The sequence below is a fragment of the Klebsiella sp. DY2415 genome (assembly GCF_026314315.1).
In the GTDB taxonomy this organism is placed as follows: domain Bacteria; phylum Pseudomonadota; class Gammaproteobacteria; order Enterobacterales; family Enterobacteriaceae; genus Klebsiella; species Klebsiella ornithinolytica.
In genome coordinates this window covers 971,279-1,086,621 of the sequence record NZ_CP111115.1, presented here as the reverse complement: position 1 = coordinate 1,086,621, position 115,343 = coordinate 971,279, and the positions used below count along the sequence as shown (strand labels likewise).

The following is a 115,343-nucleotide window of genomic DNA, read 5'->3' as shown; positions in this document are numbered from 1 at the left end:
ATCAACGTCACCCGGCAGCTGCCCGGCAAAGGTGAGGTACTCTTCGCGAATGCGATTAAACGTCTCTTCGCTAAAATCCACCAGATCCATTTTATTCACCGCCACCACCAGGTTTTTAATTCCCAGCAGCGTCGAGATAAAGCTATGACGGCGAGTCTGATCGAGCACGCCTTTGCGCGCATCCATCAGCAGAATCGCCAGATCGCAGGTGGAAGCGCCGGTGGCCATATTGCGGGTGTACTGCTCGTGCCCCGGGGTGTCGGCGATAATAAATTTGCGTTTCTCGGTAGAGAAATAGCGATAGGCGACATCGATGGTGATGCCCTGCTCGCGTTCAGCCTGCAGGCCATCCACCAGCAGCGCCAGATCCAGTTTTTCACCCTGCGTGCCGTGACGCTTACTGTCATTATGCAGCGATGAGAGCTGATCTTCGTAAATCTGTCGGGTATCGTGCAGCAGGCGGCCAATCAGGGTACTTTTCCCGTCATCGACGCTGCCGCAGGTCAGGAAGCGCAGCAGGCTTTTGTGCTGTTGCGCGTGCAGATAAGCTTCTACGCCGCCTTCATTAGCAATTTGTTGGGCAATTGTCGTGTTCATGGCGGCTCCTTAGAAATACCCCTGACGTTTCTTCAGCTCCATGGAGCCGGCCTGGTCGCGGTCAATCATACGACCCTGACGCTCGCTGGTTGTGGAGACCAGCATCTCTTCAATAATCTCCGGCAGCGTTTGCGCGTTGGATTCCACCGCGCCGGTCAGCGGCCAGCAGCCTAAAGTACGGAAGCGCACCATCTGCTTTTTGATCATCTCGCCCGGTTGCAGATCGATACGATCGTCATCAATCATCATCAGCATACCGTCGCGTTCAAGCACCGGACGCTCGGCCGCCAGATACAGCGGAACGATTTCGATATTTTCCAGATAGATGTACTGCCAGATATCCAGCTCGGTCCAGTTGGAGAGCGGGAAGACACGGATGCTTTCGCCCTTGTTAATCTGGCCGTTGTAGTTGTGCCACAGCTCCGGACGCTGGTTTTTCGGATCCCAGCGGTGGAAACGGTCGCGGAAAGAGTAGATGCGCTCTTTGGCGCGCGATTTTTCTTCGTCGCGACGGGCGCCGCCGAAGGCGGCATCAAAGCCGTATTTGTCCAGCGCCTGCTTCAGACCTTCGGTCTTCATGATGTCGGTGTGCTTGGCGCTGCCGTGAACAAACGGGTTAATCCCCATCGCCACCCCTTCCGGGTTTTTGTGCACCAGCAGCTCGCAGCCGTAGGCTTTGGCAGTACGGTCGCGGAATTCATACATTTCGCGGAATTTCCAGCCGGTATCAACGTGCAGCAGCGGAAAAGGCAGGGTTCCCGGATAAAACGCTTTACGCGCCAGATGCAGCATGACGCTGGAATCTTTACCGATGGAGTACATCATCACCGGGTTAGAGAATTCGGCGGCCACCTCGCGAATAATGTGGATGCTTTCAGCCTCCAGTTGCCGCAGGTGAGTGAGTCGTTTTTGGTCCATAACCGTTCCTTAAGCCAGATTCACCACAGACGCGTTAAACGCATCTGCTTGAGTTGTTTGTTGAAACCAGGCGAGCTGGTGGTGTAATTGCACCACTTCGCCCACGACCAGCAGAGCGGGCATCGGGGCATCTTTCGCCAGCGCTTCGAGCTGCTGTAAGGTGCCCGTTATCGTTTGCTGATCGGCGCGAGTACCGCGAGAAATCACCGCCACCGGCGTATTGCTATCCCGACCGTGGGCGATCAGCTGCGCGCTGATTTCCGCCGCTTTCATGGTGCCCATGTAGATAGCCAGCGTCTGTCGGCTTTGCGCCAGCAGCGACCAGTCGTGCGCGGCGCTGTCGGCCTTGTAATGACCGGTGACGAAGGTGACGCTCTGGGCGTAATCGCGATGGGTCAGCGGAATGCCGGCATAGGCCGTCGCCCCGGCAGCAGCCGTTACGCCCGGGACCACCTGAAACGGAATCCCTGCGGCGGCGGCCGCCTGTAGTTCTTCGCCGCCGCGTCCGAAAATAAACGGATCGCCGCCTTTCAGGCGCACCACCGTTTTGCCTTCTCGCGCTGCGTCGACCAGCATCTGATTCGTTTCATGCTGCGGCACCGAGTGTTCGCCCGCGCGCTTACCCACGCAGATCATCTCGGCATCGCGGCGCACCAGTTCGCGGATCTCCGGCGTCACCAGATGGTCATAAAACACCACGTCCGCCTTCTGTACCGCCTGCAGGCCGCGCAGCGTCAGCAGCCCGGCATCGCCCGGCCCGGCGCCGACGAGAATAATTTCACCCAGCCGTTTTTCCGGCTGATGCAGTTCTTCTTCCAACGCCTTATCGGCGGCGGCTTTATTTCCGGCAATCATCAGACTGGCAAAACGGCCATTGAAGACCCGCTCCCAGAAGTGCCGCCGTGCTGCCGTCGTCGTCAGATGCGTTTTGATATGATGCCGCCAGTAGCTGGCCGCCTCGGCGACGCGTCCCAGGTTAGTGGGCAGCAGCGCTTCGATTTTTTCGCGAATCAGCCGGGACAATACCGGTGCTGAACCGCCGGAGAATATCGCTATCAGCAGCGGAGAACGGTCCACGATGGAGGGAAACACCACCGAGCAGAGCGGCTGATTATCGACAACGTTCACCAACCGGTAACGGGCGTTGGCGGCAGCGGAAACCCGCTGATTGAGCGCATCATCGTCGGTCGCGGCGATCGCTAAAAAGACATCGTCCAGCTGTTGCTCTTCAAACTCATGGGCCCGCCACTGAATCTCCTGGCGTTCAACCAGCGCGGCGACCTCTTCAGATAATGCTGCCGCCACAACCTGCACGTTGGCTCCTGCCCGGCGCAAGAACATAATTTTGCGCGCCGCAATGTCTCCGCCGCCAATAACCAGCACCGGTTTTTCTTTCAATTCGGCAAACAGGGGCAAATAGTCCACGTTGCAACAACTCGCTTACAATCAGTCATAGAGCGACTATAGGGTGCTGTTTAGAGCAAATGAAATTACTAAATGGAATGAGTAGTTACCCAAAAGAATAACGACCTGAAAAAGCAAATATCAAAAAGTGCTTAACGCGCGGTTTTTCCGCTATTTAAGAGCAAATGAAATTGTTTAACCGCAGTCACAGTTTCATACTATGAGCGTTAAATTTTTCCCTCGAGAAAGGACCCCCGCTATGTTTTCCGCGTTGTGCCGCCGCCTCCTTCCCCTGGCGCTTGGCGCAGGTTTTGTCTTCTCCGCCCCGGCTTTCAGCGCCATGGGCGAAACCGCAAATACCCAGGCTCGTCATATCGCGACTGTTTTTCCCGGAAGAATGACCGGTTCGCCCGCTGAAATGCTGTCGGCGGACTATGTGCGTCAGCAGTTTGCCCAAATGGGCTATCAAAGCGACATCCGCAGCTTCCACGCGCGTTATATCTACAGCAATACGGATAAACGGAAAAACTGGCAAAACGTCACCGGCAGCACCGTCATTGCCGCCCATGAAGGCGCGGCTCGCCAGCAGATCATTGTGATGGCGCACCTCGACACCTATGCGCCCATGAGCGATGCTGACGTCGAACGCAACCTTGGCGGCCTGACCCTGCAGGGCATCGACGATAATGCCGTCGGCGTGGGCGTATTGCTGGAGCTGGCCGAGCGGTTGAAAAATGTGTCCACTCACTACGGCATTCGCTTTATTGCTTCCAGCGGTGAAGAGGAAGGTAATCTCGGCGCGCAAAATATCCTGAAGCGAATGAGCGATGCGGAGAAGAAAAATACGCTGCTGGTGATTAATCTCGATAATCTGGTGGTTGGCGATAAGCTCTATTTTAATAGCGGGCGCAGCACTCCCGCCTCGATTCGCAAACTCACCCGAGACCGCGCGCTGGCTATTGCGCGCAGCAAAGGGATTACCGCCTATACCAACCCTGGCCTCAATCATGATTATCCGCAGGGTACCGGCTGCTGTAATGACGCCAGCATTTTTGATAGCGCGGGGATCCCGGTCCTGTCCGTGGAGGCCACGAACTGGTCTCTGGGTAAGAAAGATGGCTATCAACAGCGCAACAAATCCGCCTCCTTCCCGCGAGGAACCAGCTGGCATGACGTACAGCTGGATAACCAGCAGCATATTGATAAGGCTCTGCCGGGTCGTATCGAACACCGCAGCCGCGATGTCGTCAAGGTGATGCTGCCGCTGATAAAAGAGCTGGCAAAGGCGGAAAAGCAGAGCTAATTCGCTGTCCGGCGACATGAAAAAAGCCCTCGTCGTTCAGACTGAGGGCTTTGTCTCAGGAAACGGTCGTCGCTGACTTAGCCTTCGTGCAGTCCGCACTCGCGCTTCAGGCCGAAGAAGCGCGTCTCTTCTTCCGCCATCCCCGGTTCCCATTTGCGGGTGGTGTGGGTATCCCCTACCGAAAGGTATCCCTGTTCCCACAGCGGATGATAGGTGAGGCCGTGCTTCTGCAGATATTGATAGACGGTGCGGTTATCCCAGTCGATGATTGGCAGCACCTTAAAGACCCCGCGCTGAATGGCCAGCACCGGGAGCGTGGCGCGGCTACCGGACTGTTCCCGACGGAGTCCCGCAAACCAGGTTTGCGCGTTCAGCGCTTCCAGGGCCCGGTTCATCGGTTCGACTTTGTTGATCTCATTGTATTTCTCAATGCCTTCAACGCCCTGCTCCCACAGCTTACCGTAGCGTGCTTCCTGCCAGGCGGCGCTCTCCTTCGCCCGATAGACCTTCAGGTTCAACTTGAGCTTATCCGTTAACTCGTCGATAAACCGATAGGTTTCCGGGAACAGATAGCCGGTATCGGTCAGAATGACCGGAATATCCGGCCGTACCTGATTAACCAGATGCAGGCTCACCGCCGCCTGAATACCAAAGCTTGAAGAGAGCACGTATTCGCCCGGAAGGTTTTCCAGCGCCCACGCAACGCGCGCTTCCGCGCTCAGCTTTTCCAGCTGGCTGTTGGTTTCCGCCAGTTGCAAAATGCGATCGACCTTCGGTAATTCGTTAAGGACGTGTAGATCGAGTACGGACATAAAGACCTCATTTGCCTGTTCTGCCGGGCGTACTGCATTTGCCCGGCCTACAAAACCAGTACCCGATAAGCTTAGCGCTTCCGGGCGATGCCGGGCTTATTCCCAGAAATCACGGGCTGGGTCGAGCACCGGGCGAATGATGCCCGCACGCACCGTAAAGTCGCCGAAGCCTTCACCCGCTTCGCGCTCTTTCGCCCAGCGCCCTACCAGTTCGTCGATCGAGTCGAGAATCTCCGACTCGGTAATGTTCTCGCGATACATCCGTGGAATACGCGTCCCGCTGCGGTTACCGCCGAGATGCAGGTTGTAGCGACCCGGCGCTTTACCCACCAGCCCGACTTCCGCCAGCATCGCACGACCGCAGCCGTTCGGACAGCCGGTCACACGCGTCACGATATGCTCATCGCTCACGCCGTGCTTGCCCATGATCCCGTCAACCTTATCAATAAACGACGGCAGGAAGCGTTCTGCTTCGGCCATCGCCAGCGGACAGGTCGGGAAGGAGACGCAGGCCATCGAGTTTTCACGCTGCGGGGTGACCGCATTCATCAGCCCGTGGTCGCGCGCCAGCTTTTCAATCCGCGCCTTTTCCGTCTCCGGTACGCCGGCAATAATCAGGTTCTGGTTCGCCGTAATACGGAACTCGCCCTGATGGATCTTTGCGATCTCCAGCAGACCGGTTTTCAGCGGACGGCCCGGATAATCAAGAATACGTCCGTTTTCAATAAACAGCGTCAGGTGCCATTTTTTGTCGATCCCTTTGACCCAGCCGATGCGATCGCCGCGACCGGTGAACTCATACGGGCGGATCGGTTCAAACTTGATCCCCGCCCGGCGCTCCACTTCGGCTTTGAAGGTTTCGACGCCGACGCGCTCAAGAGTATATTTGGTTTTCGCATTTTTACGGTCAGTACGGTTACCCCAGTCGCGCTGGGTAGTGACGACCGCTTCCGCGACCGCCAGAGTGTGCTCCAGCGGCAGATAGCCAAACTCGCTCGCCGTACGGGCGTAGGTTTTTTTGTTGCCGTGCTCAATAGACAACCCGCCGCCCACCAGCAGGTTAAAGCCTACCAGCTTGCCATTTTCGGCAATCGCCACGAAGTTCATGTCGTTGGCGTGCAGATCGATATCGTTCTGCGGCGGGATCACCACGGTGGTTTTGAACTTACGCGGCAGGTAGGTCTGGCCGAGGATCGGTTCTTCGTCGGTGGTGGCGACCTTTTTCTGATCGAGCCAGATCTCCGCATAGGCGCGGGTACGCGGCAGCAGGTGCTCGGAGATCTTTTTCGCCCACTCGTAGGCTTCAGCATGCAGCTGAGACTCGTGCGGGTTAGAGGTGCACAGCACGTTACGGTTCATGTCGTTGGCGGTGGCCAGCGCGTCCAGGCCAACCGAGTGCAGCATCTGATGCACCGGCTTCACATTCTTCTTCAGAATACCGTGGAACTGGAAGGTCTGGCGGTTGGTCAGACGAATACTGCCGTAAATGGTGTTATCGGCGGCAAATTTATCAATCGCCTGCCACTGCGTAGTGGTGATCACGCCCCCAGGCAGACGACAGCGCAGCAGCATCGCATGACGCGGCTCCAGCTTCTGTGCCGCACGCTCGGCGCGAATGTCGCGGTCATCCTGCTGATACATGCCGTGAAAGCGAATCAGCAGAAAGTTGTCGCCTTTAAAGCCGCCGGTAAGGGGGTCGTTTAAGTCTTCTGCGATCGTGCCGCGCAGGTAGTTGCTCTCTACCTTCATGCGCTCGGCGTCGGTCAGTTTACCTTCGACCACCAGAGGTCCTGGATGTTTTTCGCTCATTAGTAGACATCTCGCTGATAACGGCGCTCAACGCGCAGCTCACTCAAAAATTCGTCCGCCGCTTCGGCGTCCATCGCGCCAAATTCGGCAATCACTTCCAGCAACGTCTGCTCAACGTCTTTCGCCATACGATTGGCATCGCCGCAGACATAAATATGGGCGCCGTCATTAATCCAGCGCCACAGTTCGGCCCCCTGCTCGCGCAGCTTGTCCTGAACATAGACTTTTTGTTGTTGATCGCGGGACCAGGCCAGGTCGATACGGCTCAGCACGCCTTCTTTGACGTAGCGTTGCCACTCCACCTGATAAAGGAAATCTTCCGTAAAGTGCGGGTTGCCGAAGAACAGCCAGTTCTTGCCTTCCGCACCGTCCGCCGCACGCTGCTGCATGAAGGCGCGGAACGGCGCGATACCGGTACCGGGGCCAATCATAATTACCGGCGTCTGCGGGTTAGCAGGCAGGCGGAAGTTGTCGTTGTGTTCAATAAAAACGCGAACTTCGCCATCTTCTTCGACACGGTCGGCAAGGAAGCTGGACGCACCGCCAGCGCGAGCGCGGCCTTCGATATCGTAGCGAACGGCGCCCACGGTGATATGGACTTCGCTTTCTACTTCCGCCTGCGATGAGGCAATGGAGTAAAGACGCGGCGTCAGCGGACGCAGCAGGCCAATTAACGCGTCGGCATCCAGCTGCGCCGGAGAGAAACGCACCATATCGACAATCGGCGTGGTCGCGGCATAGTGCTGGAGCTGCGCTTTATCGCCCACCAGCGGCAGCAGGGTTTCGCTGCGGGTTAAGGTCGCGTAATTCTCAACGATGTTAGCGGTATTGACCGTTAACTCGAAATGCCATTCCAGCGCTTCCGCCAGCGGCAGGGTTTTGCCGTCAACCGTGACCGGCTCATCACCTTTCAGCCACAGCAGCTCAACCAGCTCTTTCACCAGAGCCGGATCGTTCTGATACCAGACGCCCAGCGCATCGCCCGGCTGGTAACGCAGACCGGAGTCAGCGAGATCGATTTCAATATGACGTACATCTTTTTCAGAATCGCGGCCGGTGATTTTCTGATTCACCGCCAGCGTCGCCGTCAGCGGCGCTTCTTTGGTATACGGGCTGGAGTGAATGTCATTCACCGCCCCGCTCGTCGCGCCCTGGGCCGGAGCCGCGACGGGCGCACGAGATTTCAAGACTTCAACAACCCGCGCGCGCCATTCTGCCGCCGCAGGCTGGTACTCGACGTCTGCGTCAACGCGATCCAGCAGACGTTCAGCGCCCAGCTCAGCCAGACGGCTGTCAAAATCTTTTCCGGACTGGCAGAAGAATTCGTAAGAGGTATCACCTAAGCCAAATACCGCAAAGGCGGTACCCTCAAGCTTCGGCGCTTTTTTGGAAAACAGGAATTTATGCAGCGCAACGGCCTCTTCCGGCGACTCGCCCTCACCTTGCGTCGACGTCACGATAACCAGCAGCTTTTCGGAGGCAATTTGTTTGAATTTATAGTCGCCTGCGTTCACCAGTTTCACGTTCAGCTGCGCGGCGATCAGATCGTCACGCAGCGCTTCCGCCACGCGGCGTGCGTTGCCGGTTTGCGATGCTGAAATCAGAGTAATGCCCGGCATTTCTGCAGCCTGAGCAGGAACCGCTGTGGCTGCGCCGGAGTGCTGATTCAGCACGCCCCAAAAGTAGCCCGAAACCCAGGCAAGCTGAGTCGGGGTGAAGTCTGTCGTGGCCGCCTGAAGGCGTGCCAGTTGCTCCGGGTTCAGCGGGAGCAAATTGGAAGGTGGGGCCTGTGTCGTCATGCGTCGTTATGTTCCAGTAAGCAAAGCTGTTATTCGCACCCTGTCAGCGCGGCAAAAACAGAAGAGGATGTATTTACTCTAAATAATTCGAGTTGCAGGCAGGCGGCGACGCAGTTCACCCCCGGGAGCTTATCTAAGTAAGTGACCGGGGTGGTCGAGGACAAATTCGTCAGGAACGAATTTGAACGCTGTTCACTGCGCCCGTTAGGGCGAGGCCCAAGGATGGGCCGAGTTATTGCCAACGCACATGCGGCTCGAAGTATGACGAGTTATAAGGTTAACGGCGCCGATAGTAACAATTAAAGAAGGGATGGAAATAACAAATAACCAAATGGACTAACCTGTTTTAGTTATAGTTATTAACAACAAAAACGATTAGCCAACGCTATGAAATTAAAAAGAATATTAAGGTACTCGTGGGTAAATACGTCGATATTTCGCTCAGGACCGTTTTAGTTAATGATAAAAAAACCGCTTTCCGGTACCCTACGGCGGTTTTTTTGTCTTATTGAGAGTAAGAGATGTCCACCACCCTGTTTAAAGATTTCACCTTCGAAGCCGCCCATCACCTGCCTCACGTACCGGAAGGTCATAAGTGCGGTCGCCTGCACGGCCACTCTTTTATGGTGCGTCTGGAGATTACCGGTGAAGTCGATCCCCACACGGGCTGGATCATGGATTTTGCCGAGCTCAAGGCGGCGTTTAAACCGACCTACGATCGCCTGGATCACTACTACCTGAACGACATTCCCGGTCTGGAAAACCCAACCAGCGAAGTGCTGGCGAAGTGGATTTGGCAGCAGATGAAACCGCTGGTGCCGCTGCTGAGCGCCGTGATGATCAAAGAAACCTGTACCGCAGGCTGCATCTATCGCGGCGAGTGATTAAAGCCTTTGTGTCGATGGTCAATATTCCTTAAATAACGTCATGTTAGCCTATGCGTTCTGGGTCACTGGGGCGCAACATGGCTGACGATTTTGATATTATTATCATCGGCGCAGGAATAGCCGGCACCGCCTGCGCTCTACGCTGCGCACGGGCGGGGCTTTCGGTCCTGCTGCTCGAACGCGGCGAAATTCCCGGCAGTAAAAATCTCTCCGGCGGGCGCCTGTACTGCCGCGCGCTCGCCGAACTGCTCCCTCATTTTCAACAATCCGCGCCGCTTGAACGCCGTATCACCCAGGAAAACCTGACCCTGCTGACCGACGATGGCGCCACAACCTATTCCAGCCTGCAGCCCGGCGGCGACTCCTGGAGTTTACTGCGCGCCCGCTTCGATCCGTGGCTGGTTAGCCAGGCCGAAGGCGAAGGCGTCCAGTGCATTACCGGCGCGACGGTGGCGGCGCTGTATCGCGAAAACGGCCGGGTTTGCGGGGTCATTTGCGATAACGAAACGCTGCGCGCCCGCTACGTGGTGCTGGCGGAAGGGGCCAATAGCGAGCTGGCGGAGCGTCACGGTTTACTCTCTCGCCCGTCCCCAACCGCCATGGCGCTGGGGATCAAAGCGGTGCTGGCGATGGAGCGCAAGACGCTGGAGGATCGTTTCCGCCTCGAGGGCAACGAGGGCTCCGCCATGATATTCACCGGCGGAGTCTGCGGCGATTTACCCGGCGGCGCGTTCCTTTATACCAATCAGGATACGCTCTCATTCGGTATCGTATGTCCACTCTCCTCGCTGGGAAAAGGTGCGGTTCCTGCCTCCGGGCTGCTGGATCGTCTCAAATCGCATCCGGCCCTGCGTCCTCTGCTGCACGGTAGCGAAACGCTGGAATATGGCGCGCATCTGGTACCTGAAGGCGGCCTGCACGGCATGCCGGCGCAGTATGCCGGAGAAGGCTGGCTGCTGGTGGGCGACGCGCTGCGCACCTGCGTCAATACCGGCTTCACCGTGCGCGGGATGGACATGGCCTTAATCGGCGCCCAGGCGGCGGCGCAAACGTTAATCCAGGCCTGTCGGCACGGCGCGCCGCAAAATCTGTTCGCGCAATACCATCAGGAGATCGAGCGCAGCCTGCTGTGGGACGTGCTCCAGCGCTACCGGCACGTTCCCGCGCTGCTGCAGCGCCCCGGCTGGTATCGCCGCTGGCCCGCGCTGATGGACGATATCTCCCGCGAACTCTGGCAGCAGGGCGAAGGCCCGGTCCCGCCGCTGCGTCAGATAGTCTGGCGTCATCTTCGCCGTCACGGCCTGCGTCATCTGGCAGGCGATCTTATCCGGAGCTTACGATGTCTGTAGCACGTAACGTCTGGCGCCCCGCCGCCGACCCGCATATTGTCCCGACGGCTACGCCCGACCGGGAAGTCGTCGAACTGCTTATTGCCTCCTGTCCCGCCGGGCTTTTTTCGCGAACGGCGGAAGGCGGCGTGCAGGTCGACTATCGGGGATGCCTGGAGTGCGGCACCTGCCGGCTATTATGCGATGAGGCAACGCTCAAAGAATGGCGCTATCCTGACTCTGGATTCGGTATTACGTTCCGTTTCGGCTAATAAAACGACTCGTTATAATTCAGGCTGCAGGAACGCTCGCGCCCCCGCAGCCTGAATGATGACGAGTAAAATACGAAGGACACACCATGCCCCTGTTACACCTGCTACGACAAAACCCGGTCATTGCGGCCGTCAAAGATAACGCCAGCCTGCAGTTAGCCATCGATTCCGAGTGCCAGTTTATTTCCGTGCTGTACGGTAATATCTGCACCATCAGCAATATCGTGAAGAAAATCAAAAACGCCGGTAAATACGCGTTTATTCATGTCGACCTGCTGGAGGGGGCGTCGAATAAAGAGGTGGTGATTCAGTTTTTGAAGCTGGTTACCGAAGCGGACGGGATCATCAGCACCAAAGCGCCGATGCTAAAAGCGGCCAGAGCGGAAGGCTTTTTCTGCATTCATCGCCTGTTTATCGTCGACTCGATTTCCTTTCACAATATCGACAAGCAGGTGGCGCAGTCCAACCCGGACTGTATTGAAATCCTGCCGGGCTGCATGCCAAAAGTGCTGGGGTGGGTAACGGAGAAAATTCGCCAGCCGCTGATTGCCGGCGGCCTGGTCTGCGACGAAGAGGATGCGCGTAATGCGATGAAAGCCGGCGTGGCGGCCCTGTCGACCACCAACACCGGCGTCTGGAAATTAGCGAAGCAGCTTAATTAATCCTGCGTACAGGCTACCAGTGCTTTCAGTACCGGTAGCCAGTCATCCACGATGCCGACATCCGCCTGAGAAAATACCGGCGCGCTGGCGTCATGATTAATCGCCACGATAAATCGGCTCCCACGCACTCCCGCCATCAGCGCCGCCGCCCCTGATGCGCCAGCCACAATGCAGATATCCGGAGCCAACAGATGGCCGGAAATACCCACCAGGCGATCGGCATCATAGCCGCCATTCATCACTCGCGCTCGGCTGTAGCCCGCTTCCGCGCCCAGGCTTTGCGCAAACGACGCAATGCCTCCCGCATCGGCCTCTTCCCCGCCCTGCCCGACAACCAGCACCCGCTCCGCCGCCAGCAAAGGGTGCGCGCCCGCGCGCTCAACGCGCTCAATCTCCGTCAGCCACTCGGGCTGCTCCGCCGGTATGATTCGGCGCTCCGGCAAACCGTCAGGAAAATCCCCAGGCGCATTCCCTCCGGGCTGGCGCGCCAGGGAGAGGCACAGCGGCCGGGCGCTCACCTCCAGCGTGGCCGTAAGCGCATTACCCCAATGAGACTTCGTTACCCGACCCTCCGGCGCATTCAACGATAGCACCTGGCATACGCTGCCTCCTCGCAGGCGCCAGGCCAGCCGCGTGGCCAGCTCATCAGCCAGCGCTCCCGCCGGGAATAGCACCACGTCGACCGGCGTCTGTCGCCACTGATCGACCAGCGCATCCAGAAGCTGCCCGGCAACCTCCACCTCATCATCTGGCGTCCAGCGCTGCAGATCCTCCGCACCGAGATCGTTTGCCGCCAGCCAGCCTCCCATCGCGGCGCTATCGTCGGCCGCCATAACCATCGCTATCTTCATGGCCGCATCCTCCGGCATAAATAGTTCTCCCATAGCGCCCCGGCTTTCTCCTGCACCGTCGCGCCCTCAACGATAACGGCCGCTCGCCGCTGCGCTGGCCGCGTCAAGCGCCGGCACTGAACGTCAGGCGTCGCCTCAACGGTTGCCGCCTGACGCACGATGTCCGCCTTTGCCGCCGCCAGGCGCTGGCGCATGCCGGGTACCGGGAGCGCCACTTCACCGCACTGCCTGACCGCAATCACCGCCGGTAGCCGCACCCGGCAGCGGCGGATGCCGGAATCCGTGCGCTGCTCGACAACGGCAAAAAGCGGTTCGAGCGTAAAGCGTTCAACCTGGCTGAAGCAGGGCCAGCCGAGCATTTCCGCCAGCAGAAACGGCGTCTGGCCATTTTGCCCCTCGCTGCTCTGACAGCCGGTCACGATCAGCTCCCCGCCGTGGCTACGCTGCCAGTCGGCGATCTGTCCGGCGATAAACGATGGCGCAAAACGCAGATCCGCTGCCGTCTCCAACAGCACCCGCTGGTCAAACCCCAGCGCGGCAAAGTAGCGCAGCCAGTGCAGCGCGCGCTCGTCGCCAATGCTTAATGCGCTCAAGGTCATCTCGCAGCCCGCATTGCGCTGGGCCAGCAGCAGCGCGGCGGCAGCCTGCTCATCGGCGCCGATAGCGCTGCGCAATAGTGCGACATCCGGCCCGCAGGTATCCAGCGCGGCGGCCTGCCAGTCCTTTTCCGCCAGCATGCCGGCGTCAGGCTCCGGCTTAAACGCCAACAGAATGTTCATTCGCTCCTCCTTGTCTTTTGTCGCCGCTCCCGGCAGAGGCCAGCGGCAGCGCTTTGGTTTCCGGGGCCCACAGCCAGGTCACCACAAAGCCGATCAGCAGTACGCCGGCCAGTAGCAAAAGGGTGACCGTCATCCCCCACTGCGCCAGGGTCCAGGGCAGCAGGCCGGTGCCGATCGCGGCCCCAAGCCGGCTCATGGCGGTTGCGAAGCCAACGCCCAGCGAGCGGATATCCGTAGGAAAGCTTTCCGCCGGTAGGATCCCCACCAGATTGCTGACCGCCGAAATCGTGGTACTAAACAGGATAAAAAGCAGCAGCGTCCAGGGGCTGCCTGCCGGCAGGAAGGCCATGGCGATTAACGTCGTCGCCAGCAGCAGAAAGCTGCCGAGCAGGAAGTGACGATGGGCCAGCAAATGGGTTAATACCAGGCCCAGCAGCGCGCCAACGATCAGCAGCGCATTCAGCAACAGGCTGGCGGTCAGCGCATCTTCAAGACCGATGGTTTCCGCGATGGTGGGCAGCCAGGTATAGATAACGAACCACGGGATTACCAGGCAGACGAAGAAGATGCTGTTAAATGCCGTTCGCCGCCAGTAGCGCGGTGAAAACAGCGTTCCGATCCGTTTATTGGTTGCCGTCACCACCTCGTCGCCGAGCAGCACGTGCGGACCAAAGCAGCGCCGCACCACCGCATGAGCCTCGGCGAAGCGGCCCTGGCGTAATAGCCAGCGCGGAGACTCCGGCGTCCCCCAGCGCAGCAGCGTGATTAGCAGGGCCGGCAGCGTGGACGAGGCCAGCAGCCAGCGCCAGGCCTCCGGGTTTTCGCTAATAAAATGGTGCCCGACGAGGCTTGCCAGTACGTACCCGATAGTCCACACCACGCTAAACGCCCCGAGCAGGATGCCTCTATGCCGGCGCGGCGCGAATTCGGCGAGCAGGGTATGACCCACGGAGTAATCCCCGCCCAGCCCAATGCCTATCAGGATCCGCAGGCCAATAAGCTGTTCAGGAGTGGTGGCAAAAAACTGCAGAAAAGAGGCGATGGTAATCAGGACAAAGCTGAGGGTGAAAATCTTCTGCCGGCCAATGTGATCCGAGACCCACCCCAGGATCAGGCTACCAATGAACAGCCCAAGCAGCGCCGCCCCGCCGATCATCCCGGCCATAAAAGGCGTCAGGAGCATGGCGGGGGTCAGTTGGATAATGGCGTAACCGATAACGCCGAGGACGTAGCCGTCAACCAGATGCGCGCCGAAGGTTAGCGCGGCAATACGGCAGTGAAAGCCGTTAAGCGGCAGGTCGTCCATTCTCACCGGTGAAGCGTTCATTTCTCCCCCTTCATGGTCCGGCAAAAACGGCTTCCCGGTTGAGAAGCCGTACATACCCGTCATACTTCAAGCTGCCTGTTCGTTAGCCTTGTAACCAGGCTCATCCATGAACCTTGCTCTTGATGGCCGCCGCAACACGGCGTTCAAATCTGTTCCGGACAGATTTGTCGCTCATCCAACATAGCTATCTATGCTCCAGATAATTGACTCTCTTGCCGCCTGCAAGCAACTCGAATTATTTTGGATATAACTATTATTTTTCAATCGGGTAAATCGTTCCGGTATTCATAATTCCGTTTGGATCAAACTGCTTCTTCAGCCCTTCCAGCAACGGCCACGCGCTGCCGTGCTCCAGCTTGCTCCAGTGAACGCGATGTTTACCAATTCCGTGGTGATGTACCATTGAGCCGCCGAGGCGAATCGTCTCTTCGCAGATAATCTTGTTGAGCGGGTTATGGTATTTATCAATTTCCTCTTCCGGCTTACAGTCCACTACGTTGTAGTCGTAGACGAAGTACATATTGGTGCCGTTCATATAGCTATGAGAAGAGTGGCCGCCCAGCATAGTGATATCGTCCGCGTGCGGGAACTCAGTGCGGATGCGGTTGATTACGCTTTCATAGATCTCATTGATGCAGCTCCAGCAGCCCGACACCTCTGTGGTAAAGCCCATATTGCCGGTTTTGAGGATCTGTACGCGTTCGGCGGCCACTTTTTCCGGGCCCCAGTTGAGGTGGTTGAACCAGGTTTCGATCAGCTTGCTGTCTACGCGCCGGCACTGCGGATAGCGCGCGACAACTTGCGCAATCCCTTCCCCGGTTGCTTTCGCCATCAGCGGGTTGCCTTCGGCCATAAAGATCAGCACGCATTTGCCATCGGCAAAATGGGTAAAGTGCTGGGTGCCGTCCTCGGCATCGTACAGACGGGCGATCGACGGACGGTAGCCTTCCACCATGACCTCACGCAGAATGCTGAAGCCCACCTTCATGTCATCCAGAACGTATCCGTAGAACAGGTTATTTTCCGGCGTGAACCTGAAGATTTTCACCGTCACTTCGGTGATATAGCACAGCGCACCTTCGTTGCCGATGATGATATGGCGAATATCGGGCCCGGCGGCGCGGCGCGGAACGTTCTTGATGCGAGTGACGGTGCCGTCGGGCAGCACGGCTTCCAGCCCGACAACCATATCTTCAATCGCCCCGTAGAGCGTGGAAAACTGGCCGATGCTGCGGGTTGCCACCAGGCCGCCCATCTGCGCCAGCGGCTTAGACTGCGGCGAGTGCCCGGTGGTGTAGCCTTTTGCCCGCAGCGCATTTTCGAGAATTTCCAGCGGCACGCCGCACTGCGCGGTTGCCTGCATATTTTCAATATCAATATTCAGGATTTGGTTCATCCCGGCACCGTCCAGCACCACAGAATTTTCCACGACGGTTTCGAGGCCACCTTCGGTCGCCGAGGCGCCGGTACGCGGTACGCCGTTGATCTTATGCTGGTTCATAAAGGACAGTACGTCAGAAACCTGTTTTGTCGAGCCTAGCTTAACGACCGCAGCGGGCAGCGGAAGCGTAAAGACACCGTGGATGTCAGCATATTTACGAAAGCGGTCAATACTGTTGCGCTTTAAAACGGTTTCATCGGTGATCACGCGATCGGAACCGACGAGTTCTTTTAACTGGTCAACAATCGCTTCACGGGATAAAGACATAGTAATACCTTCCTGATAATTAATTCGGAACAGACACTTCACCCTTCAAGCTGCCTCATTATTAACGGCTTTCATAAACCTCAATAACATTGGACCCTACATTACCAGAGGTTTATTCCCTTACGTCCCCGACGCATCTTGAATGATATTTGTGACATAATTAATAAAAATACAGAAACCATCGATTAAGAGTTAACGCACCAGATAACCACCGTCGACCACCAACAGATGGCCGTTAACATAATTGGATGCCTGACTGGCTAAAAATATAGCCGCACCCATTAAGTCCTGAGTATCACCCCAGCGGTTTGCAGGAATATGGTCCAGCACACGCTGATTGGTTTCGGGATTGCTCCGGGTAGCCAGCGTGATATCTGTTGTATAATATCCTGGGGCAATGCCGTTGACCTGAATATTATACTGACCTAACTCATCGCAATATGCTTTAGTGAAACCAGCCAGCGCATGTTTTGTCGCCGAATAAGCCGGTGACCACTGACCTCCGAGATAAGAAAACAACGAGCAGATATTAATAATTTTACCGCTGTTTTGCGGAATCATAATTTTTGCCGCTTCATGGCTGAGTTCGAAAGGCGCCGTCAGGTTAACATCGATCATCGGATCCCAATCCGCACGCCCGAAGTCCAGCACTTTATTCAGCTTACAAATTCCGGCATTATTGATGAGGATATCGACCGTGCCAAAGCGTTCACAGCAGGCGGCGATGATCTGCTGCGGTGCGCCTTTAGCGGTAATATCCACCTGTATAAACTCAACTTCAACACCCTGTTTTTCAATAATTTCTTTTGTCTCTCCGTTATCCTTTACTACGCTTGGGATAAACAGATTCGCTCCCGCTTTCGCCAGAGCCATAGCAAAGGCCTGACCCAGCCCGCTATTGCCGCCGGTGACAATTGCCGTTTTACCTTTCAAAGAGAAGAAATCCATTGAGAACGCGTTAAGAGATTCAATTGACATAGTTGGCTCCAAATTCCTTTAGGCAAAAAAAAAGAAAGGTAACTTCCCCCACGAGAGGGAAGTTACCTTTCTCATTATCTCTGGTAACTGAGCTAATTTTTTAGCACAGCGCCCGAACACCTAATGTGATCGTAATCACAGATAAATATTTCATTCATAAATTACGCATAAAACTACGAATCGTGATTATTCTCACACTAAAACCCATGTCGGCATGTTATTCCTAACTGCAATTACTAGAGACCAGAGAAAAGTAATCCACCTGCAAAGGCGGTTTACTTTTCTCTTTTTTTCGTCTATTCAAAATGAGATCACGATATGCAACAGAATTCATATCGCCGTTGGATAACACTTGCCATTATTAGCTTTAGCGGCGGAGTCAGCTTTGACCTTGCCTATTTACGCTATATTTATCAAATCCCAATGGCAAAATTCATGGGATTTAGCAATACCGAAATCGGCTTAATTATGAGCACCTTTGGTATTACCGCCATTATTCTCTATGCGCCCAGCGGGGTTATTGCCGACAAATTCTCGCATCGCAAAATGATTACTTCGGCGATGATCGTGACCGGCCTGCTCGGTTTAATAATGGCGACCTATCCACCGCTGTGGGCCATGCTTTGCATTCAGGTCGCCTTTGCCATCACCACCATTCTGATGCTGTGGTCCGTTTCAATTAAGGCCGCCTCACTGCTCGGCAATCATAGCGAGCAGGGAAAAATCATGGGCTGGATGGAGGGGCTACGCGGCGTTGGCGTTATGTCGCTGGCAGTATTTACCATGTGGGCGTTTTCCCGCTTCGCGCCCGACGATAGCAATAGCCTGAAGGTCGTTATCCTGATTTACAGCGTGGTTTACATCCTGCTGGGGATATTGTGCTGGTTCTTTGTCAGCGATGCGCCCCAGCGCGGTGGCGCGGCGCAAGAAGAGAAAAAAGCGTTTCAGCTAAGCGATATTCTCGCCGTCCTGCGCATCAGCACAACCTGGTACTGCAGCATGGTCATTTTTGGCGTCTTTACCATCTACGCCATCCTCAGCTACTCCACCAACTACCTGACGGAAATGTACGGTATGTCGCTGGTGGCTGCGAGCTATATGGGGATTGTCATCAACAAAATCTTCCGCGCGATTTGCGGCCCGCTGGGCGGCATTATTACCACCTACAGCAGAGTAAAATCCCCAACCCGCATCATTCAGCTGCTGTCGATCGTGGGGGTTCTGGCGCTTGTTGCGCTACTGGCTACCAATTCAAACCCGCACTCCGTGGCGATGGGGATCGGCCTGATTCTGCTGCTGGGCTTCACCTGCTACGCTTCGCGCGGGCTCTATTGGGCCTGCCCCGGCGAAGCGCGGACTCCGGGCTACATCATGGGAACAACCGTCGGTATCTGCTCAGTCATTGGCTTCCTGCCCGACGTTTTTGTCTATCCGATCGTTGGCCACTGGCAGGACACCCTCCCCACCGCGGACGCCTACCGCAACATGTGGCTGATGGGCCTCGCCGCGCTGTGCATGGTGATCCTCTTTACCTTTTTGCTGTTTCGAAAAATACGCCGCACCGACGCCGCGACAGAACGCGAGGCATCGCTTGCCGCAGAGACTGCCGGCGAGTGAGGATGAAAATTTAAAGGAGAATAATAATGTCGAAGAAATACATCATTGGAATCGATGGCGGGAGCCAGAGCACCAAGATCGTGATGTACGACCTGCAGGGAAATGTGGTCTGCGAGGGAAAAGGCCTGCTGCAGCCAATGCACACGCCGGACGCCGATACGGCGGAGCACCCTGATGATGATTTGTGGACTTCGCTATGCTGCGCCGGGAAGGATCTGATGAGTCGGTTTACCGGCCAGAAAGAGGATATTGTCGGCATCGGTCTCGGCTCTATCCGCTGCTGCCGCGCGCTCCTTAAAGCCGACGGTACGCCCGCCGAACCGCTCATTAGCTGGCAGGACGCCCGCGTCACCCGGCCTTATGAGCATACCAATCCCGACGTGGCCTGGGTCACCTCATTTTCCGGCTATCTGTCGCACCGCTTAACCGGCGAGTTTAAGGACAATATCGCCAACTACTTTGGCCAGTGGCCGGTGGATTATAAAACCTGGGGGTGGAGCGACAACGACGAGGTCGTTAAGCAGTTTAATATTCCGCGCCGGATGCTATTCGACGTGCAGATGCCCGGCTCGATTCTGGGTCATCTCACCGATCAGGCCGCCCGCGCAACCGGCTTCCCGTCAGGATTACCCGTGATCTGCACCACCAGCGATAAGCCGGTTGAGGCGCTCGGCGCAGGGTTGCTGGATGACGAAACGGCGGTTATCTCATTAGGCACCTATATCGCCCTGATGATGAACGGCAAAGCGCTGCCGAAAGATCCCGTCGCCTACTGGCCGATTATGTCCTCCATCCCCGAAACGCTGCTGTACGAGGGGTACGGTATTCGTAAGGGGATGTGGACGGTTAGCTGGCTGCGGGACATGTTGGGCGAATCCTTAATTCAGGACGCCAGGGCTCAGGGCCTGTCGCCGGAAGATCTATTAAATAAAAAGGCCGCAACGGTGCCGCCGGGCTGTAACGGGCTAATGACCGTACTGGACTGGTTAACGAACCCCTGGGAGCCCTATAAACGCGGGATCATGATCGGTTTTGATTCCAGCATGGATTACGCGTGGATTTATCGCTCCATTCTGGAGAGCGTTGCGCTGACGCTGAAAAATAACTACGACAATATGTGCAATGAAATGAATCACTTCGCTAAACATATCATCATCACCGGCGGCGGTTCGAACAGCGATCTCTTTATGCAGATCTTCGCCGATGTATTTAACCTGCCGGCCAGGCGCAACGCGATTAACGGCTGTGCCAGCCTCGGCGCGGCAATCAACGCCGCGGTGGGATTGGGTTTGTACCCCTCCTACGCGACAGCGGTGGCAAATATGGTGCGGGTAAAAGATACCTTTATGCCAATAGAGAAGAATGCCAGCCGGTATGAGGCGTTAAATAAGGGAATTTTCAGGGAGTTAACTACCTATACGGATACGATTTTGAAAAAGTCGTATGCGGTCACCCATGGTAGTCTGGAAAACGTTGACGCGATTAAAAGCTGGTCGAACGCGTAGCGGACGCGCCGGGTAGTGCGCATCTACCCGGCGGTTTATCAGGCAATATTCAGATATTTATGCGTCTGCATTGAGAGCCGCCAGTTGCGGGCGATGCAGGTCTCAATACACAGACGCGTCGCATCCTCTTTCTGGCTGATGGGCTGCAGAGCAATAATCCGCGGCTTGTCGTCGCTCAGCGTTTCCAGCAGTTCGTCCAGCGCTTCGATATCGCGCACGCGGCCAACCGGATGCTTAATTTCATCCGCGCGCAGCAGCGCCTGCGACAGCACATCGTAGCCACCGCGCATATTGACCTTCGGTGAAACCGTCACCCAGGTGCGCGGGCTGCAGCGCACTTCATGGGTACCGCTGGTTTCAATCTGGCAACTGAATCCGTTCTGCTCCAGCAGCATGGTCAGCGGGGTTAAGTCGTGGATGCAGGGCTCGCCGCCGGTGATCACCACGTGACGTGCGGTCCAGTCCTGACGGCCGATAATCGCCAGCAGGTCTTCACCGCTGGCCGGGCCCCATTTATCACTCTCTTTGGTTTTCGCCAGAATACTAAACAGCGACACTTCCCGATCCGCAAGCTTATCCCAGGTATGTTTGGTATCGCACCAGGCGCAACCAACCGGGCATCCCTGCAGACGAATAAAAATGGCAGGCACGCCGGTGAAGTAACCCTCGCCTTGCAAGGTCTGGAACATCTCGTTAATCGGGTACTGCATAATCATCTCTGTTTAGGTTCGAAACGAGCATTATCGCAGATTTAGCGGCCGAGGTCTTGTCCTCAGCTGCGATTGCCGGCGCTTAGCTGTGGCTGAAGTCAGACTAAGATTATAGCCTGCTGAGCAATTCTAAACGGTCCCTTCAGCTTTATTTCTCGCAGCCTTTAAAGACCTTCAACGACGGAAGAAATAAATCGCCTCGACTTATTTCTGCATGTATTACGTTTTTTATACAGCGACTTTTGATGTAACTAAATATGTTTTAAATTACATTTAAACACCTATAACAACACCATTGAGAATATAACAATAATCATAAAAATCATATATGTACAAATTGAAACATGAAAAACAGAATCTTCTTCACTTCGCGGATGTCCAATGCTATCCACGCCCGTTCGTAACCTTAATTCGGTCTTAAGAAAGCCTTCCGACTCGCCATTTTCCATTGACTCACCGTTTAGTTTCAGCCGCCTAGAATCCAGCCGACCAACCATGATGAGACGGCGTTCATGAATACACTATTAATTACAGGCGTTACCGGTTTTCTGGGGGGAGCGGTTTTAGAGAATATCCTGAAGCAAAATAACGGGATTAATCTGCTGCTTTTAGTTCGAGCCGATAATGATGACGCGGCGCTTGCCCGGGTCAAAGAAAACATGCGCAAGTTCAATGTCTCTGAGGAGAAACTGGCGACGCTGGGTATGCAACATATTCTCGCGGGCGATTTAGCTAACCCCGCAGAATTTCTCTGCGACCCACGTCTGGAACAAGTGACTCACGTGCTCAACTGTGCGGCTGTCGCCTCCTTTGGCAATAACCCGCTCATCTGGAAGGTGAACGTGGAAGGCACCCTGCAGTTTGCCCAACGTATGTCCCGGGTTGCCGGGCTACAGCGCTTCCTGCATGTGGGTACGGCTATGTCATGTTCTCCCGAGCCCGATTCTCTGGTCGCGGAAAGCGCCGAGTTTCGCGAACGTGCCGAACACCTTGTCGAATACACCCACTCTAAATCCACGATCGAGCAGCTGATGCAGCAGACCTGCCCGACGCTTCCGTTGACGATTGCCCGCCCCTCGATTGTCGTGGGCCATACTCATCACGGCTGCCAGCCCTCCAGCAGTATCTTCTGGGTATTCAGCATGGGCTTAATGCTGCAAAAATTCCTCTGCTCAATGGAAGACCGGATCGATGTGATTCCCGTCGACTATTGCGCCGATGCGCTGATGATGCTGCTTGATAACCAGCTTGCGCAGGGGGAAGTCGTGCATATTTCGGCAGGTGAAGAAAATAGCGTCAAATTTGCTGAGATCGATCGCGCCATGGCCTCGGCGCTGGAGCAGGTTCCCGTCGGCGATAGGTATGCGCAGGTCAGCTATGAGACGCTGGTCAAGATGCGTCGCGAACTGAAGGATATCTTCGGTCCCTGCAATGAACGTCTGATGCTCAAAGCAATGCGCCTTTATGGCGCCTTCGCAACCCTCAACGTACGCTTCAGCAACGATAAACTGCTCAGCATGGGAATGCCGAAGCCGCCGCGCTTTACCGATTATATCGATCGCTGCGTGCAGACCACCCGCGGGCTTTCGATTCCGCAGCAGATGGCCGTTGATTTCAAATAAGCCTGTAAAACCCGCCGAGGCGGGTTTTTTATTCAGTATAAAAACCTCAGGCTTTGATGGCCGCGGCAAAGCGTGCCGTAATTTGCTGAGGACGAGTAATCGCGCCGCCAACCACCACGGTATGCGCGCCCAGTTCAAGGCACCGGGCCGCCAGCGTCGGGGTTTCAACGTTCCCTTCCGCCACCACCGGAATATTTACAGCAGCCAGTACATCGCGTAAAAAACCGCAGTCGTTTTCCGGCAGTGCGTGCCCCTCCGTTTCTGCCGTATAGCCGTAAAGCGTGGTGCCCACGCAATCAAACCCGAGAGACTGCGCCGTGAGCGCTTCTTCCGCCGTCGAGATATCCGCCATCAGCAGCACCGACGGGTACTTCGCACGAATTTCCGCGACCAGCGCATCCAGCTGCTGCCCACCGGGGCGCGGGCGAGCCGTGGCATCAAGCGCGATGAGTTCCGGCCCGACGCTCATCAGTTCATCCACCTCTTTCATGGTCGCCGTAATAAACACTTCGCTGTCCGGATAATCACGCTTAATGATGCCAATCACCGGCAGTGAAACCAGCTGTTTAATGGCAGCAATGTCCGCCACGCTGTTGGCGCGAATCCCCTCCGCGCCGCCCTCTTCTGCCGCTACCGCCATCCGCGACATGATAAACGGGCTGTGCAACGGCTCATTATCCAGCGCCTGGCAGGAGACGATGAGTTTCCCTTTCAGGTTATCCAGTACAGTTTTCATAACGCTAAGCTCTCTTCCACTTCATTTTTAATAATCGTGACGTGTGGGCCATAGATGACCTGCACGCCGTTGCCTCGCAGGATCACGCCGCGCGCGCCCGTGGCCTTCAATGCTTCCTGATCGACTTTCCCGCCGTCTTTTACCGTGACGCGCAATCGCGTGGCGCAGCAATCCACCTCTTCCAGATTATCTCGCCCGCCCAGCCCGGCAATCACTGCCGCCGCACGTTCGCTTTGTGGGATGGTATTTTCGACTGCCGCTTCTTTCTCCCGGCCAGGCGTCATAAAACCAAAACGGTTAATCAGGAAGCGGAACGTGAAGTAGTAGAGGCAGAACCACGGCACGCCGACCAGCGGCACATACATCCAGTGAGTTTTGGCTTCGCCCTGCAATACGCCAAAGAGGATGAAGTCGATAAAGCCGCCGGAGAAAGTCTGGCCGATGGTGATGTGCAGAATGTGGGCGATCATAAACGCCAGCCCGTCGAAGAAAGCGTGGATGACGTAGAGAACGGGCGCCACGAACAGGAAGGAGAACTCAATTGGCTCGGTGATCCCCGTCAGGAAAGAGGTCAACGCCGCTGAAAGCAGCAGCCCCGCCACGCGCTTCTTATTCTCCGGCTTCGCCGTGTGGTACATCGCCAGACATGCGCCAATCAGGCCAAACATCATGGTGATGAAACGCCCGGACATGAAACGGGACGTGCCGATAAAGAACTGCTGCGTATTCGGATCGGACAACTGAGCGAAGAAGATGCGCTGGGTGCCTTCCACCAGCTGTCCGTTAACGATTTCGCTGCCGCCGAGTGCCGTCGTCCAGAACGGTAAATAGAAGATGTGATGCAGGCCAAATGGGCCCAGCATGCGCAGGATAAAGCCATACAGCAGCGTGCCCAGATAACCCGTCGCATCGACCAGTCCGCCCAGGCCGAAAATCAGCTTCTGGAAATGGGGCCACACTACGGTCATAAGGGCCCCGACCAGAATCGCGGCCAGCGAGCTGATAATCGGGACAAAGCGCGAGCCGCCAAAGAATCCCAGGAACTGAGGCAGCGCAATTTTATTAAAGCGATGATGCAGGGCGCAGGTCACCAGGCCAATCACCACGCCGCCAAAAACGCCCGTTTCCAGCGTCTGAATGCCCAGCGTCATCCCCTGTCCCACCGCGCCCGGGTTCTCATGCGCCAGCGTGCCGTTGAGGATAAGCAATGCGTTAATTGTGGCGTTCATCACCAGAAACGCCAGCAGCGCCGCGAGCCCGGCGGTCCCTTTGTCGGTTTTCGCCAAACCAACGGCAACCCCGACGGCAAACAGCACCGAGAGATTGGCAAACACAATAGAGCCTGCGCTGCTCATGATCGTGAAGATTGCCTGTAGCCAGGCAACATCCAGGAACGGATACGCCGTTAAGGTGTTCGGGTTAGAGAGCGCGCCGCCAATTCCCAACAGTAAGCCTGCGGCAGGCAGCACAGCGATCGGCAGCATGAACGATTTCCCGAAGCGCTGTGCCTTTTCAAACCATGCTCCGGAGGAGGCACCGCTGAACATTTGATTCATTTTTTCATTCCCCTGTTGTAGTGATGAAAATTTTTACCATAATTTAATTTATATGTGAAAATTATCATCACAAACCAGGAGGACGATCATACTTTTTTAAAATGACTGGCATCGATCCCCTGCTTTCCGCCACACTAGCCACAGAGAAACGCATTAAGGATCCTGCATGTCTGAAAATGAAAATCTGCTGTTAAGGCTGCGTCAGGGCGTGTCCGGCTACAGCCCGACACAGCAAAAGCTGGGGGAGTTTGTGCTGGGCGATCCGGCAAAGGTGCTTTACCTGACGATCACCGAACTGGCGCGAGAGAGTGAGACCAGCGAAGCCAGCGTGACCCGCCTGTGCCGCACGCTGGGCTGCAAGGGCTACAACGAATTTAAGATGGCGCTGGCGCTGGATATTCAGCAGGGTCAACCTACTCAGCGCAGCGGCGATGAAATTGATAACGTGGTCAATGAATCCGTTCAGGCCTTACAGGACACCGCAAAGCTGCTCGACAGGGCATTGCTCGAACAGGCGGCTCAGGCGCTGCATCAGGCAGATGCGGTGCAAATATACGGCGTGGCGGCCAGCGCCATTCTTGGCGAGTATCTGCATTACAAGCTGCTGCGCCTCGGCAAGCCCGCGCAGCTTTTCAGCGACATGCATCGCGCGGCTATGAATGCCACCACGCTTTCAAAAAACACGCTGGTGGTGGCGATTTCCAGCTCCGGCTCCACACGGGATCTGCTGCACGTGGTGAAGCTTGCCCGCAAGCGCGGCGTGCAGGTGCTGTCGCTCAGTAACACCCCGCGTAGCCCGCTGGCTTCGCTGAGCGATATTCAGCTGGTGGCGGCAAAGCCCGAAGGGCCGCTGAGCGCAGGCGCACTCAATGCTAAAGTCGGCGTAATGCTGCTGGTGGAACTGCTGACGACCTCGCTGATTGCACTTGATGAGCACTACAGCGACGTCAACCAGCAAACGGCCAGCGCAACGCTGCCGCTGCTGCTGTAAATCGGTTAGCTTCAGATATAAAAAAACCCGCCAGGGCGGGTTTTTTAGATTAAGAGCGAAAGTCAGTCTTACTGACCTTTGATCTCTTTACGACCGTTGTACGGTGCTTTTTCGCCCAGCGCTTCTTCGATACGAATCAGCTGGTTGTATTTAGCAACGCGGTCAGAACGGCTCATAGAACCAGTTTTGATCTGGCCTGCAGCGGTACCCACAGCCAGGTCAGCAATGGTAGCGTCTTCAGTTTCGCCAGAACGGTGAGAGATAACGGCAGTGTAGCCAGCGTCTTTCGCCATTTTGATCGCAGCCAGAGTTTCGGTCAGAGAACCGATCTGGTTGAATTTGATCAGGATGGAGTTAACGATGCCTTTCTCGATACCTTCTTTCAGGATCTTGGTGTTGGTTACGAACAGATCGTCACCAACCAGCTGGATTTTGTCGCCCAGGACTTTAGTCTGGTATGCGAAGCCATCCCAGTCAGATTCGTCCAGACCGTCTTCGATAGAGACGATCGGGTACTGTTTGGTCAGCTCTTCCAGGAAGTGAGTGAACTCTTCAGAGGTGAACGCTTTGTTGCCTTCGCCGGCCAGAACGTATTTACCGTCTTTGTAGAATTCAGACGCTGCGCAGTCCATCGCCAGAGTGATGTCTTTGCCCAGCTCGTAACCTGCAGCTTTAACCGCTTCAGCGATAACAGCCAGCGCTTCTGCGTTGGAGCCCAGGTTCGGCGCGTAGCCACCTTCGTCACCAACTGCAGTGTTCATACCTTTAGCTTTCAGAACTTTAGCCAGGTTGTGGAACACTTCAGAACCCATACGTACGGCTTCTTTCAGGGATTTAGCGCCAACCGGCTGAATCATGAATTCCTGGATGTCGACGTTGTTATCAGCGTGCTCACCACCGTTGATGATGTTCATCATCGGAACCGGCATGGAGTATTTGCCCGGAGTGCCGTTCAGCTCAGCGATGTGTTCGTACAGCGGCTGGCCTTTAGAGGCAGCGGCTGCTTTGGCGTTAGCCAGAGACACAGCCAGAATTGCGTTCGCACCGAAGTTAGATTTGTTTTCAGTACCGTCCAGGTCGATCATGATTTTATCGATGCCAGCCTGATCTTTGGCGTCTTTGCCAAGGAGAGCCTGAGCGATCGGGCCGTTGACAGCGCCAACAGCTTTCAGTACGCCTTTACCCATGAAACGGGATTTGTCGCCATCGCGCAGTTCCAGCGCTTCGCGGGAACCAGTAGAAGCACCTGACGGAGCTGCTGCCATACCAACGAAACCACCTTCCAGGTGTACTTCGGCTTCAACAGTCGGGTTACCACGGGAGTCGATGATTTCACGACCGATGACTTTAACGATTTTGGACATTAGGTTTTCCTCAGTACAAGTTAAACTAAAACTCCAGACAAACAATGCACCCGAATGGGTGCATTGCCGTTCTAACTCTTTTACTTCGCCTGACGCTTTTGATACTCGCTTGCCGCTTTCACAAAACCTGCAAACAGCGGATGGCCATCACGCGGCGTCGAAGTAAACTCCGGATGGAACTGACAAGCAACGAACCACGGGTGATTCGGCACTTCGATGATCTCGACCAACTGATCATCCCCGGAACGGCCCGCAACACGCAGGCCCGCATTTTCAATCGGTTTCAACAACATGTTGTTGACTTCATAGCGGTGACGATGTCGTTCAGTGATGGTCGGCTCGCCGTACAGCTGGCGAACCAGGCTCGCGTCGTCCAGCTGGCACTGCTGCGCGCCCAGGCGCATGGTGCCGCCGAGGTCGCTCTTCTCAGAGCGCACTTCAACGTTGCCTTCTTCATCACGCCATTCAGTAATGAGTGCCACTACCGGGTACTTACAGTCTGGCACAAATTCTGTGGAGTTGGCGTTTTCCATCCCCGCTACGTTGCGCGCGAACTCAATCAGCGCAACCTGCATACCCAGACAAATACCCAGATATGGAATGTTATTTTCACGCGCATAGCGCGCAGTGGCGATCTTCCCTTCAACACCGCGGTAGCCGAAGCCGCCAGGGATCAGGATAGCGTCCAGATTCTTCAGAATTTCGACGCCGCGCGTTTCCACATCCTGCGAATCAATCAGCTTGATGTTCACGGTCACGCGGTTTTTCAGACCACCGTGTTTCAGCGCTTCAATCACGGACTTGTACGCGTCCGGCAGTTCAATGTACTTGCCGACCATACCGATCGTGACTTCACCTGCCGGGTTAGCTTCTTCGTAAATCACCTGCTCCCATTCGGCCAGGTTCGCTTCCGGACAGTTTAAGCTGAATCGTTTACAAATATAATCGTCCAGCCCCTGAGATTTCAACAGGCCTGGAATTTTATAAATGGAATCGACATCTTTCAGAGAAATAACAGCCTTTTCCGGAACGTTGCAGAACAATGCAATTTTTGCACGTTCGTTGGCCGGTACCGCGCGATCGGAGCGGCAGATCAGGATATCTGGCTGAATACCGATGGAAAGCAGCTCTTTTACGGAGTGCTGGGTCGGTTTGGTTTTGACTTCGCCGGCTGCCGCCATATACGGCACCAGGGTCAAATGCATAAACAGAGCATGCTCGCGACCGATTTCTACCGCCATCTGACGGATAGCTTCGAGGAACGGCAGGGATTCGATATCACCGACGGTACCGCCGATTTCAACCAGCACCACATCGTGACCTTCACCACCGGCAAGCACGCGCTCTTTAATCGCGTTAGTGATGTGCGGGATAACCTGTACGGTTGCGCCCAGATAGTCACCGCGGCGCTCTTTACGCAGAACGTCGGAGTAAATACGACCCGTGGTGAAGTTGTTGCGGCGGCTCATTTTGGTACGGATGAAGCGCTCGTAGTGACCCAGGTCCAGATCGGTTTCAGCGCCGTCTTCAGTAACGAACACTTCCCCGTGTTGGATTGGGCTCATGGTGCCCGGATCGACGTTGATGTACGGATCCAGTTTCATCATGGTTACGTTAAGCCCACGGGCTTCGAGAATAGCGGCCAGGGAGGCTGCGGCAATGCCTTTACCCAGAGAGGATACGACCCCGCCGGTCACAAAAATATAGTTCGTTGTCATGCTGAACCTGAGAAGTTAGGGTGAAACGATGGAATAACCAGGACGGGAAAGTAGTATACCCGAACACGACGAGCGCCACAAACTTTCATTCTCCGTCTCCTTTCCAGGTCATGACAAACATAAGGAGTGAGAAAATAGCCCCTTTTGGGTAAATGTTTTTGACGCAAATCAAGCGCTTGTCATTTAAAAAATCACACAAATAGCGCTTGATCGCAAAATTTCGTTAGAGATCAGTTTCCTGGCGTTTTACCTCTTGCCACACTTCTTCCATGATATCGAGGTCTACGCCGGTCATTTCCAACCCGCGAGCGGCGACAATTCGTTCAACTTCGCGGAAACGACGTTCGAATTTCAGGTTCGCTTTCTGCAAGGCGACTTCAGCTTTTACCCCTAAATGGCGGGATAAATTGACCGTTGCGAACAGCAGATCGCCCATTTCCTCCTCCAGTTTAGCTTCATCTACGACCGCCTGCTGCGCCTCGTGCATGACCTCATCGATCTCTTCATGCACTTTATCCAGCACCGGGCCGAGCGACGTCCAGTCAAAGCCTACCGCCGAACAGCGACGCTGAATTTTATGCGCGCGCATCAGCGCCGGCAGGCTGTGCGGAATATCGTCCAGCGCGGAATGCTGCGCCTTTTGCGCACGCTCAGCGCTTTTGATTTGCTCCCAGCGTGCCAGCACTTCGGCGCTGTTGCCGGCAGTCGCATCGCCGAAGATATGCGGATGACGGCGCTCCAGTTTGTCGCTGATGGCGGCACAGATGTCGTCAAATGCAAAGCGGCCCTCCTCCTGTGCCATCTGGGCGTAGAACACCACCTGAAACAGCAGGTCCCCCAGCTCGCCACGCAGATCGTCGAAATCTTCACGGGCGATGGCATCCAGCACTTCGTACGTCTCTTCAAGGGTATACGGGGCGATGGTGGCGAAGGTCTGCTCTTTGTCCCACGGACAGCCGTTTTCCGGATCACGCAGGCGTTTCATAATGCCAAGCAGGCGATCGATTTGGGTCATAGTGTTTCCTTGCAACATATTGGTTTTATTTACCTTCCCCGGATAAAACACGGGGAAAAATCAGCGAGGTTCGCGGATAAAAGACGCGCAAAACCCGCTCTCCGTCGGAGAGCGGGTCAGCATGGGAGGAAAAGCGGTTAGCCACCGTGCAGGCGGCGGGCATCAATCACATCCGGAACCTGATTCAGTTTCCCGAGCACGCGGCCGAGGACCTGCAGGTTGTAGATTTCAATATTCATATCGATGGTAGCCAGCTGCTGTTTGGTGTCACTGCGACTGGCCACGCCAAGCACGTTCACTTTTTCGTTGGCAAGGATGGTGGTGATATCGCGCAGCAGGCCGCTACGATCGTTTGCCACCACGCGGACGACCAGCGAGTAGCCTGCGGAGTAGCTTTCTCCCCAGACCGCGTCAACGATACGCTCCGGGGCGTGCGATTGCAGCTCAGCCAGCTGATCGCAGTCCGCCCGGTGAACGGAAATCCCCCGCCCCTGGGTGATGAAACCGACAATCTCGTCGCCTGGAATCGGCTGACAGCAGCGGGCGATGTGGTGCATCAGGTTGCCCACGCCCTCCACCACGACGCGACCGTTGTCTTTGCTGCGATTCTGCGGCGCCCAGGTTTTCTGCTGCAGTTGTTTCAGCGCCGCCGCATCCTGCTCTTCGGCGCTCGGCTTATTAAACTGCGCCTGCAGGAAGTTGACCATCTGGTTAAGGCGGATATCTCCGCCGCCAATGGCCGCCAGCAGCTCATCCAGCTCATTGAAGTTGTAGCGCGGCAGCAGATGCTTCTCTGCCTCCTTGAGGCTAATCCCCAGGTGCTCAAGCTCATCATCAAGAATCTGCCGCCCGGCGAGAATATTCTTGTCGCGATCCTGCTTGCGGAACCAGGCGTGGATTTTGGAACGTCCGCGGCTGGTCGTGACATAGCCGAGGTTTGGGTTCAGCCAGTCGCGGCTTGGGTTTGGCTGTTTCTGGGTAATGATTTCAATCTGATCGCCCATTTGCAGCTGATAGGTAAAGGGGACAATGCGCCCGCTGATTTTGGCACCGATGCAGCGGTGGCCGACGTCGCTATGGATATGGTAGGCAAAGTCGAGCGGCGTGGAGCCGGCAGGTAAATCGACCACGTCGCCTTTTGGCGTAAAGACGTACACCCGATCGTCAAAGACCTGGCTGCGCACCTCATCGAGCATTTCGCCGGAGTCGGCCATCTCTTCCTGCCAGGCGATCAGCTTACGCAGCCAGGCAATACGATCTTCATAGCCACGTCCGCCGCCTGCCGCCGCGCCGGCACCTTCTTTGTACTTCCAGTGCGCGGCGACGCCCAGCTCCGCATCTTCATGCATCTGCCGGGTACGAATCTGGATCTCCACCGTTTTACCGCCCGGCCCCAGCACCACGGTATGAATCGACTGATAGCCATTTGGTTTGGGATTGGCAACGTAATCATCGAACTCATCCGGCAGATGGCGATAGTGAGTGTGTACTATCCCCAGTGCGGCATAGCAGTCCTGCAGGCGCTCCGCGACAATACGTACCGCGCGCACATCAAACAGCTCATCAAAGGTGAGGTGTTTTTTCTGCATTTTGCGCCAGATACTATAGATATGCTTCGGCCGGCCGTAGACTTCAGCCTTCACGCCTTCGGTTTTCATTTCTGAACGCAGATGACCGACGAACTCTTCAATGTAGTGTTCACGATCGATGCGACGCTCGTGCAGCAGTTTAGCAATCCGCTTATATTCGTCGGGATGCAGGTAGCGGAAGCAATAATCTTCCAGCTCCCATTTCAGTTGACCAATGCCTAAACGGTTGGCCAGCGGGGCGTAGATATTGGTGCACTCTTTTGCCGCCAGCACGCGTTCGTCTTCGGGCTCATCTTTGACTTCCCGCAGGTGGGCGATACGTTCGGCCAGCTTGATGACCACGCAGCGGAAGTCGTCGACCATCGCGAGCAGCATGCGGCGAATATTATCGACCTGCTCGGATGAGACCGAATCGGTATGGGTGGCTTTAAGCTGGCGAATCGCCGCCATATCGCGCACGCCGTGAATCAATGTCACGACGGACTTACCGACGCTCTCCTGCATCACCTCTTCGGTGACGACATTGCCATCCGCCAGCGGAAACAGCATCGCGGCCCGCAGCGTATCGATATCCATGCTCAGTGTAGAAAGGATTTCCACCATCTCGACACCGCGCCATAACAGCAGATCCGCTCGAGGATGTCCCTGCGTTTTCTCGCGACAATAGTCCCAGGTTTCGGCTAAGCGTTCACACGACTGCTGGCTGGAAATTCCCAGACTCGCGATCCATTTCTTCGGGTCAAATTCACCAGCTTTATTTAAATGTGCACTTCTTACCGCAACCATTGTCCTCTCCTTAAGGGACCTGGCCTGCCGAAGTCGGCAAGCCTCAACGTTGACACTTCATCCTTCAGTACGCCGGGGGGTTGGCTGCCTCGGCCTGATCCGAACGATTCTATGTATCTCTGTGCTCAAACAACACCATTGATTCCAGATGTCCGGTATGCGGGAACATGTCCAGCATTGCCAGGCGTTGAATCTGATACCCCGCCTGCAGCAGCAGGTCGCTATCGCGCGCCAGGGTCGCCGGATTACAGGAGACATAGACGACGCGACGCGGGGCAAGTTTTATAATGTGTGACATCACGCCCGGCGCTCCGGCTCGCGCCGGGTCGAGTAATATTTTATCAAAACCATGCTGCGCCCAGGCCTGGCGGGTCACATCTTCTTCCAGATTTTCATGAAAGAATGTCACGTTGTGCAGCTGATTGAGCGCGGCGTTTTCCCGCCCTTTCTCAACCAGCGCCGGGACGCCTTCAACGCCCACGACATTGGCCGCACGCGTAGCCAGCGGCAGGGTAAAATTCCCCATCCCGCAGAACAGATCGAGCACCCGATCCTGAGGCTGAATATCCAGCCACGCCAGCGCCGTTTGCACCATCAGCTGATTGACGCCATCGTTCACCTGGATGAAGTCGCGCGGACTAAACATTAAGCGTAGCCCGTCTGAGGTATACCATGGGGCTTCCCCACTAATATGTTCCAGTATCTCGCTTTGCGGCGCCAGGTACAGAGCGAGACCGTGAGATTGCGAAAATCGTTCCAGTTTTTCTTTATCGCCGGCCGGTAATGCTGCCGTGTGGCGCAGGACCATCAGCGGGCCATTGTCCGCCAGCACCAGCTCGACATGCCCGAGCTGACGCGTTGATTTCAGGCCGGACAAACACTCGCGCACCGCTGGCAGCAATGCCTCAAGATCGGGCGCCAAAATGGGGCACTGCACCACATTGATAATGTCGCTGGAGCCAGCCTGGCGAAAGCCCATCTGTAATTGTTGGGTCTTTGGCTGATAATTCAAGCTCAGACGTGCGCGCCGGCGATATCCCCACGGCGAAGCGGCTATAATGTCGTCGACATCCCGCTTCATCAGCCGGGCAAGCGCTGCGCGTTTACTTTGCTGCTGGAGCTCAACGCTGGCATGCTGTTGCTGGCAGCCGCCGCAGGTACCGAAATGCGGGCAGCGCGGCGTCTGGCGCTGCGGGCTGTCATTAAGACGGCGTTTTACCTGCGCCCGGGAGTACTGTTTTTTGTCTTCAACCACGACAACTTCAGCCTGTTCCTGGGGCAATAAGCCATTAACAAATAGCGCTTTACCATGGTGACGAGCAACGCCCTGACCAAAGGGGTCGAGGTCATTGACTGTTACGGTTATGATCTGGCGCGTCGTCACACGCCGTTTTGCAGAGTAGAATTGCGCCATCGTAGAGATTTGTCTCAATCAAATAAACTGACTCTATACACGAGTCCATTCAAGGTGCGTCAGGGCAGCCGGTAAGCGTTCCCGGCGGCGAAGATCGGCCCGTCGCCGAAACCGCCAACGCAAAGGCACTTGATGGATGAAGAGTATATTCTCCCATAACGGAACCGCATGACCAACTACAGCCTACGTGCTCGCATGATGATTCTTATCCTGGCGCCAACCGTACTGATCGGTTTGTTGCTCAGTATTTTCTTCGTCGCGCATCGCTATCACGACCTGCAGCGTCAGCTGGAGGACGCCGGGGCCAGTATTATTGAACCCCTGGCAGTCTCCAGTGAATATGGCATGAATCTGCAAAACCGCGAGTCTATCGGCCAGCTGATTAGCGTGCTGCATCGTCGTCATTCCGATATCGTACGCGCTATTTCCATTTACGATTCGCAAAACAAGCTGTTCGTCACTTCCAATTTTCAGCTCAATCCCAGCGAGCTACGTCTGGAAAATGGGGAAAAATTTCCTCGCCAGCTGAGCGCGGTGCGCAAGGGCGACGTCATGATTTTGCGTACGCCTATCGTCTCGGAAAGCTATTCACCCGATGAATCGCCGATGACCGATGCCAAAATGCCCGGCAACATGCTGGGCTATGTCGCCCTCGAACTGGATCTCAAATCGGTGCGACTGCAGCAGTACAAAGAGATTTTCATCTCCAGCGTTATGATGCTGTTCTGTATCGGCATCGCGCTGATCTTCGGCTGGCGCCTGATGCGCGACGTCACCGGGCCGATCCGCAATATGGTGAATACCGTCGATCGTATTCGTCGCGGCCAGCTCGACAGTCGCGTCGAAGGGTTTATGCTCGGCGAACTGGATATGCTGAAAAACGGCATCAACTCCATGGCCATGTCGCTGGCGGCCTACCACGAAGAGATGCAGCACAATATCGATCAGGCGACCTCCGATCTGCGCGAAACCCTCGAGCAGATGGAGATTCAGAACGTTGAGCTGGATCTGGCGAAGAAGCGCGCCCAGGAAGCGGCCCGCATCAAATCAGAATTCCTCGCCAATATGTCTCACGAGCTACGAACGCCGCTCAATGGCGTCATTGGCTTTACCCGTCTGACCCTGAAGACCGATTTAAATACCACTCAGCGCGACCACCTCACCACTATCGAGCGCTCGGCGAACAACCTGCTCGCTATCATTAACGACGTGCTGGACTTCTCGAAGCTGGAAGCGGGTAAACTGATTCTCGAGAGCATCCCGTTCCTGCTGCGTAATGCGCTGGATGAGGTCGTGACTCTGCTGGCGCACTCCGCCCACGATAAGGGGCTGGAGCTGACGCTGAACATCAAAAATGATGTTCCGGACAATATTATCGGCGATCCTCTGCGCCTGCAGCAGATCATCACCAATCTGGTGGGCAATGCCATCAAGTTTACCGAACATGGCAATATTGATGTGCTGGTCGAGCAGCGCGCGCTGAGCAACACCAGCGTACAAATCGAAATTCAAATCCACGATACCGGGATCGGGATCCCGGAGCGCGATCAGTCCCGTCTGTTCCAGGCGTTCCGCCAGGCCGATGCCAGTATTTCCCGCCGCCACGGTGGCACCGGGCTCGGGCTGGTGATAACCCAGCGGCTGGTCAAAGAGATGGGCGGCGATATCTCATTCCACAGTCAGCCGAATCGCGGCTCCACGTTCTGGTTCCATATCAACCTCGACCTCAATCCCAACGCGGTTCAGGAGAGCCCGTTAACCCACTGTCTGGCGGGCAAAACGCTGGCCTACATCGAGGCCAATGCGGCGGCGGCGCAGTGCACCATGGAGCTGCTGACGACCCTGCCGCTGGAGGTGGTGTACAGCCCGACATTCTCCGCGCTGCCGGAAGCCCACTACGATATCCTGCTGGCCGGTCTTCCGGTATCGATGCGTGACCTGAGCCAGCAAAAGGATAACCTGGCGAAAGCCTGCGCCATGGCCGACCACTTACTGCTGGCGCTCCCCTGCCATGCGCAGATCAATGCCGAAACCCTGAAGCAAGACGGCGTTGCCGCCTGCCTGCTCAAACCGCTGACCGCCACGCGGTTAATCCCGGCGCTCACCGCCTCCTGCCGGGCCAGGACACCGATCGTCCTGCCCCATTCTGACAGTAGCAAGCTGCCGATGACGGTGATGGCGGTGGACGATAATCCGGCGAACCTGAAGCTTATCGGCGTGCTGCTGGACGATCTGGTCCAGCACGTCACGCTGTGTGATAGCGGCCAGCGCGCCGTAGAGCAGGCCAAGGAGATGCAGCTGGATCTGATTCTGATGGATATACAGATGCCGGATATGGACGGCATTCGCGCCTGCGAGCTGATTCGCCACCTTCCTCATCAGCAACAAACGCCGGTGATCGCCGTCACCGCCCACGCGTTTGACGGGCAAAAAGAGAAGCTGATGAAGGCCGGGATGAACGACTATCTGGCAAAGCCCATCGAAGAGGATAAGCTGCACAACCTGCTGCTGCGCTATCAGCCGGGAAGGCATACCGCGCCGCTGCGGGCAGCGGAGCCTGTCGAACCGCCCATCGACTACAACGTGACGCTCAACTGGCAGCTGGCGCTACGCCAGGCCGCCATGAAACCGGACCTGGCGCGGGAGATGCTGCAAATGCTGATCGCCTTTATGCCAGAAGTGCGTAATAAAGTGGAAGAGCAGCTGGTTGGCGAAGAGCCGGAGGGGCTGCTGGATTTGATTCATAAGCTTCACGGAAGCTGCAGCTATAGCGGGGTGCCGCGGCTGAAAAAGCTGTGTCAGACCCTTGAAAGCCAGCTGCGCGCCGGAACCGCCGCCGAAGATCTGGAGCCGGAGCTGCTGGAATTGCTGGATGAAATGGATAATGTCACGCGGGAAGCGTGCAAAATGCTGGGCATATAAATCCCCTTCTCCGGATAGCGCGGTGCCTGTCCGGGCGGCCATGTAAACGGCATCGCCCCGGCAGGCATCACGCGACCGGGAAAACCGTCTTACCGCTTGCGTCCCATGTTCAGCACCGCGGCAACATTCCTCGCCGTCATGCGCACGTTATCTGCCGCGTTCTCCAGCGCCTCCTCCAGCGTACAGACCGAATAAATCACGCTGAATACCGCATCCAGCCCGTGCCGGTGAACAATCCCCACGTCCGCGGTCAGGCTGCCGGCAATAGCAATAACCGGTACGTTATAGCGCTGCGCAACCTTTGCTACCCCCACCGGCACCTTGCCATGGATCGTCTGGCTGTCAATGCGCCCTTCACCGGTAATCACCAGGTCTGCGTCCGCCACCAGCTCCGCCAGGTGCAGCGCATCGGTCACAATCTCAATCCCCGGACGTAGCCGCGCGCCACAGAAAGCATACAGGGCGGCGCCCATACCGCCTGCCGCGCCACCGCCCTCAAGATGAAGTACGTCGACGGCTAAATCGCGTTGAATGATGCGCGCATAGTGCGCCAGCGCGCGGTCGAGACGGACAATCATCTCTGCCGTCGCCCCTTTTTGCGGCCCAAATACCGCCGTAGCGCCTTCCGGACCCGTTAGCGGATTGGTCACATCGCAGGCCACATCGATGCGGCAATCGGCCAGACGGCTATCCAGTTCGCTCAGATCAATTCGCGCCAGCTGTTCCAGCGCTCCGCCGCCGGAGGCAATCTGCTGATTATCCGCCGTCAGTAACTTTCCGCCCAGCGCCTGCACCATTCCGGCGCCGCCGTCATTCGTCGCGCTACCGCCGATACCGATAATAATCTGCTGTACGCCGGCATCCAGCGCGTGGCGAATCAGCTCCCCGGTTCCCCAGGTGGTCGTTAACAATGGGTTACGGCACGCCGGCGGGACGCTTTCCAGTCCGCTGGCCGCCGCCATTTCAATAAAAGCACAGCGCTCATCGCCGGAAAGGCCGTAAAAAGCGTCTACCGGTTTATTCAACGGACCGGTAACCGTAACCTGCACCAGACGCCCCTGAGTGGCGGCAACCATCGCTTCGACGGTCCCTTCGCCGCCATCGGCAACAGGCAACTTGACATACTCCGCATCAGGATAAATCTCCTGAAAGCCCGCTTCTATCGCCGTCGCAACATCCAGGGCACTCAGGCTCTCCTTGTATGAATCCGGTGCAATCACTATTTTCATCCGCTGTCCTTAATATGAACAAACACCCGGTAGCAAAACCATTCCGGTTCCCGCAGGAACCGGATTTTCCTTAGCGCACCATACACGGACGCTTATTATCAAACGTCCAGTTCGGGATCAGATACTGCATTGCCATCGCATCGTCACGCGCGCCCAGCCCGTGCTTTTTATATAGCTCATTCGCCTGCATCACGCGGTCCATATCCAGCTCAACGCCGAGGCCCGGAGCGGTGGGCACCTGCACCATACCACCTTTGATCTCAAAAGGTTGTCGGGTCAATCGTTGATTCCCTTCCTGCCAGATCCAGTGGGTATCGATGGCGGTAATGTTGCCTGGCGCCGCCGCCGCAACGTGGGTGAACATCGCCAGCGAGATATCGAAATGGTTGTTGGAGTGCGAGCCCCAGGTCAAACCAAATTCATGGCACATCTGCGCCACGCGAACCGATCCCTGCATGGTCCAGAAGTGCGGATCCGCCAGCGGAATGTCCACCGATTGCAGAGACAACGTATGTCCCATCTGACGCCAGTCGGTGGCAATCATATTGGTGGCCGTCGGCAGGCCGGTGGCACGGCGGAACTCCGCCATCACTTCGCGGCCCGAGAAGCCCTGTTCAGCGCCGCAGGGATCTTCCGCATAGGCCAGCACGCCTTTCAGCTGTTTGCCAATTTTGATGGCTTCATCCAGGCGCCAGGCGCCGTTGGGATCGAGCGTCACGCGCGCCTGCGGGAAACGTTTAGCCAGCGCCACAATCGACTCCGCCTCTTCTTCACCCGCCAGCACGCCGCCTTTGAGTTTGAAATCGTTGAAGCCATATTTTTCGTAGGCCGCCTCCGCCAGACGCACGACGGCGTCCGGCGTCATAGCCTCTTCATGACGAAGCCGATACCAGTCGCACTTCTCATCGCTCTGACTTTGATAGGCCAGCGGCGTGGCATGACGGTTACCGACGAAGAACAGGTAGCCCAGCATTTCGACTTCGCTACGCTGTTGGCCATCGCCCAGCAGAGAGGCGACGTTGACGCCCAGATGCTGCCCCAGCAGATCCAGCAGCGCGGCCTCAATCCCGGTGACAACGTGAATGGTGGTACGCAGATCAAAAGTTTGCAACCCGCGGCCGCCGGCGTCGCGGTCGGCAAAGCGGCCGCGTACCGCCCCGAGGACGTTTTTATACTCGCCGAGCGCTTTCCCGACGACCAGCTCAGCGGCCTCTTCCAGCGTCTGGCGGATTTTCTCTCCGCCGGGGATTTCCCCTACGCCGGTATGGCCTGAGTTATCTTTGATAATCACAATATTGCGGGTGAAATACGGGGCATGGGCTCCGCTAAGATTCATCAGCATACTGTCGTGGCCGGCAACCGGAATAACCTGCATCGCGGTGACGACGGGGGTAGAAAACTGCGTGGTCATGATGAAATCCTTTTGTTATTGATTGGCGACAGCGGTGCGGCCGAACACGGGACGCTTGCGGTCAAATTTCCAGCCGGGGATCAGATACTGCATCGGCACCGCGTCATTACGCGCGCCTCCCGGCAGCGCCTGATAGGCTTGATGGGCTTTTTGCACCTGCGCCCAGTCCAGCTCGATACCAAGGCCTGGCGCATCCGGTACGGCAATCTTGCCGTTCTCAATCTGCAGCGGATTTTTGGTCAGGCGACAGTCGCCTTCCTGCCAGATCCAGTGAGTATCAATTGCCGTCGGGTTGCCCGGCGCGGCGGCGCCTACGTGAGTAAACATCGCCAGTGAAATGTCAAAGTGGTTGTTCGAGTGACAACCCCATGTCAGCCCCCAGTCATCACACAGCTGGGCGACTCGCACCGCGCCGGAGAGCGTCCAGAAGTGCGGATCGGCTAAGGGAATGTCTACCGCGTTGAGCATCACCGCGTGCCCCATTTCCCGCCAGTTGGTGGCAATCATATTGGTGGCGACCGGTAGCCCGGTGGCACGACGAAATTCCGCCATCACCTCCCGCCCGGAGAAGCCCTGCTCGGCGCCGCACGGATCTTCCGCATAGGTCAACACATCCTGCAGGCCCTTGCACAGTTCAATCGCCTCATCCAGCAGCCAGGCGCCGTTCGGGTCGACCGTAATACGCGCATCCGGGAAGCGTTTTTTCAGCGCGCGTGCGCTCTCTATTTCCTGCTCGCCGGGCAAAACACCGCCCTTAAGTTTGAAATCTTTAAAGCCGTAGCGATCTTGCGCGGCCTCGGCAAGTCGCACCAGCGCAGCGCTGTTCATCGCTTCCTGATGGCGCAGGTGGTACCACTCATGATGCCCAGGGGTAGCGTCCAGATAAGGGAGATCCGTTTTATTTCGATCGCCGATATAAAAGAGATAGCCCAGCACGGTGACCGCATCACGCTGTTTACCTGGTCCCAGCAGTTCGCAAACCGGGACATTAAGCGCTTTACCTAGCAGATCCAGCAGCGCGGCCTCCAGCGCCGCGACCGCGTTGACCCGCAGCTCAAAGGTCCAGGCCCCCTTGCCAAAGGTGTCAAAATCCGCCGCCTGGTTGCCTTTATGTACCTGCTGAACCACGTTATTCAGACGGGCGACCTCTTTTCCCAGCACCAGCGGAATAGCGTCCACCAGCGTCTGATAAATAACGTCACCGCCGGGCGCCTCGCCGACGCCGGTATTCCCCGCATTGTCGGTCAGTACCACGATATTACGGGTAAACCAGGCACTATGCGCCCCGCCGATGTTCAGCAGCATGCTGTCGTGACCGGCCACCGGAATGACTTTCATATCGACAATCGTCGGACTGGATTGAGTGTTCATCATTAGCGCTCCGCGACCGGTTTAAGCTCAATGCGTTTGATATCGCCCACCAGCACCAGATAGCTCAGTACCGCCACCAGCGCATGCACCCCGACGTAAATCAGCGCGCCGTTGAATGAGCCCGTCGTTCCGACGATGTAACCAATCGCAATTGGCGTCACGATGCCGGAGATATTGCCGAACATATTGAACAAGCCGCCCGACAGACCGCTGATCTCTTTCGGCGCGGTATCGGCCATCACCGCCCAGCCGAGGGCGCCAATCCCTTTGCCGAAGAAGGCCAGCGCCATAAAGCCGATAATCATCCACTCCACGTTAACGTAGTTACAGAACACCATAACCATCGACATCAGCATGCCTGCCACAATCGGGGTTTTACGGGCAATATTGAGCGAGCCGGTGCGACGCATTAACCAGTCGGAGATAATTCCGCCCAGCACACCGCCAGCAAAACCGCAGATTGCCGGCACCGAGGCGACAAATCCGGCCTTCAGAATCGACATGCCGCGCGCCTGCACCAGGTAGACCGGGAACCAGGTGATAAAGAAGTAGGTCAACGCGTTGATGCAGTACTGACCGATATAGATCCCGACCATCATCCGGGAGCCAATCAGCTGTTTGATCTGCCCCCATTTTTCGCTAAGCGGGACTTTTCGGCTATTTTTCTTCTGATCCATGTTGATCAGCGCGCCGCCTTCGGCAATGTACTCCAGCTCTTTTTTGTTTACGCCGGGATGCTGGTTCGGTTCATGGATGACTTTCAGCCATACAAAACTGATGACAATCCCCAGCCCTCCCATAAAGAAGAAGACATGCGACCAGCCCACTTCATGGGTTAACCAGCCCATGATGGGCGCGAAGATCACGGTGGCAAAGTATTGCGCGGAGTTGAATATCGCCACCGCGGTTCCTCTTTCCTGCGCCGGGAACCAGGCCGCGACGATTCGGCTGTTGCCTGGGAACGAGGGCGCTTCCGCCAGCCCGACCAGAAATCGCAGGGTAAACAGCGCGATAATAATACCGAAGCCGCTAAAGATATCGACGAAGCCCTGCAACAGGGTAAACATCGACCAGATGAAGATAGACCAAAAATAGACCCGTTTTGAACCGAAGCGGTCCAGCAACCATCCGCCGGGGATCTGACCGATAACGTAGGCCCATGAGAACGCGGAAAAAACGTAGCCCATACCCACCGCGTCCAGGCCAATATCCTTGGCCATTTCCGAACCGGCTATCGACAGCGTTGCGCGGTCACCGTAGTTGAAAGAGGTGACGATAAACAACATCACCACTATCCAGTAGCGGGCATTGGTGCGTTTTTCCGCGCCGCTAGCCGCCTGACTTAATGTACTCATTGTTGCACTCCTGAATCATAGCCGTTAGCTACGTTCATTCTGAATGGCACAACCTGTAGGGTAGTCAGAATGACGCGTTTGAGTTTTTCATTGTTTTCGTTATATCTGGCGTGCTGCCTTTTTAACTGGCAGGGAAAGTATAAAAAGAGGACCTGACCGGCTCACCGTGCATACACACAGCTTTAGCGGAGATTTAGAAATAGATTTATGGCTTATGCCTGACTGGATGGGGGATAGTTCACGGAAATGAAAAGCGGGCGCAAGGAACAGCGGAAATCGCAGGACAAACGACAGGAGTGTGAAATGCTTCACTTGACCCGGTGGAAACTCCCGGAAAAAACCGCCCGCGTGAACCGCTTGTCGTGCAAATGCCCGATGCCCGGGACAGGTAAAAGAGTTAACATTTTATTGACCGTTTATCTGGCACTGGCATCAGGAAGTGACGCCCTCTATGTAGGGAGAGGGCGCAACTTTTATCCGTTAATGGATGGGTTTATTCGAGCAGACTCGCCCACTGTTCAACCCATGGGTTAGACACGCTCTCGGGTTCAGGGTCTTCGCTGGCATCGATCATAAGCATGTCGCCGATACGTCTGGCGCCCTGCTCCTGCAGCAATGCATCGAACGTCTTACCGCCGCCGCAAAAATTAGCGTAGGTGCTATCGCCAAGCGCGATAATCCCGTAACGCAGGTGCGGTTGATACATGTCTTTCATCCCTTCATACAGCGGAACGATGCTGTCCGGCAGATCGCCCTGACCGGTGGTGGACGTGACTACCAGCACATATTTGCCGCTATACGGTTCCCAGTCCTGAATTTCCGGGTCTTCGAACACCTTTGCTTTATGCCCCAGACCGCTCAGAATGGCTTCAGCCTCTTCGGCCACCAGCAGCGCGTTTCCATACATCGTGCCTACAAAAATACCGATATCTGCCATGATTATCTCCCTGAATTGACCTCAATCTCTTCATCCTGACCGCTGTCGTCAGCAAACTCAACCCTTTCATTTAGCGGCAGAAGACCGCGCCAGCCAAACTGCGACAGCGCCCGCATCCAGACGTCGTCAAGGCCCGCACGGATCGTCAACGGCTCGCCGGTAAAGGGATGCGTTAACGATAGCTGGCTGGCGTGAAGCATCAAGCGGTCAACGGAAAAATGCTCTGCGGCGCTGCGGTTTTGTCGGAGATCGCCATGTTTACTGTCGCCGATAATCGGGTGACGTAAATGAGAAAGGTGGCGACGCAGCTGGTGTTTACGCCCGGTTTTGGGCTCCAGCTCAACCAGGCTATAGCGCGTTGTCGGATAACGTCCGGTCGCCACCGGCATTTCGACGGTCGCCATTCCGCGATAGTGCGTGACCGCCGGCTGGGGCTCTTTATCGTCACGAGCAAATTTATCGGCGATCTTATCCAGCTCTTCTACCAACGGGTAATCCAGTACCGCTTCGTCGGTCAACCAGCCGCGCACCACCGCGTGGTAGCGCTTTTGCATCTGATGCTGCTCAAACTGCTGAGACAGGCGCCTTCCCGCTTCACTCGACAGCCCCATCAGCAGGACACCCGATGTCGGGCGGTCAAGGCGATGGGCGGTAAACACGTGCTGACCAATCTGGTCGCGTACGGTTTGCATCACCACCACTTTTTCATCGCGGTCCAGCCAGCTGCGATGAACCAGCCAGCCGGAGGGTTTGTTCACCGCCACCAGCCATTCATCCTGATAGATAATCTCCAGCATCAGGCGTCATCACCGGCAAACAGCGTATCCAGCAGCAGCAGCTCCGCCAGCACCCGCTCGCGCAGCGGATGGGCGGCATCGAGAGCCATCTCATAATAGGGGGCGACGGCGAAATTCTGCGGCAAGGGCTGCTCGCTATCGAGTAAGTGGTGCATACGAGGAATCAGGACCCACTGCAGCCACTCCAGCGGTTCAAGCGTGTCCATACAGAAAGGCTGATCGCTGGCAAAAGCGCGGCTTTCCGGCGCATTGTCTTGCCAGTGGTCCGTTTCGCGCAGCAGCGCTTCAAGGGCGTGCAAACGCTCGCGCACGCTAAGGTGAAGAGTCATGGGAAACCTCGATGAGTTGTAAACCGGACGCAGGATAGCAAATACAGCAGCGAAAACTACTCAAAATCATGGCGCCGTCGCCCGTCCAGTCAGGACAATGCGTGCACGGCCATGCGTCAGAGCGGCATGGGCCAGACAGGTTGCGCCAGCCTGACCTGAAGCATCGCCCAGACAATTCGCCTTTCGCCAACGGCCACCGCCAAAGGTGATGCGCTAAAAACAGGCATAAAAAAAGGGAGCACTGTATAAACAGTGCTCCCGGTTCGTTTCGCAGCAATCCAGCTACATTGGTGCTCCCTGCTCGTCCATGAAAACTTTTCCTGAGGTCTCCTGACCATGTTCATCCATAAACTTGTGCATCCTGCTTCCACACCACCCCGATGCGAAATCACTTATCCTTAAGTCTGTCCCGATCTTCCTGATCCACCGTTCATCATGAGCGGCTCACGTTCTCCATCCTGGAGGTGTCCTTTACGCGTTCCTGCGTTATCCTGCGCTTCATCCTGAAGCCTGTCCTTGCAACGCCTTCCCGGCGGGTCCTGCATGAAGAGTCATCATCCTGATGTTCACTTCATTTTGCGACTCCCTGTCGACACACATAGGATCACTGATTCCGCTTCGTCTTACAAGCCTTCTTAAGAGAATCTCTTAAGGTTAATCCCTGGCTAAAAAGGCGAAACAAAGAATAACTCACTGAATTATATTGATTTACCAGAAATAAAGCCGCGAAAAATTGGCTTAAATGATGACGATCTCTTACAGGTCTTGTAAGAGATCTCTCACAAACGGGTGGGGAAAATGGATTACAGCACCGGCTCAAGCTGGTCAAGGAAGCTCGCCAGAGAAGGCGAAAGAATTATCCGTTTGCGCGTGCCGAGCGTCTCTTTGAGCACTTCGCCGCTCAGGTTGCACACCGAAATGACCTCCAGCTCGCTCTCGAGCGTGGCGATAAAAAGCGTTGGCGACAGCTTCAGCCGTTTTTGTACCACCAGGTGGCCGATTAAATTCTCCTGCACGCGCCGGAAGTCATCCGGACTCCAGGTTTGCAGCAGCAGCATCGTCTCACCGGCAAAGCGCGCGGCCATATCACCGGCGAACTGAGTGGTATAATAACTATGAATCGGCTGTTGTATCACAATATCCAGCGCCCGTTCAACCGCGCTGATATTTTGTTCTGCGGTAAAGGGCTGCGGCTGCCAGTAAACGGCGTCGTCATCCGTCGCGCTGATGCAGGGTGACGGTACGCCATAAAGCTCTTCGCTACGCGGCAGGCTGGCGCGCTGTTGCTGCCAGGCAGCGCAATAACGTTGGGTGAAGGCTTGCAGCGCTTCTGCGGTTTGATAGTCCACCGGTTTCTCTCTTCACGTCAGACAGGATACACTTGGCGTATAGTGTACCCGCTTTACTATGGTGAAACATGTCTTCTTACGATAATCATCAGGCGCTTGTCGGCCTGACGCTCGGTAAATCAACCGATTACCGCGATACTTACGATGCCTCGCTGCTTCAGGGCGTGCCGCGCAGTCTGAACCGCGATCCGCTGGACCTGCACGCGGACAATCTGCCTTTTCACGGCGCTGATATCTGGACGCTGTACGAACTCTCCTGGCTTAACGCTAAAGGGCTACCGCAGGTCGCCGTGGGCCATGTTGAACTCAATGACACCACCGTGAACCTGGTAGAGTCGAAGAGCTTTAAGCTCTATCTCAATAGCTTTAATCAGACCCGCTTCGCCGACTGGCAGGAGGTCGAGGCGACGCTGACGCGCGATCTCAGCGCCTGCGCGGAGGGGGAAGTGCAAGTGTCATTGTATCGTCTCGATGAACTCGAAGGCCAGCCGGTCGCACATCTGCACGGCGCCTGCATCGACGATCAGGATATTGAAATCGATAACTACCAGTTCAGCGCCGACTATCTGCAGGATGCCGCAAGCGGCAAAGTCGTCGAGGAGACGCTGGTCAGCCATCTGCTGAAGTCCAACTGCCTGATCACCCATCAGCCGGACTGGGGTTCGGTGCAAATTCAGTATCGCGGCGCCAAAATCGATCGCGAAAAGCTGCTGCGCTACCTGGTGTCCTTCCGTCACCACAACGAATTTCACGAGCAGTGCGTAGAGCGCATCTTCAACGATATTCTGCGTTTCTGTCAGCCGGAAGCCCTTTCCGTTTATGCGCGCTACACGCGACGCGGCGGTCTGGACATCAACCCGTGGCGCAGCAACACCGATTTTGTTCCGGCCATCGGTCGCCTCGCTCGTCAATAGTCAACATTTTCACAATTTGCGTGCGTTAACCCGCGCGCAAGGTTGTGAAAACGCCACCAGCAAGGCTATTGTAATCACAGGAAGACGATAATCGTCCTGTAAGGAGTTCACTTGATTACACATGTTAGCCCGCTTGGTTCAATGGATATGCTGTCACAGCTGGAAGTGGATATGCTTAAACGCACCGCCAGCAGTGACCTCTATCAACTCTTTCGTAACTGCTCGCTTGCTGTACTCAACTCGGGGAGCCTGACCGATAACAGCAAGGAGCTGCTGTCTCGTTTTGAAAACTTCGATATCAACGTGCTGCGCCGTGAACGCGGCGTGAAGCTGGAACTGATCAATCCCCCGGAAGAGGCCTTCGTTGACGGGCGTATTATCCGTTCCCTGCAGGCCAACCTGTTTGCCGTACTGCGCGATATCCTGTTCGTTTACGGACAGATTCACAACACCGTTCGCTTCCCGAATCTCGATCTTGAAAGCTCGGTGCATATCACCAACCTGGTGTTCTCTATTCTGCGTAACGCCCGTGCGCTGCACGTCGGCGAAGCACCGAATATGATTGTCTGCTGGGGCGGCCACTCGATTAACGAAAACGAATATCTGTACGCCCGTCGCGTCGGGACCCAGCTGGGTCTGCGCGAACTGAATATCTGCACCGGCTGCGGTCCGGGCGCGATGGAAGCGCCGATGAAAGGCGCCGCGGTCGGTCACGCCCAGCAGCGTTACAAAGACAGCCGCTTTATCGGCATGACCGAGCCATCAATTATTGCCGCCGAACCGCCTAACCCGCTGGTTAACGAGCTACTGATCATGCCGGATATCGAAAAACGTCTTGAGGCGTTTGTCCGTATCGCCCACGGCATTATTATCTTCCCGGGCGGCGTCGGCACCGCGGAAGAGCTGCTTTATCTGCTGGGGATTTTAATGCACCCGGCCAACACATCGCAGGTCCTGCCGCTGATCCTCACCGGTCCGAAAGAGAGCGCCGACTATTTCCGCGTGCTGGATGAGTTCATCGTACACACGCTGGGCGAATCGGCACGTCGCCACTATCGCATCATTATCGACGACGCCAGCGAAGTGGCGCGCCAGATGAAGAAAGCGATGCCGCTGGTGAAAGAGAGTCGCCGCGAAACCGACGATGCCTACAGTTTTAACTGGTCGATTCGTATCACCCCGGATCTGCAAATGCCCTTCGACCCGACGCACGAAAACATGGCCAACCTCAAGCTTTATCCGGATCAGCCGGTTGAGATGCTGGCGGCAGACCTGCGGCGCGCGTTCTCCGGTATCGTGGCCGGCAACGTCAAAGAGGTGGGTATCCAGGCGATTGAAAAATTCGGCCCTTACAAGCTACACGGCGATCCGCAGATGATGCGTCGGATGGATGACCTGCTGCAAGGCTTCGTCGCCCAGCACCGCATGAAGCTTCCGGGCGGCACTGCGTATATTCCTTGCTACGAAATCTGTTCCTGATAGCTAATCTGTCATCTCGGGTTACGGCGCATGCTGCCGTAATCCGGTTCTCCCTCCTCCCGTATTAAACTCCCTTTACTCCCTTGCCCCCTTTACCTCCTCTGACCACGTTTAACCTCCTTTAACGGCTGAGGCCCGCTTTCCCAATGATTCATTTATTTTAAGAATGCTTTGTAACTTTTTCACAAAGCCAATCGTTTGCGTTTCCATAAGAAGCAATAAATATCACTGATAAAAAGGCATTTAAGCGCGAAAACATCGTCAGTATCTCATTTTTACAGTAAAAACATCGTTATTAAGCCTCCCTTCTTTTATCTCATATCCTGTAAATGGTAGCCTTCGCGCCACAAATACCTGGCTGATCACCAGAAACAGACTGTTGAACTAAAAATACCCACATCGAAAGTGGATTATTGCAATTGGGATCGCGATCACTGATGCATTTACCAGATAAATGTATCTTTCCGCCCCACTTGTTACGGAGAAAATCATTAAAAAACCGTAATCAAACGCATTTCATATTACTTAATTGATTTTAATCATTATATTTGGTCGCTTCCTCCAGGAGATACAGATGGAAACCACTCAAACCAGCACTATCGTAACGGGTGAAACCCGTAGCGGATGGCGCAAAACAGATACCATGTGGATGCTGGGACTGTACGGTACGGCAATCGGCGCGGGCGTATTGTTCCTGCCGATTAATGCCGGCGTCGGCGGTATGATCCCCCTGATCATCATGGCAATTCTTGCTTTCCCGATGACCTTTTTCGCCCACCGCGGAATGACCCGTTTTGTCCTTTCCGGTAAAAATCCGGGTGAAGACATCACGGAAGTGGTAGAAGAGCACTTCGGTGTCGGCGCAGGTAAGCTGATTACCCTGCTCTACTTCTTCGCCATCTACCCGATTCTGCTGGTTTATAGCGTGGCTATCACCAATACCGTCGAAAGCTTTATGACCCACCAGCTGCAGATGACCGCGCCGCCGCGGGCGATCCTGTCGCTGATTCTGATTGTGGGCATGATGACCATCGTGCGTTTCGGCGAGCAGATGATTGTTAAAGCGATGAGTATTCTGGTGTTCCCGTTCGTTATCGCTCTGATGATCCTCGCACTGTACCTGATTCCTCAGTGGAACGGCGCGGCGCTGGAAACCCTCTCCCTGAACAGCTCGACCTTTACCGGTAATGGTCTGTGGATGACTCTCTGGCTGGCGATTCCGGTGATGGTGTTCTCCTTTAACCACTCGCCGATCATCTCCTCCTTCGCCGTGGCGAAGCGTGAAGAGTACGGTCAGGGCGCAGAGAAGAAGTGCTCCAGCATCCTGGCTCGCGCTCATATCATGATGGTATTGACCGTGATGTTCTTCGTCTTCAGCTGCGTACTGAGCCTGTCTCCGGCCGATCTGGCAGAAGCAAAAGCGCAGAACATCTCGATTCTGTCTTACCTGGCGAACCACTTTAACGCACCGGTTATTGCCTGGATGGCGCCGATCATCGCGATGATTGCCATCACCAAATCCTTCCTCGGCCACTACCTGGGCGCACGTGAAGGCTTTAACGGCATGGTGATTAAATCCCTGCGCGGTAAAGGCAAATCCATCGAAATCAATAAACTGAACAAAATCACGGCGCTGTTCATGCTGGTGACCACCTGGATTGTGGCCACGCTGAACCCAAGCATTCTCGGCATGATCGAAACCCTCGGCGGCCCGATTATCGCGATGATTCTGTTCCTGATGCCGATGTATGCCATCCAGAAAGTCCCGGCCATGCGCAAATACAGCGGCCACATCAGCAACGTCTTCGTTGTGATTATGGGCCTGATTGCTATCTCCGCGATTTTCTACTCTCTGTTCAGCTAATCTCTCCCCCGCGCCGCCAGCAGGCGGCGCGCTCCCCGACAGTACTGGATGCAACATGATCAGCGTATTCGATATTTTTAAAATCGGCATTGGCCCTTCCAGCTCCCATACCGTTGGACCAATGAAAGCGGGCAAGCAATTCACGGACGATCTTATCGCGCGCGGGCTGCTTGCCAACGTCACCAAAGTCGTTGTCGACGTTTACGGCTCCCTTTCCCTCACCGGTAAAGGCCACCATACCGACATCGCCATTATTATGGGTCTTGCGGGCAACCTGCCTGACAGCGTTGATATCGACGCCATCCCGGCGTTCATTCAGGACGTCAACACCCACGGCCGCCTGATGCTGGCAAACGGCCAGCAGGAAGTTGAATTCCCGGTCGACCAGTGCATGAATTTCCATGCCGACAACCTGTCGCTGCATGAGAACGGTATGCGCATTACCGCCCTGGGTGGCGACAAGGTGCTCTACACCCAGACTTACTACTCCATCGGCGGCGGGTTTATTGTCGATGAAGAACATTTCGGCCTGAGCAATGAAGCGCCGCCCGTGGTTCCTTATCCGTACAAAAATGCGGCCGACCTGCAAAGACACTGCCGCGAAAGCGGGCTCTCGCTTTCCGGCCTGATGATGCAAAACGAGCTGGCGCTGCACACCAAAGAAGAGCTTGAGCAGCACTTTGCCGCCGTCTGGGAAGTGATGAGCGGCGGTATCGAGCGCGGCATTACCACCGAAGGCGTACTGCCGGGCAAGCTGCGGGTTCCGCGTCGTGCCGCCGCCCTGCGCCGGATGCTGGTTAGCCAGGACAATACCAACAGCGACCCGATGGCGGTGGTTGACTGGATCAACATGTTTGCCCTGGCGGTCAACGAAGAGAATGCCGCCGGTGGACGCGTAGTGACCGCGCCGACCAACGGCGCCTGCGGCATCGTGCCGGCGGTACTGGCCTATTACGACAAGTTTATCCGCAAGGTGAATGCCAATTCGCTGGCGCGTTATCTGCTGGTAACCAGCGCTATCGGCTCGCTGTATAAGATGAACGCCTCAATTTCCGGTGCCGAAGTCGGTTGCCAGGGCGAGGTCGGCGTGGCCTGCTCAATGGCGGCAGCCGGTCTGACGGAGCTGCTGGGCGGTAGCCCGGGCCAGGTGTGCATCGCGGCGGAGATCGGCATGGAACATAACCTGGGTCTGACCTGCGATCCGGTTGCCGGCCAGGTACAGGTTCCCTGCATCGAACGTAACGCTATCGCCGCCGTCAAAGCGGTCAACGCCGCGCGCATGGCGCTACGCCGCACCAGCGAACCGCGCGTTTGTCTCGATAAAGTGATCGAAACCATGTATGAAACGGGCAAAGATATGAACGCCAAGTACCGCGAAACCTCTCGCGGCGGCCTGGCAATGAAAATCGTCGCCTGCGATTAACGATACATGCCCGGCAGCCGATTCTGCCGGGCAGCTTCCCCGCAACATCGTCTCCCCCACCAGGCATTTCAGTTATATAAATTACAATTTAGTTATTTATTGGTTATAAAGACAATTTGTTACCTTACGGCAAACCGCCAAAGGAGAACATATCATGTCCAAAAGGTTGCATCTGGCCGCGCTGCCGCTGCTGCTCGGGCTGTCTGCGTCCGCGCTGGCTCAGGCGCCGGAAACCGTGAACATTGGCTATCAGAAGGCCAATATCTTCGCCCTGCTTAAGTATCGTGGCACCCTCGATGAGACGTTTAAAAAACAGGGCATCGCCGTACGCTGGGTGGAATTCCCGGCTGGCCCGCAGATGCTGGAAGGGCTGAATGTCGGCAGTATTGACCTCGCGGCCACCGGCGATGCGCCGCCGGCCTTTGCCCAGGCCGCTCAGGCGGATCTGGTCTACCTCGCGCACTCGCCGGCAAACCCCAAAACCGAAGCTATCGTGGTACCGGAAAACTCGCCGATTCACAACGTGGCCGACCTGAAAGGTAAGCGCGTGGGGCTGAATAAAGGTTCTGACGTCAACTACCTGCTGGTGGCCGCGCTGGAAAAAGCCGGGCTGAGCTATAAAGATATCACCCCGGTTTACCTGCCTCCGGCCGATGCCCGCGCCGCCTTCCAGCGTGGGGCGATTGATGCCTGGGTTATCTGGGACCCGTACCTTGCCGAAGTTGAAACCAACGCTAAGGCGCGGCAGATCCGCAACGCTGAAGGGCTGGTACCGCACTACACCTTCTATCTCGCCAGCCGCAAATTTGCCGAAAACCACCCGGATACCGCCAAACAGGTGGTGGATGAGTTACGCCAGCTCAGCGACTGGGCGAACGCCCATCAGGACGACGCCGCCGGAATTCTGTCAACCTCCACCGGGCTGGATAAAGCTATCTGGCTGAAAGCGCTCGCCCGCCTGCCCTACGGCGCCGAACGCATGACGCCCGCGGTCTATAACGAGCAGCAGGCGCTGGCGGATACCTTCACGCGTATCGGCCTGCTGCCGGTGAAAGTGGACGTGCGCAGCGCCACCTGGTCGCAGGATAAATAACCCTTGCCGGCGACGGGCCTCCCCGTCGCCTTCCCTCTTGCTAACCCTGCGCCTTTTCGCCGTCGCCAATCTGCCAGATAAAGGTCGGCGCCTCGCCGTTGACCAGCCAGTTGCCGATATTGCGCGCTTTGTAGATAACCGGGTTATGCGAGGCCACGGTACGCGCGTTGCGCCAGTGGCGATCGAGCGCTTTACCCACCCGGGTGTCCGACGCGCCGAGAGCGTTAAACAGCTCGGTCGCCGCACGCGGCACCCATTCGCTGGCAACCACCTGCGCCTGCGCCGCTTCGACCTCCGCCAGCCGATTACGCTGTTCAATCAGCGCCTCGTCGCCGCTGGCATGAACAATATAGGCCTGCTGTAAAGACTCCGCCGCCTGCAGCACCGCCGCGCGGGTCGCCCACACCCAGCTGCTGATTTGCCCGACCACCTGCAGCACCTGAGGATCGTCGCGCGGCACGGCGGCATTGCCGTGGCTGTACATACGGGAGCGTTTTTTCACCCCTTCGGCGGCATCGCGTTCTACCGCCAGGCCGATACCCGCCAGCGTCGCCAGTAAGATATGCTGATAGAAGGCGGTCTGGTAGCGAAAGCGCTCGGCAAAATCATAGACATGTTCCTGCTCAACCAGGGCCTGCTTAAAGCGGGTGGTGCCGCTGCCGGTCAGACGCTGACCAAAGCCATCCCAGTCGTCATCGCGTTCCACCGCGCTCTGCCGGGTGCTGACCAGTGCGATGACATCGCCGTGGTTGTCGCTGCGGCGGGCAAAGACGTCAATCCAGTCGGCGTACAGCGTCCCGGTGCTGTAAAACTTCTCGCCGCTTAAGCGCCATCCGCGGTCATCCGGCGTCACCTGAGTATTCACCTCCCCAAGCTTCACCGCCCCCGTTTCGGTCCAGCCGCTGCCCACCAGCTCCCCGTCGAGAAAACGTTGAAACCAGCGATCGCGCTGCGCGGAGTCCGGTTGATTCAGGCGATCTTCAACAAAGGCAAAATGGGCGCGCAGCGCCTGCGGCAGGTTCGAGTCAGCCTCGGCGAGCTCAATCAACAGGGCAATCAGCTGCGGCAGCGACGCGCCCCAGCCGCCCTTTTCCCGCGGAATACGCACCGTGCCAAAGCCCGCCTCCTTCAGCCAGCGAATCTGCTCGTCGGGTAAAATACGGTGCTGTTCGCGGTTCGCCGCCCCCTGCGCAATGCGGGAAAAAATCGGCCGGAAGGCCGCGGCCAGCTGTTCATAATCGGTACCGGTAGAGAGTAATGTCATCATCTGTTCCTTAATGGTGGCTATCGTCAATATCGTGACGCGTCGGCTCGTGGCGGACCGCAAGCAGGAAGAAGATCGGAATAATGGCGGCCAGCGACACCACCCAGAACATCTGCGTGCCGAGGGAGGCCTGCAGCAACGGCAGCACGAACAGCGCCAGCGCGCTGCCGATCCCGGAGAGCGCCCGGCTGAAGCCGACGCCGGTGGCGCGAATCGCGGTGGGATAGGAGAGCGCCGGATAGATCATCAGCTGCGCGCCGGGGCCGAAACCCTCGGCAAACAGCCACAGCCCAAGCATCGCAATTGCCAGCACCACCCCGACGGTGGCCTGCGGCTGGCCGACCAGAGCAAGCACAATCAGGGCGATAAACTGCAGCGCGAAGCCGGCAATCGCCACGTGGCGCGACGGATATTTCCACGCCAGATGCATCCCCAGCAGCCCGCCGGTAAAGGCAAACAGCGCGTTCAGCCCCAATGACGCGGAGATGGTTTCAAACACCCCGGCACCGAGAAACTGGGCGAGGATCGACGGCAGGAAAAAGGCGATGGCGGTGTACTCAAAGGAGATACAGATATTCATCACCCCGGCGACGATGGTGCGCTCGCGGTACGGCTTTTCAAACAGTACGCGGAAGCTCACTTTCGGCGGCGGCGCGGGGCGTTCAGCCGGCGCTTCATGGGCGGCAATGCCGTAAGAGTCGCGCAGAATGCGCACCGCCGAAGCCAGGTCTCCCTGGTTTGCCGCCCACAGCGGTGACTCATTCATAAATTTACTGCGCACGGCGATAATCAGCAGCGCCGGGACGGCGCCAAACAGCAGCGAGGCGCGCCACAGCCAGTCGAGGTGCTCCTGCGGCAGCAGGAAATAGAGGCCGAAGATAATCAGAAAGCAGACCGTTGAAGCGGCGTACCACATCGGGCACCAGGCGGCGAGGCGCGCGGCCTTGTTGCCTTTGCCGGTAAAACGGGAGAATTCAGCGAGGTAGGACATGGCGACCGGCAGATCGATGCCCACGCCGATGCCCATCAGGAAACGCGCGCCGATCAGCACCCAGACGTTGGGCGCCAGACCTGCGGCGATGGCCGAGACGACGAAAAACAGCATGTCGGCCATAAACACCGAATAGCGGCCATATTTATCCGTCAACCAGCCGCCGATTAAGTTGCCGATAATGGTACCAACCATAATGGATGAGGTGACCAGGCCGGTCAGCAGCGGCGAGAGCTGGAATTCACGTACCACGTCGTCGATGCCGTAGGAGAGCGTGGTTAAATCATAGGCGTCGAGAAAGACCCCGCCGAGAGCGAGGAAGACAATCATCCGCGCATATTTAGCCTGATCCTTGCCCGAATTGATCAGCCGCGCCACATCCCCGACGCTACTCACCGGTGCGGAGGCCACGCCGGGATTATCAACAGACAGCGTACTCATGTTTTCACCTTGTTATGTTGTGCAGGTGATCGCAGTTATAGGCCGTCAGCCGATAAAACCCAACCAATAAAAATGCATATAAAAATCAATATATTCAATAAGTTAATTAAATAAAACAACAAAAACAGGACGTGCTTCCGCCCGTCCTGCAAGGTCATCGATTGGCAAACTTATTCTGCGGAAACGGGCACCAGCACATCCTTAACCAGCGGGTCATCGGTGGTTTTCAGCCAGCTCTGAATGCGCGGGTCGGAAAACGCCTGCTGCAATTTGACAATATTCTCCTGCGACAGATAAGGCGTCCCGATAACCAGCTGCGACGCAAAAGTCCGCGGCGCAGGCGGGAATAAGATGCCCTTATCGCGCGATACTTTCCCGGCATCAAACTGCGAGACATAGCCGATTGCCGCGTCCACCGAATTGAGCGCCCGCGGCATGGTTAACAGGTCCAGCTCTTTGAAATTAAACTGATGCGGGTTGCCGACGATATTTTTCAGCTTCGCCGTGCGCGGCTCTACCGCCGGGTCGAGCGTAATCAGGCCGATGCGCTGCAGCAGCCACAGCGCCTGTCCCTGGTTGGCGCCATCATCCGGCACCACGATCGTCGCCCCGTTCGGCAGATCCTTAACCGATTTATAGCGATCGGAGTAAATCCCAAAGGCCCACTGGAACACCGGTACCGTGGTGGAAAGCGCGAAGCCGTTGGCATCCACCACCTGCTTCAGCCACCACTGATGCTGATAGATGGTTCCCGCATATTCCCCTTGCGCCACCGCGCGATCCGCCTGCACCGGATCCTGCACCCCCACCGCCTCCAGCTTGAGGCCGTAATCCGGCGCAATATGCTGGCCGATGTACTCAATAATTCGCTGTTCACCGGCCATCGCCGGCTCATAGTGAATTTTCAGGGTGGTGCCGAACACCACCTGCTGCGACTGGGCCTGCCCTCGCCACCACCAGAAGGCGACGGCCAGCGCCACAATCACTACCAGCGCCGCCAGCCACGGCCAGCGTCGGGCCTTACGTAACTCAAACTGTTCTGTTGTCATGAAGCGATCCCCTGCGTGTGGCGAAGTTTGTTGACCAGACGGTCACCGAAAAATTGAATCAGCTGGATAGTGGCGATCAGCGCGATAATGGTGGCGATCATGATGTGATTGTCGAAGCGCTGGTAGCCGTACACCACCGCCAGATAGCCGATGCCTCCCGCGCCGATGGTGCCGGCAATGGCGGAGTATTCGATCATCGACACCAGGTTGAGCGTCACCGCCGCCACCAGCGCCGGCAGGGCTTCACTCAGCTGGGCGCTGCGGATAATCTGCCAGCGCGAGCCGCCGCAGACGATCCCCACGGCGGTGACCTCCGCCGGCAGTTCGCGCAGCGCGTTTTCCACCAGCCGGCCGAAAAATGGCACCCCGGCGGCAATCATCGGCACCACGGCGGCCGGAATGCCAATCGTCGTCCCGGTGAGCCAGAAGGTGAAAGGAATAATCGCCGCCATCAGCACCAGAAACGGCAGAGAGCGCCCCATATTCACTACCCAGTTCAACACCCGGTACAGCGCGGCATGCGGGAATAATCCGCGCGGCGAGGCATTGAATAGCACCACCCCGACCACGCCGCCGAGGGTCACCACAAACAGCATCACAATGGCCACCATCAGCCAGGTTTCGCCGTAGGCGGGCAGCAGCAGCGTATGGATCTCGCTCCAGGGGGTATCCTGGCTGATTACCGAAGGTTTCATACCGCCTCCTGTAGTTCGGGTGCGCCGTCAAGCACCTCCGCCGCGATACCGAGCTGTGCCAGCAGCGCCAGCACCCGCGCCGCCGGCAGACGTTCTCCCTGAAAGCGCACCCCCACCTGTAACCTTCCCGCCAGCCGGCCGTTGATCGTCTCAACGTGGCCGCCGAGCAGGTCGATCTGCAGCGCAAACTGCTGGCTCAGGCGGCTGATCCAGTCGGTGGCCACCGGCACATCCCAGCGATAGCTCAACCGCAACAGCAGATCGCTATGGGCCGCCACCGGAGAGAGCGGCAGCAGCTGCTGACCCAGTAGCGAATCCGGGCGCGCCAGCAGCTCTTTCACCTGACCAAACTGCACAATTGCGCCATCACGAATTTCCGCCACCGCATCCGCCGCCGCCCGTACCGCGTCCATCTCGTGGGTAATCAGCACGATCGCCAGGCGATACTCATCGCGCAGGCGTTTAAGCAAATTGAGCACCGCGGCGGTGGCCTGCGGGTCCAGCCCGGAGGTGGCCTCGTCCGCCAGCAGCACCGACGGGCGCAGCGCCAGCGCACGCGCAATACCAATCCGCTGACGCTGGCCGCCGGAAAGCTGCGCCGGCCAGGCGTCCGCCTTATGACTCAGCCCAACGCTTTCCAGCAGTTCGCCGACCCGGGCTTTAATATCGCGCTCGACCACCCCGAGGTATTCCAGCGGCAGGGCGATATTTTGCCAGGCCGTTTTACGACTGAGCAGCGCGGAGGACTGAAAAACGGTACCGATCGTGCGCCGCTCGCGACGCAGCGCCTCGCCGCTGAGCAACGACAGGTCGTTGCCGTTAACCCGGATGCTGCCGCTGTCGGGACGCTCCAGCAGGCTGATAAGGCGCGCGAGGGTCGATTTTCCCGCGCCGCTCGGCCCCACCACCGCGGTGATGGAGCGGGTCGGTACCCGCAGCGACAGCCCTTTCAGCACCTCGCTGAACCGCCCGTCTGCCGTACGATAGCGCTTATGCAGGTTGTCTATTTCGATCATGTCACCTTCTCCTCTGCCCCGACATCGATGCGGGTACCACGCCGGTATCCGGCGCCCGGATGCGGCGCCACCAGTCGCGGCCCGGCGCCAAACAATTTTTCGCGCAGGGTGCCTTCGCGATACTCCTGCTTAAAGACGCCGCGTTTTTGCAGTTCGGGAATGAGCAGCTCCACCACATCGCGGAAGGTTTCATGGGTGACGGCATACGCCAGGTTGAAACCGTCAACATCGGTCTCCTCAACCCACGATTGCAGCTCGTCGGCGACGGTTTGCGCACTGCCGACGATCAGCGGGCCGAAGCCGCCGATCCCCACCCAGTCGGCCAGCGCCTGTACCGTCCACTGACGATCGGGATCGGCGGTGGAAAAGGCTTCAACCGCCGACTGAATGGCGTTGGTATGCAGGTATTTCAGTACCTGATCCGGATGATACTGGCCGAAGTCGATCCCGGTCCAGCCGGAGATCAGCGCCAGCGCCCCTTCATAGCTGACATAAGATTTATACTCCTGCCATTTGGCCTGCGCCTCGCGGTCGGTTTCACCGACGATCGCCGTTTGCAGGTTGAAAATCAGAATGCTGCGCGGGTCGCGCCCGGCTTCGGCGGCGCGACGGCGAATATCCGCTACCGTCTTTTTGAGCAGCACTTTCGACGGCGCGGCGACAAACACGCACTCGGCGTGCCCGGCGGCAAACTGCTTCCCGCGGCTCGACGCCCCGGCCTGATAGAGCACCGGCGTGCGCTGCGGCGACGGTTCGCAGAGGTGGATCCCCGGCACGGTGAAGAAGTTGCCCTGGTGGTTGATCGGATGAATTTTTTGCGGATCGCTGAAGATCCCGCGCTCGCGATCGCGCAGTACCGCGCCATCTTCCCAGCTCCCTTCCAGCAGCTTATAAACCACGTCGAGATACTCATCGGCGTAGTCATAGCGCGCATCGTGATCGGTCTGCGCCTGATGGCCAATATTGCGCGCCCCGCTTTCCAGATACGAGGTGACGATGTTCCAGCCCACCCGGCCCTTGGTCAGGTGGTCAAGGGTCGAGAGACGGCGGGCAAACGGGTACGGGTGCTCAAACGACAGCGAGGCGGTCAGGCCAAAGCCGAGATGCTCCGTCACCAGCGCCATCGGGGTAATCAGCGCCAGCGGATCGTTCACCGGCACCTGCGTCGCCTGGCGAATGGCGGCATCGCCGTTGCCGTTCAGCACATCGTAGATGCCCAGCACGTCGGCAATAAACAGGCCGTCGAACTTACCGCGTTCCAGCAGACGCGCCAGGTCAACCCAGTAATCAAGGTCCTTATACTGCCACGAGCGGTCGCGCGGATGGGTCCACAGCCCCGGCGACTGATGACCGACGCAGTTCATATCAAAAGCATTCAGGCGAATTTCACGTTGTGATGACATAGCGCTCTCCACGGTGCATTCCGTCAACGGAACGCACGCTTAACACATCAAGGAATAAGGGGAATGGGGGGTTAAATCGTGGGACATCGGGCGGATTGCCCAATCCCCAGCGCCTGTAAAGCCTCAGCGGCGACGGCGGCAGCATGATCGGCAACCTGCGGCAGCCCCATCAGTTCGCCAAAATAGCCGCGAGCCGCCGGGCCAGAGATCAGCAGATTGGGTATCGCGCGCCCCTCCCGGCCAATCGCCCGGGAGTGAGCATCAACGTCCAGCCCAAGACCCAGCTTATCGGCGCGAATCAGACCGCGCCGGGCCAGTTCGCGCAGCAGCGGCTGGCTGTCGATCAGCCCGCCGTGGGCCGGGCCGGTAGTCAGAATCAGGCGATCGACCGTCAGGGCAATGCGCTCGCCCTCTCGCAAGGTCAGGGTAAGCGTCAGGGAACGGGCCTCGCTCTCCAGCGCCGTCAGCCGTGCGGCCAGCACCTTCAGGCTCCCCTCGCGCTGACGTTGCTCAATCACCTCGGCGACCTGCGGCGCAATGCGATAACGATGCACATCCCAGTAACGCCGCAGATGACGCAGGAAGCGCTGACGGTCGGCAAACGTCAGGGTCTGCCAGATGCGCTGTCCCTGCTGACGTACCGCGTCCAGCACCACCTGCCAGGGAAGCCCCTGCTCTGCCGCGCGGAGCACATCGGCGCGCACCAGCCGCAGCCGCTGACGGAGCGAGCCCTGATCGTACTCACCCGGCCAGGGCGCCGCAGCGCTGCCGGTGTTGCCCCGGGATAACAGACCGCGGCGCGAAAAGGCGGTAATCGGCCCGCGGTGGCCGAGCCGGGATAGCGTGGCGATGCAATCCGCCATCGTCAGCCCGGTTCCCATCACCGCCACCCGCGCATCCGCGGCGATCGGGGTGAGAGTGTCCGCACGCCACGGGTTGGCAATCAGCGCCGGGTGGTCGTGAAAAGGCACCGCCAGCCGCGGCAGCGCCGGCGGCGGATGACTCACCGCCAGAATCAGCAGATCGCTTTGCAGCCGACGACCGGTATCGGTGGTGATAGCGCTCTCGTCAAAATCCAGCGCCTGTTCACGCAGGTGAACCAGTCGCCCGCCGCTCGTCCGTACCGCCTCGGCAAAACGCTGGCTGACGTAGCGCCCGAACTGGCCGCGCTGGGGGTACAGCGAGCCGTCTTCACGCCGCGCCTGCGGATCGTCAGCAAAAGCAGGCTGACTACGGTACCAGCGGTCAAAAGCGCCCTCTTCCTCACCGGCCAACTGCATCCGCGAGGCGGGCACGTTGATTCGGTGGCTGGGTTCAGCGGTGGAATAGGCGACGCCCGCCCCGGGAACGGTACGCGGCTCCAGCAGCGTTACCCGTAGCCCTTCCGGCATCAGACCAAGCAGATGAATCGCCACCGCCGCGCCGCTAAAGCCGCCGCCGACGATCGTGATATGAGGTTCAGCTGGCATAGGTCACCGCCTTATAAAAGAAGAAGCGAAACATAGCGACCTCCGCTCAGCTGGCGCTGACCTGTTTTACCGGGCGCTTATCGCCGCCGATGGTTTCACCGAACGGCCCGGTATTAACGCCGCGCGCTTTTGGCTGGGCGTTGCTGGCCAGCGGCAGCAGCGGCATCACCAAATCGGCAAAGCGGTGCGCCTCTTCCAGATGCGGATAGCCGGAGAAGATAAAGTTAGTGATCCCCAGCGCCTGATATTCACGGATGCGCTCCGCCACCTGCTGCGGATTACCCACCAGTGCCGTCCCCGCCCCGCCGCGCACCAGCCCGACGCCCGCCCACAGATTTGGCGCAATACGCAGATTGTCGCGGGAGCCGTTGTGCAGGGCGCTCATCCGCGCCTGACCTGCGGAATCCATACGCGCGAAGATCTTCTGCGCCTGGGCAATGGTGTCATCATCCAGGTGGGCAATCAGCCGGTCGGCGGCGGCCCAGGCCTCCTCTTCCGTTTCACGGACAATCACATGCAGGCGAATACCGTATTGCAGGGTACGTCCGCGGGCGGCGGCGCGTTCACGGACGATAGCCAGCTTTTCCGCCACCAGCGCCGGCGGCTCCCCCCAGGTCAGATAGCTATCGATTTGCTCAGCGGCGACGTCAATGGCCTCCTCCGACGAGCCGCCAAAGTACAGCGGCGGGCCATCTTCCTGCACCGGCGGAAACAGCACTTCCGCCCCTTCGACATGAATATGCTCCCCGCGATAGTCCACCTTTTCGCCTTTTAGCAAACGGGAGTACACGTCGAGAAATTCGCGGGTCACCTGGTAGCGTTCACTGTGGTTGAGGAAGATCCCATCGCCTTTGTTCTCCACCGGATCGCCGCCGGTCACCACGTTGATCAGCAGCCGTCCCTCCGACAGACGATCGAGGGTGGCCGCCATCCGCGCCGCCAGCGTTGGCGGCTGTAGCCCGGGGCGCACCGCCACCAGATAGCGCAGGCGACGGGTCAACGGCGCCAGCGCCGACGCCACCAGCCAGGAGTCCTCGCAGCTTTTCCCGGTCGGAATCAGCACGCCGTAGTAGCCGAGGCTATCGGCGGCCAGCGCCACCTGCTGGAGATAAGGCAAATCCACCGGGCGGCCGCCTTCGGTAGTACCCAGATAACGGCCATCGCCGTGGGTGGGCAAAAACCAGAACACATTGATCTTCTCGCTCGCTTTCTGCGTCATTATCCATTTCCTATATAACCATATTCGATATTTATCGAAGAGATGTTTTAATTTGGTTATATGAGTGTTAGCGATTATCGTGCCAACGACGAGATAAAAATAAATCAAATAAAATCAATTAATTAAAAAACACAGCCGACATCCATGCTGTTGCAAATGCGTCAGCGCCTGCGTGGGCACTGACGCATTTGCAACAAACCGGCGGCGTCCCCCTCTGGTGTCTGTCGCCGGCAGAGGATAAGTTCAAGGCGTCATTTAACGGAGGTCCACCATGCTCAATCCTGAATCCCTGTCCGATACGCCCGTGCTCATCGACCCGGCGTCGAAAGCGTTTCAGAGCCTGCTGGACAAGCTGGCGCCAACGGAAGCCACCGTCCTGATCGTCGGCGAAACCGGCACCGGTAAAGAGGTGGTTGCCCGCTATCTTCATCATCACAGCACGCGTCGCCACCAGCCGTTTCTCGCCGTTAACTGCGGCGCGCTGACCGAAAGCCTGGCGGAAGCTGAACTCTTCGGCCATGAAAAAGGCGCCTTTACCGGCGCGGTGCAGAGCCACCCCGGCTGGTTTGAAGCCGCCGAGGGCGGGACCCTGCTGCTCGATGAGATCGGCGAACTGAGCCTGCCGCTGCAGGTCAAGCTGCTGCGCGTGCTGCAGGAGCGGGAAATTACCCGCGTCGGTTCGCGCAAGGCCATCAAAGTGAATGTGCGGGTCATCGCCGCCACCCATGTCGACTTAGCCCAGGCAATCCGCGAACGCCGCTTCCGCGAAGACCTCTATTACCGTTTGAATATCGCCATCGTGCCGCTGCCGCCGCTGCGCCAGCGCCGCCAGGATATTCCTCAGCTGGCCAATCACTTTTTAACGCTGTATGCCCGCCGGCTGGGTCGTCCGACCCGCCGCCTGGCGCCGGAAACGCTGGCGAGACTGATGGACTATCCGTGGCCCGGCAATATTCGCGAACTGGAAAATACGTTACATAACGCGGTTCTGCTCAGCAAAGAGGAGGAGATTACGCCCGCGCAGCTGCGGCTGAGCACGTTGCACGATACGCCGGCGACAGCTACGGATAATGAACTGGATAGCTTTATCTATCAGCAAATTAACCAACCAGGCGAGGCGCTGTGGGAGCGCATCACCGGGGCGCTGATCCGCGGAGCGATGGCCCACTGCGATGACAATCAAAGCCAGGCGGCGGCGCTGCTGGGCATCAGTCGCCATACTTTACGCACACAGCTGGCCAACATTGGACTGATTAAAAGCCGTCGGCGGGTAGAAACCACGCCGCGCCCGCTGTCCGGCACCGTTTCCGCCGACCGCGAGCTACGTATTGGCTATCAGCGTTTTGGCAACCTGGGCATTTTAAAGGCCCGACAGAGCCTGGAAAGCGCCTTCGCCCATCTCGGCGTCAGCGTGCTGTGGAGCGAATTCCCGGCCGGGCCACAGCTGCTGCACGCCCTCGCCTGCCACGAAATCGATTTTGGCACCACCGGCGAAGCGCCGCCGGTCTTTGCCCAGTCCGCGAACAGCGAACTGGTGTACGTGGCGTGGGAACCGCCCGCGCCGCAGAGCGTAGCGATGGTTGTCCCGCAACATAGCGCGATCCGCACGATTGCCGACTTGCGCGGAAAACGTATTGCGTTGAACAAAGGGTCAAACGTGCACTGGCTGCTGCTGCAGATTCTCGAGGAGGCGGGGCTGGGCTTAAATGACGTCAGGATTGTCTACACCCCGCCCAAATACCCGCTGACCGCCAGCGACTATCTGGCGGTGGATGCCTGGATGATGTGGGATCCGCTGTTAAGCGACGCCGAACACACCGGGGAGTTACGGGTGGTGGCCAACGGCGAAGGTCGGGTGCAAAACCATCAGTTCTACCTGTCGCGCCGCGACTACGTAACGCGTCACGGCGATATCATGCAACGCCTGCTGCACGAGCTGACGCAAACCGGACAGTTTATCGATCGACGGCGGGATGAAGCCGCCGGACTGCTGGCGGCGGAGCTGGGGATTAACGTCGCATCGCTCTCGCTGGCGTTGGCCCGCCGCAGCCATCGCCCGCGGATGATGGATCTCAAAGTGATCCGCGCGCAGCAAACCATTGCCGACCGTTTTTATGCGCTGGGCCTGATCGGCAAGCCGGTTTCGGTCCGCGAAGCGGTCTGGTACGGCGAGGCCACCAACAGCGAACCGGGCCTGCTGCTGCACGCTGATTAAGCCTCTTTGCGGCGCATCTTCCTGAATGCCCCCGTGCCGATAGCCTCTCCGCCACGGCAATGATACCCTTAAGGTTCTGTGAATAAGGGCCGGTTTCGACAGGCTCGCCTGGAGGTATCTGTGGCCGTTCATCTGTTAATTGTCGACGCACTCAATCTGATCCGCCGTATTCATGCGGTGCAGGGATCCCCCTGCGTTGACACCTGCCTGCACGCGCTGGAGCAGCTCATCGTTCATAGCCAGCCAACCCATGCCGTGGCGGTTTTTGATGACGAAGATCGCGCACACGGCTGGCGACACCAGCGCCTGCCGGAATACAAAGCCGGACGCGCGCCCATGCCGGAAACCCTCGAAGCCGAAATGCCCGCCCTGCGCGCGGCCTTTGAGCAGCGCGGGATCCGCTGCTGGGCTTTAGCAGGCAACGAAGCGGATGACCTCGCCGCCACGCTGGCAATCAAAGTCGCCCATGCCGGACATCAGGCGACGATCGTCTCTACCGATAAAGGCTATTGCCAGCTGCTGTCGCCGACGATTCTGATCCGCGACTACTTTCAGAAACGCTGGCTGGATGCCCCTTTCATCGCCAAAGAGTTTGGCGTCACGCCGGAGCAGCTGCCTGATTACTGGGGGCTGGCGGGGATCGGCAGTTCTAAAGTCCCGGGCGTGGCGGGGATTGGCCCAAAGAGCGCGGCACAGCTGTTAACGGAGTATCAGGATCTGGAGGGCATCTATGCTCAGTTGGCGAAGGTGCCTGAAAAATGGCGCAAAAAACTGGAAGAGCATAAAGAGATGGCCTTTACCTGCCGCGAGATAGCCCGCCTGCAGACCGATTTACAGCTCGACGGCAATTTACAGCAGCTGCGGCTGGCCCCCCAGGCATAAACAAACTGACAGGGCGATGCCGGCATCGCCCTGTGCAGTGACCGCCTGAGGCACTACCACGCGGTGTGATAGAGGGTAATAATCTCCTCCAGGCTGGCCTCCCGTGGATTCCCCCCGGTACAGACATCAGCAAAAGCCGCTTGCGCCAGCGCCGGAATATCCTCTTTACGGACCCCGACGTCACGCAGATGCGGGGGAATACCGACATCGCGGTTAAGACGGAAGACGGCATCAACGGCGGACTGGCGCGCCTGCTCCAGACTCACGCCATCCACCTTCTCCCCCATCGCGCGAGCGATATCGCGGAACTTCTCGCCGCTGAAGTCGGCGTTGTAGCGCATCACGTGGGGTAACAAAATGGCATTCGCCACGCCGTGCGGCGTGTTGTAAAACGCCCCTAAAGGATGCGCCATACCGTGCACCAGCCCCAGCCCGACGTTGGAAAATCCCATGCCGGCAATGTACTGCCCCAGCGCCATCGCTTCCCCTGCCTGACTATCGCCGGCTACCGAATCTCGCAGCGCGCCGGCAATCACCTCAATGGCTTTAATATGTAGCGCATCGGTCAGCGCCCATGCCGCCCGCGTGATATAGCCTTCAATCGCATGGGTCAACGCATCCACGCCGGTCGCGGCTTTTAACGCCGGCGGCATACCGTCCATCATATCGGCATCGATAAAGGCCACCTGAGGGATATCATGCGGATCGACGCAGACGAATTTACGCCGCTGCGCTTCATCGGTTATCACATAGTTAATGGTCACTTCCGCCGCGGTTCCTGCGGTGGTCGGAATGGCCATGATCGGTACCCCCGGATTGCGGGTCGGCGATAGCCCTTCCAGGCTACGCACGTCGGCAAACTCCGGGTTAGCGTGGATAATGCCGATCGCCTTGCAGGTATCCTGCGGCGAACCACCGCCAATCGCAATCAGGTAGTCGGCGCCGCTGCGTTGAAACACCCCGAGCCCCTCCTGCACCACGGCAATCGTCGGATTAGGGATCGCGCCGGAAAACATCTCCCAGGCCAGGCCCGCGTCATCCATCCTGCGCGTCACCTTGCCGACCACGCCGCACTGCGCCAGATTCTTATCCGTGACTATCAGCGCTTTGTGATACCCCCGACGGATCGCTTCATCGGCTAACGCCGCCACCGCTCCCCGGCCGAACCATGCCGTCTCGTTTAAAATCATTCTGTTCGCCATCGTCGCCTCCCGCTCGCTTTGCGAATCACTCTTCGATACGTAACCCGTAGGTTTTGAATTTTTCCAGTACGATGGCAATGGCCTCGTCGTCCAGCACCGGAACAGGATCGACGATCGCCAGGGTACTGAGATAGAGCTGCGCCAGAACCTCGACCTCATGCGCCAGCCACAGCGCTTTTTCCAGATTCTCTTCGCAGGCAATCAGGCCATGGTGCTGCAGCAGCGTCGCTTTGCGGTTTTTTAACGCCACGGCGACAAACTCTGACAGCTCGCGGGTCCCAAAGGTGGCGTATGGCGCACAGGGAATGGAGTTCCCCCCGGCAGCAGCAATCATGTAGTGGATCGCCGGGATCGGGCGATTGAGGATCGATACCGCCGTGCAGTGCACCGCGTGATTATGCACCACGGCCTGTGCATCGGGCCGGGTCTGGTAGGCGGCCATATGAAAACGCCACTCGCTCGACGGCAGTTTCCCCTGCTCGTGCTGACCGTTGGCATCGATCCACACGATGTGAGATTCAGTGAGTTTTTCATAAGGAATACCCGTCGGCGTAATCAGCATTCCCCCGTCATAACGCACGCTTACGTTCCCGGCGGTGCCCTGATTCAGCCCCAGCCGGGTCATTTCCAGGCAGGTATCAATAATCTGCCGCGCCAGTCTGTTCCGTTCCATTTATTTACCTCTCTCAGCAATTCAACCCCGGGCCAACAGAACCGCTTTCGCGTTGCTTTCCGGCCGTGTTGAGTCAGTTTTATATTTACTGGCTATCATCATATTGAATAATCAGAAGGGAATTTACATTCGCGTATTCTGTGACCGCCATCAATTAATTACCCTGTTTTAATCAGGTCGCAATCTTTTTCCGTCGTGAAAAATGCCCGTAATTATTTTTCTTGCTCTAAACGGGCAATTTAGCTTGTCATTTAACAACTGACCGTTTTCACCACAATAAATTAAATCGGGCAACGTCGCTGTGGCTTTTAAATTAATTTCACTCAAACGGTCATTGTTTTACAGAAATTAAAGTGATAGCAATCACATAAAACCACCGTTATTGGGCGAAGTGTGACCGTTATCATATTAAAAGACCTTTTTTATTTGAAAATGACCTCATGAGTTCATTCACACACCCCTAATTATTCAAGAGACGCTGTTGCGGCGGGCTGAGAATAACGAGGACGTCGGCACAGGAACTCACCCGGTTGACGGTCTGGTGAGTCATGCCAACCGCACGCCTGAAATGCTGAACACGCTTCTGAACTGATGAGGATGCTATGGGAAATACAACAATACAAACGCAGAGTTTTCGCGCGGTGGATGTCGGTCAACGTCAGCGCTACATTATTCCATTCGCCTTGCTGTGCTCATTATTTTTTCTTTGGGCTGTCGCCAACAATCTCAATGATATTTTGCTACCCCAGTTTCAACAGGCCTTTACATTAACTAACTTCCAGGCGGGTCTGATTCAGTCGGCATTTTATTTTGGTTACTTTGTCATTCCGATCCCCGCCGGAATATTGATGAAAAAACTCAGTTATAAAGCCGGAATAATTACCGGGTTGTTTTTGTATGCGTTCGGCGCCGCGTTATTCTGGCCCGCCGCAGAAATTATGAATTATACTTTATTTCTCATCGGACTTTTTATTATTGCCGCCGGTCTCGGGTGTCTTGAAACGGCAGCAAACCCTTTCGTCACGGTATTAGGCCCGGAAAGCGGTGGCCACTTCCGTCTCAATCTGGCGCAAACCTTTAACTCTTTCGGCGCCATTATTGCCGTTGTATTTGGGCAAAGTCTTATTTTGTCTCATGTGCCACATCAATCGCCGGAGGTGCTCGATAAAATGGCGCCCGAGCAGCTCAGCGCCTATAAACACAGCCTGGTCTTGTCGGTCCAGACCCCGTACATGATTATCGTCGCCGTGGTGCTGCTGGTCGCTCTGCTGATTATGCTGACAAAATTTCCGGCGCTGCAAAGCGACGACCACAATGAAAGCGAACCCAGCTCCTTCGTGGCCTCATTCAGCCGCCTCGCCCGCATTCGCCACTGGCGCTGGGCGGTCCTGGCGCAGTTCTGCTACGTCGGCGCGCAAACCGCCTGCTGGAGCTATCTGATCCGCTATGCCATTGAAGAGATTCCCGGCATGACCCCAGGTTTCGCCGCCAACTACCTGACCGGCACGATGGTGTGCTTCTTTATTGGCCGCTTTAGCGGGACCTGGCTTATCAGCCGCTTTGCCCCGCATAAAGTCCTTGCCGCCTACGCCCTGCTGTCGATGGTGCTGTGCCTGATCTCCGCCCTGAGCGGCGGGCATATCGGCCTGCTGGCTCTGACGCTGTGCAGCGCGTTCATGTCCATTCAGTACCCGACCATTTTCTCGTTGGGGATCAAGAATCTGGGACAGGACACCAAATACGGATCGTCGTTTATCGTCATGACCATTATTGGCGGCGGGATCGTCACGCCGGTGATGGGCTTTGTCAGCGATGCCGCCGGCAACATCCCCACCGCTGAACTGGTTCCGGCCCTGTGCTTTGCCATCATCTTTATTTTTGCCCGTTTCCGTTCACAAGCGGCAACGAACTGAACATTTTCCGAATAACGTGAGGAGTCTGTAATGAAAAGAATCAGCTTACCAAAAATTGGTATTCGCCCGGTGATTGACGGACGTCGGATGGGGGTACGCGAGTCGCTGGAAGCGCAGACCATGAATATGGCAAAAGCCACCGCCGCGCTGATTAGCGAGAAGCTCCGTCATGCCTGCGGCGCGCAGATCGAGTGCGTGATTGCCGACACCTGCATCGCCGGTATGGCGGAATCCGCCGCCTGTGAGGAGAAGTTCAGCCGCCAGAACGTCGGCGTGACGATCACCGTCACCCCTTGCTGGTGCTACGGCAGCGAAACCATCGACATGGATCCGCTGCGCCCGAAGGCCATCTGGGGATTTAACGGCACGGAGCGCCCCGGCGCCGTCTATCTGGCCGCCGCGCTGGCCGCCCACAGTCAGAAAGGGATCCCGGCGTTCTCGATCTACGGCCATGATGTCCAGGATGCCGACGACACCACCATCCCTGCCGACGTTGAGGAAAAGCTGCTGCGTTTTGCCCGCGCCGGGCTTGCCGTTGCCAGTATGAAAGGGAAAAGCTATCTCTCCGTGGGGGGCGTTTCGATGGGCATCGCTGGCTCCATCGTCGACCATAACTTCTTTGAATCCTGGCTGGGGATGAAGGTCCAGGCGGTTGATATGACCGAACTGCGCCGCCGCATCGACCAGAAAATCTATGATGAAGTTGAGCTGGAAATGGCGCTGGCCTGGGCGGACAAAAACTTCCGCTACGGCGAGGACCAGAACGCGCAGCACTATAAGCGCGATGAAGAACAGAGCCGCGCGGTGCTGAAAGAGAGCCTGCTGATGGCGATGTGTATTCGCGACATGATGCAGGGCAACGAGAAACTGGCAGAAAAAGGGCTGGTCGAGGAGTCGCTGGGCTACAACGCCATCGCCGCCGGCTTCCAGGGCCAGCGCCACTGGACCGATCAATACCCGAACGGTGACACCGCCGAGGCGCTGCTCAACAGCTCCTTCGACTGGAACGGCGTGCGTGAGCCTTTTGTCGTCGCCACCGAGAACGACAGCCTCAACGGAGTAGCGATGCTGATGGGCCACCAGTTGACCGGTACCGCGCAGGTGTTTGCCGACGTGCGCACCTACTGGTCGCCGGATGCGGTTGAGCGGGTGACCGGTCAGCCGCTCACCGGGCTGGCGGAACATGGCATTATTCACCTGATTAACTCGGGCTCCGCCGCGCTGGACGGCTCCTGCCAACAGCGGGATGAAGAAGGCAAACCAACGATGAAACCGCACTGGGAGATTTCGCAGAAAGAGGCGGATGCCTGCCTGGCGGCAACCGAATGGTGTCCGGCGATTCATGAATACTTCCGCGGCGGCGGCTACTCTTCACGCTTCCTGACCGAAGGCGGCGTGCCGTTTACCATGACCCGCGTCAACCTCATCAAAGGTCTGGGGCCGGTGCTGCAAATTGCCGAAGGCTGGAGCGTCGAGCTGCCAAAAGCGATGCACGACCAGCTGGATGCCCGCACCAACTCCACGTGGCCCACCACCTGGTTTGCCCCGCGCCTCACCGGCAAAGGCCCGTTTGCCGACGTCTATTCGGTGATGGCCAACTGGGGGGCTAACCATGGCGTGCTGACTATCGGCCACGTCGGCGCTGACTTTATTACCCTCGCGGCCATGCTGCGGATCCCGGTCTGCATGCATAACGTGGAAGAGGGCAAAATCTACCGGCCATCCAGCTGGGCCGCCCACGGCATGGATACGGAAGGCCAGGATTATCGCGCCTGTCAGAACTACGGCCCGCTGTATAAACGTTAATGCGGCTTTGCCCGGTGGCGCAAGCTTACCGGGCCTACGGGCACATCAGCCGTAGGCCGGATAAGCGCAGCGCCATCCGGCGACGTTTATGGAGTTATTATGAAAAATGAAGTCATCCTCGTCCTCGACTGCGGCGCCACTAACGTGCGGGTTATTGCCGTCGACCGTCAGGGGAAAATTGTCGCCCGGGCCTCAACCGCCAACGCCAGCGAGCGCGCCGCGGAGAACCCCGCGTGGCACCAGTGGTCGCTGGAGGCTATTCTGCAACGCTTCGCCGACTGCTGTCAGCGCCTCTCGGCCGAACTGGCCGCGTGCCGGATTCGCGGCATCACGGTGACCACCTTCGGCGTTGACGGCGCGCTGGTCGATGAGCACGGCGCACTGCTCTACCCGACGATCAGCTGGAAATGCCCGCGCACGCTCGCGGTGATGGAGAACATCGGACGGCTGATTGCCCCGCAGCGCCTGCAGGAGATCGCCGGCGTCGGGGCATTCAGCTTCAATACCCTGTATAAACTGGTGTGGCTGAAGGAACATCACCCGCAGCTACTGGCAAAGGCGCACGCCTGGCTGTTTATCTCCTCGTTGATCAATCACCGTTTAACCGGGGCCTTCACTACCGATATCACTATGGCAGGCACCAGCCAGATGCTGGATATTCATCAGCGGGATTTCAGCCCCGAGATTCTGGAGGCTACCGGGATACCGCGTCGTCTGTTCCCTACGCTGGTCGAAGCGGGAGACAGGATAGGTTCGCTCCGCTACGATGCCGCCGCGCGGCTGGGACTCCCCGCCGGCCTCCCGGTGTTCTCCGCCGGTCACGACACGCAGTTTGCGCTGTTTGGCGCCGGTGCCCAGCAGGATGAACCGGTGCTCTCCTCCGGAACCTGGGAAATCCTGATGGTACGTACTGGCGAGGTCAACACCGCCTTGCTTAGTCAGTATCCCGGCTCAACCTGCGAGCTGGACAGCCGGGCCGGGCTGACAAATCCCGGGATGCAGTGGCTGGCCTCCGGGGTGCTGGAGTGGGTTCGTCAGCTGCTGTGGACGCCCCAGACGCCCTGGCAAACGCTGATTGATGAGGCGCGGCTGATTCCCGCCGGCGCAGAAGGCGTGAAGATGCAGTGCGATCTGCTGGCCTGCCAGAATGCGGGCTGGCAAGGCGTCACGCTCAATACGACCCGCGGCCATTTTTATCGCGCGGCGCTGGAGGGGTTAACCCGCCAGCTGAAAAATAACCTGCGCACCCTGGAAAATATCGGCCACTTTAAGGCCAGAGAACTGCTGCTGGTCGGCGGCGGCAGTCGCAACGTGCTGTGGAATCAAATCAAAGCCGACATGCTCGAGATACCGATTAAGGTGCTGGATGACGCCGAAACCACCGTGTCAGGGGCTGCGATGTACGCCTGGTCAGGCGCCGGCGAGTTTGCCAGCGCCGGGCAGGCCCGCTCACAGGTCCACTATCAGTACCGCTACTTCTACCCGCAAACCGAACCCGAACTGTCAGAGGGAGTATGAAATGTTAAAAACGATCTCTCCGCTCATTTCCCCTCAACTCCTCAAGGTCCTGGCCGAGATGGGCCACGGGGATGAGATTATTTTTTCTGATGCGCACTTCCCGGCCCACAGCATCGGGCCTCAGGTGCTGCGCGCCGATGGCCTGCAGGTTAGCGATCTCTTACGCGCGGTCATTCCGCTGTTTGAGCTCGACAGCTATGCACCGCCGCTGGTCATGATGGCGGCAGTCGAAGGCGATACGCTCGACCCGCAGGTGGAAATGCGCTATCGCGACGCGCTCTCACCACAGGGTCCCTGTCCGGATATCGTCCGTATCGATCGCTTTGCCTTCTATGAGCGGGCGCAAAAAGCCTTTGCGATCGTTATCACAGGCGAACGCGCTAAGTACGGGAATATTCTTTTAAAAAAAGGGGTAACGCCGTAATCTCATGCCGGAGCGTCCGCCTGATGCGGACGCTCATCGAATGACAGGGTGAGAACATGAAAGCGGCACGCCAGCAAGCGATAATAGACCTGCTGATCAACCATAGCAGCCTGACGACGGAAGCCTTATCGCTACAGCTCAACGTCAGTAAAGAGACGATTCGTCGCGATCTGAGCGAGCTACAATCGCGGGGAAAAGTGCTGCGTAACCACGGTCGGGTCAAAATCATTCATCGGGAAAGCCAGGACAGCGGCGATCCTTTCCATATTCGCCTCAAAAGCCACTATGCCCATAAAGCGGATATCGCCCGCGGCGCCCTGGCCTGGATTGACGAAGGAATGGTGATTGCCCTCGACGCCAGCTCCACCTGCTGGTATCTGGCCCGCCAGCTGCCGGATATCAACCTGCACGTCTTTACCAACAGCCAGCCGATTTGCCAGGAGCTGAGCAAACGCGAAAACATTCAGCTCACCTGTTCCGGCGGCACGCTCCAGCGCAAATATGGCTGCTACGTCAGCCCTTCGCTGATCTCTCAGCTCAAATCGCTGGAGATCGATCTGTTTATTTTTTCCTGCGAAGGCATCGATAGCCACGGCGCGCTGTGGGATTCAAATACGGTGAACGCCGATTTTAAATCGCTGCTGCTCAAACGCGCGGCGCAATCGCTACTGCTGATCGACAAAAGTAAGTTTAATCGTTCGGGGGAGGCCAGTATTGGTCACCTGGATGATGTGACACACATTCTTTCGGATGCGCAGATAGCGGCAAAATAGCCGGCGAGGCAAGAGAGAAGAGAGCCCGGATAACGAAGCCGTTATCCGGGACGCGACGCGGGCTTAGCGTTCGTCGCGACGACCGCCAACGGCCGCCCACAGGCGACGGACGTGAACGGTCACCTCTTCACGATCGTGATACAGCTGGCGCGCCTGGATCTGGGCATTAATCCCGTGTTCATCCAGCTGCTCCTGGATATAGGCGAGGTTGCGCGACAGCTCTTCATAGCGCTTTTTCATCGGCAGCTTAAGGTTAAAGATGGTTTCCCGGCACCAGCCGTTCACCAGCCATTGCGCCATCAGCGCCGCCACTTTCGCCGGTTTCTCCACCATATCGCACACCATCCACGAGATGTTGTTGCGCGTTGGGCGATACTTGAAGCCATCTTCACGCAGCCAGGTCACCTGCCCGGTATCCATCAGACTCTGCGCCATCGGGCCGTTATCCACGGAGGAGACCCACATGTTGCGTTTCACCAGCTGATAGGTCCAGCCGCCGGGGCAGGCCCCCAGATCCACCGCATACATCCCGTTGCCCAGACGCTCGTCCCACTCATCTGCCGGGATAAAGACGTGAAACGCCTCTTCCAGCTTCAGCGTAGAACGGCTCGGCGCATCAGACGGGAACTTCAGACGCGGGATCCCCATATAGAACGGCGAGTTGTTGGTGGTGTACGAGTAACCGGTATAGCAGCAGCCGGGGGCAATAAAGAACACATGCACTACCGGGCGCTTCGGCGTTTCATAGTTGGTGAGCACGCCCGCTTCACGCAGCGCAGCGCGCAGCGGAACCGTCAGTTTACGGCAGAACTTCATCAGCTCTTTGCTTTCATTGGTATCGGCCACTTCCACCCGCAGATCGCCGCCCTTCTCGACCACGCCCTGCAGCATCCCGACAATCGGCGTGATGCGATCTTCCGGCGGCAGGTCGCGCAGCAGTTCACCGGCCACAAACATCTGACGGGCGAAAACCAGCGAGCTGAACGGCAGTTCACGCACCAGTTTGTCGCCATCTTCCATCTGATAGCATTCAAAAATGACATAGCCAGAGTCTTCTTTCACTCGGGCAAAACCAAACACCTCAAGGCGGGAGGCCTTATCGGTAATTTCTGCTGCGCACTCCTTCTCAAACCCGGGGCGACAATAGAGGACAACCTTATTCATGAACAACGCCCTTACGTTTCAGACGAATTGCACCAATTAACATTAAAACCCAACCGGCGAGGAAGCTCACGCCTCCTACCGGCGTTACGAACGCCCACAGGCGTAAATGCGACAGCGCCAGGCAATAGAGACTGCCGCTGAACAAAACGGTACCGAGCGCCATAAAGACGCTGCTCCAGTAGAACCAGATACTGATACGGCGCTGCATCGCCACCGCCAGACCAAAAATAGCCAGCGTATGGAAGGCCTGGTATTCAAGCCCGGTATGAATCCAGGCCATTTCCGCCGCGCCTAACGTCCGGCTTAATACGTGCGCGCCAAAGGCGCCCAGAGCAACAAAGACGAAACCGCTTATCGCGGCAAATATCAGCATAAATCGGCTGGTCATGTTTTTACCCTACAATCATTTATTGTTCGTAACGAAAACGAAATTTTTCTTGTTCGCTCGCCGCTTTCGCCAGTATCCATTGTCGGAAGGCGGCTATTTTACCCAGTTCAGCCTGACTGTCATGACAAACGAGATAAAACGCATTCTTACTGACCAGAACATCATTAAACGGGCAGACCAACCGGCCGGCCTCGATTTCGGACTGGGACATCACATTATTGGCCAGTGCGACCCCTTGCCCGTGAATAGCCGCCTGCAGCACCATCGCGCTGTGGCTGAAAATAGGCCCCTGCTGCACATTAATATGGCTTAGACCAAGCTGACGGGTATAAGTTTGCCAGTCGCGGCGGGAAGCATCGTGCAACAGCGTATGTTGCGCCAGATCCGCAGGTGTTTTCAATGCTTTGTCACCGGTCAGCAGCGCCGGCGAACAGACGGGCAGCAGATATTCGGCGTACAATTTTTCGACGCGCAGACCTGGCCAGTTGCCGCGGCCATAGAAAATCGCCACGTCGACGTCATCCGCCAGTTTGTCTTCCTGACGGTCCACGGCCTGGATTCTGACATCAATCCCCGGATAAGCTGAGTTAAAGCTTGAGAGTCGCGGCACCAGCCACTGGATCGCAAAACTGGGCAATAAACTCACCGTTAAGGCCCCTTTCGCGCTTCGCGCCTGCAGTTTACGCGTCGCCTCGGTCAGCTGCGAAAAAATCTCTTTAATATCCTGAAAATAGCTCTGGCCTTCTTCCGTCAGCAGCAGCGATCGATTGCGGCGGCGAAACAGCTTCAGCCCTAGAAAATCCTCTAGTGACTTGATTTGGTGACTTACTGCGGCCTGCGTCACAAAAAGCTCATCTGCTGCGCGAGTGAAGCTTAAATGACGTGCGGCTGCATCAAAAACACGTAATGCATTCAGGGGCGGTAATCGCTTTGACATGGTTATTCTGGCTTAGATGTTAAGGCATTTTAACAAACAGGAAACAACAGTTAACCTATTAGTTTTTTTTATCTGAGCCATTATAATTTGTCCGTTGAGGTTCTACCAGCAAATACCTATAGTGGCGGCACTTCCTGAGCCGGAACGAAGAGCTTTTTTTGGAATGCGTGTTCCAACAAGCTTTTGGCTTACGGTTGTGATGTTGTGTTGTTGTGTTTGCAATTGGTCTGTGTTTGCAGACCATGGTAGTTAAGCTACCCTTTTCACTTCCTGTACATTTACCCTGTCTGTCCATAGTGATTTAATGTAGCACCGCAACAAGCGGTGCTTTTTTTTGCCTGTCTGCCGCCGCGCTGACCAGAATCTCCCCCTCTCTTCCTTTCGCCAGCCTTGCCCTGATGACTAAATTGCGCGACGATCGTCGTATTGCAACGAGGAACTCCATGAACGCATTCAATCCTGCTCACTTTCGCGCCCAGTTTCCTGCGCTGGCCGATGCCGGCGTTTACCTTGATAGCGCGGCGACGGCGCTGAAGCCGCTCGCCACGATCGACGCCAGCGACCAGTTTTACCGCCTTAGCGCGGGCAACGTTCATCGTAGCCAGTTTGCCGCCGCGCAGCGCCTGACTGAACGCTATGAAAATGCCCGTGAGCGCGTGGCGGCGCTGCTGAATGCCCCGTCCGCGAAAGATATCGTCTGGACGCGCGGCACCACCGAAGCCATCAATATGGTGGCGCAGAGCTATCTTCGCCCGCGCCTGCGGCCCGGCGATGAAATCATCGTCAGCGAAGCGGAGCACCATGCCAACCTGGTTCCCTGGCTGATGGTCGCAGAGCAAACCGGTGCCCGGATCGTGAAGCTGCCCATCGGAGCCGATCGCCTGCCCGACGTCGCCCTCCTGCCTTCTCTTATTACGCCGCGCAGTCGGCTGCTGGCCATCGGCCAGATGTCCAACGTGACCGGCGGCTGTCCGGACCTGGCGACGGCAATCCGCCACGCACACGACGCCGGAATGGTGGTGATGGTTGACGGTGCTCAGGGGGCGGTGCATTTTCCCGCCGACGTTCAGCGGCTGGATATCGATTTTTATGCGTTTTCCGGCCATAAGCTGTACGGGCCCACGGGAATTGGCGCGCTGTACGGCAAAAGCACCCTGCTGGATGCCATGTCGCCGTGGCTCGGCGGCGGCAAAATGATTACTGAAGTCACGTTCGAAGGTTTTAAAACCCAGCCCGTACCCTATCGTCTGGAGGCCGGGACGCCAAACATTGCCGGCGTCATTGGCCTGAGCGCGGCGCTGGAGTGGCTGGAAGAGACCGATATCGCCCAGGCCGAAAGCTGGAGCCGTAGCCTGGCGACGCTGGCGGAAGATGAGCTGGCGAAGCGGCCAGGCTTTCGCTCCTTCCGCTGTCAGGAGTCCAGCCTGCTGGCGTTTGACTTCGCCGGCGTACATCACAGCGATATGGTAACCCTGTTGGCGGAGTCGGGTATTGCGCTGCGTGCCGGACAGCACTGCGCCCAACCGCTGCTGGCGGCCCTGGGCGTTAGCGGTACCTTGCGCGCCTCGTTTGCCCCCTATAATACTCAGGATGATGTTTTCGCGCTGGTTCATGCCGTTGACCGCGCCCTGGAAATACTGGTGGATTAATGACGACTTCTCACCCTTTTGGTACCCGCATCACCGCAGAGACCTTACGCCAGACGTTTATCCCGCTCAGCCAGTGGGAAGATAAATACCGCCAGCTGATTTTATTGGGTAAGCAGCTGCCTGCGCTGTCGGATGACCTGAAAGAACGGGCGAAGGAGATTGCCGGCTGTGAAAACCGCGTCTGGCTGGGCTATAGCGTTGATGCTGACGGTAAGCTGCACTTCTTCGGCGATAGCGAAGGCCGGATTGTGCGCGGTATGCTGGCGGTGCTGTTGACTGCCGTTGAAGGGAAAAGCGCCAGCGCGCTGCTGGCACAGGATCAGCTGACGCTGTTTGATGAGCTGGGGCTACGCGGTCAGCTGAGCGCCTCGCGCAGTCAGGGGCTGAGCGCGCTGAGCGCAGCGGTGCTCGCCGCCGCCCGCGAGGGGTAATTTCTCTTTTAACCTCCCCCGGTGGCGCTACGCTGACCGGGGCTACAAGTTCGATGCAACCGGCAAGCCCGGACAGCTGCGCTGCACCACCTTCGGGAAACCCAGTTCAAGACCTGCAACCCCCGGTGGCGCTGCGCTGACCGGGGCTACAGGCTACAGTCGGCGCCATACCGTCGCCCGGGCAAGGATTGACCCCGCTGCCCGGGAGAGTTACCCGGCAGAAGCCGCCTCACGCTCCGCCTTCGCCAGCATTTTCTTCAGCGCATGGGACACGGCGACAAAACCGAAGGTCGCGGTGACCATCGTCGCTGCGCCAAATCCGGAGGCGCAATCCATTCGTTTCGGGCCATCGGCGGTGCTCTTCATCGCGCAAACGCTGCCGTCGGCCTGCGGATAGACCAGCGCTTCGGTGGAAAAAACGCAATCCACGCCAAGCTTACCTTTGCTGTTCTTGACCACCCCGAACTGACTCTTCAACCGCTCGCGCAGCTTTGCCGCCAGCGGATCCTGAATAGTTTTCGCCAGATCGGCTACCTGAATCTGCGTCGGGTCGATTTGCCCGCCCGCGCCGCCGGTGGTCACCAGCGGCACCTTATAACGGCGACAGTAGGCGATTAACGCCGCCTTGGGCCGTACGCTGTCAATCGCATCGATCACATAGCTGAAGCCGACGCCGAGATACTCCGCGACGTTTTCCGGCGTGACAAAATCGTCCACGACCGTCACCCGACACTCGGGGTTAATCAGACGAATACGCTCGGCCATCACCTCGGCTTTCGCCAGCCCGACGTTGCCCCCCAGGGCATGAACCTGTCGGTTAGTGTTAGTGACGCAGACATCATCCATATCAATCAGGGTAATCGCGCCAATCCCGGTTCTTGCCAGCGCTTCCGCCGCCCAGGAGCCCACGCCGCCGATACCGACCACGCAAACATGCGCGTCGGCAAAACATTGCAGCGCTTTTTCACCATATAAACGCGCCGTGCCGCCAAAGCGTTGACGCCAGGCATCGCTGATTACAACAGACATAAAACCTCAGAATGCATCAGGGCCTGCCAGCGCAAGCCCCATCGTGCGAATAAAAGATCAATGCGACCGCCAGGCGCTCCCGGAGACGGCGCGTTGCGCCGGTCCGGGCGACAAAATATCAGACGGAAGCGCGTTAACCGCTAAAGACGTTGCCGGCGCCCGGGGCATTTTTCAGCACCCAGACGCGACCATAGTGGTTATACCAACCGGCACGGTGACCGGCATCTGCGCCGATCCCCTGGTAGATATCGAAGTGCTGGCCTTTAATCGCCCCACCCACATCCAGCGCAACCATCAGACGCAGCTCGTACTGCCCGTTAAACTTGCCGTTATTATCCAGCAGAGGTACTTCCGCCAGCAAGGTCGTTCCCGGCGGAATAATGCTGCGGTCAGAAGCCACCGAGGCGCGACCAATCAGTGGCACCGCGCTGGCGCCTTTTACCGGGGCAAAGGACTGCGGTTTAAAGAAGACGAACGACGGGTTCTGTTCAAGCAGCTCGCGAACTTCGGCTTCACTATGTTTCTCGCCCCATTCACGGATCGCCTGCATCGACATATCTTCTTTCTTCACTTCACCGCGATCGATCAGGACCTTACCAATGCTGCGATACGACCAGCCATTTTTCCCGGCATAGCTAAAGAAGTTCAGCGGAGAGCCGTCGCCAAAATCGATATAGCCGCTGCCCTGCACGTCCATAATAAAGTTGTCCATCAGCGAATTGCTGTAGGCCAGAATATAGTCGTCGCTCAGGGCGCCGGCATAAATGCTGGCGCGGGACGGCAGCTTACCGCGCTTCGGCGGCATGCGATAAATCGGGTACTGGAATTCGCCCTGGCGAGTATGGCGCGCCTGCACCACCGGAGTGTAGTAACCGGTGAACTGAACGTTGCCATAGCTATCGGCCCCCTGCATCTGCCAGGCATCAATGCCGAACTGGCTCAGGGTGCGGGTATCGCCACCGGCGCGCAGCCACTCCTGCAGCGCGTTATAGACGTTGCTCTGGCTATTATAAAGGCGCGGTGAGGCGCTGCGAATCTGACGGACCTGCTCGGAGAAGTCCCCGGCGTTAATCGGCGAACCGACCGCATCAGGCTGGTTAACCAAAGAGAACGGCTGGGTAAACTTCCCTTCATTATACTGCTGACCGCGATCGGTCGGTTTTGAGGAACAGGCGGCGAGCATCGCCAGCATTGCTCCCGTCGCTATATACTTTGCCCAACATCCTTTCATGGTATCTCTTCTTTATGCTGCTTAGTCGCGGTTCGTGATGAGGGAAGATAACAAACCCCCAGGGCTATTGAAATGCGCGAAAGCACCACAAATACAATCTTGCTCAAAAAACAAGCCGAAAGTGGTTCTTTATACACCATTTATTACAAATTTGATGATTTTACTGAAAAAGGGTTGCATCAAAACGCGAGCGGAGTATAGTGCGCTTCCACGGACGCGGGGTGGAGCAGCCTGGTAGCTCGTCGGGCTCATAACCCGAAGGTCGTCGGTTCAAATCCGGCCCCCGCAACCAATTAAAATCAGATAGCAGTAAGCTTTACTCGATGGAAGAGTAAAGACGGACGCGGGGTGGAGCAGCCTGGTAGCTCGTCGGGCTCATAACCCGAAGGTCGTCGGTTCAAATCCGGCCCCCGCAACCAATTTAAAATCTGATGCATAATTTACTCGATGAAGAGTAAAGACGGACGCGGGGTGGAGCAGCCTGGTAGCTCGTCGGGCTCATAACCCGAAGGTCGTCGGTTCAAATCCGGCCCCCGCAACCAACACAATGAACACCCTGACGGGTGTTTTTTTGTTTCTACGTACCGGTCACGGTCACGCCAGCAATACTCTCTACTCTTCTTCCCCGCCGCCAGTCAGGCGCGATGGATACCCGTCACGTTAATACTGACCTTTTCTTACCACGATGATGTCAGATGCGCCATCGCCTCCCCTTGCGGAGCGGAAATGGCGCACGATGCTAAACATGGCAAATAGCCGGACTTACAGCAGCGCCAGCAGGAAAATCAGCTCGCCCAGCTCAATCGCCGCCCCCAGCGTGTCGCCGGTTTGCCCGCCCAGGGTGCGTTTCAGCAATTGCCCAAGAACAAAAATGGCCACCACGGCGATCCCCAACGCCGCCACGCCGTGCATGCCGGGTAGCAGCATGGCGGCCAGAATTGCCGCTACGCCTAGCGTCACGCAGGTTTGTCGCCCGCTTACTTTGCCGATAAATACGTTACCCAGACCTTCTTCGCGGGCGTAACGATGGCGATACATCAGCAGCACGGCGACGCCACGTCCGGCGGCACAGGCGGCCGCCAGCGCGGCCAGCACCGACGTTCCACGCAGCGCCAGCTCGCTGACAACCAGCACTTTTGCCAGTAATACAAAAATGAGCGCCAGCCCGCCGTGGGTCCCCAGTCGGCTGTCGCGCATAATCTCCAGCATCCGTTCCCGACGCCGGGCGGAAAAAACGCCGTCGCAGGTATCGGCGAGGCCATCGAGGTGAAAACCACCGGTCAGCAGCGCCAGCGCTAAAATGCTAAACAGCGCCGCAAGCGGAAGACCACACCAGGATTGAACGGCAAGAAATACCAGCCCGCTCAACCCTCCCAGCAGCGCCCCGACCAGCGGGAAAGTGACGATTCCCCGGACATACCGATCGATCTCCAGCCCCTGCGACCAGCGATCCGGCACCGGTAAGCGACTGAGAAAAGAGAGCGTAGCCCAGAATAATTTGATCATTTAATTTTGACTCCAATACCTGATACCACCAGCCAGACCTCATCCGCTGCCGCAGCCAGGCGCTGGTTAACCCGGCCGGCAATATCGCGAAAATGCCGCGCAAGGCGGTTTTCCGGGACAATCCCCATCCCCACTTCATTGGTGACCAACACCACTTTTGCCGGGCAGCGCTGGCACGCGGCAATCAGCGAGTGGATCTCCTCGTCTATGATCCGCTCCATTGCTGCATAATCCCAGTCGTCCGGGGAGCTCTCGCCCCCCTGAGCAAACAACATGTTGGTCACCATGGTCGTCATACACTCCAGCAGCACGGCTTCTTGCGGATCGTTACGCGGCGTAATGACCTCATCGAGATGGTGCCAGCGTTCGACGGTGCGCCAGTGCGCCGGGCGGCTATCGCGGTGGTGCTGGATCCGCTGCGCCATTTCGTCATCCACGATCTGCGAGGTCGCGAGATACAAAACCTGCGGTGAATCGGCGATGAGCGCCTCGGCGTGGCGGCTTTTCCCGCTGCGGGCGCCGCCGGTAACCAGAATCAGCATGATGGCTCCTGATGCTGCTGCATGATGTGGTAAATCTTTTCGATATCAATATGCTGGCGCATGGCGTCGGCCAGGATATCGAACTGTTGCGATTTGTATTGCGCATAGTGAAGAGTGGCATTCAGCGCCTCCAGCCCTTTGCGCCGACGCAGGCCGTTGACCAGCGCGCGGGTGAAATCATCGCTGTCGAACAGGCCGTGCAGATAAGTGCCGAATACGAGTCCGTCATCCGTCATTGCGCCATCCGCCGCCAGCTCACCCTGTTTCTCCAGCTGCATCAACGGACGACAGCTCCCGTTAAGAGTCGTTTTCCCCATATGAATTTCGTAACCTCGCACCCGCAGAGCAGACGCTCCGGCCAGCCAGTCCGGCAGCGCGTTCGCCATTGTCGCCTCGACCTGAGTGGTGGTTTTATGTCGGGCAAACTGCGTCACGGTATTGAGCAGACCGAGGCCGGGCTGCGTCCCGAGGCCGGATTCCACCTCATCGACAATTGTCTCGCCCAGCATTTGATAGCCGCCGCAGATCCCCAGCAGCGGAATCCCCTGCTGATGCGCCTGCAAGACGCCCGCCGCCATCCCACAGTCGTGCAGCCACTGCAGATCGCCCAGCGTATTTTTACTGCCGGGCAGGATAACCAAATCGGCCTGCGCCAGCTCCTGCGGGCGTCTCACGTAGCGCACGCGGACATCCGGCTGCGCCGCCAGCGCGTTGAAATCGGTGAAGTTTGAGGTATGGGGAAGCTGCACGACCGCGATGTCGATCTCGCGCTTCGCGGTGCTCAGATACTTCCCTTTCTGCAGCGCCACGCTATCTTCATCCTCCAGATCGACCTCCAGCCACGGCAGCACTCCCAGTACGGGGACTCCGGTTAATGCTTCGATCTGTTCGATTCCGGAATAGAGTAGCGCGATGTCGCCGCGGAATTTATTGATGATCACCCCTTTCACCCTGGCGCGCTCCTGCTCCTCAAGCAGCGCCAGCGTCCCGTAGATCGCGGCAAAGACGCCCCCTCTGTCGATATCGGCAACCAGGATCACCGGGCACTGCGCCATCTCCGCCATCCCCATATTGACGATATCGCGATCGCGCAGGTTGATCTCCGCCGGGCTACCGGCCCCTTCCAGCACCAGCACATCATACTCCTGCGCCAGGCTGCGGTAGACCGAGAGGATCTGTTCGCGCAGGCGCGGTTTATACTCGTGGTAGCTCACCGCATCCATATCGGTCGCCACTTTGCCCATCAGCACCACCTGAGCTTTCAGGTCGCTGGTGGGTTTCAGCAAGACAGGATTCATCCGCACGTCGGGTTCGATACCGGCGGCTTCGGCCTGAAAGATCTGCGCCCGGCCCATCTCTTTACCGTCTGCCGTGATCCCCGAATTAAGCGCCATATTCTGCGATTTAAACGGCGCCGTACGCCGGCCATCCTGATAAAAAATGCGGCATAAACCGGCCACCAGCACGCTTTTACCCACATCGGATGCCGTTCCCTGCAACATGATTGCCTGCGTCATGAGGCCTCCTCGTTCGCGTTTTCTCGCATTATTCTCCCATCCTGCTCTGTTTTATGCTGCTACTGCCCCGCTGCCAGAAGGCCATGCGGATCTCTTTTCAGGCCATCCCTGTCCATAGATACCGCGCGGCCATAAACATCACCAGCGCCAGCGTCGAGGCGACCCACATCAGACGCAGGGCACGGGGAATATCCTCGACCGAAATATCGCGTACGGCGTCGCCAATCCAGGGTTTGTCCACCCGCTGGCCAAAATAGTCATTCGGGCCGCCGAGTCGGACGCCTAACGCGCCGGCGACGCTGGCTTCCGACCACGCGCAGTTGGGGCTGCTGTGTTGATAGCGATCGCGCCAGCCAATACGCAGGGCGCCCGCGCCATCATAGCGACATAGCCACGCCGCGAGGCTGAACAGCAGCCAGCTCAAACGCGCGGGAATACAGTTCGCGACATCGTCAAGGCGGGCGCTGACCATACCAATAGCGCGATATTTTTCATGTTTATACCCCACCATGGAGTCGAGGGTGTTGACCGCTTTATAGGCCATCGCCAGCGGCGCGCCGCCCAGCAGCAGGAAAAACAGCGGCGCAATAATGCCATCGACGGTGTTTTCTGCAACCGTCTCCACCACCGCGCGATTTATCTGTTCAGGCTGGAGCTGTGAGGTCTCGCGCCCGACAATCCATGAGAGCTTTTCCCGGCTTAGCGTCACATCGCCCGCACGCAGCGGGCGTTCGACTTCACGAGCGGAATCCGCAAGGCAGCGGCCGGCCAGGACCGTAAAGATCATCCACACTTCAACGCCCCAGCCTAGCCAGGGATGGAGACTTGCCGCCAGTTTCAGTACGCTCCAGGAGAGGAGCCAGGTCAGACCGACCACCGTCAGCCACATCAGCGCGCCGCCGATGCGCAGCGCGCGGTCGCGATGGCAATAGCGGCGCACGATACGTTGAGTCAAGGTGATGAGATTGCCGATCCAGCGCACCGGATGCGGCCAGCGCGGCGGGTCGCCGATGATAAAATCGAGAATCCAGGCCACGCACCAGGCAAGTAACGTCATCGCCCGGGCCTCGTTGCCGCCCGCCAGCGGGCGGCAACGGATGAATGGAGTCGTACCGCCATACCCTGTTCCTGTTCAGAGTGGTCGGGGTGTAAAGGTGCGCCTGACGCCGTCTTGCGACGGCACGCATCTGAGCAACCCACTTCCCACCGAAGTTGTTGGTAATGACCGACAGGCAGGTTTTCTGGCTTAGCGTCATCCTCGCCCGCCCTTCCCGGATTCGTGGCCGGTGGTATTTACGGGGTTGTCAGCATCACAGCAGCGGGGGCTGCGGAGGCGTTTCACCCCCTTCCCTTGCACCTGTTGGTTACCCTGCTGCTGCATCCGGACTCTCGTCAGACCGGGTGTCTGAAGCAACAGGCGGGCTATTATGCCATACGGATGAGCCGGTCGCTTGCAGTCAGAGGGGGGCGGAAAGGATGGCGCTGAGCGCCGTAAGCAGCCGTTGATTCTCCTCAGGGCTGCGAATCGCCACGCGGTAATAACCGTTTCCCAGTCCCGGATAGTTAGCGCAGCTGCGAATCAAGATATGCTGCTGCAGCAACGCCTGCTGCAGATCGGACTCCGGGAGATGGCAACGTAAAAAAAGATAGTTCGCCCGCCCCGGATACACGGTCAGGCCAGGAAGTTGACGGAGAGCCTGATAAAATCGGCTTCCCTCCTGCGCCAGCCATCGCCAGGTGGCCTGCTGATAGGCGCTATCCTTGAGCGCTATTTCCCCTGCCAGAGCGGCAAACGCGTTGATCGACCACGGCATTTGTTTTTCGCGCAGGCGGGCCACCGCCCGTTCATCACTGTTAACCAGATAGCCCAGACGCAGGCCGGGAATGGCGTAGAATTTGGTGAGTGAGCGGAGCACCCAGATATGTGGATTATGCTGTAGAAAGGGGATAAATCCCGGCTGGTCAGGAATGAAATCGATAAACGCTTCATCAAGAATAAGCGCGATGCCGGCGTCCCGGCAGCGGGCGGCAATCGCGTCAAGCAGCGGGCGTGCCGGCAGCAGGCCGGTCGGATTATTGGGCGTACAGAGGAACAAACAGTCCAGCTCTGGCGTCAGCACGTCGAGAATCGCGTCGGTCAACTGCCAGCCATCCTCTTCACGCAGCGCGAACTCGAGGAGAGTGCAATCGACCGTCTGCAGCGCGCGGCGATATTCTGCAAAACCAGGTTTCACCACCATCGCCGTGCGCGGCTTCAGCCCGTGAACGAGCGTAAAAATGGATTCGGTTTCGCCATTGCCTGCCAGGACCCACGATGCGGGAATACGGTGGTGCTCCGCCAGCGCAAGGTGCAGCTGCTGGTATTCAACGTCAGGGTAGCGCTCCGCCAGGGCAAGATTATCGATAAGCGCCCGTCTGACGCTCTCGGGCATGCCAAGAGGATTAATATTGGCGCTGAAATCCCGCAGCTGCTGCGCCTCAATGCCCAGCAGCGCAGCGGCTTCTCGGGTATTACCGCCGTGCACGCTCTTCAGTAGCGCCATCTCCCGCTCCCGTGTTATCCGCGCCTTGCCAGCGTGGCGCCATCGGCGAAGTAGGCTTTAATCCCCGCCAGTATCGACTCAGCCACCTGCTGCTGGAAAGTCGCCGTTTTCAGCTTACGCTCTTCTTCTACGTTACTGATAAACGCCGTCTCCACCAGGATCGACGGAATATCCGGCGCTTTCAGCACCGCGAAGCCCGCCTGTTCGACCTGGTTTTTATGCAAATTATTGATTTTTCCCATTTTTTGCAGCACCGCTTTACCAAACTTCAGGCTATCGGCGATGGTCAGCGACTGCACCATATCGAACATCGTATGGTCGACATAGCGATCGCCGCTCTTGCTGACCCCCCCGATCAGGTCAGAGGCGTTCTGGGTCTGCGCGAGGAATTTCGCGGCGGTACTGGTGGCCCCTTTGGTCGACAGGGCAAATACCGATGAGCCTCGCGGCTGTCGGCTGGTAAAGGCATCGGCGTGAATCGAAACGAACAGATCGGCGCGCTGCTTTTGTGCTTTGGCCACACGAACCTTCAGCGGAATGAAGACATCTTCATTGCGGGTCATGTAGGCGCGCATGTTGCCCTCTTTTTCGATCAGCGCCCGTAGCCGACGGGCAATCTGCAGCACCACATCTTTCTCACGGGTATGGTATTTGCCGATCGCGCCGGTGTCTTCGCCGCCGTGGCCCGGGTCAAGCATGATCACAATAGGTCGGTCGCGCCCGGCTTTACCCGGCTTCGGCCCGCTTTCTGCCGGCGGGACCTGACGGTCGAGATCGCCCTTGTTGTAATCTTCCAGTAACGCCAGCAGCGGATCCTGAACATCGGTGGCGGTCGCAGGATAGAGATCCATCACCAGACGTTCTTTAAAGCCGGCCACCGGTGCCAGGGCAAAGAGCTGCGGCTTGATGTTCTGTTTGAGTTCAAAGACCATGCGCACGGTTTGCGGATCAAACTGGCCGACGCGCGCGGACTTAATATAAGGGTCATCATCGCGAATACTCGCCCCCATGCCTTTTAGCACGGAGTTAAGATTGACGCCTTCCAGATCCACCACCAGCCGTTCAGGATTGCTCAACGCAAACTGCCGATATTTCAGCACATGACTGGATTCTACCGTAACGCGCGTATAGGTTGACGACGGCCAGACGCGTACGGCGACGACCTGCGCGGCGGCCGCTAAACCCAGCGGGCTGACGCTCATTAACCACATTGCGCCCGCCCCCTGTAAAAAACGACGGCGGCTTAATCCTGACTTGTATCCCGGCATGCCACTCCCAAGCAATAAAACGTATTCGTACTCAAAACAGACAGATTGACCGGAAACTTTAACGAAAGCTGCATAACCTGTCATCAATAAAAGGGTAAACAATCTTAGGCAGTACGCATTTGATCACAGATTTTTATCAGTTTCGTCGCAAATTTAGACTTGCGTTTAACGCCAAAACAGAATAAAAATACACTAATTACGAATAATCATGCATTGAGGGTTGGGTCATGGTGAAGGAGCGTCGCACTGAACTGGTAGAAGGATTCCGCCATTCTGTCCCCTATATTAACGCTCATCGGGGAAAAACGTTTGTCATCATGCTCGGCGGCGAAGCAATCGAGCATGAGAATTTCTCCAGTATTGTCAATGACATTGGCCTTTTGCATAGCCTGGGCATCCGCCTGGTGGTGGTCTATGGCGCACGCCCGCAGATTGATGCCAATCTGGCAGAGCATCACCACGAACCGGTCTACCATAAACAGACCCGTGTCACCGACGCCAAAACCCTCGAACTGGTGAAACAGGCTGCGGGCATGCTGCAGCTGGAAATTACCGCGCGTCTGTCAATGAGCCTGAATAATACCCCGCTGCAGGGCGCCCATATCAACGTGGTGAGCGGCAACTTTATTATCGCTCAGCCGCTGGGCGTCGACGACGGCGTGGATTATTGCCATAGCGGGCGCATCCGCCGTATTGATGAAGAGGCGATCCATCGCCAGCTGGATAACGGCGCTATCGTGCTGATGGGCCCGGTTGCCGTTTCCGTCACCGGCGAAAGCTTCAATCTGACCTCGGAAGAAATTGCCACCCAGCTGGCCGTTAAGCTGAAGGCGGAAAAGATGATCGGTTTCTGCTCGTCGCAGGGGGTTTACAACCAGGATGGAGTGATTGTTTCCGAACTGTTCCCCAACGAAGCTCAGGCGCGTGTGGAAGAGCTGGAGGCGGAAGAGGATTACAACTCCGGCACGGTGCGTTTTCTGCGCGGTGCGGTTAAAGCCTGCCGCAGCGGCGTGCGGCGTTGTCACCTGATCAGCTATCAGGAAGACGGGGCGCTGCTGCAGGAGCTGTTCTCACGCGACGGTATCGGCACCCAGATCGTCATGGAAAGCGCCGAGCAGATTCGCCGCGCCACCATTAACGATATCGGCGGTATTCTTGAGCTGATTAGCCCGCTGGAGCAACAGGGCATTCTGGTGCGCCGCTCCCGCGAACAGCTGGAGATGGAAATCGATAAATTCACGATTATTCAGCGCGATAACACCACGATTGCCTGCGCTGCGCTCTATCCGTTCCCGGAAGAGAAAATCGGCGAAATGGCCTGCGTCGCGGTGCATCCGGACTATCGCAGCTCATCGCGCGGGGAAGTGCTGCTGAACCGCATTGCCACCCAGGCGAAGCAGATGGGATTGAGCAAATTGTTTGTCCTTACTACCCGCAGTATTCACTGGTTCCAGGAGCGCGGCTTTACGCCGGTCGATATCGATCTGCTGCCGGAAAGTAAGAAAGAGATGTACAACTACCAGCGTCGCTCCAAAGTCATGATGGCCGATCTCGGCTGATGTCACCGCCGCGGATCGCGGCGTAAACGCCTTATCCGGGCGACCTCTCCTCCGCCCCCCGGAGCCAGCTCATCTCACATTTTCCCCGGCTAAGCGCTGCGCCAGCCGGGGAAACCGCTGGCGGTTGAGCCGGCGATCCCCGGCTAGCGGCTGAAGGTTAAAGTTACACGCCGCTGGCAAAAATGTCCGCCAGCCCGCTGCGCCGCTCGGTACGGGCGACGATGGACTGGGTTAGCACCTGTTCATCGGCATAAATCGAGAGCCGCTGTTTTGCCCGCGTGATCGCGGTATAGACCAGCTCGCGGGTGACCAGCGGTACGATTTTGGCGGGCAGAATCAACGCCGCATGGTCAAACTCCGACCCCTGCGATTTATGCACCGTCATCGCCCAGGCGGTGTCGTGCTCCGGCAAACGACTTGGCTGCACCGATTTAATGCTGCCATCCGGCATCGGGAACCAGACCCGCAGCCCCTCCCCTCGTTCCAGCGCAATACCGATATCGCCATTAAACAGCCCCAGCGCGCTGTCGTTGCGGGAAATCATCACCGGACGCCCTTCATACCAGCGTGAATGCCTCGGCAGCGCTATCGCCCGCCGACGGTTAAGCATCTGCTCCAGCTGTTCATTCACCCCGCTGACGCCGTAAGGGCCGTCGCGCAGGGCGCACAGTAGCTGAAATTCACCAAAGGCGGCGATCAGTGCCTCCGGCTCGGCCCGCTCGCGAAGCAGCTGCAAATAGCGACCGTATCCTTCCTGCGACTGCTTTAGCATGACTTCATACTCTTCAGTCGTACTCAGCGGATGCAGCACAATATCCTCGAAGGCCTGGCGTAACGTCGCTCTGACGCCGTGGCGATCGCCGTTGTTCACGGCGCGAGCCAGGCTACCGATGCCGGAATGGCTGCCAAAACGATAGCTTTTTTGCAGCAGGCACAGGCTGTCGCGCAGCGCGCCGGCGACATCACTTTCTCCCGCCGGCACCGGGTGGCCGGTCAGCCTCTCCAGCTGCGCCGCACGTCCGGCGGTATAGCCGGCATTGACCCAGGCACAAATATCCCCGAGCACCGCTCCGGCCTCCACCGACGCCAGCTGATCGCGGTCGCCGAGGAAAATAACCCGCCCGTGCTCCGGCAGGGCATCAATCAGCCGCGCCATCATCGGCAGGTCAATCATTGAAGCTTCATCCACCACCAGCACATCGAGGTGCAGCGGATTACCGGCGTGGTAGCGCATCCGTTGGCTACCGGGCTGAGCGCCCAGCAGACGATGCAACGTGCTGGCTTCGGTTGGTAACAGCGCCTTCTGCTCATCGGTTAGCGGCAGGCGACGCAGCGCCTCCCCCAACGATTCCGTCAATCGTGCCGCCGCTTTCCCGGTCGGCGCCGCCAGTCGGATACGGCAGCGCGGTTGCCGGGTTGTCTGAATCAACGCCGCCAGCAGTCTGGCGACGGTGGTGGTTTTTCCGGTGCCGGGACCGCCGGAAATCACCGAAATACGGCGGGTCAACGCCACTGCGGCGGCAACTTTTTGCCAGTCGATCTCATCGCTGGCGGGGAACAGCGCGTCCAGCGTTTGGGCCAACAGGGCCTCGTCAACGTCCACAACCTGGTTAGCTTCGTTGAAGAAGCGGGCGACGGTCAGCTCATTACGCCACATCCGGTTGAGATAGAGTCGGTCGCCGCACAGGACGATCGGCGTTGGACGTTCGCCACCGCTGACCGCCTCCGAAGCAAGCAGCAGCGCGGACCAGTCATCGGGGACGCCCGCCTGGGCCAGCAGCTGTTCACGCAGTTCGTTGGTTTTACCGCTCAGAAACTCGTCCGTCCGCAGACGCGCTATCGGCAGGCAAACGTGCCCTTCGCCGGCATCACGGCTGAGCACCGCCGCCGCCAGCTTCACCGCCGGATGCGCCTCTTGCGCCACCATCAGGGCAAACTGCACATCTAACGGGCGCAGCAGACGCTGACTGGCCGCTTCCAGCAGCAGTTCATCCATCGTCATGACAGAACCTCCTGAACGTCTCCGGCAAACAGCGCATCGAGACCGTCAATCAGCGGCTGCGCGGGACGGGTGGTGAAAATGCCCTGCTCGCCCTCCTGCCCGTCCATGCCGCGTAAAAAGAGATAAATCACGCCGCCAAAATGGCGTTCGTAGTCGTAGTCCGCAATGCGGTGTCGCAGGTAGCGGTGCAGCGCCAGACTATAAAGCTGGTACTGCAGATCGTAGCGATGCGCCCGCATCGCCTGTTCCATCGCCTGACGGGTGTAGGCCTCGCGGTCCTCTCCCAGCCAGTTCGATTTATAATCCAGCAGGTAATATCGGCCGTTATGGCGGAAAACGAGGTCGATAAAGCCTTTTAACATCCCGCGGACCTGGCGGAAGTCGAGCGGCGGGCAATCTACGGAGAGCGGATCGTAGCGGCGAATCAGCGCGTCCAGACGCAGCGGTTCCAGCGGGCGTTCGATCGGCAAATAGAAGGCCATTTCGACCTGCTTATCCATCGCGGAAAGTTGGTTCAGCGCAATCCCGGCCCCCGGTAACGGAGTCCGGAGCACGTCATCCAGCCACTGCGTCAGCACCGGCGTCCACTGCTCACCGAAGCCGCCGGACTGCAGCTTTTCCGCCATCCAGTCAGCAGGCACCGGTTGGGTAAAATCGAGATCTTCAAACAGGCTGTGCAGGAATGTCCCCGGCGATGCGCCGCGCGGAAACTGATGCGGCGTAAGCTGCGGTTCTGCGGCGACGTCACCGACGCCGGCGGCATCAACGTCAAGACGCGGCAGCAGATCCTGAGCCGCGCTCTGACCATGCTGCTGTAATCCGGAATAGCTGGTCACCCGCCAGTCATCGCTAACCTGACGCTCAAGGCTCCTGGCGGACAGCGGCGGCAGCGTCTCCTGCGGCGCCTGCCAGGGCGTAGCATCCGGCACTGTGGCCATTTGCAGCGCGATATCTTCGCCGCAGAAGGCTTGCAAACACGCAGCCAGCCCGGCGGCATCCATGGCTTCGCCGCCTTGTAGCAGGCGCCCGAGCGCGCTCTGATGAAAATCGCTGGCGCCGGGTTTGTCGCTGCGTCGGGTGCTCAACGGAGCCACGCCGAGACTGCAGTGCCAGACCGCGCGGGTCAGCGCGACGTACAGCAGACGTAAATCTTCCGCCAGGCGCTCCGCCTCCGCCAGCTCCAGACTGCCCTCATCCTGACCAAGATCGAGCACCGCGGCAAACGAGTCGCGATCGTGATAAAACGCCTGATCCTGTTTGCGGAAACGAGCAATAAACGGCAGCCAGACCAGCGGGTATTCCAGCCCCTTTGATTTGTGGACGGTGACGATTTGCACCAGATGCTTATCGCTTTCCAGGCGCATCTGCTGACTGGACGCATTGCTGTCCGGTTCGGCGATATGCTGCGTCAGCCAGCGCACCAGCGCATGTTCGCTTTCCAGCTGGCTGGCCGCCTCCTGCAGCAGTTCGCTGATATGCAGGATGTCGGTTAAACGGCGTTCACCGCCGACCGTCACCAGCAGGTTTTCCGCAATCTGCCGCGCGCTCATTAGCGCCCGCAGCATCGGCATCACCCCGCGCTGGCGCCAGATTTGCCGGTAGCCGCTGAACTCTTCAACCAGCGCGTCCCACGCTCGTTCATCCTGGTTGAGGCGTTCAATATCCAGCGCATTCAAGCCGAATATCGATGTTGCCAGCGCACTGCGTAGCGTATTTTCTCGTTCGGGAGCCAGCACCGCCTGCAGAAGCCATAAAATCTCCTGCGCTTCCGGCGTGTCAAAAACGCTATCGCGGTTAGAGAGATACACCGACGGGATCGCCAGCGCCCGTAAGGCCTCCCGGATCAGCGAGGCTTCCTGACGGTTACGTACCAGAACCGTGATATCGGAGGCCTGAACCGGCCGGGCGGCGTTGTCGTTACGCCAGAGCAACGCGCGCCCCTGTTGACCGGCGCTTAGCCAGTCGCGAATTTGCGCCGCGCATAGCTGCGCCATAAACGTCTGATAATCACCGGATCCCACCGCCTCGCCCGGCATCAGCCAGATGTTCATGGCCGGAACCGCGTCGTTATCTATGGTAAAGCGCAGCCCGTGGTTTTTCCCGGCCGGCCTGACCGGCAAGAAAGGGATCTCCCGGAACATAAAGGGGTTATCGCTCAGGCTGAACAGGCGGTTAACGCTTTCAACCATCCCGGGAGCAGAACGCCAGTTGGTATCCAGCGTATAGTGAGCCGCCACATCGCCACGCGCTTTCATATAGGTGAAAATATCCGCGCCGCGGAAGGCATAGATGGCCTGCTTGGGGTCGCCGATTAACAGCAGCGCCGTCTCCGGCTGCTGCCGCCAGATACGGCGGAAAATTCGGTACTGCTGCGGGTCGGTGTCCTGAAATTCATCAATCATCGCCACCGGGAAACGCTGACGAATGGCGCTGGCCAGCGCTTCTCCGCTCTCGCCGCGCAGCGCATCATCCAGCCGGCTGAGCATGTCATCAAAACCGAGTTCGCCGCGCCGACGCTTTTCCCGGGCGACCGCTTCGCGGATCTCCACCATCGCCCTGGCGATAACCAGATCCGTCAGCGTCAGCGGAGAAGCCAGCAGCTCTTCAACCGCACTGAACAGTGGATGCACCGGCGGCTCACCGCCTGCTTTGGTTCGTTCATGTAAGAAGGGCTGCGAGAATTTCTCCAGCGCGTCAGGAAGCTGGTAGCCGAGCGTCTCTTCCTGCGCCCAGGCGTTGATTTTCTCTATCCACTTTCCCTGATTGCCACGATTGAATTTGCGGCGGTCGAGACCGGAGTTCTCCAGCACCGCCTCAATCTCTGCAACCTGTTCCCGCCACTGTGTTTTCATGGCGTTAATTCGCGCAATGATTTGCTGATGGCGTTCGGCCAGCGTCTCTTCTGCCGCCGGCGGGGATTTGAGCTGCGGGGCTTCGCCCTGCAACCAGCGATCGAGGGATTTCAACAGATCGCGCGGACCTTTCCACGCTTCATGAATGACGGCGGCGATCTCCCGCGGCAGCGGATAGCAATGTCGACGCCAGAAGTCGGCGCAGGCCTGGTAACGCAGCCGGGATTCATCTTCGATCAGCTGCTGCTCAAAGAGCATCCCGGACTCAAAGGCATTGAGGCTCAGCATTCGCTGACAAAAGCCGTGAATGGTAAATACCGCCGCTTCGTCCATCTGTCGTTCCGCCAGCAGCAGGGTATTCGCCGCCTGGTTCTTATCCGGAATTTCAGCCAGCAGAGCGCTATAGAGGGGATCGGTCGCGCTGTCGCGCAGGCAGGCAATACGCAGCTCGTGGATATTGCTGCGAATACGGCCGCGCAGTTCTTCGGTGGCCGCTTCGGTGAAGGTCACCACCAGCAGCTCTTCCACGCTGACCGCACGAGGAAAGGCGGATTCCCCGCCAAGTCCCAGCAGTAGCCGCAGGTACAGTGCGGCGATGGTAAAGGTTTTTCCGGTGCCCGCAGAGGCTTCTATCAGGCGCTCGCCCGTCAAGGGCAAGCGCAGGGGATCCAGAGACTCGGCGGTTTCGGTCATTCGTTCTCTCGCATCAGGGGTAAGGATTTCTGCAACGCGCTGACGCTTTCCCAGACTTTGCCACCTTCAGGGTGGACGTAATCGGTCTTGCCATTCTGGCTGCCGGAAATCTGGGACAATATCGCCATGCCTTGCGGAACCACCACCGTCTGATGGAAGAAATCGGCAAGTTTTTGCGGCGTCAGCAGTTTAATCTGAGCCACTACTTTATCACGTGAATCGAAGCGCATATTACCGCGATCGAAATCTTTGCTCAGCTGCGAGGCTTCGCCGCCCAGCGTTTGCGGCGCCTGGGTCATCTGACTTATCACCGCCTGCTGGATCTGCGCAAACTCTGCCGGGCTCATCGCCCGCAGTTTAGCTTCCGCGGTCGGGAAGAAGGCCTGGAAGCGCTGCCAGAGGAAAGCAGGCTGTTTATCGCTGCTTTGCAGCAGGAAGCCCATCCCCCACTGGCGCCCGACGTTCATCGGGAAAGCAAACACCGCGTAGCCAAGCTGCTCTTCGGTGCGCAGCTGGTTATAGAACCACGGCTGAATAATCTGCCCGAGCAGGGAGCTGGCGGCGGAGCTGCTGTATTCATCCACGTTCGGCGGGGCGAAGACGGCGGCCAGCGCCGAATCGGTGCTGTTACCCGGTTTTTCAAAAATCGCCAGCTGCTGACTGTTGATCAGGACGTCTTTGTTGCGACACCACTCATTGCCATCAGATCCCAGCTGCTGCTGGATCTGACGCGCCATGGCGGCGGACTGTTCGGCGGTGAGGTTGCCAATCACCAGCAGCTCCGGGCGCCCTTTCGCTTTCAGGTTGTCACGATAGGCCAGCACCTCTTTCAGGCTAATTGACGGCAGCAGCGCCCGCCGCTCCTCGCGCTGGAAATAGGGCACCTGGGACAACATCTGAACCGGCATGATCGCCTGGTCGTAGGCTTTGCCTTTGTCCGCCGAATCCATCATCTGCGCATACCAGGATTTAGCCTGATCCAGCTGCTCTTCGGTCGGCGTATAGCTGAAATAGCCGTCCAGTAACGCGGTAAACAGCTGAGGCAGCCGCTGGGTGTAGCCATTGGCATTGACCATTAACCCGTTATTGGCGCCGGTTGAGAAGGAGATGCCGCCCACCGCCGCCTGGTTGCTGAGCTGATCGAGAGCGATGCCTGCCAGATAGTCATTCAGCGCGAACATGACCTGGCTACGGGCGCTGTCCATGGCCTGCGGATTACGCAGCACCAGCGAAACGTCAGCCTTTGGCTCGCTGGCGAAGAACTGACTGGGCGCATAGACCACCCGCAGCGTCGGCTCATCAACGATCAGCTGCGGATGCGGGTAGGCTTTATCGCTTTTAATCAGCGTAAAATCGTCAGGAATATACGGGTTCAACACCGGCAGCTTCAGGTCGATAGCGCTCGCCTTCTGCTGCCAGTCGCTAAAGGTCTGCGCGCTGATCTTGTCGACCTGATACGGCGCATTCACAAAGTAAGCGCTCTTGTTATGCGGTTCCTGCGGGCTGATATACCAGACGCGGGCATTTTGCGGCGTCATCATCGCCAGCCGCTCTTTAATCGCCTGCGGGTCGTAGCGATCGGCTATGTTGACCACGTCCAGCGCATGTTCCACCGGTACGCGAATCATGGTATCCGCCAGCCATTCCACATAATCCATATCGCGGTTGATCGATGGATAGCGGAAATCAAGCGCCAGAACGTGGGACAGCTCATCGAAATAGCGTTTGTCGATGCCCTGGCTACGCAATAGGTTAAGGTAGCTGAAGATCGCCGCCGCCACTTCATCACGGTGCGCCAGACCTTTGTCGGTCAGGGTCGCCGAAATCGCCAGCACGCCGCTGTTGCCGTTGACCGCCGGATCGGAATCCGCTCGAATACCCTCGACCAGACCTTGCTGCTGCAGCCAGTCAGATAAGGTTCCCGGGCTGCGGTTACCGATCATGTAGGTCACCAGCTCGTCGGTTTTGCTGCGGAATTGCTCGCTGTTGTTATCAATACGGAATTCAACGCGCAGCACTTTGCGCGGCATTGCCGGGACATAGTGAATGATGATGCCCTTTTGCGCATCGGTCACGACCGGAACGGTGATTTCCGGTTTATTGATATTGTGGTTTGGCACCCGACCATAGGTTTTCGCCGCGATGCTCGCCAGTTCCGGCAGCGGTTTGTTGCTGTAAATGACCGCCTTCATCAGGTTCGCCGAGTACCAGCTGTCGCGGAAAGTATGCAGAGCGTCGAGCACCGGTTTACCGGGCTTGTCGCTAAGCGTCTCGAGGTTACCGCCGGAAAAATGCGATGCCGGGTGCGCCGGGTTAATGGTTTCTGCACTCACCTGCGCCATGCGCATCCCGTCACGGGTGCGCGCCATGGTCAGCTCGGCGTTGACCGCATTACGCTCGCGATCGGCATATTTTTTATCCAGCAGCGGAGCAGCAATGGCATCCGCCAGACGATCGACCGCGCCGTCAAGGGCATCGTTTTCGACTTCAAGATAGAAGGCGGTGCGATAAGGCGCGGTACTGGCATTATGGCTGCCGCCGTGCATTTTCAGAAATTCGGCGAGGCTGTCCGGCTGCGGATAATTTTGCGAGCCCATCAGCGTCATGTGCTCCAGAAAATGCGCCAACCCCTGATGATCGGCGGGATCCTGCAGCGACCCCACGGGCACCACCAGCGCAGACAGTGATTTCACCGCCTGCGGATCGGAAACCAGCAGAACCACCATGTCATTATCCAGGCGAATGGCCTGATACTGTCGGGGATCTTTTTCGCTTTTACGAATGGTTTCCTGAATCGGTTGCCATCCGATATCTGCCTGACTTAACGGCGCCCAAAGGGCAGCCAGCACTAAAATAACCTTGAACCATACACTGCGGGGCATTCACGAACCTCATCATTAACAAACTTTGCGCTGACTGCGTCAGCGTTATGCACATCAGTCCGTGATTGGTTGCGCATGATAATTGAACACCTTATTCTGCGCAATTTTTATACTATTACAAATTTATTCGGGCTGATGGAAACGAAATATCGGCAACAGGTAGCGCTGTGTTTGCGTAATAATTTCTTCATAGTAAGCCGGTTCAAGCGTGCGCCAGAGGCGTTGATACCACACATCCGTCCCTTCGCCACTGACCACCATATTACCTTCATAGACCTGAAGAAATTTGCTACGCGCTTTTTGTTGCGTCTCTTCGTCCGTTAACATGACATCCTTTTCAGCGTCATAACAGACTTTTAGCCATGCACCGCCGCTTTCTGGCAGTAACAGCAGCGGTCTGGACATGCCTTGCAGGTAACCCTCTACCAGCTGATCAAGGTACGCTTTGGCCTGTTCCTGCGCCAGCGGCGGGAAACGCCATTCGCCCTCTTTGCGCACCAGCAGCCGGCTTTCACCGGTTCCGCCGCTAGCACAGTAGACAAGGTGTTCCAGCCAAAGTTGCATCCCCTGTGCGACGCTCAGCAGCGACGGTCGCCAGCGCAGCAGGCCGTCAGATTGTACCTGCTGTAGCCACCCCGTAATGTTGACTCCGTTACATTGCAGATCGATTTCCATACTCTGCCCCGGCTGGCGGCTGGCAATGACCCGCTCCGCAAGGTTCTGCATCTCCTGACGCTGCGTCTCCCAGGCCAGCTCGCCAAAAGCACCAAAGGGCAGCTCTCCCGCGGCGCGAAAGCGACGGTACATCGTCGACGCATCCTGTTGTTCAATCAGCGTATTCAGCAGCTGCTGGTTCAGTTGATAACGGCTAAGTCCTTCGAGGGTGAACGGCTCATCATCGGGAATGTCACTCTCTTCAGAACGGAAGTTGACCCGCAGGCGCTGCTGAAAAAAGGCGCGTACCGGGTGTTGCCAGAATCGCAGCAGCTGTTCAAACGGCAGCGTTTCGATAGCCGGCGCCGGCAGCGGCTGGATAAAGTCGCTATGCGCCTCTCCCTGCTGGCTGGCAGCCGCCAGCCACTCCCGGGCGTAGCTCTGATATTCGTCATCACGGAAGTTGGCCGCATCAAAGGGCATTCGCGTATGCAGATGCGTGATATGTGTTTTGACCCGTCGCTCACTGGCGTCACAATCCAGCGCCTCATCCCCGGCCAGGCAGTGGCTCTGGCCAATATAGTCCGCCAGTTCTTGCACCAGCACCGAAGGGTAACGTTCGCTATTATCCTGAATCGAGCGCCCGATGTAGCTGATATACAATGTCTGTTCGGCGGACATCAGCGCTTCCAGGAACAGATAGCGGTCATCATCGCGACGGCTGCGGTCGCCGCGCTGCGGTTTCTGACTCATTAAATCGAAGCCCAGCGGCGCCAGCGTCCGCGGATAAACGCCGTCGTTCATCCCCAGCAGGCACACCACCTTGAACGGTATAGAGCGCATTGGCATCAGGGTACAGATGTTGATCGGTCCGGCGAGGAAGCGCTGGCTGATGCGCTGCTGGTCCAGCCGCTGCGCCAGCTCATCGCGCAATAAAGACAGAGGAACGGAGTGCTCATATTGTGCCTGGGCTCCTTCGCCAATCACCGCCTGCCATTGCTGTTCAATCAGCGCCAGCGCCGCTTCGGTGTCGCCGTCGGGCAGGAAAAAGTCATTTAGCAGTTCGCGACAAAGCGGCAGCCATTCCGCCAGCGGACGCTCCTGCACCAGCTTCCGGCGCCAGAGGTTAAGCTGCATCAGCAGCGAAGCCAGATTACCAACCAGCTCAGCGATCAGCCCGCTGGATTCATCATAGGGCAGGACCGACTGCCACTCACCCTGGCTGCTGTCCATCGCATAGCCCAGCAGCATGCGCGTGAGGCCAAAGCGCCAGGTGTGTTGCCCGGTGGCGGGGAGATCCAGTTCGCGCACATTATCGTCATCCATTCCCCAGCGCACGCCGGATTCATTAACCCACTGACGCAGATAGCGCAGCCCTTCTTCGTCAATGTTAAAGCGCGCGGCGAGCACCGGAACATCAAGCAGAGCCAGGACATCTTCGCTGGCAAAGCGGCTGTCGGGCAGAGAAAGCAGCGTAATAAACGCCTGCAGAGCCGGATGCGATTCGGTGGCGCGCCGGTCGGAAATCGCCCACGGTAGCCAGCGTTCGCCGCTGGCGCTGCCGAATACCGCCTGAATGTAAGGGCTGTAGCTGTCGATATCCGCCACCATCACGATAATATCGCGCGGCGTCAGTTCAGGATTCTCCTCCAGCATCGCCAGCAGCCGGTCATGCAGCACCTCGACCTCACGCTGCGGACTATGGCAGACGTGGAGGGTCAGGCTACGATCGTCCAGAGCAAGCGGGCGTTTGCTGTGGCTGTGGGCAAACTCTTCGGCGCTTCGCCCGGCCACTGCGGCATTGCGCAGTTCGAGGATATCCGCCTGTAAATTATGCAGCAGATTATCCGGCGTTATATCGACAAAAGCGTCCAGCTCTTCATAATGTTCCAGCCCGGCCAGCAGATAGATATAGTCACGCCCCAGCTTCCCCCAGGAGGCGAGCAGCGGATTACCGACGTCCTGTTCCCCTGCATCGTTAAACAATCCCGGCGCCTGCCCGCTATCGCGAAACAGCGGGAGTTCGCGCGGTTCACGATGATGACGGCGCTGGCGTGACATCAGTTTCGCCAGAAAGGCCGGGTCTTTTATATCGCCCCAGTAGTAACGACAGGGGTTGGTGAACAGCACATACACATCGACGTGCTTGCCCAGCGCCTGCAGCGCCTGCAGATAAACCGGCGGCAGCGCCGAAATCCCGCAAATAAAAACTCGCGAAGGCAACCCGGCCGGAGGTTCATCCGCCGCTTCCAGCGTGCTGATAAAGCGCTGGTACAGATTGGCGCGGTGCCAGAGCGGCTGCCCCAGCGCAGCGGTATGTTCGACCAGCGCCTTCCATAACGGCGCCTGCCACTGCTGGGCGTCGCCGAGGCCATCGACGCGTTCATCTGCCTCCCAGCGCATCAGCCACTCCGGGCGATAGACCAGATACTGGTCATAGAGGTCGGCGACCCGGGCTGCCAGCTGAAACAGTTTGCGCTTGTCGCTATCGTCGCTGAGATAGTGGCGTAGCAGCGTAAAAGCCTCATCGTCAAGACGCTGCGGCAGGAGGGTCATCAGTTTCCAGCTCATGCTCTGCTTACTGAAGGCGCTTTCCCCGGGGATATCCGACAATACGCGGACAAACATATCCCAGATAAAGCTCGCCGGGAGCGGGAAGTCGATATTGGCGGCAATGCCAAACCGTTTTGCCAGCGTCATCTGTAGCCACTGCGCCATCCCGGTACTTTGCACCAGCACCATTTCCGGTTTGAAAGGGTCATCCAGCCGCTGGCGCTCGACGATAAATTCCATCAACGCTTCAAGAACATCCAGACGGTTTGAGTGGTACACCCTTAACATATTCGCTCCTGACTACTGACTGACCGGGCAATGCAGCCGGGTCATCTGCACCCGTTTATCAACGGGCATGGTGATCGTTACCGTGATGCTGACACATCTGGCCGCCGATGTCTGCAAGCGGGTAACGGCCCCGCCGGGTGGAATCTCCGGAGGGTTCATCTGGCCATAGCGCCACGCGTCGCGCCACAGCTGGCGATATTGATTTAACTGGATAAAACCATTGGCCAGCCCACGCTGGTAGCCGCCAAGGGCGGTCACCACCATAACCAGTAACGTCATCGCCAGCAGCGTTTCCGGCAGGCTAAAACCTTTCTCATGGTTCACGGCATCCGACACAGATTCGCCTCCGTTAGTGGACAAAAGTCGCTCCAGCCGTGGGGAGAAAAGCGCACCACGCCCTCTTCAATACGACCAGATTGCCACAGCAAAATGCGACCGCCGCTGGCGATTAACAGGACGGAGGCATCGTCAAAAATGCGCAGGCAGACGCGCCAACCCTCGGCAGCAGAATCACGGCAGGCGTTGGCATCGTGTACCGTCCACGCCAGAGTTTTTCCCCACTGTAGCGCGGAGTGCGCTCCGGCCGTTTCGCGGATCGCCTGAGTTTCACCCGCGGTTTGCGCCAGCAGAGAGCGCTGCTGCTGGTTCAGCCCTTGCAATAACATACTGCCAAGCGCCAGCAGCAAAAGCACCATCAGCAAGGAGGAGGCTCCCCGTTGGCGGTTCATAAGTTATACCCGGTCACGCGATATTCCGCCTGGGCCGAAATATGGCGATCCGCAACCGCGTGCGCCGCCAGCGTGACGCTGAGCTCCGGAGCAAATCCGGCGATATCCTGGCGGGTAACCTGAAAATGGGTCACGTTGAGTGCGCCGGGATTCGTCATTTTTTCCCATCCCCCGTCGCTGCAGCTGGTCGCACCGCGCCGCGTTTCCAGCGCCCCGTTGTTCAAACGAAATCCTGTCGCATCAGATGTCGCTTCCGGCATGGCATCCCACGCGCCGTTGCTATTACTATCCCAACGGACGAGCGCACAGCGCCCCCCGCTGGCAATCAGCAACGGTTGTCCTTCGCACTGCCCGGCGCAATAGCCCGCCCGCTGGAGATGTTTTGCTACCGTATATACGCGCTGCCAGAGTTCGTTATCCAGCGACTGCTGCTGCGTCTGCCGCAGCGCCTGCCGTTGCAGGGCAGGCAGAAAACGCGCTGCGCCCATCAGTAAAATCGCGCCGATGGCCATTGAGATAAGCGTCTCGGCCAGCGAAAAACCCCGGGGAATCAGAGGCACGATGCGTTCTCCTCGTTGCGGCACAGGCGAATTCGCCCCCAGCCAGATACGATAATATTCCAGCTCCCCTCCGCGCTTTGCAGCCGGATATGCCCGGCCCAGGCGCTGTTACGCAACCCGTAAAAACCTAACCCCGGCGTGATGTGGCTGAGCGCCACTTCCGGCCAGCGCGGCCGCAGCGTAAACGGCGTTGCTGTCGCACACTCAGCCAGCGCATCCTCGGCGCTCAGACACCAGCCGCCGCCGCTTTGCCCCACGCTCACCAGCCGGTTGCGGTTATGCCAGTTGGCGTCGTCGCGTAGCAGCACCAGATAGTCGCGTACCTGGCTGGCGGTTTGCCATAAGCGCTGTTGCTGCTGCCAGCTCTGCCAGCCATACAGCCCCCCTGCGCTGAGGATAAGTACCAGCGTCAGCGTTATCAGGGTTTCAATCAGGGTGTAGCCACGTTGTCTGTTCATCCCGCGAGTATGGGGAAAAAACGGCGCGGAGACGACGGGCAAAATAGCCTTTCACGAAGCGTGTCGAAGCCAGACATCAGGTTTGCAGACGATTGCAGAAAATCAGGGAGCGTGTTTGCGCAGGCAAAAAAACCGGCGCCTCAGGTACGAATGCCGATCGTTTGAGGGGCGGCTGACCGATCCGGCAAAGGTGTAAGAATCCGTCATCTCAAAGAGATTGCCGATTTTTATCCGGCGCTGTCAGGTTTTCAACACTTCTGCAGGCGAGCCTGTCCTGGAGATTGTTGTTAAGCCGGGGATGTCGTTTTTACGCTGGTTTGCACGCAAGGGGTCATCGCGCCAACCACCGTTTACCGGCATCGCCCTGCCTGCGATAAAGCAAAAAAAATGCTGGTCACCTTTAAGTGACCAGCATTAGCGCCTCAGGCACCGGTTTTTATCTCTCTACGACATCCTGTACCGGGCGAATTAAATCGCCACCGGCGCTTTAATGCCCGGATGCGGGTCATACCCTTCGATGTCGAAATCTTCAAAACGGTAGTCGAAAATCGACGCCGGTTTGCGTTTGATGACCAGCTTCGGCAATGGACGCGGTTCACGGCTCAGCTGCAGATTCGTCTGTTCAAGGTGGTTGCTGTAGAGGTGAGTATCCCCACCGGTCCAGACAAAATCACCGACTTCCAGATCGCACTGCTGGGCGACCATGTGCACCAGCAGCGCATAGCTGGCGATGTTAAACGGCAGGCCGAGGAACACATCGCAGGAACGCTGATACAGCTGGCAGGAGAGTTTGCCATCTGCGACGTAGAACTGGAAAAACGCGTGACACGGCGCCAGCGCCATTTTATCCAGCTCGCCCACGTTCCACGCCGAAACGATGATGCGACGTGAATCCGGGTCGTTTTTCAGCTGTTCCATCACGGTGCTGATCTGGTCGATATGGCGGCCGTCCGGCGCAGGCCAGGAACGCCACTGTTTGCCGTAAACCGGCCCCAGATCGCCATTTTCATCTGCCCACTCGTCCCAGATAGTGACATTGTTTTCATGCAGATACGCGATGTTGGTGTCACCCTGGAGGAACCACAGCAGTTCATGGATGATGGAGCGTAAATGACAGCGCTTGGTCGTCACCAGCGGGAAGCCTTCCTGCAGGTTAAAACGCATCTGATGGCCGAAGATGGAGAGAGTGCCGGTACCGGTGCGGTCATTTTTTTGCGTGCCCTCGGCGAGCACTTTCTGCATCAAATCAAGATACTGTTTCATGGTTCCTCAAGAAGTTTGTTGCTGCGGACGACGACGGTACGCCCAGACCATCATAATGATACCCGCAAGCACCATTGGGATCGAAAGAATCTGCCCCATGCTGATGTACTGTACCCATTCGCCGGTGAACTGCTGGTCTGGCTGGCGGAAGAATTCCACGATAATACGGAACAGGCCGTAGCCAATCAGGAACAGACCGGATACCGACCCGGTCGGGCGCGGTTTGCGGATAAACAGGTTCAGAATCAGGAACAGGACGACCCCTTCCAGCGCCAGTTCGTATAGCTGCGAAGCGTGACGCGGCAGTGCGCCGTAGGTATCAAACAGCGATTGCCATTCCGGATGAGACGGCAGCAGCGCCAGATCTTCCGCGCGCGAGCCGGGGAAAATCATCGAATAATGGAAGCTCGGATCGACGCGTCCCCACAGTTCACCGTTGATAAAGTTGCCCAGACGCCCCGCCCCAAGGCCAAAGGGGATCAGCGGGGCGATAAAATCGGAGACCTGGAAGAAAGTGCGTTTGGTGCGTCTGGCAAAAATGATCATCACGAGGATGACGCCAATCAGGCCGCCGTGGAACGACATGCCGCCGTCCCAGACGCGGAACAGATACAGCGGGTCCTGCAGGAAAACCGGCAGATTATAGAACAGGACGTAGCCGATGCGGCCACCGAGGAAAACGCCAAGGAACCCGGCATACAGCAGGTTTTCGACTTCGTTTTTGGTCCAGCCGCTGCCCGGACGGTTGGCCCGACGGGTGGCTAGCCACATCGCAAAAACAAACCCGACCAGATACATCATCCCGTACCAGTGGAGGGAGACCGGCCCAACGGAAAATATGACCGGATCAAAATCCGGAAAATGCAGGTAGCCACTATTCATCTGTCACCATAAAGACTTGTTATTCCGCCGAAAGTGGACAGCGGTGATCATACACGCCCGACCTATACGGGTGCTCCAAGGGGGCGAATAATAGCATAAGGTTAATTCGCTGGCCGTGCCGTTGTTGTAAAAGATATGTATACGGATGCTAACGGCCGTCGCGCGGCAGGTTAATCGCGACGCCCGGGGTACGGCCTCAAAGCCTTACCCGGGCAGATGCACTAGCGGCCGCCGCGGATCAAGCCGCCCAGACCGCGTCGCTCCATGAAGGCCGCCACCTGATGACGAACCTCGGTGGCCATCTGCGCTTCAAGGCTGCGACGCGACAGTTCCTGAGCTTCGGCAATATCGATCCGTCGCAGCAGGTATTTGACCCTCGCCACCGAACGACCGTTCATGGACAGATGGCGATAGCCAAGACCAATCAGGATCGTCACGCACATCGGATCGCCCGCCATTTCACCGCACAGCCGCAGATCAATACCGAAACGTTCGGCATCATGCGCAATCATCGCCAGCGCCCGCAGCACCGCGGGATGCAGGCTGTCATACATGCTGGCAACCCGGGTGTTGTTGCGATCGACGGCGAGGATATACTGAGTCAGGTCATTGGTCCCTACCGAGATAAAATCGACGCGACTGGCGAGATTCGGCAGCATAAAGACCATCGAAGGCACTTCCAGCATCACGCCAAGACGCGGGCGAGGAATAGCGTAGCCAATCATCTCTTCGACTTCACGGCTGGCGCGATCGATCAGGCGACGCGCCTCATCGACCTCATCAAGACTGGTCACCATCGGCAGTAAAATACTCAGATTGCCGGTGGCGGCATTGGCACGCAGCATGGCGCGCACCTGGATGAGAAATATTTCCGGCTGATCGAGAGTAATGCGGATACCGCGCCAGCCGAGGCACGGGTTCTCTTCGCTGATCGGCATATACGGCAGCTGTTTATCGGCGCCGATATCCAGCGTACGCAGAGTCACGGGCTTTTCATTAAACATCTGCAGCATGCCCTGATACTGGGCGACCTGCTCCTCTTCCGACGGGAAACCGCTTTGCAGCATAAACGGGATTTCCGTGCGGTACAGGCCGATGCCGTCGATAAAGTTGCCGAGCTTTTCTTCATGTTCTAGGCTCAGGCCAGCGTTCAGCATGACCTTCACCCGCTCGCCGCTTTTCAGCTCGGAAGTGTGTTCCAGATCGTCTTCCGCCAGCCGGCTGAGTTCGTTCTCTTCGCTGACCAGACGCTGATATTCTTGCAGCAGCGCCGGTTCCGGGTCGACCAGCAGTTCGCCGCGGTAGCCATCCACCACCAGCATGTGGCCGTGGAGCAGCGAAGGCTGAATATCGGCCCCCATAACCGTCGGGATCCCCAGCGCCCGCACCATAATGGCGGCATGGGAGTTCGCTGCGCCATCGCGGACGACAACCCCCGCCAGCCTGTCCTGCGGAACTTCTGCCAGCGTCGTCGCTGACAGCTCGTCGGCCACCAGCACAATACGCGCCGGCCAGGTGTTAGGCCCCTGAATCGTATCATCGAGATGGAAAAGCAGACGCTGACCCAGCGTACGCAAATCGCCGGCCCGTTCTTTCAGGTACCCGTCGCTTAACGCGGCAAACTGTTCGGCGAACTTCTCGATGATCTTTTTCACCGCCCATTCTGCCACCGCGCCTTTGTCGACTTCGGCAAACAGCTCGCGACGCAGACGCGCGTCGGACAAGAGGTGTGAATAGAGATCGAAGATCGCCGAGGTCTCTTTTTGCGCCCCGGCGGCATAGCGCTTGCTGTAGCGTCGAAACTCGTTCGCCGCCTCTTCCAGCGCACCGGTCAATCGTTCGCGTTCGGAAGCGGTATCAAGCGTTGATGCCTCATACACCTGCTCCATGAGCGGCAGACTGATGTCCATCCAGCCTTCGGCAATAGCCACCCCGGAGGAGGCGGGCAGCGCGCGAATACGCGTCTGTCGATACTGGCCAAACAGCGCGGTCAGCTGAGACTGGGAAAGAATAGCGGCCATTTGCGTCGCCAGGGTGACGAGAAACGACTCTTCGCTTTCATCAAACTGACGCAGCTCACGCTGCTGCACCACCAGCACACCAAGCAGCTGACGCCGCTGGATAATCGGGACGCCAAGAAAGGCGCGGAAGCGATCCTCTTTGACGGCAGGAATATATTTAAAGCTGGGGTGTTTTTGCGCATCGGCAAGGTTGATAGGCTCCGCAAGGCGCCCGACCAGGCCAACGAGGCCTTCGTCAAACGCGAGCGCGACGGTACGCCCGCGAGGTTTTTTCAGCCCGCGAGTGGCCATAAGGTAATAACATCGTCGGTCGTGATCGGCCAGGTAAACCGAACAAACTTCCGTTTCCATCGCTTTGCAGATATCGGTGACCAGGATATCCAGCGCCTCGTTTAAACGCGGCGCACTCGCGACCTTCTCGACGATTTCTCGTAACCGAGTGAGCATAATATGCGTGGCTTAACCTCTTTTACGTCGATAAGCAGGCGCGCTTTGCGGTTTAGGTGCACTTTCCGCCAGCGACATGGTCACGCTGGCAAACTCTTTCATCACCCGGCGGTACACGTCGCGCTTAAACGACACCACCTGACGAACCGGGTACCAGTAACTTACCCAGCGCCAACCATCAAACTCAGGTGTACTACTGGTTTGCATATTGATTTCCGCATCGCTGCCGATCAACTGCAGGAGAAACCACTTCTGTTTCTGGCCGATACAAACCGGCTTTGTGTCCCAACGCACCAAACGTTTAGGCAACTTGTAACGCAGCCAGTTACGGGTTGAGGCCAGGATTCGCACATCTTTACGACTTAACCCAACCTCTTCGAACAATTCCCGATACATTGCCTGCTCGGCTGATTCCCCTGGATTAATGCCCCCTTGCGGGAACTGCCACGAGTGCTGACCATAGCGCCTGGCCCACATAACCTGGCCCTGGCGATTACAGATTACAATACCGACATTTGGGCGGTAGCCATCGTCATCAATCACCGGACTACCTCAAAATAATCTTCAATGTGAATGATTGTTTCACACTCGCTGTAAACGGTAAACCACTCTGTTGTCACTGTGCGATCGAATAACATTTGAATAACTCACAGTAATCAGCAGAGTTATAAACAACGAAAGCGATCGAGCCCCCATTTTATTCACTTTTTCTGTGGATAGAGTTGTGAAGAAGTATGGAATTACCCCGGGAAAACCCAGAGTAGTCCGAAGTGCTTACGAATAACATAATTTGATAATGGCATTATATTCATGATGTTAGCACATATATCTTTCAATAATTACAGTTAAACGTGATGATCATCACATATGCGATCCTGGAACTGATGAAAGATCGAACAATGTCGATTTTATCCACAGATTATCCGAGTCCACTGGGCACATTTTGTCTAAAAATTCGATTTTCGTCGCACGTCAAGGCTGTAAATGGAAACAGTAGTGCCGCTTTTCCCCAGTTATCCCATTTTTCTGTGGATAACATGGTGTAAGATCCTGTTCATTGCCAGTGACCAGTTCTGGAAAACCCGGTATCACTCTTTTCATAACGACAAAAAAATGAAAAAAAACCCATACGAATCATCAAATTGTCATAGTTACCCAGGAAAAGGTAAACTCTATCCACAACGCACTGAATTACCGTTCATTTTTTAACCAGAGGTTTTACCGTATGCCCGCCATCGCGCCGTTAACGTCCCCACCGCAAACCCAGCAGCAGCTCCTGGCCCAGGCGCAGGGGCTGGCAGGCTACTCGCTGGGCGAGCTGGCGGCGCTGGCGGGGATTCCCATTCCTCGCGATTTAAAACGCGATAAAGGATGGATCGGTATTCTGCTGGAGATTTGGCTGGGCGCCAGCGCCGGAAGTAAACCCGAGCAGGATTTCGCCGCGCTGGGCGTCGAGCTGAAGACCATTCCTGTCGATAGCCAGGGCCGTCCGCTGGAAACCACCTTTGTTTGCGTCGCCCCACTCACGGGTAACAGCGGCGTGACCTGGGAGAGCAGTCACGTGCGCCATAAGCTCAAACGCGTCCTGTGGGTGCCGGTGGAAGGGGATCGCGCCATTCCGCTGGCGGAACGCCGCGTCGGCGCCCCGCTGCTGTGGAGCCCCAATGAAGAAGAGGATCGCCAGCTGCGAATGGACTGGGAGGAGCTGATGGATCTGATCGTGCTCGGCCAGGTGGAACGCATCACCGCCCGTCATGGCGAGGTGCTGCAGCTGCGCCCGAAAGCCGCCAACAGCAAAGCGTTAACCGAGGCGATTGGCGCCCGCGGTGAGCCGATTCTCACGCTGCCGCGCGGCTTCTACCTGAAGAAGAATTTCACCGCCGCCCTGCTGGCCCGTCATTTTCTCCTCAGCCACGATTAATTTTTTGTTCTGCCTGCCAGGTTGCATATAATTGCGACTTTCTTTTTTGCAGGACTTTGAACAATGTTATTTGCATGGATAACCGATCCCAACGCCTGGCTGGCGCTCGGTACGCTGACGCTGCTGGAGATCGTGCTGGGGATCGATAATATTATTTTTCTCTCTCTGGTTGTTGCCAAACTGCCCACCGCCCAGCGTGCTCACGCAAGACGTATCGGGTTGATGGGCGCGATGCTGATGCGTCTGGGGCTGCTGGCCTCTATCGCCTGGGTCGTGAAGCTGACCAATCCGCTGTTTACCGTTTTCGACCATGCGATCTCGTTTCGCGATTTGATCTTACTGCTCGGCGGTCTGTTCCTGATCTGGAAGGCGAGTAAAGAGATCCACGAGTCGATCGAGGGCGAAGAGGAAGGGCTGAAAACCAACGTCCATTCATTTATGGGCGCCATCGTACAGATCATGGTGCTGGATATCATTTTCAGCCTCGACTCGGTCATTACCGCCGTTGGGCTGTCGGATCATCTGTTCATCATGATGGCTGCGGTGGTCATTGCCGTCGGCGTAATGATGTTCGCCGCCCGACCGATTGGCGACTTTGTTGACCGTCATCCGTCGGTAAAAATGCTGGCCCTGTCGTTTCTGATTCTGGTCGGCTTTACCCTGATGCTGGAAAGCTTTGAGATACATATTCCGAAAGGCTACATCTACTTCGCGATGTTCTTTTCGATTGCCGTCGAAAGTCTTAACCTGCTGCGTAATAAAAAAAATCCGCTGTAACCCACAAAAATGCAGCCCAAACCTGGGCTGCAAACTTTTTTAAGACTTTACTGCTTTTTATGTCTCACAAATCAGGCTATTAATACACTGGTGTGAGGTGCGACCATTCAAGAGGTAATGACGATGAAAAAATGGGCAGTATTGATTTCCGCCGTAGGACTGGCGTTCTCGGTTTCCGGTTGCAGCAGCGATTACGTGATGGCGACAAAAGACGGACGCATGATCCTGACCGATGGTAAGCCAGCCGTTGATGATGATACCGGCCTCATCAGTTACGAAGATCAGCAGGGCAATAAAATGCAGATCAACCGCGACGATGTCTCGCAGATTATTAAACGTTAAGACTTTTCGTCGGCCAGCCGCCTGCCAGCACTTGCCTGGCGAGGCCGCCTTCTCCGACAGCGAACCCTCTTATTAAAGAGTCGGGATCCTCTGAAACCTCCGCGGCATCGCGTCTTCGGATTATGAAACCCCGGCTTTTTTGATTTTTTACTTCCTCTTTTTCTCCCCCTCTGCCATTTTGATACTCCTTTGTCGGGGGAACTCCTGACCTTGTTAATAAAAAAGGAAGCCGGCTATGCAGTATCACCGTATCCCACACAGTTCTCTTGAAATCAGCACGCTCGGGCTGGGCACTATGACTTTTGGTGAGCAGAATAGCGAGGCCGACGCGCACGAACAGCTCGACTACGCTGTCAGCCAGGGCATTAACCTGATTGATGTCGCTGAAATGTATCCCGTACCGCCGCGCCCGGAGACCCAGGGGCTGACGGAAACCTACGTCGGCAACTGGCTGGCGAAACGCGGCAATCGCGAAAAGCTGATTATCGCCTCTAAAGTCAGCGGCCCTGCGCGTAACAACGACAGCAGCATTCGTCCGAACCATGCGCTGGATCGTAAAAACATCCGTGACGCGCTGCACGACAGCCTGAAGCGCCTGCAAACCGATTATCTCGATCTCTACCAGGTTCACTGGCCGCAGCGCCCGACCAACTGCTTTGGCAAACTAGGCTATAGCTGGACCGACTCCACGCCGGTTGTCACCCTGCTGGATACGCTTGAAGCGCTCACCGAATTCCAGCGGGCCGGTAAAATCCGCTATATCGGCGTCTCCAACGAAACGGCCTTTGGCGTTATGCGTTATCTTCACCTGGCGGATAAACACGACCTGCCGCGCATCGTCACCATCCAGAATCCCTACAGCCTGCTGAACCGCAGCTACGAAGTGGGTCTGGCGGAAGTCAGCCAGTATGAAGGCGTTGAGCTGCTGGCCTACTCCTGTCTGGCATTTGGCACCCTGACCGGCAAGTACCTTAACGGCGCAAAACCGGCCGGCGCGCGTAATACGCTCTTTAGCCGCTTCACGCGCTATAGCAGCGAGCAGTCGCAGAAAGCGGTAGCGGCCTATGTCGATATCGCCAGACGTCATAACCTCGACCCGGCGCAGATGGCGCTGGCCTTTGTCCGTCGTCAGCCGTTCGTCGCCAGCACCCTGCTGGGCGCCACCACGCTGGAGCAGCTTAAAACCAACGTGGAGAGCCTGCATCTTGAGCTGAGTGAAGCGGTATTAGCGGAAATTGAAGCGGTGCATCAGGTCTATACCTACCCGGCACCGTAAGCGTCGAACTCGCCCGGATAGCGGCTGACGCCTTATCCGGGTTACCACAGAGACGAAGCCATCGCCCGGCTGGCCTGATGCGAGCCGGGGATCCGCAGGTGACGCCGTAAACGGCCGACGCGAGCTACGACTGACGTCGGCCCCACAGCCACAGCGCGGCGATCGCCAGTGCAAACACCGCGCCAAAGCCAATCCCGACGCCAACTACCGGAATACCGATTCTCACCGCCAGCGAATAGAGCCCCAGCATCAGCAGCATGGCCACGTTTTCGCCGAGATTCTGCACTGCAATCGCATTACCTGCGCCAACGGTATGCTTCCCGCGCTCCTGCAGCAGCGCATTGAGCGGCACAATAAAGAAGCCGCCAAAGATACCGAGCAGCAGCAGCAGAGCAAATGCCGGTAACAGAGCGTGCTGTACGGCGAAGAGGATCACCGCGACGCCGATTAAAATCCCGGCAGGCATACAGCGAGAGACGGTTTGTAGGGTGACCAGCCTGGCCGCCGCGCCGGCGCCCAACACGATCCCGACGGCGACCATCGCATTGAGATAGGTCGGCATGGCGTTACTGGTGATGCCAAGCGCCGCCGGAACCCACAGCACCAGCAGGAAACGCAGCGTCACGCCGGCGCCCCAGAACAGGCTGGTTCCCATCAGGGAGAAACGTGTTTCGCCATTCCGCCAGAGTGTCTTACAAGCGCTAAAAAAGCTGTGGGTCATCGGCGTAAAACGCCATGACTGACCGGGACGCGCCGCCGGCAGCTTCGGGATCCACAGGTTGGCGATCACCGCCCCGCCGTACACCAGCGCGCAGATGGCCAGCGCGGCCAGCACATGCCAGTCGGCCAGAATGCCGCCGGCCATCGATCCTAGCAAAATCGCCGCAATGGTCGACGACTCCATCAAGCCGTTAGCTTTCACTAACTTATCTCCGGTGGTCAGCTCGCCAAGAATGCCGTATTTGGCCGGCGAATAGGCCGCCGCCCCCATCCCCACCAGGGTATAGCCGATAAACGGGTTCAGACCAAAACAGATGCAGCCTGCGCCAACCAGCTTCATGCCGTTGGCGACCATCATCACTCGCCCTTTGGCAAAGCTGTCGGCAAACTGGCCGACAAACGGCGCAAATAGTATGTAAGCACCCACAAACAACATCTGCATCACCGGCTGGCTCCAGTCCGGATAGAACTGCTGCTTCATCAGCGCCAGCGTGGCAAACAGCAGGGCGTTATCGCCAAATGCCGAGAGGAACTGGGCGCAGATGACCGCCATCATTCCTTTTGAGTACAGCGAGGTGTTAGTGTGTACTGACTCACTCATCAGAATCTTCCGTCTGCTCAACCATACTTTTAAGGGTGACAAAGTCCGGCTTGCCGCTGCCGAGAACCGGCAGCTGCTTCAGCCAGCGAATGTCGCGCGGTACCGCCAGCTCCGGTACACCATGTTCACGGGCGTAGCGCAGCAGTTTTTCACGGTTCAGTTCATTATCGGTGGTAAACAGCACCAGCGCCTCGCCTTTACCAGCATCTTGTTTAATCGCCGTGGCATGCATCTTGTCAGGTGAGACGCCCAGAGCAACCTGCTCAACCATTTCCAGTGACACCATTTCACCGGCGATTTTCGCGAAGCGCTTAGCACGTCCCTGAATGCGCACGTAGCCCTGCTCGTCAAAGGTGACGATATCCCCGGTGTCGTACCAGCCGCTTTCCATTTCGCCATGCTGATTTTCCGCCGTCGGCGCTTCCAGCACGCCCGGGTTCTCCACCCGCAGATAGCCGTTCATGATGTTCGGCCCTTTTAACTGCAGGCGGCCGCCCTCTTCAATACCCGGCATCGCCAGCAGGCGCGCATCCATCCCCGGCAGAATACGCCCGACGGTGCCCACCTTCGCCGCCATCGGAACGTTAATCGATACCACCGGCGCACATTCGGTGACGCCATAGCCTTCGAGAATGCGCAGGCCAAACTTATCCTGCCACAGTTGCTTTGTGCTCTCCTGAAGCTTTTCCGCCCCGGCGACCACGTAGCGAAGCCGATAGAAATCGTACGGGTTGGCAAAGCGCGCGTAGTTCGCGAGGAAGGTCGAGGTCCCAAACAGCACTGTACAGTTGCGGTCGTAAACCAGTTCCGGCACCACGCGGTAATGCAGCGGGCTGGGATAGAGGAACACTTCTGCACCGGTAAACAGCGGGGTCAGCAGGCCGACCGTCAGCCCAAAGGAGTGGAACAGCGGCAGCGCCGACATAAAACGGTCGTTGGCTGTAAAGTCGGCAATGGTTTTAATCTGCTCGACGTTGGCCAGAAGACTTTTATGACTATGCACGACCCCTTTCGGGTTGCCTTCGGAACCGGAGGTGAAGAGGATAATCGCCGCATCTTCCGGCTGCTGTTTGACCTGCGCCAGTTTCGGCGCCAGCAGATGGCCGAAGATCCACAGCTTATCGCCGGTCGTAACGTCGCCTTTCAGGTCTTCAAGAAAGACCCAACGCACCTGAGTAAGCTGCTCCGGCAGATGCCAGAGTTTGCCTTTATCAAGGAAGGTACGGGAGGTAAAAATCGTCTTGATTTCCGCGGCGCTAATCGCGCTACTCAGCCCTTTAACCCCGGCGGTGTAGTTCATCATCGCCGGAATACGCCCGCGGGCAATAGCGCCAAAAATGACCGCCGCGCTGATGCCGGCGTTGGGTAACATCAGGCCGATTTTTTCACCCTGAGCGCTGTATTTTTCGAGGATGCGCGCCACAAAGAGGGTTTTGGTCAGCAGTTTGCGATAGGTATCGGGTTGAAAGTTAATGTCTTCCACACAGGGTTTTCGTGCGCCGAACCGATCCTGCGCCGCCAGCAGCGATTCATACAGCGTTTCCCGTGGACGCACCGCCATGCGCGCTTCCATCATGATCTGGTGCAGCATTTCCCCGGCAATTTTGCGGCGATCGCGGGCGCGGGGAGCCTGAGGCATTTCAATGCGAGTTGGCGGCAGCAAATGCAGCTGGATCCGAGGGAACAGACGACGTTTGACCAGCCCCTTGAGACGACTAAACGGGGTCAGCTCCGCGCCTTCGATACGCAGTGGGATAATGGTGGCCTGCGACTTTGCAGCCACAAACGCCGCCCCGTCATAGATTTTCATCAGCGAACCGCTGACCGAGATACGCCCTTCCGGGAAAATAACCACCGGACGCCCCTGTTCAATCAGCCGCACCAGGTGTTTTATCGACATCGGTTTCGTCGGGTCGAGCGGGACAAAATCGATCAGCGGCGTCAGCACGCGCATAAACCAGCGCTGGCTGATAGAACTGTACACCGCAAAGACCGGTCGGACGGGCAGGAATAAGGCGAGCAGGATCCCATCGAGGAAAGAGACGTGATTCGGGGTGATCAACACCTTTTGTTGTTGCAAGGACTGCGTGTCGCCGGTCACTCTGACCCGATACAACCCTTTGAACAACAGCCTGAAAAATGCCAACAGCATAACAACTCCATGTGACCGGTTATT

At 57.4% G+C, this 115,343-nt stretch carries 91 protein-coding genes, 3 tRNA genes, 1 pseudogene and 1 riboswitch (1 of these 96 cut by a window edge); of the genes and pseudogenes, 33 read left to right on the top strand and 62 right to left on the bottom strand.

What is annotated here, in order from left to right; genetic code table 11:
- The 3 genes in view from cysN to cysG are tightly spaced (at most 9 nt apart) and all read right to left on the bottom strand, a layout consistent with a single transcriptional unit that may run on beyond the window.
- A protein-coding gene (cysN, locus tag OQV00_RS05140) for a sulfate adenylyltransferase subunit CysN (RefSeq protein WP_004866956.1) crosses the window boundary here: on the bottom strand, nt 1-597 show its 5' end (the start). 831 nt of this gene lie to the left of the window's left edge; only the first 597 of its 1,428 coding nucleotides appear in the window; it begins with the start codon at nt 595-597; its stop codon lies beyond the left edge, outside the window.
- 9 nt (nt 598-606) lie between these two features.
- The gene (cysD, locus tag OQV00_RS05135; protein WP_004866959.1) at nt 607-1,515 is read right to left on the bottom strand and encodes a sulfate adenylyltransferase subunit CysD; all 909 of its coding nucleotides are present in this window, start codon (nt 1,513-1,515) and stop codon (nt 607-609) included.
- Nucleotides 1,516-1,524: 9 nt separating this feature from the next.
- Nucleotides 1,525-2,931, bottom strand: a complete 1,407-nt coding sequence (gene cysG / locus OQV00_RS05130) for a siroheme synthase CysG (protein WP_155075185.1) — start codon at nt 2,929-2,931, stop codon at nt 1,525-1,527.
- A gap of 247 nt (nt 2,932-3,178) precedes the next feature.
- Here cysG and OQV00_RS05125 point away from each other — a divergent pair, with 247 nt between their 5' ends.
- Entirely contained in the window at nt 3,179-4,222 is a 1,044-nt protein-coding gene (locus OQV00_RS05125) for an aminopeptidase (RefSeq protein ID WP_015585863.1), read from the top strand.
- Nucleotides 4,223-4,299: 77 nt separating this feature from the next.
- Here OQV00_RS05125 and cysH read toward each other — a convergent pair whose 3' ends face one another.
- From cysH to cysJ, 3 genes are all read right to left on the bottom strand, one after another.
- Nucleotides 4,300-5,034, bottom strand: a complete 735-nt coding sequence (cysH, locus tag OQV00_RS05120) for a phosphoadenosine phosphosulfate reductase (RefSeq protein WP_004866964.1) — start codon at nt 5,032-5,034, stop codon at nt 4,300-4,302.
- Nucleotides 5,035-5,130: 96 nt separating this feature from the next.
- On the bottom strand, nt 5,131-6,843 hold the full coding sequence (gene cysI / locus OQV00_RS05115; RefSeq protein ID WP_004866966.1) for an assimilatory sulfite reductase (NADPH) hemoprotein subunit: 1,713 nt from the start codon (nt 6,841-6,843) through the stop codon (nt 5,131-5,133).
- Nucleotides 6,843-8,642, bottom strand: a complete 1,800-nt coding sequence (cysJ, locus tag OQV00_RS05110; protein ID WP_032718168.1) for an NADPH-dependent assimilatory sulfite reductase flavoprotein subunit — start codon at nt 8,640-8,642, stop codon at nt 6,843-6,845. The genes cysI and cysJ overlap by 1 nt, the downstream gene beginning before the upstream one ends.
- Nucleotides 8,643-9,163: 521 nt before the next feature.
- Between cysJ and queD the strand changes: the two genes are divergently transcribed.
- The 4 genes from queD to OQV00_RS05090 all read left to right on the top strand — a co-directional run bounded on the left by queD (nt 9,164) and on the right by OQV00_RS05090 (nt 11,791).
- Entirely contained in the window at nt 9,164-9,526 is a 363-nt protein-coding gene (queD, locus tag OQV00_RS05105) for a 6-carboxytetrahydropterin synthase QueD (RefSeq protein WP_004866969.1), read from the top strand.
- A gap of 80 nt (nt 9,527-9,606) precedes the next feature.
- Entirely contained in the window at nt 9,607-10,878 is a 1,272-nt protein-coding gene (locus tag OQV00_RS05100) for an FAD-dependent oxidoreductase (protein WP_088912048.1), read from the top strand.
- On the top strand, nt 10,869-11,129 hold the full coding sequence (locus tag OQV00_RS05095; protein ID WP_266279937.1) for a ferredoxin family protein: 261 nt from the start codon (nt 10,869-10,871) through the stop codon (nt 11,127-11,129). Before OQV00_RS05100 ends, OQV00_RS05095 begins: the two co-directional genes overlap by 10 nt.
- Nucleotides 11,130-11,215: 86 nt before the next feature.
- Complete coding sequence (locus OQV00_RS05090) at nt 11,216-11,791, top strand: glycerol-3-phosphate responsive antiterminator (protein WP_048023742.1); 576 nt, start codon at nt 11,216-11,218, stop codon at nt 11,789-11,791.
- Here the strand turns inward: OQV00_RS05090 and OQV00_RS05085 are convergent.
- The 5 genes from OQV00_RS05085 to OQV00_RS05065 all read right to left on the bottom strand — a co-directional run bounded on the left by OQV00_RS05085 (nt 11,788) and on the right by OQV00_RS05065 (nt 17,434).
- A complete protein-coding gene (locus OQV00_RS05085) occupies nt 11,788-12,642 on the bottom strand; it encodes an electron transfer flavoprotein subunit alpha/FixB family protein (protein ID WP_048023767.1) in 855 nt (284 codons plus the stop codon). The genes OQV00_RS05090 and OQV00_RS05085 overlap by 4 nt on opposite strands.
- The gene (locus tag OQV00_RS05080) at nt 12,639-13,421 is read right to left on the bottom strand and encodes an adenine nucleotide alpha hydrolase family protein (protein ID WP_104895698.1); all 783 of its coding nucleotides are present in this window, start codon (nt 13,419-13,421) and stop codon (nt 12,639-12,641) included. Before OQV00_RS05080 ends, OQV00_RS05085 begins: the two co-directional genes overlap by 4 nt.
- Nucleotides 13,399-14,811: an MFS transporter gene (locus OQV00_RS05075; protein WP_048023738.1), complete on the bottom strand. Its 1,413-nt coding sequence runs from the start codon at nt 14,809-14,811 to the stop codon at nt 13,399-13,401. The genes OQV00_RS05080 and OQV00_RS05075 overlap by 23 nt, the downstream gene beginning before the upstream one ends.
- A 190-nt stretch (nt 14,812-15,001) precedes the next feature.
- A complete protein-coding gene (locus OQV00_RS05070) occupies nt 15,002-16,456 on the bottom strand; it encodes an FAD-binding oxidoreductase (RefSeq protein ID WP_064356704.1) in 1,455 nt (484 codons plus the stop codon).
- 192 nt (nt 16,457-16,648) lie between these two features.
- Nucleotides 16,649-17,434, bottom strand: a complete 786-nt coding sequence (locus OQV00_RS05065) for an SDR family oxidoreductase (protein ID WP_048023735.1) — start codon at nt 17,432-17,434, stop codon at nt 16,649-16,651.
- Nucleotides 17,435-17,752: 318 nt separating this feature from the next.
- On the opposite strand from OQV00_RS05065, the gene OQV00_RS05060 reads away from it, so the two are divergent.
- Together OQV00_RS05060 and OQV00_RS05055 are read left to right on the top strand one after the other, a co-directional pair.
- Nucleotides 17,753-19,051, top strand: coding sequence for an MFS transporter (locus OQV00_RS05060; protein WP_266279933.1), 1,299 nt, complete (start codon nt 17,753-17,755; stop codon nt 19,049-19,051).
- 26 nt (nt 19,052-19,077) lie between these two features.
- The gene (locus tag OQV00_RS05055; protein ID WP_064367853.1) at nt 19,078-20,556 is read left to right on the top strand and encodes an FGGY-family carbohydrate kinase; all 1,479 of its coding nucleotides are present in this window, start codon (nt 19,078-19,080) and stop codon (nt 20,554-20,556) included.
- Nucleotides 20,557-20,594: 38 nt separating this feature from the next.
- Here the strand turns inward: OQV00_RS05055 and queE are convergent, their stop codons facing one another.
- Nucleotides 20,595-21,266 (bottom strand): 7-carboxy-7-deazaguanine synthase QueE, encoded by a 672-nt coding sequence (gene queE, locus OQV00_RS05050; protein ID WP_004866972.1) that lies wholly within the window; start codon nt 21,264-21,266, stop codon nt 20,595-20,597.
- Between the two features lie 512 nt (nt 21,267-21,778).
- Here queE and OQV00_RS05045 point away from each other — a divergent pair.
- Nucleotides 21,779-22,888, top strand: a complete 1,110-nt coding sequence (locus OQV00_RS05045; protein WP_266279930.1) for an SDR family oxidoreductase — start codon at nt 21,779-21,781, stop codon at nt 22,886-22,888.
- 46 nt (nt 22,889-22,934) lie between these two features.
- Here OQV00_RS05045 and OQV00_RS05040 read toward each other — a convergent pair whose 3' ends face one another.
- Both OQV00_RS05040 and OQV00_RS05035 read right to left on the bottom strand, forming a co-directional pair.
- Complete coding sequence (locus OQV00_RS05040; RefSeq protein WP_088883693.1) at nt 22,935-23,624, bottom strand: N-acetylmannosamine-6-phosphate 2-epimerase; 690 nt, start codon at nt 23,622-23,624, stop codon at nt 22,935-22,937.
- The gene (locus OQV00_RS05035) at nt 23,621-25,180 is read right to left on the bottom strand and encodes a PTS transporter subunit EIIC (RefSeq protein WP_004866978.1); all 1,560 of its coding nucleotides are present in this window, start codon (nt 25,178-25,180) and stop codon (nt 23,621-23,623) included. The genes OQV00_RS05040 and OQV00_RS05035 overlap by 4 nt, the downstream gene beginning before the upstream one ends.
- 166 nt (nt 25,181-25,346) lie before the next feature.
- On the opposite strand from OQV00_RS05035, the gene OQV00_RS05030 reads away from it, so the two are divergent.
- Nucleotides 25,347-26,171 (top strand): MurR/RpiR family transcriptional regulator, encoded by an 825-nt coding sequence (locus OQV00_RS05030; protein ID WP_004866980.1) that lies wholly within the window; start codon nt 25,347-25,349, stop codon nt 26,169-26,171.
- A 68-nt stretch (nt 26,172-26,239) separates the two neighbouring features.
- On the opposite strand, the gene eno is transcribed toward OQV00_RS05030, so the two are convergent.
- The 5 genes from eno to rlmD all read right to left on the bottom strand — a co-directional run bounded on the left by eno (nt 26,240) and on the right by rlmD (nt 34,057).
- Nucleotides 26,240-27,535: a phosphopyruvate hydratase gene (gene eno, locus OQV00_RS05025; RefSeq protein WP_004866982.1), complete on the bottom strand. Its 1,296-nt coding sequence runs from the start codon at nt 27,533-27,535 to the stop codon at nt 26,240-26,242.
- A gap of 80 nt (nt 27,536-27,615) precedes the next feature.
- Nucleotides 27,616-29,253 (bottom strand): glutamine hydrolyzing CTP synthase, encoded by a 1,638-nt coding sequence (gene pyrG, locus OQV00_RS05020; RefSeq protein ID WP_004866984.1) that lies wholly within the window; start codon nt 29,251-29,253, stop codon nt 27,616-27,618.
- A gap of 223 nt (nt 29,254-29,476) precedes the next feature.
- Complete coding sequence (mazG, locus tag OQV00_RS05015; RefSeq protein WP_004866986.1) at nt 29,477-30,268, bottom strand: nucleoside triphosphate pyrophosphohydrolase; 792 nt, start codon at nt 30,266-30,268, stop codon at nt 29,477-29,479.
- Nucleotides 30,269-30,405: 137 nt separating this feature from the next.
- The gene (gene relA, locus OQV00_RS05010; protein ID WP_004866987.1) at nt 30,406-32,643 is read right to left on the bottom strand and encodes a GTP diphosphokinase; all 2,238 of its coding nucleotides are present in this window, start codon (nt 32,641-32,643) and stop codon (nt 30,406-30,408) included.
- Nucleotides 32,644-32,752: 109 nt separating this feature from the next.
- Nucleotides 32,753-34,057 carry a 23S rRNA (uracil(1939)-C(5))-methyltransferase RlmD gene (rlmD, locus tag OQV00_RS05005; protein ID WP_128318527.1) on the bottom strand — a complete coding sequence of 435 codons (1,305 nt, stop codon included), beginning with the start codon at nt 34,055-34,057 and terminating at the stop codon, nt 32,753-32,755.
- 168 nt (nt 34,058-34,225) lie between these two features.
- On the opposite strand from rlmD, the gene barA reads away from it, so the two are divergent.
- Nucleotides 34,226-36,979, top strand: coding sequence for a two-component sensor histidine kinase BarA (barA, locus tag OQV00_RS05000; RefSeq protein WP_032718171.1), 2,754 nt, complete (start codon nt 34,226-34,228; stop codon nt 36,977-36,979).
- Between the two features lie 89 nt (nt 36,980-37,068).
- Here barA and OQV00_RS04995 read toward each other — a convergent pair whose 3' ends face one another.
- From OQV00_RS04995 to syd, 8 genes are all read right to left on the bottom strand, one after another.
- Nucleotides 37,069-38,208, bottom strand: a complete 1,140-nt coding sequence (locus tag OQV00_RS04995; RefSeq protein WP_004866992.1) for a glycerate kinase — start codon at nt 38,206-38,208, stop codon at nt 37,069-37,071.
- Nucleotides 38,209-38,278: 70 nt separating this feature from the next.
- On the bottom strand, nt 38,279-39,619 hold the full coding sequence (gene gudD / locus OQV00_RS04990) for a glucarate dehydratase (protein WP_004866993.1): 1,341 nt from the start codon (nt 39,617-39,619) through the stop codon (nt 38,279-38,281).
- A 15-nt stretch (nt 39,620-39,634) separates the two neighbouring features.
- Nucleotides 39,635-40,990, bottom strand: a complete 1,356-nt coding sequence (locus OQV00_RS04985) for an enolase C-terminal domain-like protein (RefSeq protein ID WP_071824691.1) — start codon at nt 40,988-40,990, stop codon at nt 39,635-39,637.
- A gap of 2 nt (nt 40,991-40,992) precedes the next feature.
- The gene (gene gudP / locus OQV00_RS04980; RefSeq protein ID WP_004866997.1) at nt 40,993-42,345 is read right to left on the bottom strand and encodes a galactarate/glucarate/glycerate transporter GudP; all 1,353 of its coding nucleotides are present in this window, start codon (nt 42,343-42,345) and stop codon (nt 40,993-40,995) included.
- Between the two features lie 493 nt (nt 42,346-42,838).
- Nucleotides 42,839-43,282, bottom strand: a complete 444-nt coding sequence (locus OQV00_RS04975) for a flavodoxin (protein WP_004867001.1) — start codon at nt 43,280-43,282, stop codon at nt 42,839-42,841.
- 2 nt (nt 43,283-43,284) lie between these two features.
- On the bottom strand, nt 43,285-44,079 hold the full coding sequence (truC, locus tag OQV00_RS04970; protein ID WP_004867002.1) for a tRNA pseudouridine(65) synthase TruC: 795 nt from the start codon (nt 44,077-44,079) through the stop codon (nt 43,285-43,287).
- Nucleotides 44,079-44,408, bottom strand: coding sequence for a YqcC family protein (locus tag OQV00_RS04965; protein WP_004867003.1), 330 nt, complete (start codon nt 44,406-44,408; stop codon nt 44,079-44,081). Before OQV00_RS04965 ends, truC begins: the two co-directional genes overlap by 1 nt.
- Before the next feature lie 803 nt (nt 44,409-45,211).
- Nucleotides 45,212-45,757 (bottom strand): SecY-interacting protein, encoded by a 546-nt coding sequence (syd, locus tag OQV00_RS04960; protein ID WP_015585857.1) that lies wholly within the window; start codon nt 45,755-45,757, stop codon nt 45,212-45,214.
- 68 nt (nt 45,758-45,825) lie between these two features.
- On the opposite strand from syd, the gene queF reads away from it, so the two are divergent.
- The 5 genes from queF to OQV00_RS04935 all read left to right on the top strand — a co-directional run bounded on the left by queF (nt 45,826) and on the right by OQV00_RS04935 (nt 52,530).
- On the top strand, nt 45,826-46,671 hold the full coding sequence (gene queF, locus OQV00_RS04955; protein WP_099144084.1) for an NADPH-dependent 7-cyano-7-deazaguanine reductase QueF: 846 nt from the start codon (nt 45,826-45,828) through the stop codon (nt 46,669-46,671).
- A gap of 111 nt (nt 46,672-46,782) precedes the next feature.
- Nucleotides 46,783-48,150, top strand: a complete 1,368-nt coding sequence (ppnN, locus tag OQV00_RS04950) for a nucleotide 5'-monophosphate nucleosidase PpnN (RefSeq protein WP_004867006.1) — start codon at nt 46,783-46,785, stop codon at nt 48,148-48,150.
- A 574-nt stretch (nt 48,151-48,724) separates the two neighbouring features.
- A complete protein-coding gene (locus OQV00_RS04945; RefSeq protein ID WP_004867007.1) occupies nt 48,725-50,014 on the top strand; it encodes an HAAAP family serine/threonine permease in 1,290 nt (429 codons plus the stop codon).
- A 55-nt stretch (nt 50,015-50,069) separates the two neighbouring features.
- Entirely contained in the window at nt 50,070-51,437 is a 1,368-nt protein-coding gene (locus tag OQV00_RS04940) for an L-serine ammonia-lyase (protein ID WP_004867008.1), read from the top strand.
- A gap of 154 nt (nt 51,438-51,591) precedes the next feature.
- Nucleotides 51,592-52,530: a sulfonate ABC transporter substrate-binding protein gene (locus OQV00_RS04935; RefSeq protein ID WP_004867009.1), complete on the top strand. Its 939-nt coding sequence runs from the start codon at nt 51,592-51,594 to the stop codon at nt 52,528-52,530.
- A 40-nt stretch (nt 52,531-52,570) separates the two neighbouring features.
- On the opposite strand, the gene OQV00_RS04930 is transcribed toward OQV00_RS04935, so the two are convergent.
- The 8 genes from OQV00_RS04930 to ssuD form a co-directional block, all read right to left on the bottom strand.
- Nucleotides 52,571-53,794 carry an acyl-CoA dehydrogenase family protein gene (locus tag OQV00_RS04930; protein ID WP_015585854.1) on the bottom strand — a complete coding sequence of 408 codons (1,224 nt, stop codon included), beginning with the start codon at nt 53,792-53,794 and terminating at the stop codon, nt 52,571-52,573.
- Nucleotides 53,795-53,804: 10 nt separating this feature from the next.
- Nucleotides 53,805-55,226 carry an MFS transporter gene (locus tag OQV00_RS04925; RefSeq protein ID WP_064359163.1) on the bottom strand — a complete coding sequence of 474 codons (1,422 nt, stop codon included), beginning with the start codon at nt 55,224-55,226 and terminating at the stop codon, nt 53,805-53,807.
- Nucleotides 55,227-55,396: 170 nt separating this feature from the next.
- Entirely contained in the window at nt 55,397-56,275 is an 879-nt protein-coding gene (locus OQV00_RS04920; protein WP_004867012.1) for a MetQ/NlpA family ABC transporter substrate-binding protein, read from the bottom strand.
- Entirely contained in the window at nt 56,272-56,970 is a 699-nt protein-coding gene (locus tag OQV00_RS04915) for a methionine ABC transporter permease (protein ID WP_004867013.1), read from the bottom strand. The genes OQV00_RS04920 and OQV00_RS04915 overlap by 4 nt, the downstream gene beginning before the upstream one ends.
- Nucleotides 56,967-57,986, bottom strand: coding sequence for a methionine ABC transporter ATP-binding protein (locus tag OQV00_RS04910; RefSeq protein ID WP_004867014.1), 1,020 nt, complete (start codon nt 57,984-57,986; stop codon nt 56,967-56,969). Before OQV00_RS04910 ends, OQV00_RS04915 begins: the two co-directional genes overlap by 4 nt.
- Nucleotides 57,983-59,389, bottom strand: coding sequence for an LLM class flavin-dependent oxidoreductase (locus OQV00_RS04905; protein ID WP_266279924.1), 1,407 nt, complete (start codon nt 59,387-59,389; stop codon nt 57,983-57,985). Before OQV00_RS04905 ends, OQV00_RS04910 begins: the two co-directional genes overlap by 4 nt.
- A gap of 71 nt (nt 59,390-59,460) precedes the next feature.
- Nucleotides 59,461-60,858, bottom strand: coding sequence for an FAD/NAD(P)-binding protein (locus OQV00_RS04900; RefSeq protein WP_015585852.1), 1,398 nt, complete (start codon nt 60,856-60,858; stop codon nt 59,461-59,463).
- Between the two features lie 46 nt (nt 60,859-60,904).
- Nucleotides 60,905-62,077 (bottom strand): FMNH2-dependent alkanesulfonate monooxygenase, encoded by a 1,173-nt coding sequence (gene ssuD / locus OQV00_RS04895; RefSeq protein ID WP_004867017.1) that lies wholly within the window; start codon nt 62,075-62,077, stop codon nt 60,905-60,907.
- A 271-nt stretch (nt 62,078-62,348) separates the two neighbouring features.
- Between ssuD and OQV00_RS04890 the strand changes: the two genes are divergently transcribed.
- Nucleotides 62,349-64,292 (top strand): sigma-54-dependent Fis family transcriptional regulator, encoded by a 1,944-nt coding sequence (locus tag OQV00_RS04890; protein ID WP_004867018.1) that lies wholly within the window; start codon nt 62,349-62,351, stop codon nt 64,290-64,292.
- 120 nt (nt 64,293-64,412) lie between these two features.
- The gene (xni, locus tag OQV00_RS04885; protein WP_004867019.1) at nt 64,413-65,174 is read left to right on the top strand and encodes a flap endonuclease Xni; all 762 of its coding nucleotides are present in this window, start codon (nt 64,413-64,415) and stop codon (nt 65,172-65,174) included.
- Nucleotides 65,175-65,227: 53 nt separating this feature from the next.
- On the opposite strand, the gene fucO is transcribed toward xni, so the two are convergent.
- Complete coding sequence (gene fucO, locus OQV00_RS04880; protein ID WP_266279922.1) at nt 65,228-66,376, bottom strand: lactaldehyde reductase; 1,149 nt, start codon at nt 66,374-66,376, stop codon at nt 65,228-65,230.
- 25 nt (nt 66,377-66,401) lie between these two features.
- Nucleotides 66,402-67,049, bottom strand: a complete 648-nt coding sequence (gene fucA / locus OQV00_RS04875; protein WP_004867024.1) for an L-fuculose-phosphate aldolase — start codon at nt 67,047-67,049, stop codon at nt 66,402-66,404.
- A 602-nt stretch (nt 67,050-67,651) separates the two neighbouring features.
- Here fucA and fucP point away from each other — a divergent pair.
- The 5 genes from fucP (at nt 67,652) to fucR (ending at nt 73,483) form a co-directional block, all read left to right on the top strand.
- On the top strand, nt 67,652-68,962 hold the full coding sequence (fucP, locus tag OQV00_RS04870) for an L-fucose:H+ symporter permease (protein WP_004867025.1): 1,311 nt from the start codon (nt 67,652-67,654) through the stop codon (nt 68,960-68,962).
- Between the two features lie 30 nt (nt 68,963-68,992).
- Nucleotides 68,993-70,768 (top strand): L-fucose isomerase, encoded by a 1,776-nt coding sequence (gene fucI / locus OQV00_RS04865; RefSeq protein WP_048023713.1) that lies wholly within the window; start codon nt 68,993-68,995, stop codon nt 70,766-70,768.
- A 99-nt stretch (nt 70,769-70,867) separates the two neighbouring features.
- Entirely contained in the window at nt 70,868-72,286 is a 1,419-nt protein-coding gene (gene fucK / locus OQV00_RS04860; RefSeq protein WP_004867030.1) for an L-fuculokinase, read from the top strand.
- Nucleotide 72,287: 1 nt separating this feature from the next.
- Nucleotides 72,288-72,710 carry an L-fucose mutarotase gene (gene fucU / locus OQV00_RS04855; RefSeq protein ID WP_004867032.1) on the top strand — a complete coding sequence of 141 codons (423 nt, stop codon included), beginning with the start codon at nt 72,288-72,290 and terminating at the stop codon, nt 72,708-72,710.
- A 56-nt stretch (nt 72,711-72,766) separates the two neighbouring features.
- Complete coding sequence (gene fucR, locus OQV00_RS04850) at nt 72,767-73,483, top strand: L-fucose operon activator (RefSeq protein WP_004867034.1); 717 nt, start codon at nt 72,767-72,769, stop codon at nt 73,481-73,483.
- A gap of 63 nt (nt 73,484-73,546) precedes the next feature.
- Here the strand turns inward: fucR and rlmM are convergent, their stop codons facing one another.
- From rlmM to gcvA, 3 genes are read right to left on the bottom strand one after another with little or no spacing between them, the layout of a single operon-like run.
- A complete protein-coding gene (gene rlmM / locus OQV00_RS04845) occupies nt 73,547-74,647 on the bottom strand; it encodes a 23S rRNA (cytidine(2498)-2'-O)-methyltransferase RlmM (RefSeq protein ID WP_004867036.1) in 1,101 nt (366 codons plus the stop codon).
- Entirely contained in the window at nt 74,640-75,035 is a 396-nt protein-coding gene (locus OQV00_RS04840; protein ID WP_004867038.1) for a DUF423 domain-containing protein, read from the bottom strand. The genes rlmM and OQV00_RS04840 overlap by 8 nt, the downstream gene beginning before the upstream one ends.
- A gap of 19 nt (nt 75,036-75,054) precedes the next feature.
- Nucleotides 75,055-75,972: a glycine cleavage system transcriptional regulator GcvA gene (gene gcvA / locus OQV00_RS04835; RefSeq protein WP_015585849.1), complete on the bottom strand. Its 918-nt coding sequence runs from the start codon at nt 75,970-75,972 to the stop codon at nt 75,055-75,057.
- Between the two features lie 443 nt (nt 75,973-76,415).
- On the opposite strand from gcvA, the gene csdA reads away from it, so the two are divergent.
- Together csdA and csdE are read left to right on the top strand one after the other, a co-directional pair.
- Nucleotides 76,416-77,621: a cysteine desulfurase CsdA gene (gene csdA / locus OQV00_RS04830; RefSeq protein ID WP_004867041.1), complete on the top strand. Its 1,206-nt coding sequence runs from the start codon at nt 76,416-76,418 to the stop codon at nt 77,619-77,621.
- Nucleotides 77,621-78,052 (top strand): cysteine desulfurase sulfur acceptor subunit CsdE, encoded by a 432-nt coding sequence (csdE, locus tag OQV00_RS04825; RefSeq protein ID WP_266279918.1) that lies wholly within the window; start codon nt 77,621-77,623, stop codon nt 78,050-78,052. The genes csdA and csdE overlap by 1 nt, the downstream gene beginning before the upstream one ends.
- A gap of 210 nt (nt 78,053-78,262) precedes the next feature.
- Here csdE and tcdA read toward each other — a convergent pair whose 3' ends face one another.
- Nucleotides 78,263-79,081 (bottom strand): tRNA cyclic N6-threonylcarbamoyladenosine(37) synthase TcdA, encoded by an 819-nt coding sequence (gene tcdA / locus OQV00_RS04820; protein WP_004867045.1) that lies wholly within the window; start codon nt 79,079-79,081, stop codon nt 78,263-78,265.
- Between the two features lie 133 nt (nt 79,082-79,214).
- On the bottom strand, nt 79,215-80,312 hold the full coding sequence (mltA, locus tag OQV00_RS04815) for a murein transglycosylase A (protein WP_004867047.1): 1,098 nt from the start codon (nt 80,310-80,312) through the stop codon (nt 79,215-79,217).
- A gap of 215 nt (nt 80,313-80,527) precedes the next feature.
- Here mltA and OQV00_RS04810 point away from each other — a divergent pair.
- From OQV00_RS04810 to OQV00_RS04800, 3 genes are all read left to right on the top strand, one after another.
- Nucleotides 80,528-80,604 (top strand) — tRNA-Met (locus tag OQV00_RS04810).
- 50 nt (nt 80,605-80,654) lie between these two features.
- Nucleotides 80,655-80,731 (top strand) — tRNA-Met (locus OQV00_RS04805).
- A 46-nt stretch (nt 80,732-80,777) separates the two neighbouring features.
- Nucleotides 80,778-80,854, top strand: a tRNA-Met gene (locus OQV00_RS04800).
- Nucleotides 80,855-81,074: 220 nt separating this feature from the next.
- Here OQV00_RS04800 and cobS read toward each other — a convergent pair.
- The 6 genes from cobS to amiC form a co-directional block, all read right to left on the bottom strand.
- Nucleotides 81,075-81,818 (bottom strand): adenosylcobinamide-GDP ribazoletransferase, encoded by a 744-nt coding sequence (gene cobS, locus OQV00_RS04795; RefSeq protein ID WP_004867049.1) that lies wholly within the window; start codon nt 81,816-81,818, stop codon nt 81,075-81,077.
- Nucleotides 81,815-82,360, bottom strand: a complete 546-nt coding sequence (gene cobU, locus OQV00_RS04790; RefSeq protein ID WP_004867051.1) for a bifunctional adenosylcobinamide kinase/adenosylcobinamide-phosphate guanylyltransferase — start codon at nt 82,358-82,360, stop codon at nt 81,815-81,817. The genes cobS and cobU overlap by 4 nt, the downstream gene beginning before the upstream one ends.
- Nucleotides 82,354-83,877: a cobyric acid synthase gene (locus OQV00_RS04785; protein WP_201165455.1), complete on the bottom strand. Its 1,524-nt coding sequence runs from the start codon at nt 83,875-83,877 to the stop codon at nt 82,354-82,356. Before OQV00_RS04785 ends, cobU begins: the two co-directional genes overlap by 7 nt.
- A gap of 97 nt (nt 83,878-83,974) precedes the next feature.
- Complete coding sequence (gene cbiB, locus OQV00_RS04780; protein WP_032718184.1) at nt 83,975-84,934, bottom strand: adenosylcobinamide-phosphate synthase CbiB; 960 nt, start codon at nt 84,932-84,934, stop codon at nt 83,975-83,977.
- 157 nt (nt 84,935-85,091) lie between these two features.
- A riboswitch (cobalamin riboswitch) is annotated at nt 85,092-85,253 on the bottom strand.
- An 81-nt stretch (nt 85,254-85,334) separates the two neighbouring features.
- The gene (gene cobD / locus OQV00_RS04775; RefSeq protein WP_032718185.1) at nt 85,335-86,420 is read right to left on the bottom strand and encodes a threonine-phosphate decarboxylase CobD; all 1,086 of its coding nucleotides are present in this window, start codon (nt 86,418-86,420) and stop codon (nt 85,335-85,337) included.
- A gap of 14 nt (nt 86,421-86,434) precedes the next feature.
- The gene (amiC, locus tag OQV00_RS04770; RefSeq protein ID WP_004867059.1) at nt 86,435-87,688 is read right to left on the bottom strand and encodes an N-acetylmuramoyl-L-alanine amidase AmiC; all 1,254 of its coding nucleotides are present in this window, start codon (nt 87,686-87,688) and stop codon (nt 86,435-86,437) included.
- A 227-nt stretch (nt 87,689-87,915) separates the two neighbouring features.
- Between amiC and argA the strand changes: the two genes are divergently transcribed.
- The gene (gene argA, locus OQV00_RS04765; RefSeq protein ID WP_004867060.1) at nt 87,916-89,247 is read left to right on the top strand and encodes an amino-acid N-acetyltransferase; all 1,332 of its coding nucleotides are present in this window, start codon (nt 87,916-87,918) and stop codon (nt 89,245-89,247) included.
- A gap of 163 nt (nt 89,248-89,410) precedes the next feature.
- On the opposite strand, the gene recD is transcribed toward argA, so the two are convergent.
- The 12 genes from recD to rppH all read right to left on the bottom strand — a co-directional run bounded on the left by recD (nt 89,411) and on the right by rppH (nt 108,073).
- Nucleotides 89,411-91,249 (bottom strand): exodeoxyribonuclease V subunit alpha, encoded by a 1,839-nt coding sequence (recD, locus tag OQV00_RS04760; protein ID WP_044349744.1) that lies wholly within the window; start codon nt 91,247-91,249, stop codon nt 89,411-89,413.
- Nucleotides 91,246-94,794 carry an exodeoxyribonuclease V subunit beta gene (recB, locus tag OQV00_RS04755; protein WP_128318529.1) on the bottom strand — a complete coding sequence of 1,183 codons (3,549 nt, stop codon included), beginning with the start codon at nt 94,792-94,794 and terminating at the stop codon, nt 91,246-91,248. Before recB ends, recD begins: the two co-directional genes overlap by 4 nt.
- Complete coding sequence (gene ptrA, locus OQV00_RS04750; protein ID WP_266279913.1) at nt 94,791-97,676, bottom strand: pitrilysin; 2,886 nt, start codon at nt 97,674-97,676, stop codon at nt 94,791-94,793. The genes recB and ptrA overlap by 4 nt, the downstream gene beginning before the upstream one ends.
- Nucleotides 97,677-97,799: 123 nt before the next feature.
- Nucleotides 97,800-101,171 (bottom strand): exodeoxyribonuclease V subunit gamma, encoded by a 3,372-nt coding sequence (gene recC / locus OQV00_RS04745; RefSeq protein WP_064367862.1) that lies wholly within the window; start codon nt 101,169-101,171, stop codon nt 97,800-97,802.
- Between the two features lie 12 nt (nt 101,172-101,183).
- On the bottom strand, nt 101,184-101,450 hold the full coding sequence (locus tag OQV00_RS04740; RefSeq protein WP_264965964.1) for a prepilin-type N-terminal cleavage/methylation domain-containing protein: 267 nt from the start codon (nt 101,448-101,450) through the stop codon (nt 101,184-101,186).
- A 41-nt stretch (nt 101,451-101,491) separates the two neighbouring features.
- Nucleotides 101,492-101,899, bottom strand: coding sequence for a DUF2509 family protein (locus OQV00_RS04735; protein WP_015585841.1), 408 nt, complete (start codon nt 101,897-101,899; stop codon nt 101,492-101,494).
- The gene (locus tag OQV00_RS04730; RefSeq protein ID WP_155075178.1) at nt 101,896-102,453 is read right to left on the bottom strand and encodes a prepilin peptidase-dependent protein; all 558 of its coding nucleotides are present in this window, start codon (nt 102,451-102,453) and stop codon (nt 101,896-101,898) included. The genes OQV00_RS04735 and OQV00_RS04730 overlap by 4 nt, the downstream gene beginning before the upstream one ends.
- Nucleotides 102,450-102,917 carry a prepilin peptidase-dependent protein gene (locus OQV00_RS04725; RefSeq protein WP_015585839.1) on the bottom strand — a complete coding sequence of 156 codons (468 nt, stop codon included), beginning with the start codon at nt 102,915-102,917 and terminating at the stop codon, nt 102,450-102,452. Before OQV00_RS04725 ends, OQV00_RS04730 begins: the two co-directional genes overlap by 4 nt.
- A gap of 468 nt (nt 102,918-103,385) precedes the next feature.
- Nucleotides 103,386-104,180: a thymidylate synthase gene (thyA, locus tag OQV00_RS04720; RefSeq protein ID WP_004867088.1), complete on the bottom strand. Its 795-nt coding sequence runs from the start codon at nt 104,178-104,180 to the stop codon at nt 103,386-103,388.
- 6 nt (nt 104,181-104,186) lie between these two features.
- Nucleotides 104,187-105,062, bottom strand: a complete 876-nt coding sequence (gene lgt, locus OQV00_RS04715) for a prolipoprotein diacylglyceryl transferase (protein WP_004867092.1) — start codon at nt 105,060-105,062, stop codon at nt 104,187-104,189.
- A gap of 221 nt (nt 105,063-105,283) precedes the next feature.
- Nucleotides 105,284-107,530, bottom strand: a complete 2,247-nt coding sequence (gene ptsP / locus OQV00_RS04710; protein WP_004867094.1) for a phosphoenolpyruvate--protein phosphotransferase — start codon at nt 107,528-107,530, stop codon at nt 105,284-105,286.
- A gap of 12 nt (nt 107,531-107,542) precedes the next feature.
- On the bottom strand, nt 107,543-108,073 hold the full coding sequence (gene rppH / locus OQV00_RS04705; protein WP_004867097.1) for an RNA pyrophosphohydrolase: 531 nt from the start codon (nt 108,071-108,073) through the stop codon (nt 107,543-107,545).
- Between the two features lie 441 nt (nt 108,074-108,514).
- On the opposite strand from rppH, the pseudogene OQV00_RS04700 reads away from it, so the two are divergent.
- From OQV00_RS04700 to OQV00_RS04680, 5 genes and pseudogenes are all read left to right on the top strand, one after another.
- Nucleotides 108,515-108,667: pseudogene (locus OQV00_RS04700) on the top strand (hypothetical protein); the annotation flags it as partial.
- A gap of 88 nt (nt 108,668-108,755) precedes the next feature.
- Complete coding sequence (mutH, locus tag OQV00_RS04695; protein WP_004867110.1) at nt 108,756-109,451, top strand: DNA mismatch repair endonuclease MutH; 696 nt, start codon at nt 108,756-108,758, stop codon at nt 109,449-109,451.
- Nucleotides 109,452-109,514: 63 nt separating this feature from the next.
- Nucleotides 109,515-110,228, top strand: coding sequence for a TerC family protein (locus tag OQV00_RS04690; RefSeq protein WP_004867113.1), 714 nt, complete (start codon nt 109,515-109,517; stop codon nt 110,226-110,228).
- Between the two features lie 123 nt (nt 110,229-110,351).
- Nucleotides 110,352-110,570, top strand: coding sequence for a YgdI/YgdR family lipoprotein (locus tag OQV00_RS04685; protein WP_004867116.1), 219 nt, complete (start codon nt 110,352-110,354; stop codon nt 110,568-110,570).
- 235 nt (nt 110,571-110,805) lie between these two features.
- Nucleotides 110,806-111,846 (top strand): NADP(H)-dependent aldo-keto reductase, encoded by a 1,041-nt coding sequence (locus tag OQV00_RS04680; RefSeq protein ID WP_004867120.1) that lies wholly within the window; start codon nt 110,806-110,808, stop codon nt 111,844-111,846.
- 124 nt (nt 111,847-111,970) lie between these two features.
- Here the strand turns inward: OQV00_RS04680 and lplT are convergent, their stop codons facing one another.
- On the bottom strand, nt 111,971-113,167 hold the full coding sequence (lplT, locus tag OQV00_RS04675) for a lysophospholipid transporter LplT (protein ID WP_015585838.1): 1,197 nt from the start codon (nt 113,165-113,167) through the stop codon (nt 111,971-111,973).
- Entirely contained in the window at nt 113,160-115,319 is a 2,160-nt protein-coding gene (gene aas, locus OQV00_RS04670; RefSeq protein ID WP_032718193.1) for a bifunctional acyl-ACP--phospholipid O-acyltransferase/long-chain-fatty-acid--ACP ligase, read from the bottom strand. The genes lplT and aas overlap by 8 nt, the downstream gene beginning before the upstream one ends.
- Nucleotides 115,320-115,343 lie beyond the last annotated feature (24 nt).

Excerpts from the sequence above, each read along its gene's own strand:
- OQV00_RS04725 (WP_015585839.1), bottom strand. The coding sequence starts at position 102,917 with ATGAACAGACAACGTGGCTACACCCTGATTGAAACCCTGATAACGCTG.
- cobU (WP_004867051.1), bottom strand. The coding sequence starts at position 82,360 with ATGCTGATTCTGGTTACCGGCGGCGCCCGCAGCGGGAAAAGCCGCCAC.
- cobD (WP_032718185.1), bottom strand. The coding sequence starts at position 86,420 with ATGGCGCTACTGAAGAGCGTGCACGGCGGTAATACCCGAGAAGCCGCT.
- fucR (WP_004867034.1), top strand. The coding sequence starts at position 72,767 with ATGAAAGCGGCACGCCAGCAAGCGATAATAGACCTGCTGATCAACCAT.
- amiC (WP_004867059.1), bottom strand. The coding sequence starts at position 87,688 with ATGCCGGGATACAAGTCAGGATTAAGCCGCCGTCGTTTTTTACAGGGG.
- cobS (WP_004867049.1), bottom strand. The coding sequence starts at position 81,818 with ATGATCAAATTATTCTGGGCTACGCTCTCTTTTCTCAGTCGCTTACCG.
- fucK (WP_004867030.1), top strand. The coding sequence starts at position 70,868 with ATGAAAAATGAAGTCATCCTCGTCCTCGACTGCGGCGCCACTAACGTG.
- OQV00_RS05090 (WP_048023742.1), top strand. The coding sequence starts at position 11,216 with ATGCCCCTGTTACACCTGCTACGACAAAACCCGGTCATTGCGGCCGTC.
- OQV00_RS05125 (WP_015585863.1), top strand. The coding sequence starts at position 3,179 with ATGTTTTCCGCGTTGTGCCGCCGCCTCCTTCCCCTGGCGCTTGGCGCA.
- OQV00_RS05060 (WP_266279933.1), top strand. The coding sequence starts at position 17,753 with ATGCAACAGAATTCATATCGCCGTTGGATAACACTTGCCATTATTAGC.
- fucU (WP_004867032.1), top strand. The coding sequence starts at position 72,288 with ATGTTAAAAACGATCTCTCCGCTCATTTCCCCTCAACTCCTCAAGGTC.
- OQV00_RS05065 (WP_048023735.1), bottom strand. The coding sequence starts at position 17,434 with ATGTCAATTGAATCTCTTAACGCGTTCTCAATGGATTTCTTCTCTTTG.
- lplT (WP_015585838.1), bottom strand. The coding sequence starts at position 113,167 with ATGAGTGAGTCAGTACACACTAACACCTCGCTGTACTCAAAAGGAATG.
- OQV00_RS04905 (WP_266279924.1), bottom strand. The coding sequence starts at position 59,389 with ATGTCATCACAACGTGAAATTCGCCTGAATGCTTTTGATATGAACTGC.
- OQV00_RS04840 (WP_004867038.1), bottom strand. The coding sequence starts at position 75,035 with ATGACCAGCCGATTTATGCTGATATTTGCCGCGATAAGCGGTTTCGTC.
- OQV00_RS04930 (WP_015585854.1), bottom strand. The coding sequence starts at position 53,794 with ATGACATTACTCTCTACCGGTACCGATTATGAACAGCTGGCCGCGGCC.
- OQV00_RS05085 (WP_048023767.1), bottom strand. The coding sequence starts at position 12,642 with ATGAAGATAGCGATGGTTATGGCGGCCGACGATAGCGCCGCGATGGGA.
- OQV00_RS04995 (WP_004866992.1), bottom strand. The coding sequence starts at position 38,208 with ATGAAAATAGTGATTGCACCGGATTCATACAAGGAGAGCCTGAGTGCC.
- OQV00_RS05075 (WP_048023738.1), bottom strand. The coding sequence starts at position 14,811 with ATGACGGGTATGTACGGCTTCTCAACCGGGAAGCCGTTTTTGCCGGAC.
- lgt (WP_004867092.1), bottom strand. The coding sequence starts at position 105,062 with ATGAATAGTGGCTACCTGCATTTTCCGGATTTTGATCCGGTCATATTT.
- OQV00_RS04785 (WP_201165455.1), bottom strand. The coding sequence starts at position 83,877 with ATGACGCAGGCAATCATGTTGCAGGGAACGGCATCCGATGTGGGTAAA.
- OQV00_RS04735 (WP_015585841.1), bottom strand. The coding sequence starts at position 101,899 with ATGAACCGCCAACGGGGAGCCTCCTCCTTGCTGATGGTGCTTTTGCTG.
- rlmD (WP_128318527.1), bottom strand. The coding sequence starts at position 34,057 with ATGGCGCAATTCTACTCTGCAAAACGGCGTGTGACGACGCGCCAGATC.
- OQV00_RS04920 (WP_004867012.1), bottom strand. The coding sequence starts at position 56,275 with ATGACAACAGAACAGTTTGAGTTACGTAAGGCCCGACGCTGGCCGTGG.
- queF (WP_099144084.1), top strand. The coding sequence starts at position 45,826 with ATGTCTTCTTACGATAATCATCAGGCGCTTGTCGGCCTGACGCTCGGT.
- fucP (WP_004867025.1), top strand. The coding sequence starts at position 67,652 with ATGGGAAATACAACAATACAAACGCAGAGTTTTCGCGCGGTGGATGTC.
- pyrG (WP_004866984.1), bottom strand. The coding sequence starts at position 29,253 with ATGACAACGAACTATATTTTTGTGACCGGCGGGGTCGTATCCTCTCTG.
- cysI (WP_004866966.1), bottom strand. The coding sequence starts at position 6,843 with ATGAGCGAAAAACATCCAGGACCTCTGGTGGTCGAAGGTAAACTGACC.
- eno (WP_004866982.1), bottom strand. The coding sequence starts at position 27,535 with ATGTCCAAAATCGTTAAAGTCATCGGTCGTGAAATCATCGACTCCCGT.
- rlmM (WP_004867036.1), bottom strand. The coding sequence starts at position 74,647 with ATGAATAAGGTTGTCCTCTATTGTCGCCCCGGGTTTGAGAAGGAGTGC.
- OQV00_RS04945 (WP_004867007.1), top strand. The coding sequence starts at position 48,725 with ATGGAAACCACTCAAACCAGCACTATCGTAACGGGTGAAACCCGTAGC.
- OQV00_RS04965 (WP_004867003.1), bottom strand. The coding sequence starts at position 44,408 with ATGACTCTTCACCTTAGCGTGCGCGAGCGTTTGCACGCCCTTGAAGCG.
- OQV00_RS04890 (WP_004867018.1), top strand. The coding sequence starts at position 62,349 with ATGCTCAATCCTGAATCCCTGTCCGATACGCCCGTGCTCATCGACCCG.
- ptrA (WP_266279913.1), bottom strand. The coding sequence starts at position 97,676 with ATGCCCCGCAGTGTATGGTTCAAGGTTATTTTAGTGCTGGCTGCCCTT.
- cbiB (WP_032718184.1), bottom strand. The coding sequence starts at position 84,934 with ATGACGTTACTTGCCTGGTGCGTGGCCTGGATTCTCGATTTTATCATC.
- OQV00_RS04910 (WP_004867014.1), bottom strand. The coding sequence starts at position 57,986 with ATGATCGAAATAGACAACCTGCATAAGCGCTATCGTACGGCAGACGGG.
- OQV00_RS04975 (WP_004867001.1), bottom strand. The coding sequence starts at position 43,282 with ATGGCAGATATCGGTATTTTTGTAGGCACGATGTATGGAAACGCGCTG.
- fucO (WP_266279922.1), bottom strand. The coding sequence starts at position 66,376 with ATGGCGAACAGAATGATTTTAAACGAGACGGCATGGTTCGGCCGGGGA.
- mltA (WP_004867047.1), bottom strand. The coding sequence starts at position 80,312 with ATGAAAGGATGTTGGGCAAAGTATATAGCGACGGGAGCAATGCTGGCG.
- OQV00_RS04685 (WP_004867116.1), top strand. The coding sequence starts at position 110,352 with ATGAAAAAATGGGCAGTATTGATTTCCGCCGTAGGACTGGCGTTCTCG.
- OQV00_RS05070 (WP_064356704.1), bottom strand. The coding sequence starts at position 16,456 with ATGTCTTTATCCCGTGAAGCGATTGTTGACCAGTTAAAAGAACTCGTC.
- mutH (WP_004867110.1), top strand. The coding sequence starts at position 108,756 with ATGCCCGCCATCGCGCCGTTAACGTCCCCACCGCAAACCCAGCAGCAG.
- recD (WP_044349744.1), bottom strand. The coding sequence starts at position 91,249 with ATGACGATGGATGAACTGCTGCTGGAAGCGGCCAGTCAGCGTCTGCTG.
- csdE (WP_266279918.1), top strand. The coding sequence starts at position 77,621 with ATGACGACTTCTCACCCTTTTGGTACCCGCATCACCGCAGAGACCTTA.
- gcvA (WP_015585849.1), bottom strand. The coding sequence starts at position 75,972 with ATGTCAAAGCGATTACCGCCCCTGAATGCATTACGTGTTTTTGATGCA.
- fucI (WP_048023713.1), top strand. The coding sequence starts at position 68,993 with ATGAAAAGAATCAGCTTACCAAAAATTGGTATTCGCCCGGTGATTGAC.
- ssuD (WP_004867017.1), bottom strand. The coding sequence starts at position 62,077 with ATGACGCAGAAAGCGAGCGAGAAGATCAATGTGTTCTGGTTTTTGCCC.
- OQV00_RS05080 (WP_104895698.1), bottom strand. The coding sequence starts at position 13,421 with ATGAACATTCTGTTGGCGTTTAAGCCGGAGCCTGACGCCGGCATGCTG.
- csdA (WP_004867041.1), top strand. The coding sequence starts at position 76,416 with ATGAACGCATTCAATCCTGCTCACTTTCGCGCCCAGTTTCCTGCGCTG.
- fucA (WP_004867024.1), bottom strand. The coding sequence starts at position 67,049 with ATGGAACGGAACAGACTGGCGCGGCAGATTATTGATACCTGCCTGGAA.
- OQV00_RS04985 (WP_071824691.1), bottom strand. The coding sequence starts at position 40,990 with ATGAACACTCAATCCAGTCCGACGATTGTCGATATGAAAGTCATTCCG.
- OQV00_RS04680 (WP_004867120.1), top strand. The coding sequence starts at position 110,806 with ATGCAGTATCACCGTATCCCACACAGTTCTCTTGAAATCAGCACGCTC.
- OQV00_RS05095 (WP_266279937.1), top strand. The coding sequence starts at position 10,869 with ATGTCTGTAGCACGTAACGTCTGGCGCCCCGCCGCCGACCCGCATATT.
- OQV00_RS04740 (WP_264965964.1), bottom strand. The coding sequence starts at position 101,450 with ATGACGTTACTGGTTATGGTGGTGACCGCCCTTGGCGGCTACCAGCGT.
- queD (WP_004866969.1), top strand. The coding sequence starts at position 9,164 with ATGTCCACCACCCTGTTTAAAGATTTCACCTTCGAAGCCGCCCATCAC.
- barA (WP_032718171.1), top strand. The coding sequence starts at position 34,226 with ATGACCAACTACAGCCTACGTGCTCGCATGATGATTCTTATCCTGGCG.
- thyA (WP_004867088.1), bottom strand. The coding sequence starts at position 104,180 with ATGAAACAGTATCTTGATTTGATGCAGAAAGTGCTCGCCGAGGGCACG.
- OQV00_RS05035 (WP_004866978.1), bottom strand. The coding sequence starts at position 25,180 with ATGAATCAAATGTTCAGCGGTGCCTCCTCCGGAGCATGGTTTGAAAAG.
- cysH (WP_004866964.1), bottom strand. The coding sequence starts at position 5,034 with ATGTCCGTACTCGATCTACACGTCCTTAACGAATTACCGAAGGTCGAT.
- cysJ (WP_032718168.1), bottom strand. The coding sequence starts at position 8,642 with ATGACGACACAGGCCCCACCTTCCAATTTGCTCCCGCTGAACCCGGAG.
- OQV00_RS04940 (WP_004867008.1), top strand. The coding sequence starts at position 50,070 with ATGATCAGCGTATTCGATATTTTTAAAATCGGCATTGGCCCTTCCAGC.
- cysD (WP_004866959.1), bottom strand. The coding sequence starts at position 1,515 with ATGGACCAAAAACGACTCACTCACCTGCGGCAACTGGAGGCTGAAAGC.
- argA (WP_004867060.1), top strand. The coding sequence starts at position 87,916 with ATGGTGAAGGAGCGTCGCACTGAACTGGTAGAAGGATTCCGCCATTCT.
- OQV00_RS05100 (WP_088912048.1), top strand. The coding sequence starts at position 9,607 with ATGGCTGACGATTTTGATATTATTATCATCGGCGCAGGAATAGCCGGC.
- tcdA (WP_004867045.1), bottom strand. The coding sequence starts at position 79,081 with ATGTCTGTTGTAATCAGCGATGCCTGGCGTCAACGCTTTGGCGGCACG.
- OQV00_RS04935 (WP_004867009.1), top strand. The coding sequence starts at position 51,592 with ATGTCCAAAAGGTTGCATCTGGCCGCGCTGCCGCTGCTGCTCGGGCTG.
- OQV00_RS04915 (WP_004867013.1), bottom strand. The coding sequence starts at position 56,970 with ATGAAACCTTCGGTAATCAGCCAGGATACCCCCTGGAGCGAGATCCAT.
- OQV00_RS05055 (WP_064367853.1), top strand. The coding sequence starts at position 19,078 with ATGTCGAAGAAATACATCATTGGAATCGATGGCGGGAGCCAGAGCACC.
- aas (WP_032718193.1), bottom strand. The coding sequence starts at position 115,319 with ATGCTGTTGGCATTTTTCAGGCTGTTGTTCAAAGGGTTGTATCGGGTC.
- OQV00_RS05040 (WP_088883693.1), bottom strand. The coding sequence starts at position 23,624 with ATGAAAACTGTACTGGATAACCTGAAAGGGAAACTCATCGTCTCCTGC.
- gudP (WP_004866997.1), bottom strand. The coding sequence starts at position 42,345 with ATGAGTACATTAAGTCAGGCGGCTAGCGGCGCGGAAAAACGCACCAAT.
- gudD (WP_004866993.1), bottom strand. The coding sequence starts at position 39,619 with ATGACCACGCAGTTTTCTACCCCCGTCGTCACCGCGATGCAGGTTATT.
- recB (WP_128318529.1), bottom strand. The coding sequence starts at position 94,794 with ATGACCGAAACCGCCGAGTCTCTGGATCCCCTGCGCTTGCCCTTGACG.
- relA (WP_004866987.1), bottom strand. The coding sequence starts at position 32,643 with ATGGTTGCGGTAAGAAGTGCACATTTAAATAAAGCTGGTGAATTTGAC.
- ptsP (WP_004867094.1), bottom strand. The coding sequence starts at position 107,530 with ATGCTCACTCGGTTACGAGAAATCGTCGAGAAGGTCGCGAGTGCGCCG.
- OQV00_RS04690 (WP_004867113.1), top strand. The coding sequence starts at position 109,515 with ATGTTATTTGCATGGATAACCGATCCCAACGCCTGGCTGGCGCTCGGT.
- queE (WP_004866972.1), bottom strand. The coding sequence starts at position 21,266 with ATGCAGTACCCGATTAACGAGATGTTCCAGACCTTGCAAGGCGAGGGT.
- truC (WP_004867002.1), bottom strand. The coding sequence starts at position 44,079 with ATGCTGGAGATTATCTATCAGGATGAATGGCTGGTGGCGGTGAACAAA.
- OQV00_RS05030 (WP_004866980.1), top strand. The coding sequence starts at position 25,347 with ATGTCTGAAAATGAAAATCTGCTGTTAAGGCTGCGTCAGGGCGTGTCC.
- OQV00_RS04900 (WP_015585852.1), bottom strand. The coding sequence starts at position 60,858 with ATGCCAGCTGAACCTCATATCACGATCGTCGGCGGCGGCTTTAGCGGC.
- mazG (WP_004866986.1), bottom strand. The coding sequence starts at position 30,268 with ATGACCCAAATCGATCGCCTGCTTGGCATTATGAAACGCCTGCGTGAT.
- OQV00_RS05045 (WP_266279930.1), top strand. The coding sequence starts at position 21,779 with ATGAATACACTATTAATTACAGGCGTTACCGGTTTTCTGGGGGGAGCG.
- recC (WP_064367862.1), bottom strand. The coding sequence starts at position 101,171 with ATGTTAAGGGTGTACCACTCAAACCGTCTGGATGTTCTTGAAGCGTTG.
- OQV00_RS04925 (WP_064359163.1), bottom strand. The coding sequence starts at position 55,226 with ATGAGTACGCTGTCTGTTGATAATCCCGGCGTGGCCTCCGCACCGGTG.